Source organism: Acinetobacter sp. 809848, assembly GCF_000581275.1.
GTDB classification, from domain to species: domain Bacteria; phylum Pseudomonadota; class Gammaproteobacteria; order Pseudomonadales; family Moraxellaceae; genus Acinetobacter; species Acinetobacter pittii.
The window spans coordinates 1-115,343 of the sequence record NZ_JEXG01000009.1 but is presented as its reverse complement, the minus strand read 5'-3'; the positions used below and the strand labels follow the sequence as shown (position 1 = coordinate 115,343).

Below are 115,343 nucleotides of genomic sequence, written 5' to 3'. Positions count from 1 at the left end.
ACAACTTGAGCACAGTTTACGAAGTCACCAAATTGTGCTTCCCAAATAATCAAGCTCTTAGGAATTGTAGTTGCGTAACCATATTCGAATGCAAGAACTGCTTCTTCAGATAAAAGAGAGTCATAAATCGCAAAACGTGGTTGGTTCTCTTTCACATGACAAAGTGGAATGTAAGTTGAACCATCAGCTTGGTTATGCAATTTCGCATGACGGTGTGAGAAGGTACCACGACCCACGTCTTCACCAGTAATACGAACTAGATAATCTTCATCTAATAAAGTTGCATAAGCTAAAGTTTCTGCTGCACCCCAGTTTAATGGAGTTTCACCAGTTTGCATTTTTACGCGGTCTTCAATTACTTTTTGAACCTGACGCTGCATTACAAACCCTTCAGGAAGTTTGCTCATGCCCTCGCCTAATTCTTTTAAGCGATTTAAGTCAAATGAAGTATCCCAATCGTCTGTGTAGTCATGGCCCAAATATGGAGTCCAGTCAACAAACATTTTGGTATTTGGTTCAAGAATCAATGCATTTGCTACATGATTACCCGCTTCTAGATCAGAACGGTAATCTTCAACCATTTGGTCTGCTTCAGCACGATCAAGTACTTTCTCTTGAACAAGTTGATCAGCATAAAGTGTACGAGTAGTCGCTTTCTTCGCAATTACTTGATACATCAATGGCTGTGTACCAGATGGCTCATCTGCTTCGTTATGGCCACGACGACGATAACAGAACAAATCGATAACAACATCTTTACGGAATTCGTGACGGAAATCATGTGCTAATTGAGTAGCAAAGATAACAGCTTCAGGATCATCGCCATTTACATGGAAAATTGGCGCCTGAATCATTTTAGCAACGTCTGTACAGTATTCTGTAGAACGTGCGTCACGAGGATCAGAAGTTGTGAAACCTACTTGGTTGTTCACAATAATATGAACTGTACCGCCAACCGTATAGCCACGAGTTTGTGACATCTGGAAGGTTTCCATGTTCACGCCCTGACCTGCAAATGCCGCATCACCATGAACAATAACTGGTAAAACGTCATCACCGCCAATGTCTCTACGACGTACTTGACGTGCACGTACAGAACCTTCAACTACAGGACCAACAATTTCCAAGTGAGATGGGTTAAATGCTAATGCCAAGTGAACTTCGCCACCTGGAGTCATTACATTACTTGAGAAACCTTGGTGGTATTTAACGTCGCCAGAACCTTTTTTATGAATTGATTTACCTTCGAACTCACCAAATAAGTCCGCAGGGTTTTTACCCATAATATTCACAAGAAGGTTTAAACGGCCACGGTGTGGCATACCAATAACAACTTCTTTACAACCTACAGCACCAGCACGCTGAATAATCTCGTTTACCATAGGAATAAAAGATTCGCCGCCCTCAACACCAAAGCGTTTAGCACCGACGTATTTATTACCAAGATATTTTTCAAGACCTTCAGCAGCAGTTAAACGCTCTAAGAAGCCTTTCTTTTGATCATTTGTGTAATTGAATTTACCACGGGCACTTTCAAGACGTTGTTGAATCCAACGTTTTTCTTTTGTGTCCACGATATGCATGTATTCAACACCAATCGAACCACAATAGATTGATTCCATTGCTTCAATCATTTCAGCAAGCGTTGCTTCGCTTTTGCCGATTTCAAGATTGCCGGTATTGAATACAGTGTCTAAATCTGATTTGGTTAAACCGTGAGCTGAAAGATCTAAATCTGGAATCTCTTCACGCTTAGCAAGACCTAATGGATCTAATTTAGCTTTTTGATGTCCGCGATTACGATAAGCAGCAATAAGTTGTAAAACGCCAATTTGACGACGCTCATGCTCAGTACTTACAGTACTTTGTACAACAGGTTGAACACGATTAGCATTACGTCCTAGTAATAGGAATTGCTCACGCACAGCGCTGTGTGGTTGGTCACCCTTTGGATATTTATCGAAATATTGGCGCCAGTCCTCAGCTACAGAGGTTGGGGAAGTCAGGTACTGCTCGTAAAGTTCTTCAATATACGCTGCACTATCAGCGGAAAGTTCAGTGTCAAGACGCAATGCGTCAGCAACTTCTTGCATTTGTGGACCCATTTCCTATTGCAAAAAATATTACAGGCTGCCTTTTAAGCACACCCATGATGCATAATGCCAAATTGGTAAAAAAGGCATTACTTACCCAACAGGTCTCTAAGACCATGGGGCGTCATACTACCTAGAGAGAAAACTCCATAGGTAATTAATGAATCACAACGCCCTCAATGGCATCATCACTCACCTTATACTCGATTAAAACCGAGCAATTTTTTGCAAATCTTTTTAGAAAAATTAACTTTAAAATTAACTTTTCTAAAATGACTTTAACCATAAAAATTAAGCACAGATCTAAGATCGTGCTACTTAAATTAATTTCACTACTATACGCTTTTTTCACCTATAACTTTGTGGCAAATCGTATCATGTTCTTAAACAACGATTGATTTTTTTGACACATACCACCTATAAATTGGCGAAATACATAAGCGATTTTATCTTTTAATATATGGTGCAATATATAAAATCCTCGCTCTTTTCGACCAAAGTCTAAAGTTTACATTATAAAATTAAAAAAAAACGCACATCAAGGATGCGCGTTTTCTATTTGTGCAGAATTAACCCGCTTGATCTAATAGCATGTTACGGATGTGACCGATTGCTTTAGTAGGGTTTAGACCTTTAGGACATACTGACACACAGTTCATAATACCTTTACAACGGAACAAACTGAATGGATCGTCAAGACGAGCCAAACGGTCTGCAGTAGCAGTATCACGAGAGTCGATGATAAAACGGTATGCATTTAACAATGCTGAAGGACCCAAGAATTTATCAGGGTTCCACCAGAATGATGGGCATGAAGTTGAACAACACGCACAAAGAATACATTCATACAAACCATTTAAGTGTTCACGCTCTTCAGGAGACTGTAAACGCTCTTTAGGTGGAGCTGGTTGGTTATTGATCAAGAATGGCTGAATTTTGTCATATTGATCATAGAATTGGTTCATATCAACAACCAAATCTTTAACAACCGGCAAACCTGGTAATGGACGAATTACAATTTTCTCAGGCAGGTCATTTAAATTCCATAAACAAGCCAAACCATTTTTACCATTAATGTTTACACCATCCGAACCACAAATACCTTCACGGCATGAACGACGGAACGTTAATGATTCATCTTGAACCTTCAAAGCAAGTAATGCATCAAGCAACATACGGTGCTTATCAGTCAATTCAAGCTTGAAAGTTTGCATGTACGGCGCTTTATCCTTATCAGGATCATAGCGGTAGATTTCGAATGTACGAGTACCTCTACTCATCTTTATACTCCCGATTAGAATGTACGTGGTGCTGGTGGAATTGCATCAACAGTCAACGGTTTGAAGCGCACAGGCTTATATTCCAAACGATTGTCTGATGAATACCATAAAGTATGCTTCATCCACTCATCATCACGGCGACCGTATGAATAAGTTGGGTGATCAGCTGGCAATTCATAGTCAACTACAGTATGCGCACCACGACACTCTTTACGCGCAGCAGCTGAAATTAATGTAGCTTTTGCAACTTCATATAAGTTTTCAACTTCAAGCGCTTCAACACGTGCAGTGTTAAATACTTTAGATTTATCTTTCAAATGAATGTTGCGCACACGTGGCTCAAGAGCAAGAATCTCTTTAACACCTTTATCAAGCAAAGCTTGAGTACGGAATACACCAGCGTGGTCTTGAACGATATCACGAATCGCATCAGCAACTTCTTGTGCATTTTCGCCAGAAGTTGATTCATCCAATTTACGTACGCGATCTAAAGTTTGCTCTAATACGTTTGTTGGAAGTGGTGCATATTCATCACCATGATGCTTAGTTACGTAGTCGATAATGTGCTCACCAGCAGCTTTACCAAATACAACCAAGTCAAGAAGTGAGTTAGTACCTAAACGGTTTGCACCATGTACTGATACACAAGAACATTCACCAATTGCATAGAAACCTTTTACAGGTTTAGTGTAATTGTCTGTACCTGCTTCAGGTAAGCACACTTGACCATGCATATTTGTAGGAATACCACCCATTTGATAATGGATTGTTGGTACTACAGGAATTGGTTCTTTAGTAATGTCAACGTTCGCGAATTTTTTACCAATCTCAAATACAGATGGTAAACGCTTCATGATTGTGTCAGCGCCCAAGTGAGTCATATCTAGTAAGATATAATCACCTTTTGGACCACAACCACGACCCTCTTTAATTTCTTGGTCCATAGAACGTGATACGAAGTCACGTGGAGCCAAGTCTTTTAAAGTTGGTGCGTAACGTTCCATGAACGGTTCGCCGTCTTTGTTACGAAGGATTGCACCTTCACCACGACAACCTTCAGTTAACAATACGCCTGCGCCCGCAACACCCGTAGGGTGGAATTGCCAGAATTCCATATCTTGTAATGGAATACCAGCACGAGCAGCCATACCAAGACCGTCACCAGTATTGATATAAGCATTTGTTGATGCACGGTAAACACGACCAGCACCACCGGTCGCAAACAATGTCGCTTTTGCTTGGAATACTGCGATATTACCAGTTTCTTGGTCAATAGCTGTTACACCAAGAACATCACCTGCTTCGTTACGGATCAAATCAAGCGCGATCCATTCAACGAAGAACTGAGTACCCATTTTCACGTTGCTTTGATAAAGCGTGTGTAATAATGCGTGACCAGTACGGTCAGCAGCAGCACAAGCACGTGGAACTGGTTTATCACCATAGTTCGCAGAGTGGCCACCGAACGGACGCTGGTAAATTGTACCATCAGCGTTACGGTCAAACGGCATACCCATGTGTTCAAGTTCATACACAACTTTTGGTGCTTCACGACACATAAATTCAATTGCGTCTTGGTCACCTAACCAGTCAGAACCTTTTACCGTATCGTAAAAGTGGAAATGCCAGTTATCTTCTTGCATGTTACCTAACGACGCACCGATACCGCCCTGAGCAGCAACTGTATGTGAACGTGTTGGGAAAACTTTAGTAAGTACTGCAACTTTCAAACCTGCTTGAGCAAGTTGGTAAGAAGCACGCATACCAGAACCACCACCACCAACGATAACTGCATCGAAAGTGAGGTTTTGAATATTTGAATAATCTTCTTTAGGGGTTATCGCGCCCATGATATCTTCCTATCAATTCGCCCAGAAAATCTGGATACCCCAGATTGCGTACACAAACACTGCAATAATGACAGCCGTCGTCAGTACAAGGCGTAAACCTTTCGCTGAAGGACCCATTTGACGAGTAGTGACATAGTCAGTGAAAACTTGCCACATACCAATCCATGCGTGTGCGATAAGCGATAAAATTGCCAATAAAGAAAAAATCTTCATTGGTAATGTCATCATGAAGCCAGCCCACTGTTGATAGTCAAATCCACCTTTGCAGAGAATCCAACCAAAAAGAACAACAGTATAAGCTGCTAATACAACCGCACTTACACGCTGGATAAACCAATCACGAGAACCTGAACCAGTTAAACCTGTAGCACTTTTCATTAGAACATAATCCATACAAAGGCTGCGATAATGGCTACCACAGATAAGATCAATGAAATTGTCGCTGCAATACGACCACTTTGCAGTTCTTCAGCAAAACCTAAATCTGCAAGTAAGTGCTTAACTCCAGCAATAAAGTGGAATATCAAGCCGGCTGCAAATACCCAAACAACGAAACGTACAAGGATATTTCCAAAAACGACATTTTTAACGTAGTCAAATCCTTCTGGTGAAGATAATGATTTATCTAGAATCCATAAGAGAACTGGTACTAATAAGAAAACGATGACACCTGATAAACGGTGTAAAATTGATGCAATAGCCACGGGTGAGCGTAAATTTACCGCTAACACCTGACCCATGGACAAATTGACAGGTCTGTTGCTTTTCACAGCGGGCATCCTGTAGGTAGAAACTCCGACCGGAGTTTGTTGAATTAATTCCAAGGAAAGCTGGCATTGTTAGGCAAGCACAGCTCATGCCTAACCTATAAACGACACTGAATTATAAAACGCGAAGTATCAAAATACAAACAATCCACTTTGCCATTTCAGCAAAAAACCATTAAATAAGAATCATTCAAAACAATATTACATTATTAGGTCAATAAAAAAACTATACCTATACACACCATGTCCTTGTTTAAAATAACTTTTTATTTAATTTCATTTTTTCTGAAATTTCTTTTAAATAAGCCGATTTTAGACTAAAGATAAAGTTATAAATTCCTCATATCAATAGAAAAATGATCGCAATACCCTCCTATTTTCAATGTGAGCCATATTTTAAATAAGTGAACAGACTTATATTTCACATAGATATTAAGCGATCTACACTAATTTTTCGAAAGTGAATTTCATTAAAAAACAGTTCTTATGATTTTAAACTCGTCTGATAAGCTATTTTTTATACAATTAAACTTAAAAAAAGAACAATATTCTTTGTTACAACTAAATAAAAATACAATTTTTTTTAAGTATAAATTTGAAATTACACCATGAGTTTTATGATTTTTTTAAGCAGATTGGCATTTTCTACCGCCTTATTATTCTAAATTGCAATTTATAAATTTGCTTACAATTGTACTCATCCTTCATTTTTTTTCTGCACGTTCATGTTGAATTGACTTATTATACCATCCCGATGCAGTGATTTTACTGACTTTTTTGCTCGGGTCTTGATGACTAACTCTCTGTGGGAACGTCATTTTTTATCCATAAGTATAATTGACAAAATTTCAGTACTCACTAATCTTATAGCAAATTTTGACACCGTCTGATTCGCACATGAGAACATTAGGATTTCGAGTCAGATCAACATTCACCAGGACAGGAGATCTATTGAATGTCTGAAGCAAATGGCAAAAAAGCCGTATTACATCTTGATGGCAAAGAAATTGGTTTACCAATCTACAGTGGCACTTTAGGTCCAGATGTAATTGATGTCAGCAGCATACTGAAAGAAGGTCATTTTACTTTCGATCCTGGTTTTATGGCGACAGCCGCATGCGAATCTAAAATTACTTTCATTGATGGTGACAAAGGTATTTTATTACACCGCGGCTACCCAATTGATCAGTTAGCAACTCAAGCAGACTACCTTGAAACTTGTTATTTATTATTAAATGGCGAGCTCCCAACTGCTGAACAGAAAGTTGAGTTTGATACGAAAGTACGTGCTCACACTATGGTTCACGATCAAGTTAGCCGTTTCTTCAATGGTTTCCGTCGTGATGCTCACCCAATGGCAATCATGGTTGGTGTTGTAGGTGCATTATCTGCGTTTTATCACAACAACCTAGATATTGAAGACATCAACCACCGTGAAATCACTGCAATTCGCTTAATTGCAAAAATTCCAACGCTTGCTGCTTGGAGTTACAAATACACAGTAGGCCAACCATTCATCTATCCACGTAACGATTTAAGTTATGCGGAAAACTTCTTACACATGATGTTTGCTACTCCTGCTGACCGTGATTACAAAGTTAATCCTGTTCTTGCTCGCGCAATGGATCGTATTTTCACGCTTCATGCTGACCACGAACAAAATGCTTCTACATCTACAGTACGTCTTGCTGGCTCTACTGGTGCAAACCCGTATGCATGTATCTCTGCTGGTATCTCTGCACTTTGGGGACCTGCTCACGGTGGTGCAAACGAAGCAGTTCTTAAGATGCTTGATGAAATCGGTAGCGTTGAAAACGTTGCAGAGTTCATGGAAAAAGTTAAACGCAAAGAAGTTAAGCTTATGGGCTTCGGTCACCGCGTTTACAAAAACTTCGACCCACGCGCTAAAGTAATGAAGCAAACTTGTGACGAAGTTCTTGAAGCTTTAGGCATCAACGATCCTCAATTAGCACTTGCTATGGAACTTGAGCGTATCGCATTGAACGACCCGTACTTCGTTGAGCGTAAACTTTACCCTAACGTAGACTTCTACTCAGGTATCATCCTTAAAGCGATTGGTATCCCAACAGAAATGTTTACTGTAATCTTCGCTCTTGCTCGTACAGTTGGTTGGATCAGTCACTGGTTAGAAATGCACAGCGGCCCTTACAAAATCGGTCGTCCTCGTCAGCTTTATACTGGTGAAACTCAACGCGACATCAAACGTTAATATTCGAAAGAAAATTAATGAAAAAAAGCTGCCTTCTGGCAGCTTTTTTATTTACGTCTTTTTCTACTCTAAACTTATTCTTCTTCATATATAGTTAACAAGTGATGGCTAATTCCATCTGCTCGCAACCAAGCCAACTCATAGCTCGCTTTAGCCAAAGCTAAAACACGTCTTTCAAACTCAACCCATATTGTTTTGACTTGAGACTCCGAAATGCCCAAACCACTCTCGTGTGCTAAATGTTTATTTTTTTCACATATTTTTAAGGCGTGATAAAGCTTACGGCCTTGGCTCGCCCCTTCCATTAATCGAACACGCTTACTTAAAATAAATCCCTCAACATGCTGTAAGTCTGCATGAGGCAGCATCGGTACTAAGATTTGATTCAATTGATCATCTAAACGCTTCCATACAGCCAAACGCTGCTCTGCCGTATAAGTGTTCCATTGAATCACCTCGTGGTTAAAACGGCGACAACCACGACAAACCTGATCACCAAAAACTGTTGAACAACGCCCTGCACATGGGGTGAGAGAGAGCGTTCGATGATCATTACTCAAAACAAACTCCTTAAATAAACCATATACTTTTTATGGTTTTCTCGCTTATTACAAATTTTCGCGCTAAAATATGCGCCTTAAATTTCTATCTTAATACATTTGGAGTTTTCCATGAACGCTACTGTAGAACAGCTTGCACCTGTAGAACAGCAAGCGACCGCAAGTTGGGTTGTTGCAGCACTATATCAATTTAAAGAAGTTCAAGATCCTGCCGATCTTCAACAACGTTTATTAGACTTAGTGAAAACAATTAACCTCTGTGGAACTCTGATTGTAGCAGGTGAAGGAATTAATGGTACTGTTGCTGGTGATCGCATAGCAATTGATACACTACATCAATTTTTGCTCAATGAAGGCTTTGGCGCTATGGAATACAAAGAATCCCATAGTTCTGACAAACCTTTCCGCAAAATGAAAATTAAACTTAAAGAAGAAATTGTGACTTTAGGTGTTGAGGTTAAACCTCGTGACTTAGTCGGTCACTACCTTGATCCTAAAGAGTGGAATGATTTAATCGCACGTGATGATGTAATTTTAATCGACACACGTAATGATTACGAATATAAAGCGGGTACATTTAAGGGCGCAATTGACCCTAAAACTGAAACATTCCGTGAGTTTCCAGAATACGTCAAGAAAGAATTAGAGCAACATAAAGACAAAAAAATTGCGATGTTCTGTACTGGTGGTATTCGCTGTGAAAAATCAACTTCTTTACTTCTTCAAGAAGGATTTAAAGAGGTTTACCATCTTAAAGGCGGTATCCTTAAGTACCTAGAAGAAACCCCTGCTGATGAAAGCTTATGGGAAGGTGAATGTTTCGTATTTGACGGACGTACTGCTGTAACTCATGGTGTAGAGGAAGGCGTAAATATTAAATGTCATGCTTGCGGCTGGCCTTTAACTCCTGAAGAGTCTGCTCTACCAAGTTACGAACACGGTGTTTCTTGCGTTTATTGCATCGACAAAACCACTGAAAAGCAAAAAGCTGGTTTCCGTATGCGCCAGTCACAAATTGCTGCTGCAAAGCGTAAACGCCTATAAAACTATAATATAGTTTTTAAAGGGCATTTAGATTTCTAACTGCCCTTTTTTATTTATACCACTAATTTTTTTACAATAAAAAACGCCCTAGAAAGGACGTTATTTATTATTTCTTCTAATAAGTTAATTTGGCGTATGATACATCAAGTATAATTCATTCAAATTATCTGGGATTTCTTCTGCCAGTTCATCCATTAACTGTCCATTACGACGGAAAGATTCCATCTGTGGATCTTCTTCATCAATTCCACTAAATACCATCATTGGTAAAGTTAAATCAATTAATTGTTCCTCATATTCAGCTGCAAACCATGCATCTTCATTTAAGAACATCGCATCAACAAATCCAACACTCCAGTCGCCTAAGCTAGACTCAACATCAGCTTCTTCAATTTCAAACGGAAATTCAATTCCATTTTCATTTGCTAAGTCTTGTCGAATTGATTCTAACCACGCTTTGATCTGCTGAATAATTTCGGCAGGAACTTTTTTATGGTTATTATCAAATAATTCATCTAACCAACGATCAAACTGAGGGCCTACTGCAATTGCACACAGAAAACCATGAGTTGCAGCGAAATCTAGACCATACTCATTGTGGTCTCCATCTAGATATTCACTTAATTGGTCTAAATCTAACGCACTCATTGTGTTACCTGACTATAAAAAAGAAATCTACGATAGCATAGCATCTAAGCTGACGATGCCCTATTCAGATTTGATTAGTCTTCATCATCAAGATCATCATCGTCTAAATCGTAATCAAAATCTTTTAACTCACGCTCTAAACGGCGTTGAGCCAATAGATCATCAATTAATCTACGTTTTTCTAATGATTCTTTCGCAGTGATTTTGCCTGATGACTCATCAAAACCGACATCATCATCATCACCGTAGTTATCATCTAATTCAAAATCTGTAGAAGACACTAAAACTACCTCTAATGAAAAAATGTGAATGGGTCTAGCCGCTATTTATCTTGGTTATTAAATCGTGTCAAGTTTTATTTATATTTTTTTCATTAAACTGCATATTTGTACTTTTTTTCGCCCAAAAAATTGTGTATTTATAAAGCTGAACTATTTTTTTGATCAAAAAAAAATTCTATGATTTTTTCGATGATTTAAGCTTGAAAAAAATGATTTTATCCCAATATTCAAAAAACAGACGTGAATTCAAAGATATTTTTTATTTAACGGTTACTGATCAAAGCCAAAACATTTCAAGCAAATTGTGCTATCATGCACGGTTTTTCACTGCCACAGATTCAACAAAGAGTAAGCAAAGATGAGCGATATGCATTCCCCTACTTCTCAAGTAGCGGCTCTGATTAGCCGAGGCAAAGAACAAGGTTACTTAACTTACGCTGAGGTTAACGATCATCTGCCGGACTCGATTACTGAAAGCGAACAGATTGAAGACATTATTCAAATGCTTCAAGACGTTGGTATTCCTGTACACGAGCGTGCACCTGAATCTGACGATACCATGTTCGGTGAGTCGGCTGACGCAACTGATGAGGTTGCTGAAGAAGAAGCTGCTGCCGTACTTGCATCGGTTGAAAATGAGCCTGGGCGTACGACAGATCCTGTACGTATGTACATGCGTGAAATGGGTACAGTTGAACTGTTAACCCGTGAAGGTGAAATCAGCATTGCCAAACGTATTGAAGAAGGTATCCGTGATGTCCTTAATTCAATTGCTTACTGGCCAAATGCTGTTGAAGTTGTATTAAAAGAATATAATGATTTTTTAACTGGCGAACGCCGTCTTGCAGATATTTTATCAGGCTACCTCGATCCTGAAACTGATGAAGATATTCCAGAAGTTTTAGAAGAAGTTGAAGAACTTGAAGAAGAAGACGAATCATCTTCAAAATCAACGAAAGAAGTTAAGCTTGATGATGACGATGAAGAAGAAGAGTCTGAAGGTGATGATGACTCTGAAGGCGATTCAGGTCCAGACCCTGAGGTTGCAAAAGTTCGTTTTACTGAACTAGAAGCTGCTTGGGCTAAAACAAAAGCTGTTGTTGAAAAACATGGTCGTAACAGTCCAGAGGCTGAAGAAGCTTTAGAAGCTTTAGCTACTGTGTTCATGATGTTTAAATTTACACCACGTTTATTTGACATCATCTCTGAAATGATTCGTGGTACCCATGAGCAAATTCGTGCCAATGAACGTGAAATCATGCGTTATGCAGTACGTCGTGGCCGTATGGACCGTACTCAATTCCGTACATCTTTCCCTAAACAAGAATCTAATCCAGCTTGGTTAGATGAACAAATTGCTAAAGCACCTGCTGAAATCAAGGCGCATTTAGAAAAAGTTCGTCCAGATGTTTTAGCATTCCAACAAAAGATTGCAGATATTGAGAAAGAGCTTAGTTTAAGCGTTGCTGAAATTAAAGATATCTCTAAACGTATGGCGATTGGCGAAGCGAAAGCACGTCGCGCTAAGAAAGAAATGGTAGAAGCCAACCTCCGTTTGGTAATCTCGATTGCGAAGAAATATACCAACCGTGGTTTACAGTTCCTTGACTTGATTCAAGAAGGGAACATTGGTTTGATGAAAGCTGTAGACAAGTTTGAATACCGTCGTGGTTATAAATTCTCGACTTATGCAACTTGGTGGATTCGTCAGGCGATTACTCGTTCGATTGCCGATCAGGCTCGTACAATCCGTATTCCAGTACACATGATTGAAACGATTAACAAGATCAACCGTGTATCTCGTCAATTGTTACAAGAAATGGGCCGTGAACCAACACCTGAAGAATTAGGTGAACGTTTAGAAATGGATGAAGTTAAGGTTCGTAAAGTACTTAAAATTGCTAAAGAACCGATTTCGATGGAAACACCTATTGGTGATGATGAAGATTCACATCTTGGGGATTTCATTGAAGATCAAAACATCACTTCTCCAATTGATGCTGCGACTTCAGAAGGCTTAAAAGAAGCAACTCGTGAAGTATTGGAAAACTTAACTGAACGTGAAGCAAAAGTATTGAAGATGCGTTTTGGTATTGATATGCCAACCGATCACACACTTGAAGAAGTTGGTAAACAATTTGACGTAACACGTGAACGTATCCGTCAGATTGAAGCGAAAGCATTGCGTAAATTACGCCACCCTTCTCGTTCTGAACATTTACGTTCTTTCTTGGAAAATGACTAAGTTTTGAAAGCTTGAAATTTCAAAACCAAGCCCCATTTAATAGAAAGAGCTATAAACGCCTGCGATAATGCAGGCGTTTCAAATCATGAGGTAACTTATGTTAGACCGCACTCCATCTCGCGAACTACAAGAACATCTTTGGGTATTTCCGATGGATTATCCAATTAAACTTATTGGCGATGCGGGTGAAGAATTACGTGTTGCTGTAGTCGATATTTTGGTAAAACATTTTCCAGACTTCGACCACTCAACATTAAAAGTTCAAGAATCTCGCACCGGCAAGTATCATTCTTTAACAGCACAATTGCGCTTTGAAGAATTGGAACAAGTTCATGCACTTTATGCTGACTTGGCTGCTTGTCCGCAGATTAGAACTGCGCTTTAATTTTAAGTTCTTCAATCAATACCACAGTCAGGCATTCTTACTGTGGTATTTTTTTTGGAAATTTTAAAAACTTCCTACCACGAAAAACCTTACAAATATTTAGAATTCCTTTTATAAAATCCTTTAAAATTACAAGATTTTCGGCTTTTATCTAGTAGATATTAACTGGGCGCCGCATAAACTAATTATAGGAAGAGATTGTGATGAGCCTTGATAAACCCAACTTAATCATTCGGCAATGGAACGATTTACAAGATTATCAAAGCAAGTTTGAAACCATGAAACTCTTAACAAATGAGCGAGATCAAGATACGCCTGATGAGTTATGGTTACTTCAACATCATAATGTTTTAACTCAAGGTCAAGCTGGTAAACCTGAACACATCTTAATTTCATCAGATATTCCTGTAGTGCAAACTGACCGTGGTGGACAAGTGACTTGGCATGGACCTGGTCAACTTGTTGCTTACTTCATGTTTGATCTTAATCGTCTAAAATGGAACGTACGAACATTGGTCAGTTTTGCTGAACAATTCATGATAGATGTTTTAAAAAAATACGGAATTGAAGCGTATGCTAAGCCTGATGCTCCAGGAGTATATGTCGATGGCCGTAAGATTGGTTCCTTAGGTTTTAAAATTCGTCGTGGTCGTAGCTACCATGGGTTAGCGCTAAATCTGGACTGTGCCCTAGATGGGTTCCAGACGATCAATCCTTGTGGCTACGCTGGTTTAGAAATGGTGCGTATACAAGATTTGGTGACTCCTTATCCATCATTCACTCAACTTTGCCAAGACTTTATTGAGTATATTAAGAACACTGGATACTTTAATGACCCAGAAGTCAAAACTGAATAAATCGCTTTGCGATGAAATAAAAATGGATTAGAGTAATTACTCTAAATTTGCTTTTGCATAATTTTAACAAGGGATACGCGAGTGATTTCGACAAAAGCTGTAAAGCCTACTCTGCAACTTGCCTACGTTAAGCTCATGATGGATGTTGTTGGTCGTGGCTTAGTCATGGCAAGTCAAGTGGACACTGAAATACAAGAGGAAGTATCTAAATTTCCTGTTCACTTTGTACTTTCAATGAATGTTTTCCCAAATGGACCAGCATTTTTTGCTCGAGTCACAGAAGACAAACAGTTAGAGCTACTCAAAAGAGCTGAAAGAAAGCCAGACTTAACTATTACATTCAAACATGTAACTCATGCCTTTTTAGTATTTTCTTTTCAAGAAAGTACTGCCCAAGCATTTGCTAATGACCGAATGATTGCTGATGGCGATGTATCTGCTGCCATTCGCTTAGTACGCTGTCTAAATAAAATGGAATCTCTCATTTTACCTAAATTGGTTGCGTCTCTTGCAGTCAAAGAATACCCAACCGAACTCACCCTAAAAGAAAAATTCAACGAAGCTGCAAATATTTACTTAAAAGTAGCTAAGTCCTATTTCAAGCGGAGCGCATAACATGGCTAAACCATATTACGAATTCTTTTGTCCTGTAAAAGTCATTGCCGGTAATGCTGCGTTAGAACATATTCCGTTTGAACTTGCGACTTTAGGTGCAAAACGTCCGCTCATCATTACAGATAAAGGTGTGCGCGCAAATGGCCTACTCAACCCGATTGAAGCTGCGTTCAGTACGACTGATGCTGTCATTGGTCATGTGTTTGATGATGTTCCACCAGACTCAAGTTTAGAAGTCGTTCGTCTTGCCGCAGAAGCTTATCGCAAGAATAAATGCGATGCGATTATTGCTGTAGGCGGTGGTTCAGTTATCGATACTTCTAAAGCAACTAACATTTTAGTGTCTGAAGGTGGAGATGACTTACTTCAATATTCTGGTGCACACAACCTACCAAAACCATTAAAACCATTTTTCGTAATTCCGACTACATCAGGTACGGGATCTGAAGTGACTATGGTTGCCGTGGTTTCAGATACGCAAAAGAATGTTAAATTGGCATTTGCCTCTTATTACTTAATGCCACATGCAGCGATTTTAGATCCGCGCATGACACTTACATTGCCACCTCATTTAACTGCAATGACAGGTATGGATGCCTTAACACATTGTGTTGAAGCCTATACATGTATGGCTGCCAATCCACTTAGCGATGCTTATGCAAGTGCTGGAATTAAAAAGATTAGTGAAAACCTATTTAATGTCCTAGAAAACCCAAATGACTCACAAGGTCGTTTAGAACTAGCACAAGCCTCTACAATGGCAGGTATTGCATTCTCTAACTCAATGGTAGGCCTTGTACATTCTTTAGGTCATGCTTTAGGTGCTGTTGCTCACCTGCCCCACGGTTTATGTATGAATTTATTCTTACCATATGTGCTTGAATATAATAAGCAGGTAAATGGCCAGAAAATTGGTGAATTACTATTGCCATTAGCTGGTGCTGATATCTATGCACAAACTCCAGCAACTCAACGTGCAGACAGAGCGATTGCAACAATTTTAGCGATGCGTGATCGTTTATTTACCTTAACCAAGTTACCACGTACTTTACGTGAAACTGGCAAAGTAACGGAAGCACAGCTCGATGAAGTTGCAGAAAAAGCACTAAATGACGGCTCAATTATTTACAACCCTAAAGAAGCAAGCCTAAAAGATATCCGAGAGATCTTACAAAAGGCATGGTAATTCGATAGGTTAAACTCGAGACTTAAATCTAAAGACCTGATTTTTATATAAAATCAGGTCTTTTTTATCACTATGAATTTTTATTCATCTTTTTATTTGGAAATATGGCAAAAAATTTGCTAAAAAATCGATGAAAGTACTGACAATTTGCATCAATTTAGGATAGATTGGCGCACTTTATCTTTTTCTGTAGGGGGGATCGTTCGTCTCAAACGATCCTTAACACCAAGCTGATCCTTGATCAACGATTATGAGGATAACGCCGTTGACAAATTTATCTGGGACTAAACCAACAGCTAAACTTCAAAAGAATCTTGTGCTTTGGCACATTATTATTATTGGTTTAGCTTATATTCAGCCATTAACGTTATTCGATACTTTTGGTTTAGTATCAGAGCGAAGTGGCGGTCATGTACCAACTTCCTACATCTTTGCATTAGTCGCAATTTTATTAACATCGATCAGTTATGGACATATGATTAAGCGCTACCCTTCTTCTGGGTCAGCTTATACGTATGCTCAAAAATCAATTCACCCTAATGTTGGTTTTATGGTGGGTTGGTCTTCTTGGTTAGACTATTTACTGTCACCGCTTGTTAATATTATTTTGGCAGATATTTATCTAAGAGCTCTTTTTCCAGAGGTAAATAACTGGTTATGGGTGATTGGTTTAACCACCCTAATGACTGTTATTAACTTATTTGGTGCACGATTTGTCGCACGCTTTAACAGTACAATCGTTATTATTCAGCTTGGCGTAATTTTTTATTTCGTTTATCAGGTATACATTTTACTCACTCAAGGTGTATATGCAGATGGAACTTTAAATCCAGATAAAGCTGCCTTGTGGTCATTAACTCCTTTTTGGAACGACATGACATCCGTAAGTGCTTTAATTGCTGGTGCAACTGTACTCTGCTTCTCTTTCACAGGGTTTGATGCCTTATCTTCTCTTGCTGAAGAAACAAAAGATGCAGAGAAAACGCTTCCAAAAGCTATTTTTACGACAGCATTACTTGCAGGTATTATTTTCATTGTAAGTACTTACTTCATCCAATTATATTTCCCTAGTAACCCAAATACTTATTTTAATCCTCTCGATGAATCACAGCCTGTAATGGTTGCTGCGATTGGTAGTATTGCATTTAAAACTTTGGTTTTATATTTTGCTGTAGTTGCTGTTATGGCATCAGGTATTTCTGCTCATGCAGGTGTATCTCGTTTAATGTATGTAATGGGACGTGACGGCGTAATCAATAAGAAATTATTTGGTCACATTAGTCCAAAATTGCATACTCCAACTTACAACATTCTTATTGTGGGTGTAGTTGCTTTATCTGCTGGTTTCTTAGATCTTGAGCATATTGTCAACTTGATTAGTTTTGGTGCTTTAACCGCTTTTAGTTTTGTTAACTTCTCTGTTATTTCTCGCTATGCATTAAGAGATGGCAAGAATAAAACGTTTAAAGACATCATCAATTATATTGTTATACCAACACTTGGTTTTGCCAGTGTGTTCATGATGTGGCTTGAGATTGATAAGCTTGCCTTACAAATTGGCTTAGCTTGGGCCGTTATTGGTGTAGGTTATTTGGCCTACAAAACCAAAGGCTTTAAATATAATGCTCCGCAGCATAATGAACATGAATAATAAAAAAGGCGCTTAAAGCGCCTTTTTTATGGTCAAATTGTCAAATTAACCAAAAATTTTGTTCACAATCTTTTGTACACGTTGAGCATAAAGCTTCGCTGTTTCAAGGTCGCCAGTAGGAACTTCCTCTACACTCGCATCAGAAGGTGATTGAACCAAAAGCCCAACTGAACCGCCTAAGTTATTTATATCTTCGCGTGTTGCATCTTTTGTATTCGCTGGTAATAAACCAAGGCTCACCCAAATTCCACCATGCTGCGAAGCTAAAGTTTGTAATTGAATAAGAGTAACCTGCTTATCTCCATTTAAGCTCGCGCTGTTTGTAAAACCTGCAAATACTTTATCTTGCCAACCACGTGTAAACCAAACTTTCGAAGTTGCATCAGCAAACTTTTTAAACTGCCATGGTGCTGTGCCCATATAAGTCGGAGCACCAAAAACAATCCCCTTCGCATCATTTAATGTCTGCCAATCTTGATCAGTAATATTACCTTCTTGATCAATTTGGATGAGCTGAGCATTAATTTCGTTTGCAAACGTTTCAGCCACGACTTTAGTGTGGCCATAACCAGAGAAATATACAACCGCGATATTAGAGTTAGACATGGGAGCAAACCTTTGTTTTATTAAATTCTACTTTATGATATATTTTAGAAACTAGGTGTCAATTAGTTACTAACTGGTAACTATGGTAATTTTTTAAGAAATTAGCAGGTAAAAAGTATGAATGAATGTCTAAAATATAATGTTTTTCAACAACATTGCCCTGCTCGTTTATTTTTTGAAAAAATTGCAGATAAATGGGTTTTATTGATTTTAAATGTGCTTGAAGAGGAAACTCAGCACTTCAATTTGCTCAAAAAGAATATACAAGGCATCTCTCCTAAAGTCTTATCACAAAAACTAAAGATGCTAGAAAGAGATGGTTTTATTGAGCGTAAAATTCAGAATACGTCTCCTATTCGTGTTGATTACTCACTCACTTCTCTGGGGCAAAATGTCGCTTCAATGGCGTTCCAATTAAAAGAATGGGCTGAAACCAATATTGAACAGGTTTTAGCAGCCCAAATGACTTATGACGAAAAAGTGCTAGAGCAAGCTTAACTCATGCTTCCCTTAAAATTTTATTGAGCTTAATTGATTAGGCTTTTTTCTTAGCTGAAGGGCTGCTCAACTTAATTAATTTTAATCGGCTCAGGTGGTGCACTTATTTTAAATTGGATAGTTAAAGGTTCACATTGCTTTAACTCTTGATCATTCTTCAAATAAGTGCTTTCTAGACCATATTTCCAAGTACCATTCATGACGTCAAATGCTGGATAATTGACAATAAAAGTTTTGGTTTCATCTGGTAGATATTCGTAAGTTTGAATCTCTTTACACTCATTTTCTGGATAGGAGCGCTTCGTGTTTCCAAGTAAATAGAGCTCTAAAGGCACATAACACGCAGGTTGTTTTTCTTGTATTTTCTCTAATCCCTTATTAGTTTGAGTAATCTTCAAAGCAATTGTGCCATTTAGAGTTAACTGCTGTGCATATTTAAAAACAGTTTCTTTTTCTATGGGTTCACGCGTTACATTATTGAGAAACTGTAGTTTGCGATGTAAGCCATTACAGTCATCTTCAACAGGTGCAGGCAACCAAATTTCATTATCTTTTGAGTCGCCTTTCTCACCATCGGCTGGTGTTTCAAAATCACCCGGTTTACCAGGTTTAGTCGGATATCCTGATCCCCCTAAACTTGCACCACCTGCGAATAAATCCTCTCCACAAGCGGTTAAAAGACCACTTGTCAAAATAAAGCTTATGGATATTATTAATTTTTTATAAGTTGTTTTCGTCATATTGATAAGCTCCGAAACGGAAAGTTTTAGTTGCACCCTCTTTTCCTTCATCTAGTGCACAACGTTCAATAGCTAATTTAAGTACTTGTAGTGATAAATCTTCCCATAAGCGCAAACTTGCTTCTTTGAGTAAAGTAATCGATTCATCTGTTAGTTCATCAGCAAAAATTGCTTGTTCTAAATAGGGTTCTTTTTCTGGCTGAAATAAATTATGAACTCCAGCAGCTAAATGTGCTTCTAAATTACTCGTTAATAATTTTCGAACCTCAAATTGCTCTACATCAGGCATAAAACTACGCTGCTGCAACATCACAAGGCCATCTTTTTCTTTCACAATATTTAGGCGTTCGAGTTCATTCAAAATAGATCTTGGATGCTTTTCAGTTGAGACTTTCTTTACTAAATTTTCAAAACTAACCTGATCATTACTTACAAATGGAATTTTTTCTGCCAATCCCTCTGCAAGCCACAAACCAATCACCCGAGCAGGAACACTTACTGGCTCTGCTACTTTTGCCTCTGTTAAAGGCTGACCAGCCTGCATCGCCTTTTTAAATGCATTCACGTCTTTGCGATGTAACCCTGAAAGTAAACTGACTGCTGAATCAGTTGGCTTTTGCTCTATACGCTCTAGCTCACTTAAAGCTTGTTGGTAGAAAACAGGTTTTAAAGCAGTTACAAAGTCGTTATATCCCACTCCTGAACGAATTAACCATTGCGTCAGGTATTCCATTAACATTAATACCTGCTTTTGATTAAGTTCTGCATTGTTCGTTTGGAGTGTGGTCATAGAGTAACAATTTTCCTTCATATTTGAAAAACAGTATGGGCCGAGCAATTGTCACACTGAACGGTTTAAGATGCAATTTTCATTCTTAGACCTCTTTGGGAAACCGATCTACATAATGATTTGGTGCATTAAAATGGGTAAAAGAAATACTAATTGAGACATCCAAACTTTCTACGCTATGCCACCAACCAATCGGGATGAATAGAGCTTCCCCTGCATTCAAAATACATTCAACAGGAGTAATTGATTTTGCTAAAGGATATTTTTCAAAATCAATTTTATTTGCATCACTCAACTCACTAAATACCCAATGATCGTTATATAGATGAGGAACTTGCAATGCAGGAATTAAAGTTACTTTTTTGCTCCCATAAATTTGAACTAACATATTATTCGTTAAATCATGATGTAAAGGTGTAAATGTTCCTTTAGGTCCAAACCATAAAAAACTACGGTCATCCTTTAAAGCCAAATCACAGTAACCATCTGCAAAATCCTCTATATCTGAAAATAATTCTTGAAGCATCTGATGACTATTTGATGCATTATTTGCAGTCATATAAAAATCGTTACTAGCATCAACTGACATAACTTTTGATACAAACTCTGCCATCTTCATTTTTTGTTTTAATGATGGAGAATGTCTTTCAAACTGTTCATCTAAATTTCTATTCATCTGAACTTCAACTAAATGATGGCCAAATTTAGAAGCAAAATATTGCGGAGACCATTTGTGCAAAGCTGGCCAATGTTCTATTCCTTTTTTTAAAATCACAGGGCGATGTTGACTATAGTAATCCTTTATAAAACCAGAGAACCGTGGAGCAGTAATTGAAGGAATTTCTTTACTATAGTCAGAGTTTAGCTGTGCTAATTGATCTACAGTTTCTATTAACCATTCACGTTTTTTAAGTTGATGATGCTTTTTCTTCAAAATTTTATATAACTTATTATTTTCTAAATTATTTAAATATTCTTTTACTTTTAAACCATCATGCCCCTGCTCTATTAATATTTTTATAATTTCCGCAGTCGTTACCTCATTTAAAACTTGTTCAATTATCCACTCTTGATCGTGATCAGATAAAGTCTGAAATTTCAAATCATTCATTTCAAACTTTGGTTCAAATCCATTTGCTTTTAATACATCGACTAATTGTTCAACTCCACACCCTTTTTCTAAGTTTTCTTCAAGCCAGTTTTTCCACTCTAATGGCAACTGGTCAAACCATTTTTGGCTTTGTTCGAATATTTCAATTTGATTATAAGCTGCCATGTTGAACCTTTTTTCAAATTTGATCTTTACAACTGCATTATAATTGATCTATTTTAAAAATGTTAAATTTTCACATTTTTAATAAGAAAAGGGTTCATGTGATGAATAACATACTAAAAGGAAGCAGCATTGCTTTGATTTTTATAGCTTTAAGTGGTTGCGGATCTGATGATAACGATTCGGAACCGACACCGACACCGACACCGACACCGACACCGACACCAACACCAACACCAACACCAACACCAACACCAACACCAACACCAACACCAACACCAACACCAACACCAACAAGTGTAGTGGATCGCTTTGTTGGAAGTTGGTTAGCAGGCAAAGGAGGTTGTATTAACGGCTCTGCTCTAAAAATGAATGTCATTAAGGTTTCTGATAACAGCTTGCGATTTGCCAGTGAAACAGTACGTTATGAGAATGAATCGAACTGTACAGGTAACATTGTTGCAAGTTACCGCCAAGCTGAAGATTTTAGTCTGGTTTCAAATATTGGAGCACCTCAGACAGTACAAACCTCAAGCTATAACAAAGTAGATTGGCAGCTTGTAGTAGCAGGAAAGCTAACGCAGAAACAGCCAGCTATTCTAGGGTTTAAAAATGCAAACCAATTCTGTCTAGTTCCTACAGATGAACCAAATGCGATACATAATTATTTGCAGCAAGCAAACTTTGATCTCACAAATACCTGCTTCACAAAAACAACTCCACCAGCAAGCATGCAAAAGCCAAGTCAAGTATTGGCAACAGCAAGTTTTAGACTAGGAGATAATAAGGAATCTTGGGCAGACGTATTAAGTCAACTTAATGATCAAGGACGCCAAGGCTACGCTCTTCTCACCCCATCTGTAAGATTAGATAATCCGGATGGAAGCTTTGCGCTGTATAAAAATTTATATGTTAAAAACAATAAATCCACTGACACATACACCTATAAAACAGTTGATGTTAAAACTAATTCAGTAGCAAACCGTTATTTACTATGGGTGAATGAGTTAAATAAACAAGGTAGCTTAGGCTATATATATAAGCTTTCATTTGGCGAGGTTACATCTGATACAGATAAATATTTATTTGTGAAAAATGATAAGAAACCTGCAACCTATTCGTACTCTAATCGCTTCTTAACCAACACTTCTCGCACAAGTATTCTAAATGCCTTCAATGAACTTGGTGCACAAGGTTGTAAGCTAATTTACGCAAACTCAGAATTCACTAATAATGGCACAACGAATGGAACCTTCTATGTACCTACTTGCGTAAATAGCAGTACCCATAACGGAACCTATGCATATCGTTATTTTGAAGTTCCACAACATATTCCTTTCAACAAGGATGATGCAATTAAACTTGAAAAACTTCTTAAAGAACAAGCGGCTGAAGGTTACAGATTAGTCGACGCGAACAATAACCTAGGCTTCTTTAATATTGATGGTTATCTATTTGAGCGCGACAGTGAAAATACAGGACCTATTGAATATAAAGTATTTATTGAAGATGCTGCATCCGAAACAGATGAGCCTTATATCTTTGAAAATCGGATTCAAGACCAAGGTACTTTAGGCTGGTTCTTTGCAGTTCGACTTGGATCGGTCTATACTAACTCACCAACAAATTATGATTTAGCAAGTGGTGTTGTTTTCCCTAAATAAGACATCTAAAAAACAAATAAGGCCACAACTGTGGCCTTATTTTTATTTAAAAATTATTAACTTATCCTAAGTTTTTAAAACCCTGCTGACGCCATGCTTCATAAACAATCACAGCCGTTGCATTAGATAAATTTAAACTTCTTGAGTTTTCCGCCATCGGCAAACGAATCCACTGTTCTTGTGGGAACATCAAGCGAACATGCTCAGGCAAACCGCGTGTTTCTGGTCCCATCAGTAAAGCCACAGGTCGATTCAAATCAACTGTATGCGGAGTTGCAGAACCTTTAGTGGTGAGTGGAAAAATATGCTCAACCCCTTTAGCTTTCAGGTCAGCAAGGCAAAGTTCTATGTTGTCCCAAATTTGCATACGTGCCCATTCATGATAATCAAGGCCTGCTCGTTTGAGCTTTTTATCATCTAATTCAAAACCTAAAGGCTTGACCAAATGTAACTGTGCACCAGTATTAGCACATAAACGAATGATATTGCCTGTATTGGCAGGAATTTCAGGCTCGTATAGGACAACATGAATCACAAATTTTCTCGACTTTAATAACCAGCAATAAACTCAAATGAACTTATTGCCATTTTAACTGTTCACGTAAATTCACCACTTCACCAATAATGGTTAAAGTCGGTGCTACGATATGATGTTCAGACACTTTTGTTGCGATATCAGCTAATGTTCCAACTACAACTTTCTGGTCTGGTGTGGTTCCTTTAGAGATTAAAGCTACCGGCATATCAGCACGTTGACCATGAGCAATAAGTTGCTCACAAATGCGTTCTAAACCAACTAGCCCCATATATAAAACCAAAGTTTGATTTTCATAAACCAACTCATTCCAAGGAAGTTCAGGTGAACCTTCCTTTAAATGCCCAGTCAAGAAACGAACACTTTGTGCATAATCACGATGTGTTAATGGGATACCCGCATAAGCTGAACAGCCTGATGCTGCTGTTATACCAGGTACAACTTGGAAAGTGACATTCGCCTCAACGAGCTCTTGAATCTCTTCACCACCACGTCCAAAGATAAATGGATCACCACCCTTTAAACGACAAACACGCTTTCCTTTTTGAGCATACTCAACCAGTAAAGCATTGATGCCATCTTGGGGAACGGAGTGATTTGAACGCGCTTTACCTACATAAATTTTAGTCGCATCACGACGGCAAAGCTCTAAAATGGGTGCAGAAACAAGACGATCATAAATCACAACATCAGCTTGCTGCATAAGACGTAATGCTTTTAGTGTCAGTAACTCTGGATCACCCGGTCCAGCACCTACCAAATAAACTTCACCCTTAGGTGCAGTCCATTCTGTTAAGGCTTGCTGAATCAAACCATTTGCAACTTCCAAATTGTCATTAAAAACCTGTTCTTTTAATGGGCTAGCATAGAGATTTTCCCAAAAAATCCGACGCTCATCTGGATTGGGAATTTTTTCTTTTACCTGCTTACGCCACTGACCAGAAAACTCAGCCAACTTACCCATGCCATGCGGAACTATTGTTTCTATTTGAGTACGAAGTTGTCTCGATAAAACTGGTGATGCACCATTTGAAGCGACAGAAATAATTAACGGAGAACGATCAATAATAGCTGGAACCATAAAGCGACAATGTGGAATATCATCAACACTATTGACCAATAAATTACGCGCTTCACATTGTTCAAAAACAGCTTTATTCACTTGCGCATCATTAGTTGCAGCAATCACTAATCGATATGGTGTATTTAATATTTTTTCAGCAAAGGACTCGGCAAAATACTCTCCGCCTGTCGTTTTGACTAACTGTAAAAGCTGCTCTTCAATTGCAGGAGCAATAATATCGATTACTGCTCCCGCTTTGGCTAAAAGGTTTGCTTTGCGCAATGCAATATGCCCACCACCTACAATCAGACAATGTTGCTGTTGCAACTTTAAAGAGATTGGAAAAATATCCACCTTAAACCTCTACATTAATCATCTGACTTGGATTAAGCAAAAAGCGTGCACAATTTAGATGCAAAGCTTAGTCAATAAACGTTGCACCACCCATATATGGGCGTAATACTTCTGGAATCTCGATAGAACCGTCTTCACGTTGGTAATTTTCCATTACAGCAAGCAAAGTACGTCCAACTGCCAGACCTGAACCATTTAGTGTATGCACCAATTCGGTCTTCTTTTGATCCATTCTGTAGCGTGCTTTCATGCGGCGTGCCTGAAAATCACCCATATTAGAGCAGCTAGAGATTTCACGATAAGTATTTTGGCTTGGAACCCAAACTTCTAAGTCGTAAGTCTTAGTTGCACCGAAGCCCATATCCCCACCACAAAGCAAAATTTTGCGGTATGGTAAACCTAGTGCCTGCAAAATGCCCTCAGCATGTGCAGTAAGCTCTTCAAGTGCTTGCATAGATGTTTCAGGTTTAACGATTTGCACCATCTCAACTTTATCAAATTGGTGCTGACGAATTAAACCACGGGTATCACGTCCATAAGAACCAGCTTCACTACGGAAACATGGCGTATGCGCTGCATATTTTAAAGGCAAACGTTCGGTATCAATAATCTCATCACGAACGAAGTTAGTAACTGGAACTTCTGCTGTAGGGATGAGGTAATATTCTTTTTCACCTTGAAGTTTGAATAAATCTTCTTCAAATTTTGGCAACTGACCAGTACCACGAAGTGAATCAGCATTGACCAAATAAGGCACGTAAGCTTCTGTATAGCCATTCTTTAAAGTATGGGTATCAAGCATAAACTGCGTTAATGCACGTTGTAGGCGTGCTAAAGAACCTTTCAGTACGCTAAAACGTGAACCAGTCAATTTAGTAGCTGTTTCAAACTCTAAACCACCCATCCACTCACCTAGGTCAGTATGATCTTTGATTTCAAAATCAAACTGACGAGGCGTACCCCATTTTGAGATTTCAACGTTATCATCTTCATCTTTACCAGCAGGAACAGACTCATCTGGTAAGTTAGGAATACTCAACGCTTTTTGTTCAATCTCGTTTTGTAACTCTGACAAAGCAACTTCAGCAGCTTTGATTTCGTCACCAATGGCTTGCATACGCGCCATGATTTCAGAAGCATCACCACCGGATTTTTTAATCTGACCCACTTGTTTTGCACCGGCATTACGTTCTGCCTGCAATTTTTCAGTTTTTGATTGCAAATCTTTACGGCGAGTTTCTAAAGAAGCCCATTCTTGAACATCTAATTGAACACCGCGTTTTGCCAAAGCCGCATTAACGGCTTCAATATTATTTCTGAGTAACTTAGGGTCGATCATAATCAATCATAATATGGGTAAAAAACTGGCTATAGTGTAAGGCCTTAACACTAAAAAATATAGTGATCATCTTCATAACGAATAGCTTTCACACAATTCTTAGAATAGATCACTTATTTTAAAAGTTATAGTTTGGCACACTTGGCAAATACTCAGGTTTAATGAACTTACCCGCTTCAAAATATGGCAGCGTTAATTCAGACATTCCCTCTGCATATGAAGCTAGCTCATAAATTGGATAGACAAATACAATGCCATTAGCGCCATAGTAAAAATTATCGCTTAGCTGAAGTTTTTCACGGCTAATATTATGTGCTTGAAGCCAATTTGTATTTGCTTCAAAAAGAGCATCAACCAACTGTTTTTCAACATCTGGCTGAATAAGTTCAGCAACAGTAATGTGCTTTTTATTTAATAAATCAAAATTTACAAATTCTTGATGAGACATGCCATGTGCAGCACCAGCTGAGTATGAATAAGTCTGTAATGCAAAGGTAGCAAGATTATAGTTTTGCCCTAAATAGCGAACATAAATTGCACTTTGACTTGAACTTGGTTCACCTTCAGGTACTTCAACTGGTTGATCGGCTAAATTTGCAAAAGCATTCGGATCTGCTTTCTTTATACGATTGGTGAAGTAATCATTAATCCATTTTTGATTGGTCTGTACTGTTTGAAAATCATACTCAGTACAACCATCTTCTAAGCAAACTTTTGATTTTGGCAATTTTACTGGGATTACTTTTGCTTGAATTACAGGAACACCAGCCTCTTTCGTTTCTTTAACTTTTGCAGTCGAAGCAGCCTGCTCTTCTTTGGCTGCCGACTTTGGTTGGCAACCAGTCACCATTGCCATTGCAGCCATTAATGGAAGAATACAAATAATTTTCTTATCGTAAAGTCGCATAATAATCCCCATGAATTTACTTCTAACACTATACAAAGCGTAAGAATAAGACGGGGTTAAAAAATGTATCTGTTTCTCTTATATAAAAAAAGCTACCTTTTACGGTAGCTTTTTTGAAGAGGCTTTAATTATTGGTCAATAACATCCGTACCCTTTGGCGGTGTAAAGTTAAAGACTGATGCCGGAATTGAAGCATTTACTTTAACGTTCTTAAAGCGTACATAGGTGGTTTGACCTAATGAGTCTTGTAATACCATAAGTGTAGGCGCTTTATTTGCTCCAAAGCTAATCGTTAAGCTTTGGAATGCCCCATCTTCTTTCTTAGGGAATAATGTGAAATAAAGTTTAGATTTATCAGGTTGTGTTACACGATAAGACTTCATGATTTGGTTGGTATTACCAGAGAGTAATAATGCTGGTGTATCTGCAACCTGATCATCTAAGCTTTGGCGGACCGCTTGTTGTAAATCTGGATCATAGATCCAAACTGTTTTTCCGCTCGTTACAATAGTTTGTTTAGCAGGACTTACTGTTTCCCAATAAAATTTCCCCGGACGCTCAACTTTCATTGAGCCTTTAAATGTCTGGTTCATATGCTGTGCACTTAAACTCTTTTTCTGTGCCACAGTTTTTGTATTGGCTTTAGTTGTTTGTTCAAAGTCGGCAGTTAAACGCTGTAAACCTGATAACTGATTAACCAGGTTCCCAATTGCCTGTTGCTCCGGTGCTGCTACAGGCGCAGCAAACACTGTAGTACTCATTACAGGAGCAAGCACTGACGCGCTAAGTGTAATAGCACACATAGTTTTACGAAGCATATTCATGTCATCACCTTTTTAGTTGCTGTAAGACAACTTACTCTCTTTCATAGTTATGAAACTGAGTAAGCTCTTAATTCAAGACTCATATTAACCGACAAACTCTGTGCTAATCATTGAGAAAATAAGATATTTTGTTATGTTATTCATGTTGTTTGTAGAATTTCATTCATCATGATGAAGATGAATAAAAATAAATGCCATAAAAAAAGCCCACAAAATGTGGGCTTTTTTCGAGCTAAAACTTATACAGTTTCAACTTTTACGTAGCGACGGCCAAATTGACCTTTCACTTCGAATTTTACTACGCCGTCAGCAGTAGCAAATAAAGTATGGTCACGGCCCATACCAACATTTGCACCAGCATGGAACTCTGTACCACGTTGACGAACGATGATGTTACCAGCAGTTACAGCTTGACCGCCGTAAACTTTAACACCTAACATTTTTGGGTTTGAATCACGACCGTTCTTCGTCGATCCACCGGCTTTTTTAGTTGCCATGTCTCTTACTCCTCGTGATTAGCCTGAAATACCAGTAATTTTCAACTCAGTGAACCATTGACGGTGACCTTGTTGTTTACGGTAGTGTTTACGACGACGCATTTTGATGATGCGGATTTTGTCGTGACGACCATGACCAATCACTTCTGCAGTTACTTTAGCGCCAGCTACAACTGGAGCACCGATTTGAATGTTGTCACCGTTTACAACCATTAATACATCATCAAATGTAATAGTCGCACCAGATTCAGCTTTCAATAATTCAACTTTAAGGGTTTCGCCCTCAACTACACGGTGCTGTTTACCACCGCTTTGGATTACTGCGTACATAATGTACTCCAATCAGCCCGTGTCGTCGTGTCGATAAAGGGATATATCGATCTTAAAACGATCGCCACTGGGGTTATACAAGGCGACAGATTTTAAGTGAAATTTGATCAAACGACAAGTATTTTCTATCTATCAGTAAAGCATGATCCCCTATTCTTACAAAATCAAACAGCTTGGACTGGAATTTAGCAGTTTTCATTGATTCTGAATGAAAATTAAAATACAGTTCCAAACACAAATTGCGTCAAGAACAAGTTGTATTAATGCTGATGTCATTAAATTTATTGTTTTGCCGAAAACATCGTATTTTGCTTAAATAAAGAACAAAAAACGCTTAAAAACAATAGAAATGATTAATATCAGCCACTTGTTAACCTGTGCAACACATCTTTAATTGATACACTAACGCCACTTATCTACCAATACGGGGTTTTTCTTCATATGGTCATCGATTTCAAGCAAGACATTCTTGCGCCTGTTGCTTCAGACTTCGCTGCGATGGATCACTTGATTAATGAAGGAATTAGCTCAAAAGTCGGTTTAGTCATGTCTGTCAGCAAACACGTCGTTGAAGCTGGCGGAAAGCGTATGCGTCCAATCATGTGTTTGCTTGCAGCACGTGCTTGTGGTTTAGATAACATGGCAAATGCACAGCGTTTAGCTGCAATCATTGAAATGTTACATACCGCGACACTGGTCCATGATGATGTGGTAGATGAATCTGGCCTTCGTCGTGGTCGCCCTACAGCAAATGCTACATGGAACAATCAGACAGCTGTTTTAGTCGGTGACTTCCTGATCGCCCGTGCTTTCGATTTACTGGTCGATTTAAACAACATGACTTTATTGAAAGACTTTTCAACAGGTACATGTGAAATTGCTGAAGGTGAAGTATTACAACTTCAATCACAGCATCAACCAGATACAACTGAAGAAACTTATTTAAAAATTATTCATGGTAAAACGTCTCGTCTGTTTGAACTGGCTACAGAAGGTGCTGCTATTTTGGCGGGCCAAGAAGCGTACCGTGAACCATTAAGATTGTTTGCCGGTCATTTTGGTAATGCATTCCAAATTATTGATGATATTTTAGACTACACATCTGATGCTGAAACATTAGGTAAAAATATTGGTGATGATTTAATGGAAGGTAAGCCAACTTTACCGTTAATTTCTGCATTAGCACGCTCAACAGGTGAAGAGCATGCGATTATTCGTCGCAGTATCGCAACTGGTGGAGTAGACCAACTATCTCAGGTCATCGAAATTGTACAGAAGTCTGGTGCTTTAGATTATTGCAACCAACGTGCCCAAGAAGAAACAGAAGCAGCACTGCAAGCTTTATCAAACCTACCCGATACACCGTATCGTCAGGCTTTGATTAACTTAACTCAGCTTGCGTTACATCGAATACAATAGATATTATTTTGCCTATGCATATAAATTTTTCAGATCATTTTTTAAAAATAGAGAAGCAGCTTGAGGATCCTCAAGCTGTCATTGATGAAAATCTACTTATTGAACTCGTCAATGCCGTCCGACCATCGAACCCACAAGATACGGATGAAATTAAGGAAAAAATACAGGCTTTAATTGAAAGTCTTTTACGTACACCTACAGCGCCCTTCTTACTACAAACTTTTTTATTACGTTTAATTAATCACTATAAGCAAGTTAGTTTATATGCCGATAGCGGAATCTTGTCTTTAGATGGTTTCTGGAACCAGCTTGGACAAAGACTCGGAGCACATTTTTTACCGTTAATCGAAGACTCCAGCCAACTCAAAATATTAATTGGAAAAATTTTCTATTTAGAAAGTGACAAAATCTGGCTCAATAATATTGATGATGAAGATTGGGCAAATTTATTTAGTCTTATTGGGCAAAGCCAGAGTAATGTCGAAGAGAAGTTAGTCATTCAAAGTGAAATGATTAAAGCCATTACAGTCCTATCCTATCGAATTAGTGGAATTGGTCTTTATCCCGAATTTATTAACGCTCAGCCAGAATTAACAGAATATGAGTCGCCATTTTTAGTTCAGAACCGTGAAATTATTGAGTTTATTGAAAAGTATAAAAAACAAGAAATTTCTGAACATGAAATTGCCGTTATTTCCCCGCCCGATGCATCACAAGCATTTGTTATGTTGGAACAGTGCCGAGATGTCGTTTTAAAAATTCGCCGTGCGACCAAAAGAATTGGTGTCAGCTTAAGTTTGACTTACTTACTATCATTACTTGAGCAATGTCTTGATCGAATTGAGTTATTACTTTATCTAGTCGTAGATAACACTAAAGGAAAATATGTTTCTTTAGGACATCTTATTTCTGATTTAACCAAGGCACATTACAGCGAAAAAAGTGTTCGCTCATTACTCAGTACGACTAGTGAACTCATTGCCTTTCAGGTAACAGAAAATGCTAGCCGAACAGGTGAGCATTACGTAAGTACAGATACCAAAGGCTTTTGGGGAATGTATAAAGCTGCCGCTGGTGCAGGTGTCATTATTGCCTTTATGGCATCTTTAAAAATTCTTGCTGCAAGAATGACAATGGCCCCGCTCATGCAAGCCTTTACGTTCAGTATGAATTATTCTCTGGGTTTCATTCTGATTCATGTTCTGCACTTTACTGTTGCAACTAAACAACCCGCTATGACTGCTGCGGCCCTCGCTGCAACAGTGCAGCAACGTAAAGGCTCTAAAACAGCTCAGATTGCAGAGTTAGCGGCGCTTATTATTAATATTATCCGAACGCAATTTATTGCTATTTTGGGCAATATTTCAATTGCGATCCCTACTGCCGCACTTATTACTTTTGCTTGGCAGTTTTACCTTGATGAACCGTTATTAACCCATACTAAAGCAACTTATCTACTACACAGCCTAAACCCCTTTACGTCATTAGCCGTGCCACATGCCGCAATTGCGGGAGTATGTCTATTTTTGTCCGGCCTGATTGCTGGATATTTTGACAACATGGCTGTTTATCGAAAAGTTGGTCCACGCTTAAGAGCACATCGTCGTTTAGCTAACTGGTTTGGGCAAGATCGCCTTAACCGTTTTGCTGAATATATTCAACGTAATTTAGGTGCATTAGCCGGTAACTTCTTATTCGGTATTATGCTAGGAAGTATGGGGACCATAGGCTTTATCCTAGGTCTACCTTTAGATATTCGCCATATTGCCTTTGCATCCGCTAACTTTATTCAAGGTTTAATGACTATTAACGGCAGCCCAGATATCGGACTGATTATCGTGTCCTTTCTTGGTGTGCTATGCATTGGTCTCACTAACTTATTTGTGAGTTTCACCTTAACGATTATTGTGGCATTACGAGCGCGTCGAGTCCGCTTTGAACAATGGAAACCTTTAGCCAAATTGGTCATGACCCATTTTTTAACTCGTCCAAGCGATTTTTTCTGGCCACCGAAACAACCATTAGAACTTGAAGAAAACACCTCAACAAATAACGGGAAAAAAGCAGACCACTAAGAATTTTGCTTTGTACACAAAATGTGATTTTCGTCAATTTTGTTGTGATTGTTTTTCCAAATGTTAAAAAATTTTCAAAATGAATTTACGATGATCTATCAGGCTTGAAAAAAAGTGTACTGGCAAGTACACTTTTAACGGCTTTCAGTAGTAGACACTGCTTGAACAAGCAAAGGTATATACATGCCCTATTTATTGCTTTTTATTGGTTGTATTTTTTTAGGATTAGGTGTTCTTGGTCTTTTTGTACCAAGACTTCAATCTTTGGATCTTCTCACCGTTCAAATATTGAGTGAAAATCGATCAGATTATCTTAACTCTATTACGACCTTTCTAGCACGTGTAGGTGGTATGCCTTTTGTATGTTTTTTATCCTTATTGGTGTGTATATATCAAGCATGGTATAAAAAATATATTACTGTTATTTTCATTAGCGTGGGTGTTCTTGGCAGTATCATCACGGGTTGGCTGCTCAAGTGGTGTGTTGACCGTCCAAGACCTCCACAGGTATATCATATTGTCGAAAGTTATGGTGCATCGTTCCCAAGTGCACATAGTGTTTATGCATCAACACTGGCTTGTATGGCAATGATAATGTTATGCCATAAGCCCAACACTAACTCTCCTTATATCATTTTGATTTCCTGTCTTTGGTTTATCTGCATGGGGCTTTCAAGAATATATGCTGGAGTTCATTTTCCAACAGATGTACTCGCCGGTTGGGGCATAGGTTTTATTTGGATTGCACTGCTTTGGCTCTGGTTATTACAAACACAAAGTAGGTTAAGTAGAAAACAAATATATTTTTAGATTTTATCTAAACGAGGTGGAACAATGATGTCGGCTAAGCTTTGGGCTCCTGCCCTTACTGCTTGCGCATTAGCAACAAGTATCGCACTTGTTGGTTGTAGCAAAGGCTCCGATGAGAAACAGCAAGCTGCTGCTGCTCAGAAAATGCCGCCTGCAGAAGTAGGTGTTATTGTTGCTCAACCACAAAGTGTTGAACAAAGCGTTGAACTCTCCGGCCGTACTTCAGCATATCAAATTTCTGAAGTTCGCCCTCAAACAAGTGGTGTGATTTTAAAACGCTTGTTTGCTGAAGGAAGTTACGTTCGTGAAGGACAGGCTCTATATGAACTGGATTCTCGAACTAACCGTGCAACGCTTGAAAATGCAAAGGCTACCCTTTTACAACAACAGGCAAATCTAGCTTCACTACGTACTAAGTTAAACCGTTATAAGCAACTTGTTTCAAGTAACGCTGTATCTAAACAAGAATATGACGACTTACTTGGTCAGGTTAATGTTGCCGAAGCACAAGTTTCTGCTGCAAAAGCTCAAGTAACGAATGCAAATGTTGATCTTGGCTACTCTACAATTCGCTCACCAATTTCTGGTCAGTCTGGACGTTCTTCTGTAACAGCAGGTGCTTTAGTCACTGCTAACCAAACTGACCCTTTAGTGACGATTCAACAGTTAGATCCGATCTATGTTGACATTAACCAGTCTAGTGCCGAGTTATTACGTTTACGTCAACAACTTAGCAAAGGCAGTTTGAACAATAGTAACAACACGAAAGTGAAATTGAAGCTCGAAGATGGTTCAACTTACCCAATCGAAGGACAACTTGCTTTCTCTGATGCCTCTGTAAATCAGGATACAGGAACGATTACTTTACGTGCCGTATTCTCAAACCCGAATCATCTGTTACTTCCAGGCATGTATACCACTGCACAGATTGTTCAAGGTGTAGTTCCTAATGCTTACCTGATTCCTCAAGCTGCAATTACACGTTTACCTACAGGTCAAGCTGTAGCAATGCTTGTTAATGCCAAAGGTGCTGTTGAGAGTCGTCCTGTTGAAACCTCTGGTGTTCAAGGACAAAACTGGATTGTGACTAACGGTCTTAAAGCTGGTGATAAAGTGATTGTTGACGGTGTTGCCAAAGTTAAAGAAGGGCAAGAAGTTTCAGCAAAACCTTACCAAGCTCAACCAGCGAATCCACAAGGTGCAGCTCCAAATGCGACAAAACCGGCTCAATCAGGTAAACCTCAAGCAGAACAGAAAGCATCTAATGCATAAGGGGTAGATTGAATGGCACAATTTTTTATTCATCGCCCCATTTTTGCGTGGGTGATTGCATTAGTCATTATGTTGGCAGGTATTCTCACGCTAACAAAAATGCCTATTGCACAGTATCCGACGATTGCACCACCGACAGTTACAATTGCTGCAACTTATCCTGGTGCATCTGCTGAGACTGTTGAAAACACTGTAACCCAGATCATTGAACAACAAATGAATGGTCTAGATGGTTTACGCTACATTTCATCTAACAGTGCTGGTAACGGTCAGGCCTCTATTCAATTAAACTTTGAACAAGGTATTGATCCAGATATTGCACAGGTTCAGGTTCAAAACAAATTGCAATCTGCAACTGCGCTTTTACCTGAAGATGTACAGCGTCAAGGTGTAACAGTAACTAAATCTGGTGCAAGCTTCTTGCAAGTTATTGCATTCTACTCACCAGATAACAGCCTTTCTGACTCGGACATTAAAGACTACGTAAACTCATCAATTAAAGAACCACTTAGCCGTGTTGCTGGTGTGGGTGAGGTACAGGTCTTTGGTGGTTCATACGCAATGCGTATTTGGCTTGATCCAGCTAAGTTAACCAGTTATCAACTAACTCCTAGTGATATTGCGACAGCTTTACAAGCGCAAAACTCACAAGTAGCAGTAGGTCAATTAGGTGGTGCACCAGCTGTACAAGGTCAAGTGCTTAATGCAACAGTGAATGCACAAAGTTTGCTGCAAACACCTGAACAGTTTAAAAATATCTTCTTAAAGAACACAGCATCTGGTGCTGAGGTTCGTTTAAAAGATGTTGCGCGTGTAGAGTTAGGTTCTGATAACTATCAGTTTGACTCGAAGTTTAACGGTAAACCTGCTGGTGGTCTTGCAATTAAAATTGCAACTGGTGCCAACGCACTTGATACCGCAGAAGCTGTTGAACATCGTTTATCTGAATTACGTAAGAACTATCCAACAGGTCTTGCAGATAAACTAGCTTATGACACGACTCCATTTATTCGTCTTTCAATTGAAAGTGTTGTACACACATTAATTGAAGCGGTAGTTTTAGTATTCATTGTGATGTTCTTGTTCTTACAGAACTGGCGCGCAACGATTATTCCAACACTTGCTGTACCTGTTGTTGTGTTAGGTACATTCGCTGTTATTAATATCTTTGGCTTCTCAATTAACACCTTAACCATGTTCGCCATGGTATTGGCAATTGGTCTTCTGGTCGATGACGCCATCGTTGTCGTCGAAAACGTCGAACGTGTTATGAGTGAAGAGCATACCGATCCAGTCACGGCGACGTCACGATCAATGCAACAGATTTCTGGTGCGTTAATTGGTATCACAAGCGTATTAACAGCGGTATTCGTACCAATGGCATTCTTTGGTGGTACAACTGGTGTAATTTACCGTCAGTTCTCGATTACCCTTGTAACAGCAATGGTTCTATCGTTAATTGTAGCGTTAACATTTACACCGGCACTTTGTGCAACCATTTTAAAACAGCATGATCCAAACAAAGCACCAAGTAATAATATTTTTGCTCGTTTCTTTAGAGGCTTTAACAATGGTTTTGACCGCATGTCGCATAGCTACCAAAATGGTGTTAACCGCATGCTTAAGGGCAAAATCTTCTCTGGCGTGCTTTACGCTGTAGTTATTGCTTTATTAGTGTTCTTGTTCCAAAAACTCCCATCTTCATTCTTACCGGAAGAAGATCAGGGTGTGGTAATGACACTTGTTCAATTACCGCCAAATGCAACGCTTGACCGTACAGGTAAAGTGATTGACACCATGACAAACTTCTTTATGAATGAAAAAGATACAGTGGAATCGATTTTCACCGTTTCGGGCTTCTCATTCACAGGTGTTGGTCAAAATGCTGGTATCGGCTTCGTTAAATTGAAAGACTGGAGTGAACGTACTTCACCAGAAACTCAAATTGGCGCATTGATTCAGCGTGGTATGGCATTGAACATGATCGTTAAAGACGCATCTTACATCATGCCTTTACAGCTTCCAGCAATGCCTGAACTCGGTGTAACAGCCGGATTCAACTTGCAACTTAAAGATTCAAGTGGTCAAGGCCATGAGAAACTTATTGCCGCACGTAATACGATCTTAGGTTTGGCTGCACAAGATAAACGTCTTGTGGGTGTTCGCCCTAATGGTCAAGAAGATACACCTCAGTATCAAATTAATGTAGACCAAGCTCAAGCTGGTGCCATGGGTGTGAGTATTGCCGAAATTAACAATACGATGCGTATTGCATGGGGTGGCTCATACATTAACGACTTCGTTGACCGTGGCCGTGTGAAAAAAGTTTATGTTCAAGGTGATGCGGGTAGCCGTATGATGCCTGAAGACTTAAACAAGTGGTATGTACGTAATAACAAAGGCGAAATGGTACCGTTCTCTGCATTTGCTACTGGCGAATGGACATATGGTTCTCCACGTCTTGAACGTTATAACGGCGTATCATCGGTTAACATTCAAGGTACACCTGCACCTGGCGTGAGCTCTGGTGACTCGATGAAAGCGATGGAAGAAATTATTGATAAGTTACCATCTATGGGCTTACAAGGTTTCGACTATGAATGGACAGGTTTATCACTTGAAGAACGTGAGTCTGGTGCTCAAGCTCCATTCTTATATGCGCTTTCATTGTTAATCGTTTTCCTTTGCTTGGCTGCATTGTATGAAAGCTGGTCTATTCCGTTCTCGGTTTTACTTGTGGTACCACTCGGTATTATTGGTGCAATCGTATTAACTTACTTGGGTATGATTATTAAAGGAGATCCAAATCTCTCAAATAACATTTACTTCCAGGTGGCGATGATCGCGGTAATCGGTCTTTCTGCAAAAAATGCGATCTTAATTGTTGAGTTCGCAAAAGAGCTGCAGGAAAAAGGTGAAGACCTGATTGAAGCAACTTTACATGCTGCAAAAATGCGTTTACGTCCAATCATCATGACTACCCTTGCCTTCGGTTTCGGTGTACTTCCGCTTGCCCTTTCAACAGGTGCAGGTGCAGGAAGTCAGCACTCTGTTGGTTACGGTGTACTCGGTGGCGTACTCAGTGCAACGTTCTTAGGTATCTTCTTTATCCCTGTATTCTATGTGTGGATTCGTAGTATCTTTAAGTACAAACCAAAAACCATAAACACTCAGGAGCATAAATCGTGATGCAAAACGTATGGTCTATTTCAGGTCGTAGCATTGCGGTATCTGCACTTGCGCTTGCTTTGGCAGCTTGTCAAAGCATGCGCGGCCCAGAACCAGTCGTGAAAACCGATATTCCACAAAGCTATGCATATAGCGCTTCTGGTACGTCTATTGCTGAACAGGGTTACAAACAGTTCTTTAGCGATCCTCGTTTGCTCGGAGTGATTGATTTGGCACTTGCCAACAACCGCGACTTACGTACAGCAACGCTCAATATCGAACGTGCTCAACAGCAATATCGAATTACACAGAACAATCAGCTTCCAACAATCGGAGCAAGTGGTAGTGCAATTCGTCAGGTTTCTCAAAGCCGTGATCCGAATAACCCCTACTCTACTTATCAAGTAGGTCTGGGTGTAACTGCCTATGAGCTTGATTTTTGGGGCCGCGTACGTAGCTTAAAAGATGCTGCGTTAGATAGTTATCTTTCAACGCAAAGCGCACGTGATTCGACTCAAATCAGTCTAATCAGTCAAGTGGCTCAAGCATGGTTGAACTATTCTTTCGCAACTGCCAACTTAAGACTTGCAGAGCAAACACTTAAAGCACAGCAAGATTCTTACAATCTCAACAAAAAACGTTTTGATGTGGGCATCGACAGTGAAGTTCCACTACGTCAGGCACAGATTTCTGTAGAAACTGCGCGTAATGATGTAGCAAACTACAAAACACAAATCGCTCAAGCGCAAAACTTGTTGAACTTGTTAGTTGGCCAATCAGTTCCACAAAACTTGTTACCAACCCAACCTGTAAAACGCATTACTCAACAAAATGTATTTACAGCGGGTTTACCAAGCGACTTGCTTAACAACCGTCCAGATGTAAAAGCTGCTGAATATAACTTAAGCGCTGCCGGTGCGAATATCGGTGCTGCAAAAGCACGTTTATTCCCAACCATTAGCTTAACGGGTTCTGCAGGTTATGCATCAACTGACTTAAGTGATCTATTTAAGTCAGGTGGTTTTGTATGGTCAATTGGACCAAGCTTAGACTTACCAATCTTTGACTGGGGCACTCGTCGTGCTAATGTAAAAATTTCTGAAACTGATCAGAAAATTGCATTGTCTGATTATGAAAAATCAGTTCAGTCTGCGTTCCGCGAAGTTAATGACGCGCTTGCAACTCGTGCCAACATTGGTGAGCGTTTAACAGCTCAACAACGTCTAGTAGAAGCAACTAACCGTAACTACACACTTTCAAATGCCCGCTTCCGTGCTGGTATTGATAGTTACTTAACAGTTCTTGATGCACAGCGTTCATCTTATTCAGCAGAACAAGGTTTGTTATTGCTTCAACAAGCAAACTTAAACAACCAAATCGAGTTATACAAAACTCTAGGTGGTGGTTTAAAAGCAAATACCTCAGATACAGTGGTTAATCAACCATCTAGTGCTGAACTTAAAAAGCAATAAGTTTTAAATAACTTATTCACAAAAGCTCACTTCGGTGGGCTTTTTTATTGCAACTCATCTGAATATTTTTTATCTTGAAACCTTAAGAATTTAGATTGATAAAAAACAATGTTATTAAGTAATTTAGAAAGTGTTCCAGGCCACCAGATTGTAAAGCAGCTGGATGTTGTTTACGGAAGTACCGTTCGTAGTAAGCATGTTGGCCGTGACTTGATGGCAAGTTTAAAAAATATCGTGGGTGGCGAACTGACGGGTTATACCGAATTATTAGAAGAATCTCGCCAAGAAGCCATGCAGCGTATGATTGTAAAAGCCCAACAACTTGGTGCGAATGCAATTGTGGGTATTCGCTTTTCAACTTCCAATATTGCACAAGGTGCTTCTGAGTTATTTGTGTATGGCACAGCAGTGGTTGTGCAGCCTCAAGCACCTCATCTACCTGATCCATTTAATGCATAGGTAGAAAATGGACAATCTTATTTTTCAGCTTGTTATTTTTCTCATTCTTTTCAGCATTGGTTGGGCTTTTGGCCGCCATATTGAACGAAAACATTTGAATGAACTTCTAGAAAAAGAGCAACAATTTGCCCATATCAGAATTGATACCAATCGCTTTACAACAAGCGATCAGCTAGGCCACTTTATTAGCAGTAATGTTGTGATTTCTCATGATTACTTTAAATATGTATTGGCATCTATAAAAAATGTTTTGGGCGGAAGACTGACCAGTTATGAAAGTATTGTTGAGCGTGCTCGCCGAGAGGCAATTGTACGTTTAAAACAACAAGCTCAAAGTGTCGGTGCTACTCATATTATGGGAGTTCGGTTGAGTACAACCGAACTTGGTATGCAAGGCGGAATGGTCGAAGTTTTTGCTTATGGAACAGCAGTTAAAGATTAATACTGCCCAACCTCAGAAAAATGAATGCGCGGGTTGCCAATATTTTTAGTTAAGTGTTGGCAAATTCGGGTAATTTTCCATTGGTCTTGTTGTTTTGCCAAAGTAAAATAATAACGACCAAAAGAATGAAAATAATCATTTTCTGAAAAACGATAAATTTGATAATTACATTCTAGCCATGCTTGATCTTGTTCAATCCGAATTAAAGGATTGCTCAAATTGTGCTGTAGTCGTAAATGGGATAAAGCTTGTTGCCGAGAACCTTTATATTCATGACAAGACACGACACATAAAGGCTCTCCTCTAAATTGGAAATAGTCCACCTCAAGTTGATCTGCCAACAACTCATCAAAAGCATCCCAATTTTTCTGGTCAAAGACCAATTGAAAACGCGTGACGACTTCTAAAATACGGTGATAATCCTGATCCATGGTGAACCTTCTATGCGGGTTTTTCACCAATTTAGCACGGCGAAATCACTTTTTTATTTTACTTTTGTTTTCCGAATCATTTTATAAAGAAGTTTTGGTGACATCCGAGAAACCATCACCCCTAGTTTTTCTTTGGCCCCACCCACAACAATATATTCTTGCCCCTGTACTAAAGCTTTTACAGCTTGCTCTGCAAAAACATCTGCCTCTAAACCATTTTCAATTGCTTCATCTTGATGGCCTTGAGGTTGCCCTGCGCCATTGAGTGCATTAAAAGAAACATTAGTTTTTACGAAACCAGGGAAAATAACTGAAACTTCAACACCTTGATCTGAAACCTCAGCACGTAAACTATTTGCCCACATGTGAATTGCCGCTTTAGCAGCCGAGTAGCTTGCACGGTACTGTGTACCTAATAAACCCGCTACACTCGACACAAATACAACTCTGCCAGACTTCTGTTTTAGCATAGTTGGTAGGACGGTTTTGGTGAGTGCAACTTGTGAGAAATAATCGACTTCCATGATGGCGCGTTCGGTTGCCATGGTCGTGTCTTGAATTAAAGCACGTTGACTCAAACCTGCATTATTGATGAGCCAATCAATACGACCTTTCGCCTTTAAAATCTGCTTATAAGCCTCTTGAACCTGCTTTTCATCAGTAATATCTGCGACCACAGACAAATGATGGTCGGGATTTAATAAACCAACCCGAACCTCTTCTAATTCTTCAAAACGACGCGAGGTCAAAATCAGCTTTGCGCCTTGTAAAGCGAGCTCTCCTGCTAAGGCCTTACCCAAACCAGAAGATGCGCCCGTAATCCATACCACTTTATTTTGCAAAGTATCAAGTTTGGCCATGTGATGTTCCTATTATCTTTTTAAATTATGCTGCTTGATGCATGAAGGCCAAAAAGTGGTTGATATAATGAGTTGCTGTGGTCTGATCGACCTGTGTCCCTAACTTTTCCAAACGTTTATAGCCCAAATGCGTCGTCATGTTGATGACTCCGTTAAGAGTTTTATCGACAACCAAATTAAATTTTAAACGCTTTTTAGGTTCACGTACTAGGCTTGTTACGCCTAAATCCACAATTTGTATGAGCGTTTCAAATGCAGCCGTAATGCTTTGCATATTACCGTCACGAATTTGCTGGGTAAGGGTTTCGGCTTGTTGTACGAGTTGAAGTGTGACCGGATAGGTAATATAAACTTGCTGCCCTTGCTCTTTCATGAGAGATGTCATGTAGTCAACTAAAGGTAAAAGACGTTCATTTCCAAAGAATGAAACTGACCAAGGCATGTATTTTCGAAAAGTCTCTAAAACTTGCTGAATAACTTTTTCAGACTCAGCTTGTTGTTTTGGAGACATGCTTGCATTTCCTGACTGTAAAAGCACAGAAAAAACCTGCTCAATAATTTCACAAGAAAGGTCAGACAATACATCCCCCAAAACTTTTGCCTGACTTTGGCTTACTCCATCATGTAGTTTTTGCCGAATGGCCTCGAATTGGGTATAAGTCGAATCGGAAATTTTCAAAAAAACTTCATAACTCATCAGCAGCATCCTTTTTCAATTCTTTTGTAATTTTTGTGCCGTGTCACCAGACGATTAAATTGTGATCCATCTTTCATAAATCTACCGTTTTTTGAAAAAAATACAAAACCGTTTATCTGTTTTCAGCACATTAATTTCGAGGCATTTTTTTGCTACAATAGATGCAATTTTTTATGCATATTCGATCTAAGCTACTATGACTGACGCTCAAACCGCTCAAAATATTGCAACCACATACGATCCAACCGAGATCGAAAAGAAGTGGTACAAAACGTGGGAAGAACAAGGTTACTTCAAACCTTCTGGTCACGGTGAATCATTCTGTATCATGATTCCGCCACCAAACGTCACTGGTAGTTTGCACATGGGCCATGGTTTTAACAATGCCATTATGGATGCCCTCACCCGTTACAACCGCATGATGGGTAAAAACACGTTGTGGCAACCAGGCACAGACCATGCTGGTATTGCAACTCAAATGGTTGTTGAGCGTCAACTTGGCTTACAAGGCGTAACTCGTCACGACTTAGGCCGTGAAAAGTTCATCGAAAAAGTTTGGGAATGGAAAGAACAATCTGGCGGCACGATCACTAAACAAATCCGTCGCTTGGGTTCTTCTGTAGACTGGTCACGTGAACGCTTCACGATGGACGAAGGTTTATCAAACGCAGTTAAAGAAGTATTCGTTCGTTTGCACGAAGACGGTTTAATTTACCGTGGTAAGCGCCTAGTAAACTGGGACCCTAAACTTCAAACAGCTCTTTCTGACCTTGAAGTAGAAAGCAAAGAAGAAAAAGGCTCACTTTGGCATTTTAAATATTTCTTTGAAGACAAATCAGTTAAAACTCAAGACGGCAAAGACTATTTAGTGGTTGCAACAACTCGTCCTGAAACTTTACTCGGTGATACTGCGGTTGCTGTTCATCCTGAAGATGAGCGTTATGCACACCTCGTTGGTAAAAACATTGTATTGCCAATTACTGGTCGTTTAATTCCGATCGTTGCTGACGACTACGTTGAAAAAGACTTCGGTACTGGCTGTGTAAAAATTACCCCTGCTCACGACTTCAATGACTATGACCTAGGTAAACGCAATAGCTTGCCAATCATTAATATCTTCAACAAAAACGCCGAAGTTTTAGGCGAGTTTGAATATATTGCAAAAGCTGGCGAACAGATTTCTAAAACTATTACTGCACCTGCGGAATATGCTGGTTTAGAGCGTTTTGAAGCACGTAAAAAATTAGTTGCTGAAGCTGAAGCTGAAGGTTGGTTAGACCAAATCCAACCGTATGACTTAAAAGCTCCACGTGGCGACCGTTCAGGCGTAATCATTGAGCCGTTACTGACTGACCAATGGTACGTAAAAATTGCTCCGCTTGCTGAACCTGCAATTGAAGCAGTTCAAGATGGTCGCATTAAGTTTGTTCCAGAACAGTACAGCAACATGTACATGGCGTGGATGCGTGACATTCAAGATTGGTGTATTTCACGTCAGCTTTGGTGGGGTCACCGTATTCCAGCTTGGTACGATGCAAATGGCAATATCTATGTAGGTCGTAACGAAGAAGAAGTACGTGCGAAAAACAACATCGCGGCTGACGTTGAACTTAAACAAGACGAAGACGTTCTTGATACATGGTTCTCATCTGCACTTTGGACATTCTCAACTTTAGGTTGGACTGGCGACGCACAAAAAGACGCAGCAAATGATTTCTTAAAAACTTTCCACCCAACAGATGTGTTGGTGACTGGTTTTGACATCATTTTCTTCTGGGTTGCCCGCATGATCATGATGACCCTACACTTCATGAAAAATGAAGATGGTTCATCTCAAGTACCATTCAAGACTGTTTACGTTCACGGCTTGGTACGTGATGGTGAAGGTCAAAAAATGTCGAAGTCTAAAGGTAACGTACTTGACCCATTAGACTTGATTGACGGTATTGATTTAGAAAGCTTAGTTGCAAAACGTACGACTGGCTTAATGAACCCGAAAGATGCTGCGAAGATTGAAAAATCAACGCGTAAAGAGTTCCCAGAAGGCATTAATGCTTACGGTACTGACGCAGTTCGTTTCACGTTCTGTGCGCTTGCAAACACTGGTCGTGACATCAAGTTCGACTTAAAACGTGTTGAAGGCTACCGTAACTTCTGTAACAAAATCTGGAACGCGACTCGTTTCGTTCTCATGAATGTTGAAGGTCAAACTGTTGGTCAACAAGCTCGCCCTGATCTATGGGAACTTCCAGAACAATGGATTATCAGCCGTCTGCAAAAAGCTGAAGCTGCTGTACATCAAGCGTTCGCAACTTACCGTTTAGACCTTGCTGCTCAAGCAATTTACGACTTTATCTGGAATGAATACTGTGACTGGTATGTTGAGTTAACTAAACCGGTTCTGAACGATGCAGAAGTTTCTGAAGAGCGTAAAGCTGAAGTACGCCGTGTATTACTTGCAGTCATGGAAGCTTCTTTACGCTTGGCTCATCCGTTAATGCCGTATTTGACAGAAGAAATCTGGCAGACTCTTGCACCAATGCTTGGTCAAGGTGGCCCAACGATTATGACTGCTCAATACCCGATTCCTGAGCAAGCAAAAATCAATGAACAAGCTGAAGCAGATATGCAATGGCTTCAAGGCTTGATTGGCGCAGTACGTAACATTCGCGGTGAAATGGGCTTAGGTAATGCGCGTTTATTACCAGTATTACTTCAAAACATTTCTGATGCTGAACGTGAACAAATTACTCGTATTGAAGCATTGTTCAAAGCATTGGCTAAAGTCGAAAGTATTGAGTTCTTAGGTAAAGACCAAGAACCACCGCTTTCTTCTTCAAGTGTTGTAGGTCATGCATCGGTATTTGTACCAATGAAAGGTTTAATCGACCCTAAAGCTGAGCTTGCTCGATTGCAAAAAGACTTGGATAAAATCCAAAAGCAACACGACCAAATTGCGGGTAAACTTGCAAATGAAGGCTTTGTCTCTAAAGCACCAGCGGCAGTTGTTGAAGGTGAAAAAGCGAAGCTTGCTGAGTTTGCTGCTCAGTTAGAGAAAGTTAAAGCGAATATGGAGCAAATTGCTGCGCTTTAATTTAATATTTGCTCCCTTGATTTTCAAGGGAGCATTACTTGGAATTTTTTTAAATGGGTAATTTCGCTAATCTAGTAAGAAAAAATAAAATCAAAGGCCCTACGCAGAAAGATTTTAATTTACAGGTGTGGGAAGCTGAAAAAAAAACAGATAATTTGGATAAAAAAATTTACTCAGCAGGTATTTATTTTTTTAATCAACTTAATAAAATTAGAAATGATTTAGATCACATTTCTAGTCATAAAGTCTGTTTATCAAGGGATAATTTTTTAAAAGCCTTTATATCACTATCGAATTTAGAATTTAAAAAATTACACTTTTTAGAGAGTACAAATATATCAACATCATTAATTGACGTGCAAACAAAGAAAGTAACAAAAAACCCTTTTGGTGCAGATATAACTCTTGATGAATTAGCACATGCCTGTGTAGATAGTATATTATTAAACTGCATCCATCATTTTAATGATAAAAAAAATGAAATTGATGAAAGCATTTCAAAACATGAAATTATAGATTATATATCAAGTGAATTCAAATTATCACAATTATACGATATTTATAATTATTATTGGAATGGAATTTTGTTTGAACAACTAGATTTTTTCACAAAAGAAAATAATACTTTTATATCAGAAAATACAGAATTAAATATTATATATAAATGCTCTCACATTCGTGACTTACAAATTAACTTCAATGATTCTATTCACTCATATAATGAAATTGAAGCCCTGATCAATAATAAATTATTTATTTGTTATGATCTAGAAAAATTTAGTTATAAAAAATTTTATGATCTTCCTCAAAGACTAAAAACCTCTATTCTAACATCTTATTCCTCATACTTTTCATTAAAAAATGATTTTCTAGAGAAAAAATCTACAAGTTTAAATTTCAGCTTTTTAGATATCTTTAATGTATTTATTCAACTATCAAGTTTATCGTATTATATTCTAGAGCAGATTCGTTATCAAAATTATTTCGACTTCAATAAACTATGCCCTGAAATAGATCTTTTCAAATTAATTAATCAGCTTGATTTTATAAATAATACAGATTTTTCAAGTGAAATTATAAAATTTATTTCATTTAATCCAAAAAGAAAAATTAAAGCAGATTTATGGAGAATGCCTATAATAAAATTGGAAAATGGAAAAATTATTCTTTGTCTTGCATCATTATTACATCCAAATTATTCTAGATGTTTAGAAGGATGGATCCAAGAAGCTGATGAAAAATTAGATGAAAAAGGTCAAAAATTTGAAATATCTTTCAGAAATGAAATAAGAGAAATTTTGAAAGAGAATGAGTTGTTATATAATGATTATTATGTATATGAGCCAATTTCAAAATATATAACATTTAATGAAGAAAAATATGAAATAGATATCCTCTTTAGAATTGGAAATCATATTTTCATAGGAGAGGCTAAATGTTTAGTTAGTGCAGACAGCCCTGTATCTAATTGGAATATATATGAGAGTTTAAGAAAAGGTTCTTTTCAAGCAATAGAAAGAAAAAACTTTATAACAAAAAATATTAAAAATTTCTCTGAATTACTAAAATATAAAGGAGAAATAAGTAACTTAAAAATCATACCTTTTATAGTAAATAGTAATCGAATATTTACAGGCCTAACTATAAATAGTATACCTGTAATTGATCCAATTATTTTTAATCAATATTTCAAAAATAATAATTTAACTATTTTAGCTGTTAACAATATTGTCCTAGCTAGTTTAGAACTTTATAGAAACAAAGCCGAACTTATAAATAATTTTGAAAAATACATACATTACCCACCTACAATTCAAACTCTTAAAGGTAGAGTTAAATTTTTAGATCCCATGTTAATTCCAACACCAACCAGCAATTATGAAAATTATTGTTATTTTATTAGACTTTCATTTAATCCTGTAAACAAAGTTTCAGATCTAAGCAACATATCATATAAATTTTCAAAAAAAATTAATACCACATATAATACTATATTAAATCGCTCCTTGTTACCTTTTAATTTAAATTAGGTATGTTTTATCAATAACTTAATTTTAAATCTAATGAGATCAATATTTAAAATTCATAGAATGCTTATCACGAAATAGTTGGCGCATGAGGTTTTCTAAATTCATTATATTGCTTTGCAAGGTTTTAGAGGACTCTAATAATTGTAAGTCTAGTTTCATTTTTTCTCTTATTTTAAATCCCCTCTCCCTATCCAACTCCTTCTAGGAGATGAGCAACACTGCTGTACAAGGGGAAAAGCGCTTCTACAAATCAAAGCAACCCATATCCCAACAACATCTCAACTCCACTCACTTTTTTCATATGCTTTAAACGCCCTTTTTCCCACTTCAACTGTTGTTTTAACTCAGTGCAATCAGCATCGACAGCTTTATAAACATCACTAATATGCACATGCTCCGCTTTCACATTCTTGGCTAATTGAAAAGAATCCAAAATCTCAGTAATTTGGCTTTCGAGCTGCTGACTTTGTGCATCTAAAGCAAGTTTATAAAACCTCAATTGCTCGGCAGATAGTTCCTTAGCACCTAGCCCTTTATTCTGTTCAAGCTGTAACTGGAGTTTGAGTAAATAAAACAAATCCTGCTTTTCGTAGGCCTGACTTGCCTGTTGGAACAGCTCAGTTTTTTCTTCTTTCTTTGTTTCATCTTGCTCACGATCTGGGTGAATCATCGCGGCAATTTTTAAATAGACTGTTTTAAGTGACTGCGCTGCCATTTGCTCAGCTTGTTCACGTTTCTGTTGCTGTCTTTGCTGCTTGGCTTGTTCTCGTGCTTGTTGTTGCTCGGCAGCATAGTGTTCAAAGTCTTCTTCTAACTCTGCAATTTGCTCAGCACTTTCATCGTATTCAGATTTGATTGGATGAGCTTTTTTATTCTTTTTTACTAACTCTTGAGTATGTTGCTGATAAAAGGTATCGATCTGCTTCACCAGCTCTAACTGTTCAGCAGACAGCATTTTGGAGCGCTTCAACATTTGTGCTAGCTGAGCAATTTTTTCATCGAGTTGTTGCATCTCTGCTTTGGAAAACTCATGGCCATGCAATATATTCCAAAGTTGCTCTAGCTGCTGAAATAAGACCTCATGCAAATTTCCATACACAGGCATCAGTTTTTGCCGAATGTGCTGTTGAATCTCGGCTTGCGCATTTTGCCAAGTGCTCAGGCTAACTTTTTGCTGCTCTATTTTATCAATCAGGCGATTCAGTTTTTTCTGCTGTACAGACGGTTCAGACCTTTGCTGCAAGCTCACTTTGAGATCAAAGGACATACTCATCCACCTGAAAAAGAAAAAAGTGTAGCAATAATCAGATGAGGAAGGTAGCAAAGCATTCTTTAAATACGACTTATCTAAAATTTATATCTTAAGAAATCCACCAAATCACTAATGGCAAGGTTACTGCGGCACATAGAGTTTGAAAGCTAATCACGGCTGCCATGAGCTGACTATCGCCACCCAAAACTTTGGTTAAAATGTAGGAAGCGGAAGCAGTCGGTAGTGCAAAGAAAATAACTAAAATTTGTGTTTGCAAACTTGGCAAACCAAACCACATGCAGACCGCGTAAGCCAAAGCAGGCACTGCTAAAAGTCGTGCAAAAGTGTCTGCCGCCAACACGACAATATCTTTTTTAATTTGCATAAACTGTAAAGCTGCACCAACACATAACAAACCTAATGGCAAACTCGACACTGAAAAAAGCTTAATAAACTGACTAAAGCCTTCCCAAATCGGGATGTGAAGTGCATTGACTGCTGCCCCTACTACACACGATGCAATTAAAGGATTTTTAAGAAGTGCAATTAAAATAGGTTTAATTGCCATGTGTTCTTTAGAAGTTAATGCAAGTACCGAAATAATGTTCACAAGTGGAATGCAAAGCGCCAATAAAATTGCCAGTATTGCCATTCCTTCACTTTTAAAAAGCGAAGTGACTAAAGCCAAACCAATATAGGTATTAAAGCGAACCATACTTTGTACATGCACACCAAAACGTGCAGGCGGTATGTGCCAAAACATTCGGAGTATGTATAAAAAGATAGTCACAGCTAAAACCACAATCACCATCGCAATAATGGCTGTACTTAAGCTTTGTAAGTCAATTTTTGTGGTCGATAGCGTACTAAAAAGCAAAGCTGGAAATAAAATATAGTAATTTAGCTTCTCTGCCCCAGCCCAAAACTCATCGCTAAAAAAACGATATTTTTTAAATAAGTATCCCGATGCAATTAATGCAACTAAAGGAAAAAGAGATAAAACAATACTATTCATTTCTTTACTCGAGTTTTGTTGGAACTTGCTGGTTTGGCAACTAGCATGGCTTACTCATATATTAAAGATAATGAAAACTCATGATAAAATGAGTTTTTACTCATAACAAATACGACATGACATTTACCCAGCTTGAAATTTTTGCACTCATTGCTGAACTAAAAAGCTTTACTGCTACAGCAGAAAAGTTGGGCATTTCACAGTCGGCAGTTTCCCATGCACTTAAATCATTAGAACAACAATGGGGCATTAACCTAATTTCAAGAACCCAAAGTGATATTGAACTCACCACGACAGGTCAGCAGCTTCTTACTCATGTAAAAGAGTTATTGAGTATTTCCGATACATTAGAAAAAGAAGTGGCGGCCATCCACGGTTTAAATGAAGGAACATTACGTATAGGGTCTTTTGGAGCTTCATCATCCATTTATCTATTACCTGAAATTTTAGAAAGCTTTCGACAGCGTTACCCCAAAATCGAAATTTATATCGATGAAGGCGAAGATAAAGAAGTTGCCCAGTGGCTATTGGAACGGCGTATAGAAGTTGGTTTCTTGATTATGCCAGATGAGCGATTCGATACATTCCCTTTAATTGAAGATCGTTTTGTTGCCCTAATTCCGAATAGTTACTCGCTCGCCCAACAACTCTATATTGATCCAGTACAGCTAGAAAATTGCCCTTTTATTATGACAATGGCGGGTAGTCGACATCAGGTCGAATTAATTTTAAAAAACTTTGATGTGAAACCAGACATCAAGTTTTATGTTTCACAAATTCTAAGTATCGTCAGCATGGTCCATAACCAGTTAGGGATTTCGATTGTCTCTGATATGGTGCTCACCAAAGAGTTACTCTCACTCTATCCAAATGTAGTTAAACGCCCTTTTAAACCGAACCTTAAACGTTCTATTGGTCTCGCAGTCAAAAATAAAAAGCACATGAGTCCCGCTGCAAAAGCTTTTATTGAAGTCGCACAATCGGTTTGGTCAGATCATTAATTGAATATGAGCGAGTCTTTTTAAACTTTGAGAACGAACTCTTTCAGGTCAATTTATAAGCGTATTAGATGACTTGTAACGTAAAAAGCGCCAAAACCGCCCCTCTTTAACCAAATCAACGCACCATTTATCGCCAAAAACTACTTACTTAATCCAAATTGGTGCGCTTATTGCATATTCACTTTTATGCAATTGAGTTTGTTTCGACAAACTTAGGTTTTTAGATTCCTTAAATCTATTTTGGTGCAATTTACAGACCCAGATTTGTTCCAAAATGGAATTTAGCACTTTTTTCGAGCATGCTATGCAAAATGTAGATCTATTTTTCTTATTACTTGGTGCTGTTTTGGTTCTTGCCATGCACGCAGGTTTTGCATTCTTGGAACTTGGTACGGTTCGCCATAAAAATCAGGTGAACGCACTTAGTAAAATTCTGACTGACTTTGCCCTTTCTGCAATCGCATATTTCTTTGTTGGCTACTACATCTCTTATGGCCAGCACTTCTTCCATGATGGTACGGTTTTATCAAGTGATCATGGCTATAACCTTATGCGTTGCTTCTTTTTACTCACTTTTGCTGCGGCAATTCCTGCCATTATTTCTGGTGGTATTGCTGAACGCGCAAAAATGCGTTCACAAGCAATTGCCACACTCGCTTTAGTTGCGCTGGTATATCCATTTTTCGAAGGTATGGTCTGGAATGGTAACTACGGTCTGCAAAAGTGGTTAGAAACAACCTTTGGCGCAGCTTTTCACGACTTTGCGGGTTCAGTCGTGGTGCATGCCATGGGCGGTTGGATTGCACTTGCTGCTGTCATTTTATTGGGTGCACGTTCTGGTCGTTATAAGAAAGATGGTCGTGTAAGTGCTCACCCGCCATCGTCTATTCCATTTTTGGCACTTGGCTCATGGATTTTAATTGTCGGCTGGTTTGGCTTTAACGTCATGAGTGCTCAGCGTGTTGATGCAATTTCTGGCTTAGTTGCCATTAACTCACTTATGGCAATGGTTGGGGGTACAATTACAGCAAATGCGATTGGGAAAAATGACCCAGGCTTCTTACACAACGGTCCACTTGCAGGTTTAGTCGCAATCTGTGCCGGCTCTGACATTGTTCATCCAATCAGTGCACTTGTTATTGGTGGTGCAGCTGGGGCTATGTTTGTGTATCTATTCACCTATACTCAAAACAAACTTAAAGTTGACGATGTGTTAGGTGTATGGCCTTTACACGGCGTATGCGGCGCATTTGGTGGTATTGCAGTAGGCCTATTTGGTCAACAATGGCTGGGTGGTTTAGGCGGCGTATCATTCATCTCACAGCTCATCGGGACAGCGCTCGCGATAGCCATTGCTCTTGCGGGTGGCTTTATTGTTTACGGCTTGCTTAAAGCGACCATTGGCATTCGTTTATCTCAAGAAGACGAGTTTCGTGGTGCAGATTTGTCTATTCATAAAATTTCAGCAAACTCTGAAGAGGGTATGTTTTAATACTTTCTAAAGTGCTCAGGGCGACGATACTTCTCGTCGCTTTTTTATTTTTAAGGAAAATTGAACTTCTTTCTTCAGTATAGTTTAAGAGCAATTTAAGTTTTATTTTATGTAATGCCTTTACCCACAATCTAATTGATGTTGCATGGCATGAATCAACAAAAACAATTTTTCCAGATTAATATTATTCTTCTGTTTTTCAGTTTTTTTCTGCTTTTAATCGTTTTTCCAGTGGGTGGGAAAATTGATATGTACCTCATCCAACCTTGGATTGATTCAACAGGTCATTTTTTCAATCGAGACAATTGGTATCTGGAAAGACTTAATCATGAGATTGTAAAGCAGATCATTACTGGCATTTATGTCATTTTTTTCGGTCTATGGCTTGCGTCATTTAAAGTTGAGAAATTAAAGCTTTATCGCTGGCAATATGGTTATATGTTTTTCGTGAGCATGGTTGGCAGCGCACTGGTTGGTCTCTTAAAATCACAATCTGCTCATGCCTGCCCTTGGAATATGATTCATCCTAACAGCTTAGGTGGCTATATTTGGGACTTTACTGCGAAACATGGGCATTGCTTTCCGGGTGGACATGCAAGCGCTGGCTTTATTTTAATGACAGGTTATTTTGTTTATCGTCTTGAACAACCCAAACGTGCCTATTTTTATCTCATTTCAGGCATTTTATTAGGCTTTATGATGGGATGTGCACAAATGATGCGTGGAGCACATTTCCTAAGTCATAATTTATGGACAGGTTGGGTCATTTGGGCGGTAAATATCTTATTTTATGCCGTTTGTATTCACCGCTTTGAGTTTGAAAAACGAGTCAAACAAGAACTTGTCTAACTCAAGTTCTTGTTTCGTGAACATGTAAAATCTTTGGAAGTTTAACCAAAACCGAAAGTCCACCAAGCTCTAAACTTCTGTCTAGTGTCAAAGTCCCACCTAAACGTTGAGTTGCTCGGTCAACAATGGATAGACCTAAACCACTCCCCACTTCAAGATGATGATGTACACGATAAAAACGCTTTAGAACTTTATCATAATGTTCTGGGTCGATCCCCGCGCCGCTATCTTCAATTTGTATACACGCATCGCCATCTGTAGCAGTGAAAACAGAAATATTAATCATCCCCTCATGAGGGGTATATTTGATGGCATTATCAATTAAGTTAAAAATAATTGAATGAACAGTTGGCTCAACACTATGCATTTCAATTGGCTCGTTACGAACAAAGCCCAAGTCGATTTCTTTTTGCATAGCCAGATTAACAAGCTGTTCAACACAATTTAAAGCGACATCATTAAGCTGAAAAGCTCTCGTCGGTTCAATCACACTTAAAGATACATCCTGCTTAGCCAGCGCTAAAAGCTGTGTCACCAAGTGCTGAATACGCGCTAATCCTTTACTCAAATTTTGCAGCGATTCCTGCTCAGGAAATTGACTAATTAAAATTTTAGTTTGTAAATTTAAAGCAGTCACAGGGGTTCGAAGTTCATGGGCTGCATCTGCAATGAACTGTTTCTGCTCGTTTTGTGCCTTAGAAATGCGCTCGAAAAGTCGATTCATTTCATCAATTGTGGGTAACAATTCTTGAGGATAATCTACAACTTCAATAGGCGTCAGCTCTTCTGAGTCACGATGGGTCAGTTCATTTTTAAAGTCATCAATCGGCTTTAGCCCACGACGAATAATTGCAGCTAAAGCAAAAATCGCAAATGGTAAGATAATCAAATATGGAATGAACATGCTACCTGCAAGTTCCCAAGCAAAAGCCTCACGAACCTTTTCTTGCTGGCTAATCTGAATCTGGTAATCCTTTAACGGTAAAACATAGGTACGGATTAAGCCGTTACTGGTTTTATGTGAGTAAAAGCCAGCTTGTGCAACAGGTGGAACCAATAAATGGAGATGGTGTGATAAATGGGCTTGATCTTTATAAGCCCAAATATCTACAAATAGATCTTCTTCATGATAAGTTTTATGAAAATCAAACTCACTGCTTACCGTTTTCAATGGATATTCAGCTGTTCGTTCAGCTAAATAACGCATTTGCGTATCTAAAATTTCATCAACTTCTTGCAGTGCAACTTTATACGCACTAAAAATTAATATACAACCTAAGATGACACTGAAAATTGAGGTGCCCCAAATCAGTCGTTTTTTTAATGAATAATGCACTGTTATGAAGTTCCAAAATTAAGTTACGATTGCCCTAAACGGTAACCCAATCCTCGAATCGTTCGGATAAAGTCTTTCCCGAGTTTAGCTCTCAGGTGATGTACATATACTTCAATCGTATTACTGGTCACATCACTATCGAAATCATATAACTTATCTTCAAGATTTGCTTTAGAAAAGATTTTATTTGGGTGACTCATTAAAGGAATCAGAATTGCCCATTCACGATTAGACAAATCAATACGCTGTCCTTTAAACGTTGCAATATGTTGCTCAACATTTAAAACCAGATCACCACTTTGTAATAGTTGCTCATGATTCGCAAGCTGAGCCTCTACGCCACTACGGCGTAATAGCGCATGAATACGGGCAAGTAACTCATCAAACTCGTATGGTTTGATCAAGTAATCATCTGCACCATGATTTAAGCCATCAACACGGTTTTGTAACTGATCTCGCGCTGAAATAATTAAGACGGGAGTTGCTGCTCTTTGGCGAATTTGCTTTAAGACCTGCATGCCATCCATCATAGGTAGCCCTAAGTCCAAAAGAATTAAATCGAATTTATTTTTAGCCAACTGAGCCAGACCGTCTAAGCCATTATTGACCCACTCCACTTCAAATTGATGATATTGCAGCAACGTTATTGTTGACTCTGCAATCATAAAATCATCTTCAATCATCAAGATTTTTGTCATGTTCTAGGCTCGCTTTAATTCACATGGGCACAAGAGTGCAGCATATCCAGTTGAGGGTTGATGACCTGAGTTTTTACACCTAACAAACTCAGTAAGCTTGGGAATAAATTATCCTGACTTAACTTTTCTTTAGTTTGTTGGCCTAAACAACTCACTTGTGCAAGGTTGTGTTGTTTCCAGCTATCAGAAAACCACATTATCATTGGTACATGCGTTTGTTGGGTCGGTGCAATTGCATATGGTGAACCATGTAAATATAAACCATGTTCACCCGTTGATTCACCATGATCAGATAAATACCATAAACCTGTTTGATATTTCGATAATTCTTTTAGGTTATTAATGATCTGACTTAACACATGGTCTGTGTATACAATTGTGTCATCATAACTATTTAATAACTCTGTTTGAGAACAACCCTGTATCGCATTAGTATCACAAGTCGGTTTAAACGGTTGATATTGGGCAGGTGCACGCTTGTAGTAGGCTGGACCATGACTTCCGACTTGGTGTAAAACAATGAGTCGCGGACGAGTGTCTTCTTTAGGAATAGTCGCTAAATACTCATTTAAGCTATCAATTAAAATATCGTCATAGCATTCGCCATCTTTACACCATTTTTGCTTTAACTTTTCTGGTATTTTGTACTGTTCAACACGATCACAAGTGCCCTTACAGCCAGAGTTATTATCAATCCAAGTTACTTGGTAACCCGCACGTTTAGCAATGTCCAATAGACCTTCACGGTGACTTGCTAGTTGTTCATTGTAGTCAACACGAGGCATTCCAGAGAACATACATGGAACCGACACAGCAGTTGCTGTACCGCATGAGCTGACTTGGGAAAAATTCAAAATATCTTGTTTAGAAAGTTCTGGATTCGTATTTTTCGAATAACCATTTAATGCAAAACTTTCTGCACGGGCAGTCTCACCAACAACGAGAACCATTAATTTAGGCAAGTTGCTTTGTACTTGCTGAACTTGATGAGCATCTTCTCCATAATGTATAAGTGGCAAGTTCTTCTTAGGCGCCATTTTATGGTAATAAGACATTAAGGAAGAAATGCTATTTTGTGGTGAGATCATACCTTTCAAATCACGATGCTCACGAAAAATAGATGCAAAATCAACATAATAAACAAATAGTAAAATACCCACGATTGCACATGAGGCTACAATCGAACCAAGCTTTTTCATTAATAAGTAAGATACTTTTTCTTGTTTAAGCTTTACCTGAGTAATTAGAATAATAGGCAAAACAACAAAGAAAACTGTCCAAAGCCCGAAACGTAATGAAATTAAATCAGAAACTTCAGAGACATCAGTTTGTATCATATTTTGAATCTGATCAGGTGAGATAATTACACCTAAGGTATTGACGAAATAAGAGCTAAAACCACCAATCACGATGAGTAAAATTGCAAAAATTTTAGCGGTCCATTTCCAGTTTAAAATCTGTAAAAGCGCATAATAAGCAGCAACCACAATAACTACTGTAGCAGCTAAAAATAGAATAGCCTTTATTCCAAAATATGGAGTTAAAAGGTGCACTTGGTGATAAAAACCAATATTTAGAATTGCCCCTAACCAAATGGCTATAATCAAATTAAACATAAACAGCGAAATCTGCTTATGTTTTAAAGTAGAAAAAAAATTCAGCATCTTGGGTGACTACAATCTTTTTATGATGCTCTAATGTAGAAATTGAAACTTAAAAATGACTTAAATAAAAAATGATCTAATTCAGAAGCTTTAAAGCATGCTAATTCTTTTAATTTATATAAAAAAAGACGAGGTTAGATTTAACCTCGTCTTTTGAGCTTTTAACTAAATATTGTTTTTAGAAACTGTATTTAGCCATTAAACCAACACGGTTGTCTTTGTAATCATCACCAGCAAAGGTTTCGCGTTTACCATTAACATATTCAATACCTAAGTCAATTGGTTTAACTGGTGTATAAATGACGTTGAGCCATGCTTGCTGAACTTTTTCATTACCCGCAGTATATGCTTTAGCATAGTCTGTGCCATCATCAGCGAATTGAGCACCGTATGCTAAAGTAGCACGTAGGTTAGGTAAAATCTTATAAGTTCCACCCACTTGTACAGCTACAAATTCATTTTGCTCAATATTATCATTAACTAAAGTATAAGCAGAATTACTACCATATAAGTAGTTACTGTTACCTACAACATAAGAAGCATCAGCAAAGAGTTTTAAAGGATCTGCTACTTTAAAGTCAGTACCTGCAGCAACGCCCCACCCAGTCTGGTCATCGCCCTTTCCTGATTTGTAGTTTTCAACAAAAGCTCGAGCAGAAGCATTACCATTACCACCAGCATAACCTTGAGTAATTTTAGCTGTTAATACAGGTAATCTATATTTAACTGAGTCACCTGTTGCTGAACTATTACCTTCCTCAGCTGAAACAAATAATTGAGTCGCAGGAGCTAATTTATAGTTATAACGTACTTGTGGAATACGCGTTGTACCACCACCAATGTTCGTCGAAAAGTCGATCATTTCTGGTGCGTGGCTCGCCAAGAAGTTAGATGTAGTTTGACCAAACAACCAGTTGTTATAAGTTAAGTAAGCATGACGAATACGTACATTTTCAGATTTGTTATTGTCACCACTTGCAAAGTCCAACTCAATTTTACCACCAACTTTGGCATTGCTTACAGGAGCAGTAAAATCTAAACCTAGACGAGTCGTTTTAGCAGTAGCACGCAATTTATCTTTTGCTTCACCATTAGACTTACTTACATCAGCGAAGTCACCATCCGCACCTTCGATAATATAGTTAGCATCGCCACGAACAAAACCATATAGATTCACATCAGCACCAGTTTTAGATTTTAATGATGCTAATGGAGAAGCTGGTGCAGCAGCTTGAGGTTGTGCCTTAACTTCAGCTAACTGTACTTGCTGTTGTTGCTGTACTTGCTGTTGTTGTTGCTGAACTTGACGTTGTTCTTGAATTAAAGCTTTTAACGCTTCAACTTCTTTACGAAGCTGTTGAATTTCCGCTTTGTCGGAAGTCGCAGCATGTGCCCCACTCATCATTAAAGCTGTAACTGTAAGAGCTAAACTTTTAATAACGAAAGATTTACGATTAAGGAATAGATCCATCAAAAACTCCTAAAAATATATTTTATGTTGCCTATCCATGCCAAGTTGATTTACGCCATTAAACTAGGGGCTAAAAAATCAACTCTCCTCCACATTGGTTACATTAATTTTATTACCGCAACCAAAACCAATTTCAACGTTGTGCAAGACTAAAACCGATAAACAAAGACATAAAAAACATACTTTGATTTACAGATTTTTACCTTAACTTCATGTTGTAACGAATCCTACACAACTCTCTTATCTTATAGAATGATTAAATCGTTATTTCATTATTCTTTTTTAGACTTTAGGCTAATAACCAATCTAATTGAACATTTTTCTGCCCATTTTGATTGATTCACATGATTTTTCTTGTTATCCAAATCCATTTTTTCTCCATTTAGCTTCCATTTGCTACCCACACAAGATGGCACAATTAATTGAGCATTTAAATAGCTAAAAATATACATTTTTAAAAACATAGACAAAGGTAGTAGATAAAGCTTAGATCACTGCTTGAGCAATATTAAAGTTCTTTATTTCATTTAGTTAACATTATTTTTCCTGTAGTTTCTCATGTTTCCAGAGGAAAATAGGCAGTAAACTGATCACTGCAATAATGACAATAGCTATCAAATAATGGAAATAACCGAGTAAATCTCCAATCACACCGCTAAAACTATAAAGAAGACCGCTAACAGTCGCCATAACTGAAACCTGAAAGGTAAAATCTGTCCCCGCATATTCTTTTCGACTGTAATGCATGACTAGAGTCAACATAGCTACCAATAGCATTGCCGAGAATGCATCTTCTAAAGCATTGACTGTATATATAACCCAGACATTCAACTGAATTTTTTGTTCATAGGCATAGGCTAAATAAGCATAGGCTCCTACACTCATAATTTTAAAAATTGAAAAGCCAATTAATGCTGCTGGTCTTGAAAAGTATTTAAGCACGCCTCCTGCTATTGCCGCCCCAGCGAGTGCTGCTACTGCACCGAGCATCGTGATGTAAACACCAATTTGAGTAAAACTTAACCCCATATCAACCATTAAAGGTTTAAGTAATGGTCCAGCTAAGCCGTCTGCTACTTTAAAAGTGATCAGTACCACCAACCAAGAACGGAGTTCTTTATTTTGAGAGAAATATCTTAGGTAAGCTTTAATTTTTAGGACTAAATTTTGCTGATTAAGTTTGAGTTCGCGACTCGCATGAGAAGTATGTTGAGGCTCTTTAAATAACCAAATAGGTAAAGTATTTAAAAATACTATGGTTGCTAATAGCAAGAAAGTGGGTTGCCATGTTAACCAGTCTAAGCACCAAAGTACGGCACCTCCCCCAACAATAAAACCTAAGCGTGAACCAATGACCTGAAATGTATTGCCCCAATGCTGCTGATCATGTTTTAACAAGTTGACTGCTAAAGCATCGGTAGCAATGTCTTGTGTTGCTCCAGTTAAGTTCATAAAAAGAAGGGAAATAAAAAATGCGAATAAATAAATAGGTTGATCTAAAGCTTGAACGGGGAAAAAAGACAAAATACACAGTACACCCACAGTCAAAAACTGAGTAGGTAGAATCCAACTACGATAATGTCCTAAATGGGAAAGTGCGTGTCGGTCGACCCACGGCGCCCAAAAAATCTTGATTGACCACGGTAACATTAATAAGCCAAAGCCACCAATATGGGCGAGTGAAACTCCTTCTGCTCTTAAGATCACGGGTAAAGCGTGGGTCATAAACCCAACAGGCAGTCCTTGGGCCCAATATAAAGAAAATAGCAGAAGATAAAGATTTTGCTGCCGCAACATAGAAACCTACTTTTTATTTGTTTAATGAGGAATAACATCAAATGTCATGTTGTTCTTACATTTTGCCAATGAAGCATATATTTCAAAAGATTAAGATAAAACTAGGACAAGTTAAAATTTAAAAAATATGGATCAACATTTCCCTAATTTACCTGATTTAGTACCTCAACGCGGTACTGCTTTAAGCCGAGCGCTATTTAAAAAACTTTTTTTAGCGCAAGGTTGGACAATTGAAGGTGAAGTTCCTAATTTGCCAAAAGCAGTGGCGATTATTTCCCCCCATACTTCCAATATTGATGGATGGTATGGATTTCTTGCGATTTTCGGATTAGGTATTCAAATTACGGTGTTAGGTAAAGATGCTCTTTTTAAACCCCCATTTAAACGAGCTTTAGATTGGGCTGGAGTCATTCCAGTTAAACGTGACACAGCCAATGGACTTACGGAGCAAGTCGTTGCAACCATTCAAAAATATGACAAGATCTGGATTGGAATGGCGCCCGAAGGCACACGTAAAAAAGCAAAAAAAATGAAAAGTGGTTTTTACCATATTGCTGCAAAAGCCAATATTCCCATTGTCATGTTTTCTTTTGATTATGATCACAAGACGATTCACTGCTTAGGTCACCTAAACCCAAGTGGCAACTATGATGAAGATCTCACCAAGATTTTTGAGCGTTATGAAGGAAAAATATCACCTAAAAATCGCAATTGGCTTGCCGAACCTTTACAAAATCTAGTGAAAAAAACCTAGCAAAAATTGAGCAAATCTGGTCTCATGAGCCCTCTTAATTTATCTCGACGTAGATTATTTTTAAAGATGAAAATTGCTCAATTTGCCAGTATTGGATTTATCTCTCTAGCACTATTTGGCTGTGATAAATTTAGCAAAACACCAACACCGACAACCTCAATGAAAGCCCGTGAACCTGTGATTGCACTTGCTTTAGGTGGCGGTGGAGCAAAAGGATTTTCACATATTGGTGTAATTAAGGTTTTAGAGTCTCACGGAATTAAACCTAAAATTGTCACGGGTACCAGTGCCGGTAGCTTTGTTGGAAGTATCTACGCAAGTGGACAAACGCCTTATCAATTGCAAAGTCTAGCGCTGAAGTTACAAGAGTCAGATATCCGCGATTTAACACTTAATCGTCAGGGTATTATTCTTGGACAAAAGTTACAGGACTACGTTAACCGTAATGTAGGCAATAAACCGATTGAGAAGTTCCCAATCCGTTTTGCTGCCGTGGCAACACGCCTTGATAATGGTCAAAAAGCTGACTTCATTAAAGGTAATGCAGGCCAAGCCGTACGTGCATCTTGTAGTATTCCAAATGTGTTTGTACCAGCGACAATTGGCAAGCAGAAATATGTAGATGGTGGATTGGTTAGCCCAATTCCTGTTAAAACTGCTCGTGATATGGGTGCAGATATTGTCATTGCAGTCGATATTTCTGCGCGTCCAGCAGGAAATCGCCCAGCCAATATGTGGGGACTACTGGATCAAACCATTAATATCATGGGGCAACAAAGTATTAATGAAGAGCTCAAGCAGGCCAATGTTGTCATTCAACCTAAAGTTGGTCATCTAGGTACTCTTGACCTCAAATCAAGTAATCAAGCAATTTTGGAAGGTGAAAAAGCAGCTCAAGCACAAATACGCCAAGTTGAAACTGCAATTGCGAACTTCAAAAAATCTCCAGCTGCATTTAAGCCTGCACCACGCCCTAAATTCTAATTGAGGTGGTTTTTTTCTATCCACACTCCCTATCATCTGCTACAGTGGTAAAAGTGATATTGAGTCACTTTTACCCATCATAAAGATATATAAAAGAGCAGATCTATGGAGTTTGTTATACAACCTTGGCACTGGTTTGTATTGGGTATCTTACTTATTCTTTCTGAACTGATTCTACCCGCCTTTGCCGCGCTTTGGTTTGGTATTGCCGCCATTATGGTGTGCTTTCTCTACTGGTTATTTCCAGATATTAGCCTCACAACGCAAATTGTATTGTGGATAGTTCTGTCAGTGCTATGCACCATTCTTTGGTTCAAATTTATTAAACCATTATCAATTGATAAAACTAAAGCGGGATTACCCCGTGAAGCGACTATTGGTCAAATTGGTATGGTGATTCAAACCGGTCTCGACCATGATCAAATTATCGTTCGTTTTCCAATGCCCATTTTAGGGGCCGATGAGTGGAACTGCCGAAGCACCACACCAGTCAAAGTCGGTGATCGTGTTAGAGTTATTGATATTTCGGGTAATGACTTAATTGTCCAGTCCCATGGTACTTCATAAACATTAAAGATAAAGAGAGGGTATTTTCATGCCAGTCGGTACTATTATTGTTTTAGCCTTTTTGGCTTTTGTGGCTGTCACCATTTTTAAAGGGGTTCGTATTGTTCCTCAGGGTTATAAGTGGATTGTTCAACGTTTAGGGAAATATCATTCTACCCTTAATCCGGGGCTTAATTTTGTGATTCCCTATGTCGATGAAGTGGCTTATAAAGTTACCACTAAAGATATTGTGTTAGATATCCCATCTCAAGAAGTGATTACGCGTGACAATGCTGTATTACTCATGAACGCTGTGGCATATATTAATTTAACCACACCAGAAAAAGCGGTTTATGGTATTGAAAACTATACATGGGCAATTCAAAACCTTGTACAAACTTCATTACGTTCTATTGTCGGTGAAATGGATCTAGATGATGCTTTGTCTTCACGAGATCATATTAAAGCGAAGCTCAAAGCTGCGATTTCTGATGATATTTCAGATTGGGGGATCACTTTAAAAACTGTTGAAATTCAAGATATTCAACCCTCTTCTACCATGCAAGCTGCCATGGAAGCTCAAGCTGCGGCAGAACGTCAACGCCGTGCGACAGTAACAAGAGCTGATGGTGAAAAACAAGCTGCAATTTTAGAGGCTGACGGTCGCTTGGAAGCCTCTCGCCGTGATGCAGAAGCACAAGTTGTTTTGGCTGAAGCTTCACAAAAAGCGATTGAGATGGTGACAAGTGCAGTGGGTGATAAAGAAACGCCAGTTGCTTATCTGTTAGGTGAACAGTATGTAAAAGCGATGCAAGATATGGCGAAATCAAGCAATGCTAAAACTGTGGTTTTACCTGCCGATGTTTTAAATACAATTCGCGGAATTATGGGAAAACATAATTAATTTATTTACTTTAAATACGTAATTTAAGTCAAAACGGCGACCACTATGTCGCCGTTTTTTTATGTTTTATATTATTGGTTTTTTAATTTTTTCTGATCTTTCAAAGGAAGTTTTTTTATAACCAAATCATAAGAGTCGCGAATTAAATCTTGAAGTAAATCGCTTGTTAAGTTCTTATGCGGTGTAATCGAAATCCAGTGTTTTTTATTCATGTGATAGCCCGGAACAATAAATGAATAGAGCTCCTGATATTCCTGACTTTTATAAGGATCACATTTGATATTAATCATTTTGACGCCAGCTACTTCTGCGGTCAGCATGAATATTTTTTCTAAAATTTTAAAAACTTCATAGTCTGGACCAAAAGGATGGGACTGTTGACTAAAGGGAAGATTTCGTGCAATTTCAATTGCATTTCGATGAAGTTGGGCACCATTCATTCTTTTCTCCTTTATTCATTGAATATGAATAGAAGTTATGAATATTGATTTAATCTTATTAATTGGTACGTGCTAAAAGGAATTGTGAGATATCTACTAATTCTTTTGCATCATCACCAAAATGAGCTAAAGCTTCAAAAGCTTGATCATGCAACTCTTTAGCATACGACTTTGCTTGTTCGAGCCCCATTAAGGCTGGGTACGTCGATTTTTGTACTTGTTCATCCTTACCTGCGGTTTTACCCAAGGTTTCGGTACTCGAAGTAATATCGAGAATATCGTCTAATACCTGAAAAGCCAAACCAATCGTCTGCCCATATTGACGCAACTTTGGAATTGCTTGATCTGTTCCAGAGAAGATAGTCACTGCACCCATCATAATGGCCGCCTGAATGAGCGCACCGGTTTTATTGCGATGAATATTTTCAAGTTCGTCTTGAGTAATTTGCTTGCCTTCAGCTTGCAAATCTAAAACCTGTCCAGAGACCATTTTGGAGCTGGCAGTTGCTAAAATCTGCATTTGTTTTAATACAATCGCGGCATCGGTACCCTGGCCTTGTTCATCGAACAAACGGCTCCCTAAAACCTCAAAAGCCATTGATTGTAAAATGTCGCCTGCAAGCAAAGCAGTATCTTCACCAAACGCAACATGGCAAGTCGGCTGACCACGACGCAGTAAATCATTATCCATACAAGGCAAATCATCGTGTGCTAGTGAGTAACAATGAATAAGTTCAACTGCAACTGCAGCACGGCGAGCCGCAGCAAAATTCGGATTTGGCTGTAAAGAAGCCGTGGCATAACATAAAGCTGGACGCACACGTTTTCCACCAAGCATGACTGCATGGTGTACTGCACTTTTTAAAGGTTCTGGAATTGAAAAGGCGGCCAGTGTCGTCAATAAATCTTGTTGAATACGTTGTTGAGCTTGTTTTAAAACATCCGCATTAACTTGAGAGAGTGATGACACAGTCGCCTCGATAAAATCAGTAGAGAAATTTTATTGAATGTCTTGAAGCATTCATGCGCTACATCATACACGATTCACTGTGAAAAGTGCGTGATGAGTTTTCGAAGGCACATGTAAAAAAGCCTCTACAAAATGGAGAGGCTTTTTTCATTTTTAAGTGACTTTTAGAAACTGTCACCCGGAACGCGTACCCAACCTTCCATTAACACGCGCGCACTACGACTCATAATCGCCTTTTTAACAACCCACTGGCCATTTGTAAGTTCAGCTTGAGCACCAACACGTAATGTCCCAGATGGATGACCAAAGCGTACTGCTTCACGTTCACCACCGCCAGCTGCAAGGTTTACCAATGTACCCGGAATGGCAGCTGCCGTGCCAATCGCTACTGCTGCTGTTCCCATCATTGCATGGTGAAGTTTACCCATCGACAAAGCACGAACCAGTAAATCAATGTCATTCTCTGAAACGGACTTACCACTTGAAGCGGTATAATTTTTAGGTTTAGAAACAAAAGCAATTTTTGGTGTGTGCTGACGCGCTGCTGCTTCTGAAATATCTTTTATTAAACCCATCTGTACCGCGCCATAGGCACGAATTTTTTCAAAACGTGCTAGTGCTGTTGCATCACTATTAATATGATCTTGTAATTCTGTACCTTGGTAACCCAAATCTTCTGCATTTAAGAAAATAGTTGGAATACCAGCATTAATGAATGTCGCTTGGAAACGGCCAATATCAGGAACATCTAATTCATCAACGATATTTCCTGTCGGGAACATATCGCCGCCGTCTTCACCATCATCGGCTGGGTCTAAAAACTCAATTTGAACTTCAGCGGCAGGAAACGTCACTCCATCCAGTTCAAAGTCGCCAGTTTCTTGAACTTGTCCATTGCTAATAGGCACATGCGCAATAATCGTTTTTTGAATATTTTTTTGCCAGATTCGAACCGTGCATAGGCCATTTTCTGGAATACGATCTGCACCAACCAAACCATTTGAAATCGCAAAAGAACCAACAGCAGCAGTCAAATTACCGCAGTTACCACTCCAATCTACAAAAGCTTGATCAATTGAAACCTGACCAAATAAATAATCGACATCATGATCTGGCTGAGAACTTTTAGCGAGAATAACAGTTTTGCTGGTACTCGAAGTGGCTCCTCCCATCCCATCAATTTGTTTTCCATAAGGATCTGGACTACCAATGACTCGTAGTAACAGCTGATCTCTTGCTTGACCCGCAACTTGAGCTCTTTCCGGCAAATCATCAAGTTTAAAAAAGACACCTTTACTCGTTCCACCACGTATATAAGTTGCTGGAATTTTAATTTGCGGTACTGAGCTCATATCAACTGTTATCCTTACTATTATGTTCTTCTATATCAAAACAAGCATTCTTGTTTTACCCTTCTCTTCATCTTAAATTGTTTTAAGGTCAAGAGATAGCGATCTGATTTATACATCAATCGTATTGACGCGAGCATATTTTGTGAATTTAACAATGCTCTTGCAATGACTTAATCTAAGCAAAATCTAAGAAAAAAAGTCTATCTGAAATTATATTTTTTAGAGTACTTTTCACTCGAAATAGAAATATTAAAAGCAAGATTATGATTTTAAATAGTTTTTATAATTACTTTTCAGTCACTGCTTATTAATTTGTAGTCTAGGCTAAAATAACTCCATCTATTAGAATAATTTACTTATTCATAGTGAGTGAAGACCTTTGACCAACGAATCTTCTACACTTCAACGAGGACTAAAAAATCGACATATCCAATTAATTGCTATGGGTGGAGCAATTGGTACCGGATTATTTTTAGGCTCGGCGCAAGTGATTCAATCTGCGGGACCATCCATTATTTTAGGATATGCCATTGGTGGCTTAATTGCTTTTTTAATTATGCGCCACCTGGGAGAAATGATTGTTGAAGAACCTGTTGCAGGATCGTTCAGCCATTTTGCGTATAAATACTGGGGGAAATTTCCCGGATTTTTAACCGGATGGAATTATTGGATACTCTACGTTCTGGTTGCGATGAGCGAACTCACCGCAGTGGCCAAATATATTAATTATTGGTGGCCTCATATTCCAGCGTGGACGTCTGTCTTATTTTTCTTTGTCGTGATTACGGCAATTAACCTAACAAACGTCAAATTTTATGGTGAGTCCGAATTCTGGCTCGCTATTATTAAAGTTGCTGCGGTCATCTCTATGATTGTTTTTGGACTCTATTTGCTATTTACAGCAGATGTAGGCTCAAATATTTCATTTAGTAACCTTTGGTCTCATGGTGGATTTTTTCCAAATGGCTTTAGCGGCCTCTTCTATATGTTGGCTTTCTTGATGTTCGCCTTTGGTGGTATTGAACTGATTGGTATGGCCGCAGCAGAAGCAAAAGATCCGAAAAAAACGATTCCAAAAGCAATTAACCAAGTCGTTTTCCGTATTTTGATTTTCTATATCGGTTCACTAGCGATCTTACTTTCATTAGTGCCATGGAACCAATTAGATCTTGGCGGTCTCGACAAAAGTCCATTTGTTATGATTTTTAGCCAAATGGGAATTGGTTGGGCTGCACACTTACTTAACTTTATTATTTTAACTGCTGCTCTATCTGTTTATAACAGTGGGATGTTTGCAAATAGTCGTATGCTATACAGCCTCGCTCAACAAGGGAATGCACCAAAAGTTTTTGCAAAAACCAATAAACAAGGGGTTCCTATTCCCGCTGTTTTACTTTCTGCTTTATTAATCTTTGGTTGTGTTCTTTTAAATTACTTTGTACCTGAAGATGCTCTTGGACATCTTATGTATGTTGTAGTTGGTGCACTTGTTCTAAACTGGGCAATGATATCAATTACACATTTGAAGTATAGACGCTTTGTTAAGCACGCGAATATTAAGACATCTTTTCCAGCGTTATGGTCGCCTTTTAGTAATTACTTAGTTTTAGCGTTTATTGCTGTGGTTCTCTATATTATGTGGACTCAAGGCTTCAAAGAGTCAGTAATGATGATCCCTATTTGGATTACTGCAATGCTCGTACTTTTTGACTATTTAAATCCTAAAAAACTAGATTCCATTGAGAATCCTGAAGAATAAATAAATCTAAAAAGCCATTGTCTAGACAATGGCTTTTTTATTTAAAACTATAAGATTAAAGCCATATCTGAATCTCAGTTTAAAGCCACTGCTTCGTATCATCAGCGACAGGTGTGCCATGAATAACGTGCATAATCATTGCATGAGCAATACTGCCCTTAAATGGAATTTCAGGTAATTGATTAAATTTGAAAAACTGAGCATCGCTAAGTTCTTTCTCCTGAATTTCAATTTCGTCCGCTTCATATTCAGCTTTAAAAGCCAACATTAAGTTACTCGGAAATGGCCATGGTTGACTCGCCAAATACTGAATATTCTTAATGTGTAATCCAACTTCTTCTAATGTTTCACGTCGAACAGCATCTTCTAGTGTTTCCCCTACCTCGACAAAGCCAGCAATTAAACTGTACATCTGGCTCGTATTTCTAGCATTTTTAGCCAGCAAAATCTCGTCTTCACCACGCGTAATAATGGTAATTACACAAGGATTGACCCTAGGATATTGATTAAAATTACATGCTAGACAAGTCATTGAATATTCAGTCTTATGCTGCTGGGTTTTATGTCCGCAACGACTACAAAACTGATGATTACGGCGCCACTCTAGCAACTGAAAAGCGCGACTTGCCTGCTCAAACTGAGATTTAGTCCAATACTGTAAGAGTTGGCGAATGGGTATGAACTGATATCCATTTGGTATAAGTTCGCTTTCTTGGAAATCTCTTGCTATTACTAGAGGGTCTGCTTGTATAGGTAAATCATATTCCTGCTGTTCAAGGCAAGGTAGATTAAAATTCGCATCAACCAAAAGTTGTTGCTGCAGAAAAATATAAGCAATAGGATGGTTGTTGGTATCCATTTATATACTCGAGTGAAGAACCTTTCGACAGCCTCTACAGCTCCTTCAAAAGGATCAAGCTTAAAACATATTTTTCAAAAATCTTACGCATATTGGCAAACACCTTCAATTTATTTAATTTGTATCTTTTTGATTAAAATCACATTTTATTCACGCATGCTATGCTTTTAAGTTATGTCTATCTCTTTATAACTAAGTGACTCGTGATGAACTTAGAAGCTCTGCTTCACATAAAATTGATCTCTGAAAATATAGACTAGCTTTAGTTCCATCTCATGAAGCAAAAATATGCGATTTGGTTTAATTCTGGGTGATCAATTAAATCACCAACTCGCAACGCTCAAGTATTTAAACCGGAATGAAGACGTTATCTTGATGGCTGAAGTACTTGAGGAAACATCTTATGTTGCTCATCATCCACAAAAAATAGCGCTGATTTTTAGTGCAATGCGTCACTTTGCAAAAGAATTAAAAGCACAAGACTGGAAAATCCGTTATCACACATTTAAGCGCGAAAGTCATATAAAAAAGTTAGTCGACTTTATTGCTTTGCAGCAGCAACACTTCTCGGCGAATACTCTCGTCATTACCCAATGTGGTGAGTATCGCTTACAACATGAAATCGAAACTTCATGGGCTAACAAGCTAAAACTACCTGTTATGTGTCTAGAAGATGATCGCTTCTTTTGTACTGTAGAACAATTCAAGCGATGGGCAAACAAATATAAAACGCTAAGAATGGAATACTTTTATCGAGAAATGCGCAAGCAAACCCACTATTTAATGCATGACCAACAACCCGTTGGCGGGCAATGGAACTTTGATCAAGCCAATCGAAAAGCATGGTCAGGCAATCCATCTTTGCCATCAAAATTAGCCTTTGAGCATGATCAAATTGATATAGATGTTATTCAACTGGTCAAGAAAGAATTTTCACAACATATCGGCAATATAAACTCCTTTCAATGGGCAACTACCCGTCAAAATGCCCTACTTGCTCTAGATCATTTTATCTCTAACATCTTACCTCACTTTGGCGATTATCAAGATGCCATGGTTTATGGTTCAGATTTTATGTTTCATAGTCTGCTCTCACCTTATTTAAATTGTGGATTGTTGTTGCCAAAAGAAGTGTGTGACGCTGCTCAAACAGCCTATTACAGCGGACAGGCTCCCTTAAATGCAGTAGAAGGATTTATTCGGCAGATATTAGGGTGGCGGGAATATGTGCGTGGAATATATTGGTTATCTATGCCTGACTATAGTGATCAAAATACCCTTCATGCCACCACGCCGCTGCCACAATATTATTGGACGGGTAATACAAAAATGGCATGTATGGCCGAGTGTTTCAGAAATACCTTTGCACATGGCTACGCTCACCATATTCAGCGTTTAATGATTACAGGCAACTTTGCACTTTTAGCAGGTGTAAATCCATCAGAAATTTGCGAATGGTATTTAGCTGTCTATGTAGATGCTTATGAATGGGTCGAATTACCGAATACATTAGGCATGGCCATGTATGCTGATGGCGGCATCATGGCAAGTAAACCCTATGCTGCATCAGGTAATTACATACATAAAATGTCAAATTATTGTCAGCACTGTACATATAACGTCAAAACAAAAACTGAACCAGACAGTTGTCCATTTAACAGCTTGTATTGGTATTTTATGAGCCAGCATGAGGCCATATTTCGTCAAAATCCCAGAATGGCTATGGTCTACAAAAACCTTGATCGTATGAAAGATAAAGCTTCTGTCATGCAGCATGCAAAGTTACTTATTCATCAACTTGATGAGCTTTAAGATCATGAAAAAACAGCATCTACCCCAGAAAATATGTGTCTATTGTCAACGCCCTTTTGACTGGCGAAAGAAATGGGAGCGTTGCTGGGAAGAAGTAAAATATTGCTCTGAAAGATGTAAACGACAGGCTCGCTCAAATAAGTAAATATTCCACGCGATTGTTTTAACTGATTCAACACTACTCTTCATTGTTGAATCAGATGTATTTCAATTGGTTATATATGATGATGTTAAGCATATTTATACTGACGAGAGCAGTAAGCTCGTTCAACGGCTGGTGAACGTAATTGTTGATGTTTAGTTTTACGCCCTGCCATACGTTTACGCCAAAGTTTAAAACTATTGGTTTTCAGGTTATATCTCATTAAACGAATCACTTCGCTTTCACTTAAGCCATATTCTCGCTCAATTGCTTCAAATGGGGTTCGATCTTCCCATGCCATTTCAATAATTCTAGATAAGTCCTGTTCATCAATTTTTTTCATGCTATGCCCTTTTGAATTATAGGTAGCTAAATCTGATTTTTAACAAACAACCTTTCGGGAACAGTTTCATTTACTCAATTGCTTGTCTTAAATCTTTTCGTGTTTTGCTTCAGATCATAGAAAGATCAACATGAAGTTTTTGTGATTTTTTAGCTTTATAAACTGTTTTTCTACAGATATAAGTGTTTGAAACCGTTGAATGGTTCAACTTTATCTTTATTGGCCACTCTGGCAAAATTTTTAATAACTAAAACGTAAAAAAGCCATTGCCTTCGCAATAGCTTTTTTGTTTATAATCATAAAATTATGCGCCCTTAGCTTAACTGGATAGAGCAGTTGCCTCCTAAGCGACCGACGTGGGTTCGAGTCCCGCAGGGCGTACATATTTCATCACTTAATCCTTCACTTCAGCCAACAATGTTTCAGCTGCAAGTTTCCCTAAATTATTAGAAGCAAGCGGACTATCACCAGTTAGCAATTTACGGTCTCTATGACATTGACCTGTAATGCCCTTATTTAAAATTTCTACACCGAGTTTTTCAAGATTTTCACCCACTAACCAAGGTAAAGCTCCAGGCATATAACCAATATCAATATTTGCTCCTTTATCTAATGAATCAGGGAATACACAAATTTGATAGCCTTTAAAAATATAGTTTTCTGGCTGTTCATTAACTGCCGCAGCCAGTAATGAGGCTGGACCATGGCATAACGTAATAATAAATTTATCTTGTTCAACCGCCCATTTAAGAACTTTCTTTACCTCAAGACTATGTGGAATTTTAGCTAATACGCCATGCCCACCCGGAATAAATACAGCCGCATAGGGTGAGTTTTCACCAACTGCATTTTCTAAAATGTCAGCTAGTTTTAGCGGATTTTTTAATTTATCTGCATATTTCTGAAAGGTATCTAACACCACTTGTTCTTGCTTTGGCATTGCCCACATTTCAAGTTTGGCTGGATTTCCTGAAAGTGTCGCAATATCAATTTCGAAGCCTGCATTATCTAAATGAAACATCGGTAAAAGCATTTCTACAGGATGGTTACCTGTTGAAAAGAACTTACCGTTTTGCATCTGGATGTAACGTTCATCAGTTGCAATCATTAAGACCTTTTTATTGCCTGTATACGGCGTTGAATAAGTCGTACCATCGTAATCGGTTTTAGGAGCAGTATATTGACTCAGTGAATAAGGTGATGGGAAAAAGGCATTATCTTCAGCCAAATCTGGAGTAGGATTTTTATCATCAATATTTGCAGTATTCATTGTTACTATCCTTTTTCATCAGTATGGAAAGAAATAAGGTAAAAACCAATTGTTATTTCTTACTCAATTTATAGGTGAAGTTATAGAAGTGGTGCAATCTGCCAATAGAATTTGGCAATTTTTATAGAGAAATAGGCAGAATCTAGAATTATAAAATTCAGTTTAGGCGAACCTGTCGTTCGCCCAAACTTCAATGATTACAGCGTTACGCATTCATTTCTAAAACGATCTTTCCAATATGATCACCTTGTTCCATACATGCGTGAGCACTTTGTACATCTGAAAAAGCATACGATTTATAGATTTGCGGTAAACATTTACCTTGAGCCAATAATGGCCACACATGCTCATTCAAAGATTGGGCAATTTGTGCTTTTTCTTGGCTATTACGTGCTCGCATCGTTGAACCCGTAATTGTGGCACGTTTTAAAATCAGTTTTTGTAAATCAAATTCTTTTGCGATTCGTCCCCCCATAAAACCAATAATGACCAATCGGCCATCACGTTTTAATAGATTTAGGTTTTTCATGAAATAAGAACCACCTACAATATCTAAAATGACATCAACACCTTGATCTTGAGTGTGCTTCAAAACTTCCTGCTCAAAATCTTGGGTTTTATAGTTAATTGCTGTGGTGAAACTAGAGAGTGCTTTAATTTTATCTTCACTACCAACCGTAGCAAAAGTTTTAATCCCTAAAGCTTGGCAAATCGCTAAAGCTGTGGTTCCAATACCACTTGCCCCACCGTGAATCAATGCAGTTTCATGTTTCTTTAAACGGCCAATATCAAATAGGTTTGCCCAAACCGTAAAAAATGTTTCCGGAATCGCAGCAGCTTGTGTAAAAGATAAATTTTCAGGAATTGGTAATACTTGAGTTGCTGTTACCGCACAGTACTCAGCATAACCACCGCCATTTGTTAGGGCGCAAACTTTATCTCCAACCTTGAATTGATCGACTTGTTCACCTACAGCAACCACGACACCAGCGACTTCAAGTCCGGGTATTTGAGTAACACCTTTAGGCATTGGATATAAACCCATACGCTGCAATACATCAGGGCGGTTAATTCCAGCAGCCTTTACCTCAATTAAGACTTCATCTGCTTGAGGTGCTGGAATATTTGCATCTTGAACTTTTAGAACCTCAGGTCCACCAGGAGCCGTAATTTCAATAATTTTCATGGTTGTTGGAAGGGTCATATAATGCTCCATGTTTGATTTATATTTCAAAATACTAATCTACGTTAAATAATTGAAGACTTGGGTGGAACTCCAAACAGTCGCTTAAATTCTCGGCTAAATTGAGAAGCACTAACATATCCAACTTCATAGGCGGCTTCTGCGACTCCCATTTTATTGTTCGTGATTAACTCGCGTGCCTTATGTAACCGAGTAATTTTGATGTACTGTAAGGGCGAATAATTCGTCACCTTTTTAAAAGTTTGATGAAAAAGCGATATGCTCATGCCCGCTTGTTTCGCCAACTCTTGAACCGTTAAGTTATGATAATAATCACGTTGAATAATTTCACAAATGGTGTAAATCACGCCATTTCGACTTGCCATAGCCGATAAGCTCTCGACTAGATTGCCGCCTGAAGCCTGCACCACACGATAAACCAATTCTCTTTTAACTTGCTCACCCAATATAAAAGTATCTTGTTTAGAACGAAGTAAATTGAGCAATCTGAGAGCAACATCTGAAATGGTGGCATTCATGTCAATCACTCTAAGCCCACAGCTTAATTTTAAATCTTTTGAATGAGCATCTTCAGTAACCACTTGTTGCTGTTTATCCATTTTAGTAATGAGATCAGCTATCATTTGTGGTTCAAACTTTATTGCGATTGCCAACATGGGTTCATTATTTTCAACTACAGTATCGCAATCAAACGGTATTGCAATTGAGATAAATAAGCACTGTCCTTGTTGAAACTGAAAGATTTCTTTACCAATATATCCGCGCTTTAACCCCTGTATCACTAAAACAATTGAGGGTTCTTGCAGCACGGCAATAGGTGGTGTGGAATGATCTACACGCATTAAAGTGATATTAGAAATAAAAGTAGGATAGAGGCCTTCTGCTGGAGCCAAGTGCAAAAATGCATCGACCAAATGTTCTGTAAGATGATTTTGCGGCATAGTTTTATTGTGAGAGATAATCTAATAGTCAATATAACAATGAACCCAAAATGAAAACATCTGTCTTACGTTTACTTTGTATAAATAGGCAATCCAAATCAATTTTTAGGCATAAAAAAACCTAGAGCATTCTAGGTTTTTTCACTTTATCAGGCTATTTAAGCCGATAAATTAAAGAACATTGCTGCAATCAAAATAATTACACCGAGGACAATTCGGTACCAAGCAAATACACGTAAAGTGTGACGTTCTACAAACAGTACCAATGCTTTTACAACAAACAGCGCGGCAATAAAAGCAGCAACGAATCCCACCCCAATATTAACCATATTGTCTGAGGTCAATACGTCAGCATTTTTAATCAAGTCAAAAGTCGCAGCCCCCAGCATGGTCGGCATAGCAAGGAAGAAAGAAAACTCTGTAGCAGCTTTGCGTGATAAACCTGCAAACATTCCGCCTACAATTGTTGCGCCTGAACGCGAAGTTCCCGGAATCATCGCCACACACTGAGCAAGACCTACTAAAAGTGCTTGTTTAAAAGTAATTTTAGTTGCATCAAGTGTCTTATGTTCAAACTGTCTAGATTCAACCCAGAAAATGATCAGGGCGCCGACAATTAAGGCAATCGCAACCACAATTGGGCTAAATAGAACACTTTTAATAAAGTCGACAGCTAGAACACCAATAATGACTGCTGGAAAGAATGCAATAAGCACACTAATCGCAAAATGACGTGACTCCACATCACCGCTAAAGAATCCCTTAATCAAGTTAATAATTTTTTGTCGGTATAACCAGCACACTGCCAAAATAGCACCTAACTGGATTACGACCTCAAATACACGACCGCCGTCTGAGTGGAAATCGATAATATGACCAAATAAAATTAAATGGCCTGTACTCGAGATAGGTAAAAATTCAGTTAAGCCTTCGACAAAGCCTAAAAACAGTGCTTTTATAACTTCAAAATTTTCCATAACTTGCTCAAAGAAAGTTAATCATTAGAACGACCTAAAATTTGTTTTATCGAAATTGGTAAGTCCCAAATTAGACTTAACACATGTTCAATATCAGATCATTTCTAACGTTTGTGGTTATTGCCCCTAGTTAAAGGCAGTTTATTTAAAGTGCGATAATGTATCACATCATGATGACAAACTTGGGTTAACTATCGTAAAAAGATAAAACTTGGTTAAGAACTGCCAAAGTTTTTCTTGTTATAGACAAAGCTTTTTACCTTTACTTACTCTACAAAATGATCTTAAAAAGTCCTTAAAAAAACATGATATTATTCTGATCAAATGCAACTCATATCAAAAATTCAATCTGAATGAAAAATATCAAAATTAATGCACGCCATCTCATTATCGATTTATTTCTTTCCTCTGCTTACCCTCAGCTCACGATTAGACAAATATTAATTGCCGCTAAACTTTTTAATATGAGTGACAACGGTATTCGTGTGGCTACGACTCGGCTATTAAATGAAGGCATGATAGAAAGTGTAGAACGCGGTATTTATCAACTTTCGCCATCAACCAAAGAATGGGCAAAAGTCATTTTGAATCGTAAAAATGGCATTAAGCAGACTAAAGAATGGCAACAACACTATCTGGCAGTATTTACGGGGACATTAGGTCGTATTGATCGAACCGCTTTAAAAAAGAGAGAACACGCTTTACGTCAATTTGGTTTTAGAGAACTCGAAACTGGAATTTATATACGTCCAGATAATTTAGCGTATAGCTTTGAAAAAACATGTGAAGAGCTCATTTTAGCGGGTCTTGAAAATGAAGCTAAAATTTCTATTATTCAAAAATTTGACGCAAAAACAGTTGCGTTAATTCCTTCCTTGTGGGATACCAAGCAGCTTGAAAAAAACTATGAAATGTATAGTCAAGATATCCAAGAATGGCTTTTGAATTATAAAAATTTATCCTTAAATGAGGCTGCTACCCAAGCTTTATTATTAGGACGTGAAACCATTACCTTACTCATGAATGATCCTCTACTGCCTTCTCCATTTGTTGATGAACATGCCCGCAATCAGTTTGCTCAAAATGTACAACAGCTCGATTCGATTGGACAAAAGCTATGGCAGAAACTTTATGAAAATGAATTAGCCCACTAAAGGGCGATTTATTTTTTTACAAACAAATATTTCACATTTTAAAATTTTATGATTATATTTGTAATATAAGATATGGATACCAAAATCTGATTTGGGAGAATAAAAATGAATGCACAAGTGAGTGTGACCGATCTATTTAGCAGAGAAGAAATACAAGAACTCACACAACCCTCAGATATATACGGTGCTTGGGCTGTTGCAAGCACATGGGCCGTTATTGGCGGAACATTTGCAAGCTTAATCATGATGTGGGATTACTTACCTAGCTGGGGCAAATTACTTGCTTGTATGCTAGCTTTAGCTATATTGGCAGGTCGCCAGTTATGCCTAGCAATTTTGATGCATGATGCATCTCATAAAAGCTTATTCAAAAATAAAAAAATAAATGACTTTGTAGGTGAATGGCTATGCGCCCGTCCAATCTGGAATGATCTACAAAAATATCGCGTACATCATGTTCGTCATCATGCAAAAACCTCTACTCCAGATGACCCTGACCTTTCGTTAGTTTCTGGTTTTCCTGTAAGCAAAAAATCTCTTACTCGTAAATTTTTACGCGACTTAACAGGTATGACAGGATTAAAGTTTAGCTTTGGTCGAGTGTTAATGGATCTCGATTTAATGAAATGGACTGTTGCAAATGATCAAGTCTGGCTAGATCGAAGCAATAAAGATTTCGTTGACTATGCCAAAAGCCTAATAAAAAACAGTAGCGGAGCTATTGCAATCAATGTAGCTCTTTATGGTGTTTTAAAAGCTTTTGGTCAGCAACGGTTTTATTGGTTATGGCCTTTAGCGTATTTGACACCGTTTCCTTTATTTTTAAGAATTCGCTCAATTGCCGAACATGCAGGTATGCAAACGAGTAATACAGCTTTAACCAATACCCGTACTACACGTGCAGGTTGGATTGCTAGAAGTTTTGTAGCGCCTATTCATGTCAATTACCATATGGAACACCATTTAATGGCTTCGGTGCCCTACTTCAAACTGCCGCGTATGCATCGTCTATTGAGAGACCGCGGCCATGTTCCAGTACCACCTAGCTATTTTGAAGTGATTGAATCACTCTCATCTAAGCCAGAACAATCTACTTAATTGACTTAAATCATAAATGAAAAGCCACGAATTTAAATTTGTGGCCCTTTAATTTGAATCCGCCATTTTATGCTGGGTTTGGAAATATTTAGGCGTTACTCCCATCCAGCGCTTAAATGCACGGGTGAAGTGAGAAGTCTCGGCATAACCTAGCATTAAAGCGACTTTTTCGATCGACATGTTATTTTGAGCTAAAAGTTTCTGGGCATGCTCCTTTTTGAGAGAGTCTACCAAGAGGGTAAAACTAGTATCATCAAGAGCTAAATAGCGTTGCAAAGTTCGCTCTGACATATTCATGATATGAGCCACTTGCCCAACTTTTAATGTCTCAATCTCCCCATTCAAAAGCAATTTTTCGGCAACTTGTTTGACTTGTCCTTTCCAACCACTTTTTAAGTTTAATTTCTCTATATCCCGCTTACATTGCGCATTTAATAACGGCGCTAGCATTGGGTCTGCCGTTAATACAGATTGTGCTAAATACTCTTTTGGAAATATCCAACGATTACCCTTTTGGTTAAATAAACAAGTCACAGCCAGTTGATGACTGATTTGGTCAAAACCTATCGGCTCTGGCATTTGTAATTCAACTTTTCCCAAATGAGAAAGCCCTGTTAATTTTTTCGCAATTTGAACAAAACCGAGTAACAAAAAAATGTTGGCATTTGGGCTCAGTTGAAATGCACTGACAGGCTGATGAATTGACCAACATGCATCATTATTTTCTTGTTTTAATTCCGGTTTAAAAACCTTACAACGTGAAGCAATGAATTGTTCAAGTATTTTCAATGCTTCTCCTAAATTTGGAGAAACTATGGCAGCCATTCCGACTGAACCATAACATGAAGCCGTCATACTTAAAGCTAAATAACCTGCTAGTGCTGGCTCTTTGCATAACTCGATTGCCCGTTCAATAAACTGATTTAAGATATTGAATTCAACATACCAGTAAGGCTTTTCTAATTGGTCTAAAGTTATTCCACTACCATTTAAAAGCTGCTCACCAGAGACACCCCACCGCTTAACAGTCTCAACGATTAAATTAATATAAGTTCCGGGTAATTCTGGATTCATAAACAACCCATATGAGCAAAATAAAATGGCGTAAAATGGTAAAAACTGTCAGTTCATGAACTATGCCATGCTTTTAAATTGATGCATAGTTATTCAAAACAAAATCCGCTGAATTGCACCAGACAGCAAAATTTCTGAAAAAGAATACAGGTCCTCCCCTATGAACATTCTAATTGTCCATGCTCATCCAGAACCACAGTCTTTTACCACTGCTCTAAAAAGTACAGCTAAGCAAACATTAGAAAAATTTGGGCACAGCGTAGAAGTTTCAGATTTATATGCGATGCAATTTAACCCTATTGCATCCAAAGCGGATTTCTTAGAGCTTAATCAGCCTGAGTATTTTAACTATGCACTTGAACAAAGAAATGCCAGCAAAAATCAGCTTCTAGCTCCAGATATTCAAGCTGAAATTGAAAAGGTAAAAAAAGCTGATCTCGTCATTTTAAATTTCCCATTTTATTGGACATCTGTTCCAGCAATTTTAAAGGGCTGGATTGATCGTGTGTTTGTCTCTGGACTTTTTTATGGGGGCAAGCGTTTTTACAACCATGGCGGCATGGCAGGTAAAAAAGCGATGTTGTGTTTAACACTCGGTGGTAGAACACACATGTTTGGAGAAAACTCAATTCACGGACCAATCGAAAATTATTTATCGCCGATTCAACGTGGTACTTTGGCATATGCTGGTTTTGAAGTCCTACCTCCATTCATTGCTTACCATGTACCGTATATTAGCCAAGAAGCACGACAAACCCTTCTTGAAGACTATGTAATCTACCTTACTCATCTGGACCAGCTCGAGTCATTAAAATTTCCCAAACTTGAGCAATTTGATGAAAAGTTATACCCACTCTAATGCTGTGTTTTAGCTCTAAAAATAGAATAGCCGAATTTAGATCATTATTTTCGGTTTTTTATTACACATAACTTTCAAATATAGAATCCAAATTCGCTCAAAAAATAGATCAAATGGTAAAAAAATTAAGGTAAACTTTTTCATAAAATGAATAATATAAAATTTAATCAATAATATACAGATGTAGAGAAACTGGACTTATCAACTAAAAATGACAACTAATACTCATTTCATAATCACTTAATTCATATTTTTACAAAAAAATCTTTGACCATTTTTCTTGAATTTGTGACAAAAATGTCATAAAAACAAAGGTCACCACTAATAGATAAAAATATAAATATCAATTAATTAAATTAATTTAACAATACAAATATTCCTTCATATTTCATCCATTATTGACTCTATTTGTATAAAAAGTGAGTACTCCTCAGTTCATATAACAGATTTACTCTTATTGTAATTATGCTATTTTTGTTACATGGAGTTATCAAAGCTTCTATTACTTGTAATTTGGAGCTTTGAAGGCAACACAGTTTAAACGGTTTAACTCTGTTACTTTTAAAAAAATGTCTTGAAGTTCAAGGAAAGATTAAAATGAAATTAAAACATCTGAGCACTGCAATGATTTTAGCAACGCTGCCTGCAACTGGGGTTTTTGCAGCAGCATTGGATCGCTCTGGACAATCAATGTCTGCATTTTTGCAGCCTGGTAACTACTTTGAAGCTGGTATTTCTGTTTTAGACCCAGATGTATCGGGTAAAGAAGCAGGATCAAGCGCAACACGCCGTGATATTAGCGATATGGGTGAGGATTATTTTTTCCCAAATGCAGCTTTAAAACTACAACTTAACGATAAATTCTCATTTGGTTTACTGTACGATCAGCCATTTGGTGCAGATGCAGAATATTCTGGGAAAAATGTATTTGTATCAGATTCTTCTAACACAATTTTAGCGCAAGACAGACTAGATGTAATTCGTGCCAATACTATTGATACAACATTTAACGGATTAACTAGCGATCAGCGTGTCGGTGCTGTTCTGCAAGCCCAGGGAGTTGATTTAAGCTCTGATGCTGGGAAAGCACAATTTGCTGCTACTTTAAGTGCGTATAATAATAATGCAGCTACTAAAGCTGCTATCGATACAGCTGTAAAACAAAGCGTCACAGAAAGAGTAGATGCTGGAATAAATAACATTAATGGTTTACTCGGCAAAGGTGGCACTAAAGTTGAAGTTGATACTCAAAACCTTGCTATGGTTTTTGGTTTCCAACCAAATAAAAATTGGAACCTCTATGCAGGTGGTGTGTATCAAACAATTAAAGGAAATATTAGCCTTCGTGGACAAGCTTATAGTATCTACAATGGCTATGATGCAGATATCAAAGAAACTGGCGGTGTGGGTTGGCTAGCAGGTTTTGCTTATCAAATTCCTGAAATTGCACTTAAAGCTTCTTTAACTTATCGTTCAGAAGTTGACCATGACGTCAATATTCGTGAAAATTTGCCTACACTTCCCGCTCTTTCATTATTAGGGCAAGCTGCAGCGGCCGATGCAATTAAAAATAGCTCAGCAGATACCACAATTACTACACCTCAATCTGTTAACTTTGATTTCCAAACAGGTATCATGGCTGACACAGTTGCGTTTGCAAACATTCGTTGGGTGAACTGGAAAGATTTCTCTGTTCAACCATACAAATTTGGACAGCTATCAAAAGTTGTAGGGCCTATTGTCAACCGCCCAAATGGTTTCGATTTAGTGAGCTATACAGATGACCAATGGACAGTAACCACAGGTGTTGGTCGCAAACTTACCGACAAGTGGGCGGGTAACGTTTCTGTAGGTTGGGACTCTGGTGCGGGTGACCCAATCACAACTTTAGGTCCAACTGAAGGTTACTGGAACGTAGGTTTAGGTCTTCAATATAGCCCTACTCCACAAACGTTTATTGCTGGTGGTGTAAAATACTTTTGGTTAGGTGATGCTAAAGCTCAAACTGGTGCGCAAGCGGGCGGTGATGAATATGTTGCAGAGTTCTCTGACAATAATGCAATCGCTTATGGTTTAAAACTTGGTTATAAATTCTAAGTTTAAAAACCATAAATAATAAAAAAGGCGCTTAAAGCGCCTTTTTTATTATTTATATTAAGCTGGGATATTACGCTGTGAAACTGAACGGATTGCTTCTTTTAATGCATCATAGCCGTGAATAGCTGGGAACTGTGGAAACTCAGCAATCACATTTGCAGGTGCATCAAACAAGAAACCATGGTCCGCTTCACCCAGCATGGTTGTATCATTATACGAGTCACCCGCTGCGATTACTCGGAAATTTAAACCATGTAGAGCTTTAACAGACTCACGTTTTTGATCGGGTTGACGTAGTTTATAAGCGGTAATCATACCTTCTTCATCTGTCTCTAACTTATGACAGAAAATTGTTGGCCACCCTAATTGCTTCATTAAAGGATGCGCAAATTCATAGAAGGTATCTGACAAAATCACAAGTTGAAAATGGGTACTCACCCATTCAACAAACTCTTTTGCACCTGGTAATGGCCCCATCTCAGCAATGACTTCTTGAATATCGTTTAAGCCTAAACCGTGTTGTTTTAAAATATTAAGACGCTGAGTCATTAAAACATCATAATCCGGAATATCACGAGTTGTTGCTTCGAGTTCTTTAATCCCTGTTTTTTTAGCGAAATTGATCCAAATTTCAGGAACTAAAACCCCTTCAAGATCTAGGCATACGATTTCCATGAATGCTTCCAACGTTGGTTAAAAATTGCTGTATCATACCATTAAGATTTTCAGTTTTGCGTTGTTATTGATCAAATCAATTTTATTCATAAGGATCGAAATTAAAGTGCTAAGCACTTTATCAACTATCCTTTAGAATATTTTTCATAACTCAATGCGCCCAAGCCTTTTGCCAGGAACACACATGACCGTTATTCCGACTATTGATATCGTAGATGCTCTTGCTGCTGAATATGCAACCAAAAGCCCTCGAGAAATTTTAGAACTTGCCTTAAGCCAACAAGGTGAAATTGCAATTTCATTTTCGGGTGCAGAAGATGTTGTGTTAATTGATATTGCTTCACGCTTAGGCAAACCTTTCCGTGTATTTAGTCTCGACACGGGTCGCCTGCATGCCGAAACTTATCAATTTATTGAAACTGTCCGTAAACACTACAATATCAATATCGAAGTTTGTTTCCCTGAATCTGAAGCTGTTCAAAACATGGTAAACGAAAAAGGTTTATTCAGCTTTTTTACAGATGGGCATCAAGAATGTTGCGGTATTCGAAAAGTTCAGCCTTTGCGTAAAAAACTTGCGACTTTAGATGGCTGGATTACGGGTCAACGTAAAGATCAAAGTCCTGGTACGCGTACAGAGATTCCTGTAGTACAAGCTGATGCAGGTTTCTCTGGCCCAGGTAAGCAACTCATTAAATATAACCCTCTAGCGAACTGGACAAGTGCTGAGGTATGGAGCTACATCCGTATGATGGAAATTCCATATAATCCTCTTCATGAGCGCGGTTTTGTTTCTATTGGCTGTGAACCATGTACACGACCTGTATTACCAAATCAACATGAGCGTGAAGGACGCTGGTGGTGGGAAGAAGCCACCCAAAAAGAGTGTGGCTTACACGCAGGTAATATGAAAAAGTAATTGGATATCAAAAAACCACTGGTAAATCAGTGGTTTTTTTTATGTCATGTTCCGTACACAAAGTCATATTTTCTCTACTCTAAACGCTATATACTTAATTTTACGGTTCTATAATTCTAATAAGAGCTCATATAAGGGCTTCTTAGAAAAATGCATGAGGCACAATGATTTATGCGTCCATTACACCCAATTGATTTCATTTTTCTGTCACTTGAAAAAAGACAGCAACCCATGCATGTCGGTGGATTATTTTTATTTGAAATTCCTGAAAATGCACCAGAAACCTTTGTACATGATTTAGTAGAAGATATTAAACGCTCAAAGAGCATTCCTATTCCTCCGTTCAATAACCGCTTAAGTGGTTTATTTTGGGATGAAGATGAAGAATTCGATATCGATCATCACTTTCGCCACATTGCTTTGCCTCATCCTGGCCGTATTCGTGAACTTCTGGTGTATATTTCACAGCAGCATAGTTCACTAATTGATCGTGCAAAGCCACTTTGGACTTGTGACATTATTGAAGGAATCGAAGGCAATCGTTTTGCCATGTATTTTAAAATCCATCATGCAATGGTAGATGGTGTTGCTGGTATGCGTTTGATCGAGAAATCTCTATCAAAAACACCAGAAGAGAAACATGTTGTTCCTTTATGGTGTGTTGAGAGCAAAAGAGCTAAGCGTCTAAAAGTACCAACTCCAAGTACTAGTAAAATTAAAAGTATTTTAGGCGGTATTAAGTCTCAACTCGACATAGCTCCAAAAGTCATGCACGAGCTATCTCAAACAATATTCAAGGAAATGGGTAAAAATCCTGATTATGTTTCTACTTTTCAGGCACCAGTTTCTATTTTGAACCAAAGAGTCAGTGCTTCACGTCGTTTTGCGGCCCAATCATTTGAATTAAGCCGCCTTAGAAAAATTTCAAAAGCATTAGGCGTGACGATTAATGATGTTGTCCTAGCTGTATGTTCAGGCGCTTTACGTGAATATTTGATTAGCCAAAACAGCTTACCTAAAAAGCCACTTATTGCCATGGTTCCAGCTTCATTACGTACAGATGATTCTGACATGAGCAACCGAATTACCATGATTTTGGCAAATTTAGGAACTCATAAAGATCAACCATTAGAACGCCTAGAAATCATTCGTCGCAGCATGCAGAATTCAAAGCAACGCTTTAGCCGCATGACTGCGAATGAAATTTTAAACTATAGTGCGGTTGTTTATGGTCCGGCAGGATTAAACATCATGTCAGGAATGCTTCCTAAGCGTCAGGCGTTCAATTTAGTGATTTCCAATGTACCAGGACCACGTGAGCCGCTTTATTGGAATGGCGCGAAATTAGATGCGCTCTACCCTGCTTCGATTGTCATGGATGGACAAGCTCTAAACATTACCATGACCAGTTATTTAGATAAGCTTGAAGTTGGATTAACAGCTTGTCGAAATGCTTTGCCAAAAATGCAAAACCTTTTGACTCATTTAGAAGATGAGATTCAACGTTTTGAAGAAATTATTGCAGAGAAACAACTGAAACATCATTCAGCAAGTTAGAAAATTAAGGGGCTTTGAATTGGCCCCTTATTTTTTGATTGTGCGGCACTGGTTAAGCAACTGATGACATACTGAACGAATCATTGCAGTTGTGATTGGTACTTCTTTACCTTGGTCATTCAACATATAGCAGCTATTTACTGGCGTGCTTTCTAAAACATGTTTAAGACCGTTGCTAATTAAGTTTTCACTTACATTCATGGGTTATACCTCTTATTGTTTGCTAAGACGTTTAATAGGGAGAACGTCTAGGGCTACTGTATGTAAGTAGTATTTAAAATTCATGAATGAAAGTAAAATTTCAGTTGTAACAAGGATTAAGCGATATCTTGTTACAACTTTAACTTAAAATGATATCGTATTGCTCTTGCGTATATAAATTTTCGACCTGAAATTTAATAACACGGTTAATAAAATGCTCTAAATCGGCTACTGCTGGTGCTTCTGCTGTTAATAATCGGTCAATCACAGAAGGATGCGCAACAACAGTAAAGCCACTCGTTGACTCAAATGCGCGGGTATAACGTAATATCTCACGAAATATTTCGTAACACACTGTCTCCGCTGTTTTGACAAAACCACGCCCTTGGCATGTTGGACATGATTCACATAACAAGTGTTCTAATGATTCACGAGTTCGTTTACGCGTCATTTCGACCAGACCAAGTTCTGACACTTGAGTAATTTTGGTCTTCGCGTGATCTCGCTCAAGCATTTTCTCGAACTGACGCATCACCTCTTCACGGTGAGTTGCTTCTTGCATGTCAATAAAATCAATAATGAGAATCCCCCCCAAATTACGCAGTCTAAGTTGACGCGCGATAACTTGAGTCGCCTCCATATTAGTTTTAAAAACCGTGTCTTCAAGACTACGACCACCTACATATGAACCTGTATTAACGTCAATCGTTGTCATGGCTTCAGTCTGGTCGATCATCAGATAACCGCCCGACTTCAAAGCTACGCGAGTTTGTAAGGCTTTTTGAATATCTTCTTCAACATTATAAAGATCAAATAGTGGTCGCTCACCCGGATAATGAATGAGGCGACTCTTCATATTCGGGACAAACTCATCTACAAACTCAAGCAGTTTTGCGTGAATCTCTCGCGAATCTACATAAATCTTTGCAGTTTCTTCGCTTGCTAAGTCACGAATAATACGTTGAGGTAATGGAAGTTCTTCAAAAATTAAAGAAGGAACAGCAACGTCAGTCTGCTTACGCTGAATGTACTCCCACAATTTGCTCAGATAGCACATGTCCTGAGCAATTTCTGCCTCATCCACACCTTCTGCAGCTGTACGGACAATCACGCTACCGGGTAAATTATGCTCAGATTGAATACCTTCAATAATATTACGCAGTCGATCTCGCTCTTCTTCAGACTCAATACGCTGCGAAACACCAATATGGTTGCCATACGGCATTAAAACCAAATAGCGAGAAGGGATTGAAAGATCTGTACTTAGACGTGCACCTTTTGTGCCCAACATATCTTTCATTACTTGGACAGTAAGGGTTTGCCCAGGATGTAATAACTCAAAGACATTTGGGGTAGGCTGCGAACGAGGCCAAACCATATCATTGATATGTAAAAAGGCTGTTCGAGACAAACCAATATCAACAAAGGCAGCTTGCATGCCCGGAAGCACTCGCACAACTTTACCCTTGTAGATATTGCCGACTAGACCGCGTTTAACTGTACGCTCGACATACAGTTCATTAACAGTTCCATTTTCGATTAATGCCACCCGACACTCCATAGGTGTGACATTAATAAGTAGTTCTTCTGACATACATAAACTCAAAGTATTATAAAATTTTTATTAAAGAGTCAGAGAAGCTGTTAACTTTAACGTTGTCTAGTGTTCATCGACAATGCTATTCAATGAAGAATGATAACAACCCCTTATGTCTTTACTCTTTTGAATAACTGTGCAAATTCGTATAAAGGAAGTCCTACCACATTACTATAACTTCCTTGAATTTGGGGAATATATTGCGAGGCAATTCCTTGAATTGCATATCCACCCGCTTTTCCAACAGGCTCACCCGTGGTCCAATAATCTTCCATATCCTGTGTAGTCAGGTGCTGAAACTCAACTTGTGTTTGCACTACCTGACTTAACATCTGTTGTTGAGTCGCAACGCACAGTCCAGAAAACACATCATGCCAACGTCCAGATAATTTTTTCCAGATTTCAAAAGCATGATTTTTCGATTCAGGCTTACCAATAATTTGACCATCAAGTCCCAGACTTGTATCGGCAGCAATAACAATTGCTTCTGGAAAAAGCTTCAATACAGTCTGAGCTTTTTCTCTAGCCAACCGTTCAACATAATGATGAACTAGCTCATTTTCATGAACAGACTCATCAATGTCAGGACTATAGATTTCAAAATCTAAGCCTAGCTGTTGCAACAGCTCCTTCCGACGAGGAGAGCTAGATGCTAAAACTATATGCGCCATTTTGCCAAACAATAATAGACGACTGGCCACGTGATGATACTTGTCATCAAAGGTTGCCAATGTCTAGCAATCGAAAAATGAATTCCACCCATCGTCTGTGTTACCCACATAAATGCTAAATGGGCAATAATGACCAGCGTTGCTATCGTCCATAAATTAACAAAAGTTAAAATACGGCGTTCCCGAATTAAAAAACGGGTAAGAAAAGTCACAATTACAAAACTTAAGGCATTGAGTCCTAAAGGCGCATCAAGCAGTAAGTCTGTAAAGATCCCCATCCCAAATGCAAACCAGACCCCACACCATGTTGGCTGACATACTACCCAAAATAGCATGATCATCAACATGAATAGCGGCCGCCATCCTGAAATATCATAAGATAGCGGATAAACCATAAGTACAGAACCCACAATAACGGAGAGAATAATTCCCCATAATGGATCTTTACGCTTTTCTCGTTTCAGTTTAGCGATCGGCATATGGCTGCTCCTTCGCTAATGATTCAGAGAACAGTACAACTACATGATGGCCTGTTGCCAATTGTGCTGATGGTGTTACATCAATTTCAGCAAATTCACCTGAATTATGGCGTTTTATTTTGGCAACTGTACCCACTGCGTAACCTGCTGGGAAATGTTCACCCAAGCCTGAGCTAAACACTTTATCACCCACCTGAATATTCGCACTGGTCGGGACATATTCCATTTTTAAACGGCCCAAATCACCTGTACCAGAAACAATCGCCCGCATTCCAGTACGCTCAAGACGTACCGACAGTGAATGTTCTTTATCTGATAACAACATCACACGTGAGCTATGAGGGTATACATTAATAATCTGCCCCATAATCCCCTTATCATCCAGAACCGTTTGACCTACCTTTAGATGGTCCGTAGAGCCTCGGTTAATAATGATGATATGGCGTAATGGGTCTGCATCTGTCCCAATCACTTCGGCAATTTCCATACGACCATCAATAATTAACGGTGTATCAAGAAGGCCTCGTAAACGGGTATTTTCAGCTGACAGTTCAGAAAGCTTCTGTAAGCGGACTTGAGCTTGTAAAAGCTCAGCCTGCATCGCGGTATTTTCACGACGCAGTTGTGCTTCAGATTTTGTTTGTTGATTCAGCCATTCTCTCGACAGTACCGGATAACTAGCCAATGCATAAATTGGGTTATATGCAGCGTACAAGACATCCCTTGCTGGCTGAATTACATAAGGCATGCGCCAATCAAAGAAGAGCACAACCAAACATGTAACGACCGCAATAATGAACGAGCGGAAAGATGGCGGCTGTCTTGAAAAAATATTCGGTTGCACCGCCTAATCCTTAAACTTAACCGACGAAAAGCATGTCATGGTTCGGGTTGTCGAAGAATTCTAATACTTTACCACCACCACGGGTTACGCAAGTAAGAGGATCTTCAGCAACAACAACTGGTAAACCAGTTTCTTGAGCCAATAACTTGTCAAGGTTACGAAGTAGCGCACCACCACCTGTCAACACAATACCGCGCTCAGCAATATCAGAAGAAAGTTCAGGAGGAGTTTGCTCAAGAGCAGATTTCACAGCGCTTACAATGCTTTGTAACGGATCAGAAATGGCTTGAGTAATTTCGTCAGAAGTTACGGTAATTGCACGAGGCACACCTTCTGCAAGGTTACGGCCACGTACTTCGATTTCTAATGTTGTACCATCAGAAACAGCCATACCTACTTCTTTTTTAATAATTTCAGCAGTGGTTTCACCAATCACACAACCGTGAGCTTTACGAACATAATTGATGATTTGCTCATCAAAAACATCGCCGCCGATGCGTAAAGAGTCAGCATAGACACAACCTTGCAATGAAATAATTGCAATTTCTGTTGTACCGCCACCAACATCCACAACCATAGAACCACATGCTTGTTCAACTGGCATACCTGCGCCAATTGCTGCTGCCATAGGCTCTTCAATCAAACGAACATCACGGGCACCAGCATTAAATACTGCTTCGCGAATCGCACGACGCTCGACCAAAGTTGATTTACATGGTACACATACAACTACACGAGGTGCAGGTGGGAACAAACGTTTTTCGTGAACTTTACCAATAAACTGATTCAACATGGTTTCAGTCACTTCAAAATCCGCAATTACACCGTCTTTCATTGGACGAATTGCAGAAATATTCGCAGGCGTACGGCCCAGCATTTGCTTAGCATCTAGACCTACAGCAGCAACAATTTTTTGTGAACCACTGTGACGAATTGCCACAACTGTTGGTTCATTTAATATAATGCCGCGGCCTGGTGCATAAATAAGTGTATTTGCTGTACCTAAATCAATGGCTAGATCCGGCGAAAACAAGCCAATTAGTCGTTTTAGAATCACGGTTCGTTCTCAGTTAAACTTTCATGTGGATGCAAGGTGGCAACTTTAAACTAAATGTGATGATTTGAACAAGTCAATCGCTTATTATAACGCACGATATTTTGAAAATTTTTAATACTGATTAGGTGATGTTATGTCTACATCGGATGCACAGCATTCAGCAGATTTAAATGCACAAACAGTTTCAGCAATCGCCAATCTTGCTCGATTGTCGCTCAATGATACGCAATCTGCTGAATATGCTCAAAGTCTAAATAAAATTTTAGGCATGATGGAAACCTTAAAAGGCATTGATACGGAAGGCGTAGAACCTTTGAAAAGTCCTTTTGACAATCCTCAACCTTTACGTGCTGATGTGGTAACTGAAAGCAATCATCGAGATGAATACCAAGCAGTTGCGCCTGCAACTCAAGATGGTTTGTATCTTGTTCCTCGCGTGATTGAATAACTTTTACTCAATTAACCCATCTTCCCTATTTTGAATGTAAAGAAATTTTACTCATGACTGATTTACATCGCTTATCAATTCGTGAACTTGCTGAGGGCTTAAGCCAAGCGAAGTTTTCATCTCGCGAACTGACTGAACACTATTTAAAACGTATTGCTAAAATTGACCCACTGGTAAAAAGCTACGTGACGGTTACGCCTGAACAAGCGCTTGCTGAAGCCGACGCTGCCGATGCTGCATTAAAAGCAGGTAATGCAACCGCTTTAACGGGTATCCCTCTTGCTCATAAAGATATCTTTTGTACCAAAGGCATTAAAACGACTGCTGGTTCAAAAATACTAGACAACTTCATCTCTCCTTACGATGCAACTGTTGTTGAAAAAACTAAAGCAGCTGGTCTGGTCACTTTAGGTAAAGTGAACATGGACGAGTTTGCGATGGGCTCAACTTCAGAAAGCTCATATGTTGGGGCAACAAGCAACCCATGGGCACTTGATCACGTGCCTGGTGGATCATCAGGTGGTTCTGCTGCGGCTGTAGCGGCTGATTTAGCACCTTTTGCAACAGGTACTGACACAGGTGGTTCAATCCGTCAACCTGCGTCATTCTGTGGCTTAACAGGCTTAAAACCAACCTATGGTCGTGTATCTCGCTTCGGTATCATTGCTTATGCATCATCTTTAGACCAAGCGGGTCCAATGGCTCGTTCTGCCGAAGACTGTGCTTACCTCATGAATGTAATTGCAGGTCACGATGCGAAAGACTCAACTTCGGTTAAAAAAGAGGTTGATGACTACGTTGCAAACTTGAATAACACATCTGTAAAAGGTTTACGTATTGGTATTCCTAAACAATACTTTAACGTTGCAGGTTTAGATGCTCACGTAAAAGCACGTGTTGAAGAGTCTTTGAAAAAGCTTGAAGAAATGGGTGCTACACTTGTTGAGATCGATCTCAACATGACTGAAGCTTATGTACCGACGTATTACCTGATTGCGCCAGCAGAAGCATCATCTAACTTGTCACGTTATGACGGTGTTCGCTACGGTTACCGCTGTGAAAACCCAGCTGACTTGATGGATCTTTACAAACGTTCGCGTTCAGAAGGTTTCGGTCCAGAAGTTCAACGTCGTATTCTCATTGGTACTTACGCGCTTTCTGCGGGTTATTACGATGCTTATTATGTGAAAGCTCAAAAAGTACGTCGTTTAATTCAACAAGACTTCTTAAAAGCATTTGAAAATGTGGATGTGATTGCGGCTCCTGCTGCGCCAACAACTGCATATAAAATTGGTGCGAACTTAAGTCCAACTGAAATGTATTTAGGCGATATCTATACACTTGCAGTGAACTTGGCAGGCTTACCAGCGATTAATGCTCCTGTTGGTTTTGATAAAGACAGCTTACCTGTCGGCTTACAATTAATTGGTAACTACTGGTCAGAATCACAATTGTTGTCGATTGTTCATCAATACCAACAAAACACCGATTTCCATACTCAACGTGCGGCAATTGCTGAGGAGAATGCATAATGGCTGAAGCTCAAAAGTTGAAATTGATTGACGGTTGGGAAGTCGTTATTGGTATCGAGATTCACACTCAGCTTGCAACCAATTCTAAAATTTTCTCTGGTTCATCGACTGAATTTGGTCAAGACCCAAACACGCAAGCGAGCCTTGTGGACTTGGCAATGCCGGGTGTACTTCCAGTTTTGAATGAAAAAGTGGTTGATCTTGCAATTCGCTTCGGTCTTGGAATTGATGCTTACATCGACCAAGCATCAGTATTTGCACGTAAAAACTACTTCTACCCTGACTCGCCAAAAGGCTACCAAATTAGCCAAATGGATAACCCAATTGTGGGCTTGGGGCACATCGACATCCAACTTGAAGATGGTACGACTAAACGTATTGGCGTAACTCGTGCTCACCTTGAAGAAGATGCCGGTAAATCTGTACATGATCAATTTGAAGGTATGTCTGGCATTGATTTAAACCGTGCTGGTACACCTTTGCTTGAAATCGTTTCTGAACCTGACATGCGTTCGGTTGAAGAAGCGGTTGCTTATATCAAAGCGATTCACACATTAGTACGTTGGTTAGGTATTTCTGACGGTAACATGGCAGAAGGTTCATTCCGTGCGGACTGTAACGTATCTTTACGTCGTCCGGGCCAACCTTTTGGTACGCGCTGTGAACTTAAAAACCTCAATTCATTCCGTTTCATTGAGCAAGCGATCAATGTTGAAATTGAACGCCAAATGGAAATTTTGGAATACGGCGGAAGTATCGACCAAGAAACTCGTTTGTTCGATCCGAACAAAATGGAAACACGCTCAATGCGTTCTAAAGAAGAAGCAAACGATTACCGCTACTTCCCAGATCCAGACTTGTTACCGGTGATTATTGCAGATGAGCAAATCGAAGCTGCTCGCGCTGCACTTCCAGAGCTCCCTGCTGCTCGCCGTGCACGCTTTATCGCAGACTTTGGTGTAACTGAGTACGATGCTCACGTACTTACGCTCTCACGCGAAATGGCAGACTTCTATGAAGCTGTTGTGGCTGCTGCTGGCGGTGCGAAGCAAGGTAAAGTGTCTGCAAACTGGGTAATGGGCGAATTCTCAGGTGCTTTAAACAAAGCAGGCCTAGATCTGGCTGACTCACCTGTTTCTGCTGAACAGCTTGGCGGCATGATTGCTCGTATTGTTGACAACACCATTAGCGGTAAGATTGCTAAACAAGTTTTTGGCTTTATGTGGGAATCGGAAGGTAAATCTGCCGATGACATTATTGCGGAAAAAGGCTTAAAGCAAGAAACTGACACAGGTGCAATTGAAGCGATCATTAAAGAAGTACTTGCAGCCAATGAAAAAATGGTTGAAGAGTACAAGTCTGGTAAAGAAAAAGCCTTTAACGGTCTTGTTGGTCAAGTCATGAAAGCATCTAAGGGTAAAGCCAACCCTGCTCAAGTCAATGAATTAATGAAAAAATTGATTGGTTAATTTGACTAGCCAACTCAAGAAAAAGCCTCGATTTATCGGGGCTTTTTTATATCCGTCTAAAGCATTCTTCGACTAAAGAATGCACTTTTTTCCTAAAAAATTACTCAGTGACTGTGCTAATTTAAATTAATAATTTAGATAACTTATATTTTAAAAAGAGAGATAAATTATGTCTAAAAAGATTTTAATGTTGGTCGGTGACTATGCCGAAGACTATGAAACTATGGTTCCATTTCAGTTCTTAACTGGTTTAGGTTATACCGTGCATGCTGTTTGCCCGAATAAAAAGAACGGCGACCATATTGCAACGGCTATTCATGATTTTGAAGGTGAGCAAACTTATAGCGAAAAACGTGGCCACAACTTTGCGATTAACTATGATTTTGATGCCGTTAATACCGAAGACTATGTAGGTCTAGTGATTCCGGGTGGTCGTGCACCAGAGTATTTACGCATGAATGAACGTATTATCGAAATTGTGCGTGAGTTTGATCGAGTGAAAAAACCAATAGCAGCCGTATGCCATGGCGCTCAGTTACTAGCAGCGGCAGATGTATTACAAGGCCGCCTCTGTTCTGCTTATCCAGCATGTGCTGTCGAAGTAAAATTGGCAGGTGGACAATACGCAGATATTGCTGTGACTGAAGCAGTTACAGATGGTCATTTGGTGACTGCTCCAGCTTGGCCTGCACATCCAGCTTGGTTAGCTCAATTTGTGAAAGTTTTAGGGGCTACAATTACGATCTAAAAAGATCTCTTTATCCCAAATACAATAAAGCCTACTCTTAGATAGCAGGCTTTATTACTAAAATAGAAAACTAGACTTTTATCTTGTAATCCCTAATTTATTCCAAATTTCTGGTGTTAAAAACGTCGTCACCAATTTATTTAAGTCAATATAGCGTAATGTGCCCTGCAACTGCTGTTTAACGGCTGGGTCTTTAACAATATCTTCACCCGCACTTTGACCTAACTGTTGAAAGGCCTCTCCAACTGCCTTCACACCTTCAGCCTGAATTACAGCTTTAGTTTGGGTAGAACATTGCTCCACAATCACACGTTGTAAAACCTGCGCCAGTTTTTGATCTAACTGATCCTTTTGCTCAGGTGTTACATTACTAAATGCTTTTAAATCTGGATGAGCAGCTAAAGCCGTAAATGTCCATTGAAGTACAGTAGTTTTGTCTGAAGCCGTTGTAGCCTTAACTAAACAGTCACTTAACTGATCAACTGTTGGGCCAGCCATCGCAATTTGGGTAGTTCCCAACACAGCAGCAGCCACACATATTGAACGGCTCAGGTGTGAAAACTTACGGCGAACAATAGCGTAAAGATGATGTGACATAGCTCTGGCTCCAATAAACAATCTGTTCTTTTTATCACAGAGTCACCAAAGTTACCTGTTATGACTCTGTAACCGCAAAATACTTATTTCACCACAGACTCTATTCGATCCAGTTCCCACACTCCACCTGCTGCCAAGCCTTTACACATACCCGTCCACATATCCTTAGTATGTACAAAACTCTTGCCATCCCACACCCATTCTTCACTTGCCCAGCAGTCTCCAATGCCTCTTCCCTTTTGAGCACTGCTGATCATACCGCTATCAAAATCTGAAGCAGATTCAGTCACAAACACGGCCTTACCATTTAATGACTCATCTAGCACCCAAGCGCCATATCCTTCGTTATAAGCCCCTCTCCAGCACAACGTAGTCGCCAAAACTTTCTTATTGGTTAGTTTATATATCTCAATTTTTTGTGGTTCAGCTCCATCACTATTACCACCATAAATTCCTTCACAAAAGTCTTCTTTAGGATTCGGATTAGCTACCATCAAGCTACGGTGTATTGCTTGATACTGCTTGCTTTTCAGTTGTAGCGTTAAATAAGGTTTGACTGTAGTTTTAATGCGTTTAACAAGTAGTTTTGGCTCAGGCATAAGTACTTTAGTTTCATTGGCACTGCCCTTTTTAACCAAAGCACCAACAGTCCCGATACGCTTCTGAAAATCATCCATTTTTAATAACACAGCGGTCATTCCAGCATCGGAAATTTTCCATTCATGCTGTGCATTTTTAAATACAATTTCAGTCTTCTGTTTGGATTGCTGTAGTACAGCAATGACTTGCGAGCTGTTCAGTTTACCCATAAGTGGTAACTCAGTACCATCTACAGTCACAGCGCCTAAATCTTTGCCATTTATATAAAAATGAATATTTTTAAGCTGGTTGGCTGGCAAACTTTGCTCATAGTCTGATAAAGCAAATTCAGCTTGCACAGGTTGTTTTGGCCCTGCTTTACGCACCAATAAAAGTGATGCTGGATTATCACCATTTTCTTCACTTTGATAGCCTGCGGCTTTACATGTACCTGTATTGCTACACGAGATTTCCCACTCTTGGTGTGAAAATGAAATACCTTTGAGGTCTTGAGCAAAGCTATAAGAACTCATTACCGCTAAACAGCAGATTGAAAGCATATTTTTCATTATTTCATGTCTCGATAGGTCTGTTTTTCTTATTAAGCTAAAAACAGTTTAAAATTTTGAATTACCGTCTAGTTTAAAAGAATATGCTAGATTTATATAAAATTTAAATTGATTACTTTCTAAAAATGAAAAAACTGAATTTTTTATTATTTACTGCATTTACCAGTCTAACTTCAACTGTTTATGCAGAAGTAAAAAGCTTTACTCCCCATTTTCCAAAGTTTTATAGCTCTGCTGCAACCCGCAAAGCAGATAATCAATTCTACGCTCTAGGAGAGGCAAAGTTTTTAAACGGCGTTACAGTCCCGTTTTATGGTGTTACAGCACAAAGCCCAACAGAGAATGGTTTACTTAAAGACTTTGAAACCTGTACACCTAAAAGCTGCCATTTTAATTTTAAACTCGATGCTCAACATGCAAAACAACTCAAGCTTCTTGCATTACCTGAAACAGGTTTGGTGCTCGTTCCAAGAAATTGGCAAGATGTGCAAGCAAATGCAGGCGCTAATGGGACTGGTTTTGCTCTAATAATGAGTACAGATCAAAAACAAGCAATAGAACTCTATGATTCTTCATTTTGTGTTGGCTGCGGACTACCAAATGCAACGCTCTATTTCCCAGAGTTATTAAAAGAAAGTCTTGAAAATGAATTCGGTGGCTATAAAGACCCTAAAAAACTCATCCATATTGTTCACCCATCTAAAAAAGTGGCTTTTTTTAGTTATCAAATTCCACAAGTGAACAATAAAACCCATGGCATTGCCAAATATGATGATGAAGACACTTTTAACTATAAAGAAATTCAAGTCACCTTAGATAAATCTCAACAGTCTTTAGTAGGACCTATCCTTAATTTTTATAATACAACCCATTAATCCAATACTTATAAAAAACCCGCTTTCGCGGGTTTTCTTAATCACCAAATAGTTACCCGCTTCTCTGGTGGTAAATACATCTGATCATCTTCGTTTATTTTAAAAGCCTCATAAAATGGTTTTTGATTCATTAAAGCTCCATTGCCACGTACTTTATCAGGAGAGTGAGGATCTGTTTTTAAATAGATAACCGCTTGAGCTTCGCGGGTTTTCGCACGCCAAACTTGAGCCCATCCCATATAAAAACGTTGCTCCCCAGTCTGTCCATCAATTACAGGAGCTGGCTTACCGCCTAGTGCAATTTGGTAAGCCTTATAGGCAATTGCTAACCCAGAGTTATCTGCAATGTTTTCACCTAATGTTAATTCACCATTAACATGATAACCAGCAATCGGTTCGTAACGGTTATATTGTTCAATCAATGCTTGTGTTTTAGCTTTAAAACGCTGGTGATCTTCAGCATTCCACCAGTTTCTCATATTGCCCAATTCATCAAACTGACTCCCCTGATCATCAAAGCCATGACTAATTTCATGGCCAATCACAGCACCTATACCACCATAGTTCACTGCATCATCTGCGTTTATATTAAAAAAAGGTGGTTGTAATATCGCTGCTGGAAATACAATTTCATTCAATGATGGATTGTAATAAGCATTCACCGTTTGTGGTTTCATATACCATTCATCACGATCAACCGGCTTACCCAATTTATTAAGTTCATATTGGTATCTAAACTCACTTGCGCGAATTATATTTCCAACTAAATCATTTTTAGCGATGTGCAGACCAGAATAATCACGCCACTTTTTTGGATACCCGATCTTTATTGACATGTGAGAAAGCTTTTTACGAGCTTGTATTTTCGTCGCAGGACTCATCCAGTCCAATTCTGTAATGCTTTGGTCATAAGCACGAATCAGATTTTGCACCAATAATTCTATCTGTTGTTTTTTCTCAGCAGGAAAGTATTTTTCAACATAAAGTTTGCCAATACCATCTCCCAGAACCTTATCAACAAGCTGTACACCACGCTTCCAACGCGCTTCTTGTTCAGTAATATCTCGAAGTGTCTTGTTATAAAAATCAAATTTATTATTTACAAAAGCGCTATTTAGTAATGGAGAAAAATTATTTATCAAATGCAATTTAAAATAAGCTTTCCATATATCTAAGGGTGTATCTTGGATAATTGTATTTAAGCCCTGAAAGTAGTCTGGCTGATTTACCTGAATAGTATCAATTTTTCCTTTTAATTCAGTTGCTGTTAGATAACCTTGCCAATCAAATACAGGTGTTAGTTTATATAAATCTTTGATTTTGTATTTATTGTAGCGTTTTGCAAGATTACGATTTTGTACATTACTCCATTGTATTTTTGCCAACTGAGTTTCAAGTTTTAAAATTTCCTGAGCATGTTGTGCTGCTTGCGAGTCTCCAGCAAGTGTTAAAGTTTTTTCAATATACTTTAAATACTGTGCACGAGTTTCAATAAATTTTTTATCATCTTTCAAATAATAATCACGGTCAGGTAGACCCAAACCACTTTGCTCCAAACCAGCCACCATTTCAGTAGATTGTTTCATATCCTGTTCAATGCTTAGACGGATTGGGCTATTGACATCAATACGAGCAAAATGTGCCATTAAAATTGCAATTTGATTCTTATTTTTCAATTTATCAATTTGATTTATCTTATTTTTTAGAGGACTAATACCTTGCTTCTCAATACTTTTTTCATCCATAAAGCTAGCATATAGAGTAGCTACTTTTTGCTCTAAACTACCATCCACCCACTTTTGACCAGAGAGCTCTTCTACAATTCCATGTACTTGGCTGATTGATAACTCACGGAGCTGATTAAAAGCTCCCCAACTTGCTTTATCAGCTGGGATTTCAGTATTTTTTAACCAAATACCATTTACATGTGAATAAAAATCGTTCTTTTCATTAATAGAGGAATCAATATATTGTTGATCTATACCTGATATTTTTTTGATTTGAGAATTTGTTACTAATTCCGCACGTACCAAATTAGCAGAAGTCATAAGTGCAATCGTAAGAGCACTTTTAAGTAAAATAGATTTCAAAGACTTAACCTCATATTTAAATATTTAATGATCTAAAACAATAGCTTAAAGTGATTATTTTTTATTAATTAAGCGAATGGCAAAATTAAAACCAATATAGAAGCAAGTTTTATACCGCGAAAATATAATATTTTCAAAAATATATTTTTATATAAATCAAAATTATAAACGAAGAAACTTACCAAATCTTTTATTCTACTAAATACTTAATATTCTAAAGATGCCATGGCTTGAACCAAGGCATCTTTCAGAGATATGATTACTTTTTAATCTAAAATTTTCTCAAATATTCTTAAACGCTTATAAATTGAAAGCAGTTCAATAATCGTTTTCCATGAACTAATTAAATATTGGAATGATTCACGGACTTTATCAAAAACATTACCTATTTGCGTAATTAAACCCAATGTCATTTTACCTGCGGCAATAGAAGGGAATAAAACAACTAGACTATATAAAATATCTAATTGGATATACCAAATACTAACTAAATTAAAATAAGAGTAATGCAGATATAAACGGAAATAATTCAGCCTAACACTTGAGAACAATTCTCTTAATGTTTTTGGCTGTGCACGCTCCTCATGATCCTCACCATAGACAAGTTCTTTACGATAGGCAGCTTCTACTTTTTGATTATTAAACTGTAAACCAGGTAATTTAATACCAACCACCATTAATAGAACAGTACCAAAAACAGCCCATACAATTGCAGCCCAGACCAATGAATGATCAATTTCACCTACAATAGGCAGTACTCTAACTTGTTTAGAAAGTTCAAAAAGAATAGGTAAAAAGGCAATTAAAACCATTATAGCCTTAACAAAATTTACTCCGAGGTCTTCTAAAACAGAGGCGAAACGCATGGTATCTTCTTGAACACGCTGTGAAGCCCCCTCGATATGACGAAGCTTTTCCCAATGCTCTGTGTAATATTCATTCATTGCTGTACGCCAGCGGAATACATAATGACTAGCAAAAAAAGCATTAATAACAGCTAAAGTCACACCGACCATCGCAATTAAAAGAAATGTAACTGTTCCCATATAAAGTTTATTAATATCACCACCACCGTGATCTAACATACTTTGAATGAGATTATAAAAAGGCCCATACCATGCATTAACAGCTACACTAACCTGAACGCTAAACCAGATATTAAATAAAATAAACGCCGAGCCCCACACAGACCAACTTTGCCAAGGATTATTCGATATAGTCCTCCAGAAACCAGCAAAAAGCGCAGTAGAGACTAAAAACCAGACATAAAACCATAAGAAAGTTGGAGACCAAAAACGGCTCACACCCACTGGTAGTTGAGCATCATGATAGCCTTGAGGAAACCCTATAAAAGTTCCCCACGTGTTTCCACCTGAATACCAAAGCACCATATTGAGCGCGATCCAAATGACCGCAGATATAAAGAAATACCTTGGTGATGGAAAAAATGATTTGAACATTGAGCGTGGATATCCCTATATTTCTTCAAATTTACAATGAAAGGAATACTAAAACCTAAACCTTAAAATTGTGAAGGCTAAAGTTTAGAGAATTGTCAATTTTTCCTATTCCATTGAAGGATTTGATCGTTTTTTTGTAAATTAATCCCTTTTTTGGCAATTTAATCCATTTAAATTACCTTGTATATGACTCTCGATAGAGCCATATACAGCTTTTATAACACAGTGATATCAGAGATTAAATCTCTTCTTTACGAACAATATAGCCTTCTAATTGCATTGCTTGAATAAGCAAATCTAGGTCCGAGGCACTTTTTAATTCGACATCAACGCTCACAGCGCTTTCTTTGGCACGGCTTGTTGCCGCAAAGCGTTCATGACGCAGCTCATAAATATTACCACCCTGCTCAGCAATAATGGCCGTCAAACGAGCTAAAGCACCTGGATTGTCCGGTAATTCAACACGAATACGAACCATACGGCCTGTACGGGTTAAATGGCGTTGTAATACAGAGACCATAACACGTGTATCAATATTGCCACCAGATAACACCACACCAACTTTATGACCTAAAAATAGATCTGGTCGAGACATAATTGCAGCAATTCCAGTCGCGCCAGCCCCCTCACATACTGTTTTTTCAATATTGAGTAATAGTGCAATAGCCTCTTCAATCATGTCTTCAGTGACAACAACAATGTCATCAACATATTCTTTAGCAACTTGGGTCGTAAGCTCACCTGGAGTTTTTACCGCAATACCCTCAGCAACAGTAGAGCCCATTGAAACCGCATGTTGATAATTACAAAGTAGTTTTGCCATACTTGGGTATACAACTGATTGCACCCCAATAATTTTGATTTTTGGATTGATCGCTTTAGCAGCAATTGCAATACCAGAAATTAAACCACCACCACCAATTGGCACAACCAAAATATCCAGATCAGGCACAGCTGCAAGCATTTCAAGTGCAATGGTTCCCTGACCTGCAATAATTTCAGCATCATCAAATGGGTGGATAATCGTTAAAGATTCTTCTTGTGCAACACGGTGCATTTCAGCAGCAGCTTCTGAAAAGTCCTGCCCATGCAAAATAACGCGTGCACCGTACTCACGTACTCGTTGTACCTTAACGTTTGGTGTCGATTTCGGCATCACAATGGTCGCGGTCACACCTGTACGCTGAGCGTGGTAAGCTACACCTTGGGCGTGGTTGCCTGCCGAAGCTGCAATAACACCATGTTGCTTTTCTTGCTCAGATAAACACAACAGTTTATTCAGAGCGCCCCGCTCTTTAAATGAAGCTGTAAATTGTAAGTTTTCAAATTTCAACCACATCTCAGCCCCTAAGGTTTTAGAAATGGTTTCTGAGAAAACAAAGGGAGTTTTTACAACTAAACCTTCCAAACGCTCTGCGGCAGCATGAACATCGTCTAATGTTGGAAAGCCATTTTTAACCTGTTGCTGTATCATTTATCCAGTCAGCCTCAATACACTACAAATCAATTATTTTTAAAAAACGGCAACAATATTTCATATTAACCATTAGAGTTTTCAGCATATCCAACATGTCTCTAATATACAAAAAATTTTATTCCAAAAATTGAAGATTTAAACTTCCATAAAAAAAGCCCTTTGTGGGCTTTTTATTTAATTTTCAGAATATTAACGTTTATTTATTGGCTTTGAGCACTCAAGCCTTCCGTAGACATATTTTGTTCAGCTATTTTTTCATCAATAGCAAACTGAATATCAGAAAGCTTGGCATTAGCTGCATCCATACCAGATTTCATAGTAGCTTCACGGCCTTTGACATCAAAAATATGTGCTTTTTCTCTTAAATCTGGCTGAATAACAACATCTGCATATTGCAATTCTTCTGCTGCCAAACGCCCTTGCATAATATTAATATTCTGATTAAACAGTCCCCAAACATTCGAAGTTTCTGTATAAATAGGCTGAGCTAAAATATCAACTGCAATAATGACATCAGCCCCTAAATCACGAGCTACTTCAACTGGCACAGGACTCACCAACCCACCATCAACATATTCAGATTTACCAATTTTAGTCGGCACAAACATACTCGGAATCGAAGCAGAGGCTCTTACGGCTTGACCAGTATTGCCGTAGTTAAATACGGTCTTTGTACCATGCTTTAGTTCAGTTGCCACCACATACATTGGGATCTTCATTTTTTCGAGTGGCATGTTATTTACTTGCTGGTTAACGTAATTCTCTACTTTTTTACCATCAAAAAAACCTTTTAGACCGATACTAATGTCACGGACGTCACCAGCTTTCATTTTTAAAGCAGTATCACGCAGTTCAGCAGGTGTTTTACCACTCGCATAAATTGCCCCAACAATACTACCCGCACTCGTACCTACAATAAAATCCGGGCGAATACCATGTTGTTCTAAAACTTCAATCACCCCAATATGAGCATAACCTCGTGCTCCACCGCTACCCAATACAAGCGCAACAACAGGACGTTTTTGCATTTTTTTAATTCTTGCAAAAGGTTGATCGACAGAACGAGCATACGCTTCTGTCGTTTGCGGTTTTAGAGCAGCAGACAAGTGTGTGGTGGTCTGGCATCCCGCCAACACCATAGAGAGTCCGAGAACCCACAATTTAAGCTGTTTCATGGCCCATCTTCGCACTATGAGGTTTAAGTTCGGATTGCAATTTTAGTTGCTACTTTCGTGAAAAGCTGTAGTGAATTTATTTAATTTGTCATGTTTAAAATTTAGACTCAAGTATTTTATTTGTCTCCTATATAAAAAAGGCCCCTTATGTATAAGAGGCCTTTTGAAACTTACCAGATATCTGAATCAACTTTTTTCTTCAATTCTGGATACTTGTCAATTTTAAACTCAGGCTCTTTAATGCCTCGTTTCAATTGCTCGCGGTAATCTTTTAACAAAGTACGTGCCATTGGCGTTAATAGTAAAATTGCAATCAAGTTAATGGTTGCCATGATACCCATAAACAAGTCAGCCATTGACCAAACGAGTGGAACACTACCGATTGCACCGAAGTACACCATCACCAATACGAAAATTCGGAAGATGAACATGACTTTCGGGTTGTTATTAATAAACTGTACATTACCTTCTGCATAAGCATAGTTACCTAATACAGCTGAATAACAGAATAAGAATAATAGAACAGCTAGGAAATCAGATCCCCAATGCCCAACTTGAGTTTCTAAGGCACGTTGTGTTAATTCAACACCAACAAAGCCTGCGTCTTGGTATACGCCAGAAACTAAGATGATGATTGCGGTACTTGTACATACAATGAACGTATCTACGAATACACCAAGCATTTGTACTAAGCCTTGGTTTACAGGATGTTTTACATCAGATGCAGCAGCCGCGTTTGGCGCAGAACCCATACCTGCTTCGTTTGAGAACAAACCACGTTTAATACCTTGCATCATTGCCATTGACACTGCCGCACCGAAGAAACCACCTGCCGCAGCATTGAAGTGGAAAGCTTCAGTCACAATCAGCTTTAAAATATCAGGCAAAATTGCATAGTTACTAATTGCAATATAGAGAGCAACGGCTAGATAAAGACCCGCTTTTAAAGGTACAAACATCTCTGCAAATTTAGCGATACGTTTAATACCACCAAAAATTGCCAATGCAACCATCACGACAAGTGCAAGGCCAACCCATGAAATTTCTAGATCAACACCACCTAAATGAGCAATAAGATTAGCTTTGTCCCAACCCCAAGCATGTGAAGAAGCATTAGCAATCGCATTAATTTGGACTGAGTTGAATACGAAGCCGTAGGTAAAGATGAGTGCTAGTGCGAAAACCACACCAAAGGTTTTACTACGTAAACCTTGGGTAATATAGTAAGCTGGTCCACCGCGGAATTGTTTAGACTTGCTATCTCTAACTTTAAAAAGCTGAGCAAGTGTTGACTCAATAAAAGCAGAGCTCATACCAAGTACAGCAGTTACCCACATCCAGAACACAGCGCCAGGGCCACCAATTGCAATCGCAATTGCCACACCTGCAATGTTACCCACCCCAACACGGCTCGCAAGACCCGTTACAAAAGCTTGGAAAGGTGTAAGTCCATGCTCATCTTCGCCTTCTGTACGACTGCTTTTCATGACACGGATACTTTGCAAGAACATGCGGATCTGCACTGCCCCTGTTAAGACCGTATAAAAAATACCGACAGCCAGCAAGAAAATAACCAGAAAATCCCATAAAGGATCATTAAAAAATTGTACCCACGACATCAGTGTGGCATTGAGTTGTTCATTCATACTCGGTCCGCTTACGTTCTTGCTAATGTGCTAATAGCACAAGCCAAAATACTGCAATAAACAAAAAAGCCCCTCAAAATAGGGACTTCTTCAGTACATTTAAGGAAAAACTTTTAATGTCACTTGAATAGCAATTAACGTCACAAGTTTAAGCAACATAATGCCCAGCACTAAGCCTTTGAAGGTCGCATGAGAGAAAGCACCCTTCAGATAAAATGAATTCATCGCACCACTGAACATATTCCCATTTGGGTGAACAGAATGCATCGACTCGGCTACAAACTTGGAAACTAACAAATGACCACCGCTAAATCAGCTCGTTTAATGATTCCCATCAATTAATCGAGTTATAAAAATCTGGATTTAAGCCAATAAGCATATTTACATATACTTGAGAGCGAATGTCTAAAATGGATATGAATTTCAAAGACTGTAACGAGCCATCGCCATAACGCGGCTATCTGCGCCCTTTTCCCTCTGATTGGAGAAGAGTGCATTTAGATCTGTACCAAGCTGTTGTATTTCTTGTGGCTCAGTAGTTGCGTGAGTTACGTTCATTTTCATGGTTGCAATGGTAATCGCCAATCCTTGTTTCATGAACTGCTTGTTGATGAGCGGTAAACTCATGTAAAGCTCCTTATTCCTCGTGTATTTCTCCATTTCTACATCCAAATCCTTTTTGTAAAGGGATTTTGTATGCAGCCATTTCTTTCCTAACATGAGTATGGAGAAATCATACCTGCGTAAAAAAGTCGGTATTATGCAGAAATTTAAAATTTTGTGTATGTTTTTCATTAAAAATTTATGTTATTTCCGATTATTTTTTATCCAAAATCATCTGTTTTGTACTGTTTTTAAACATATTATACCTTTTTTTCAATTGAGTGATTTTTAATCCAACTGATGCTATAAATTTATTTTTATAGTCAAAAACATCATACTTTTTTGTCTATTTAGATCTAAAGTGGCATATTCACATTAGAGTTAATTAGACATTATATCCAAACTAAACACATCATCATATCTTTAAGGATATCCCTTTTCTAATATTTTTTGCTTATAAATGAAGTACTTTCAAAACATGAAATTAAACTTCAAAAAAGTATGAAGTATTTAAGAAAAGATATAGGAGTACGCATGAATCTGGAACAAGTTCGTCTCGTTGATGAAGCTATCACTTCTCGACATTCTGTCCGCGCTTTTTTAAATACTCCAATTGAGCCAGAAGTCATTAAAGATATATTACGAGTCGCAAGTCGAGCACCTTCTGGAACAAACACTCAACCATGGAAAGTCTATGTGGTCACAGGCAAAAAGCGTGATGAAATGGTTGAACGTGTCTGTGCTGCACAAATTGAAGTTTCAAAAAATCCTGAACTAGCAGAACAATATAAAGAAACTTTTGCCTATTACCCTGAAAAATGGATATCCCCTTTTATTGACCGCCGCCGCGAGAATGGTTGGGGACTCTATGGTTTACTCGAAATCAAAAAGGGCGAAAAAGAAAAAATGGCTGAACAGCAGCTACGTAATTTTAAATTGTTTGATGCACCAGTCGGCCTTTTCTTTACCGTAAATAAAACGATGGGAATCGGTTCTAAAATGGATATCGCAATGATGATCCAAAACGTGATGGTCGCTGCCAAGGCACGTGGTTTAGATACATGCCCACAAGCAGCTTGGAATCATTTTCACCCTATTGTTTTAGATATAGTAGGTGCATCAGATGACGAAGAACTGGTATGTGCAATTGCATTAGGTCATGCTGATCCTAACCACATTGTAAATACCTTTATTACACCTAGAGAACCTGTTGAAAATTTCACAGTTTTTCTAGACGAATAAGCTATAAGTGGCCATTCTCGTCAAGTTATGAGAATGGCTTGGTTTTGACCTGTTGTGTCGCTTTCAAGACGACAATAAAACCACTTAGTGTAAATAACACCATCATCACGCCCATATTGAGCGACGCAGACCAAATCAGGAAGTTAAGAAGAACGCCACCTAAAAGGCCACAAGCGAATTGCATACTTCCCATAATTGCACTTGCTGTCCCAGCGCGAGCACCTTGTTTGGACATTGCTAACGCCATAGCATTTGGGCCTGTTAAACCAATACCCGAAATAGCTAAAAATAACCCTACCATAATCAGCCATAAAGGCGCTGCAGGGATTAAACCCGCAATAAATACAATGATGGCTCCAGTCACTTGCACAAGGGAACCCGATTTTAAGCGTTTGGTAATTTCAACACGTGTTGTTAAATGCTTGTTTAAAGAAGACATCAACATAATGCCAAAAGCATTTAGTCCAAACACGTAAGCAAACTCTTGCTGATTAAGTCCGTACTGGTCCATAAACACGGCAGGTGCTGAGCTGATATAGCAAAATAGTGCTGCCCCCGTTAAACAGCCTGCAAACATAGGTAAGCGGAAACTTGCATCTTTGAAAATAGCTCCATATAAAGTCACCACTTGATAGAGTGATAGCTTAAGCCTTTTATCATTTGCCAAAGTTTCTTTAAAAAAGAAATGTACGCACAGCCAACACAGCGCACCCACAATTGAAAGCGCAATAAAAATAGCCTGCCACGGAAACCAAATTAAAATCCATGCTCCGATCATAGGAGCCAAAATTGGTGCAAGCCCCATGACAATCATCATACTTGAGAAAGCTTGTGCAGAGCCTTGAACGTCCAATTTATCGCGTATTGCCGCACGAGCCATGACTACGCCAACACAACCACCTAAAGCTTGTAAAATACGGGCCGCAATCAGGCTCCATTCATTAGTAGCCATTACACAAAATAAGCTTGCGACTGCATAAAGCGCGAGGCCAAAGTAAAGTGGTTTCTTTCTACCGATACGATCGCTTAAAGGACCATAAACCAACTGCCCAATGGCTAAACCAAAAAAATATGCTGGTAGTGTATTTGCCACCATTTGCGTACTTACCCCAAAATCATGGGCCATTTGTGGTAACGCAGGTAAGTACATATCAATGGATAACGGCCCTAAAGCCGTAAGTAAAGCGAGCAACATAATCCAGCCAATAGAGTATTGACGCTGGGCTGTTTGTTCAGACATAACGATATTTCATTTTTCACTCATTTGCATACAGACAAGCTTACACTGTCTATCGTATGATTTGTGCAACATTGGTGTAGAAATACACAAATCCTTTATCACTCAGGTTGATCAGCAAGGACTTCATTTGAAATCTTGGTTTAAACGCCTAAAAAGAGCGACTTATAACACAACATTTATGTATAACGTGCGAATGCTGATAGCCTTTTCAGGAACTGCTTTCGTGCCTTATTTTTTAGGCTATCAATTAGCAACTATTCCACTCACTTTAGGTGTAGTCGCAGCAGGTTTGAGTGATATTGATGATCGCTTTTCCGTGCGAATCATGAACCTAATCTATACTTATATTGGGTTCTTCGTTACCGCAGCTTCTGTACAACTACTTTTCCCCTACCCAATGGCTTTTGCTTTAGGGTTGATTGCTTCATGTATTGGCTGGATTTTACTAGGTTCGTTAGGACGTCGTTACGCCACCATTTCTTATGGCTGTTTGGTTGTTTCGGTCTATACCATGTTGGGTGTTCACCTTTTCGATCACTGGTATATTCAACCTGCTCTTTTAGTTGCAGGTGCTGCTTGGTATGGCCTCATTGCAACGATTAGCTTTTTACTATTTCCGGTTCGCCAACTTCAAGATAAACTCGCAGCGTCTTATGCATCTCTAGGTGATTTTCTATTTGCAAAATCAAATTTATTTGATGTAGATATGACTCCTGCCAGCTATCAGCAAAGTATGATTGAGCTGTCATTAGAAAATGGTAAGTTAATTACGATTTTTAATGACTTAAAAACAGCTTTATTGACTCGTTTAAAAGGTGACCGTGGGCAAAAAGATACACGCCGAAGCTTACATTATTATTTTGTCGCTCAAGACATTCATGAGCGTGCTGACTCAGCCCATATCGACTATCAAAAGTTAGCCAAAATTTTTCAGCACAGTGATATTTTATTTAGATTTCAACGAATTTTGGCGGTTCAAGGCAAAGCTTGCCAAGAGTTAAACGAATGTATTTTACAACGCAAACCTTATAACCATAACAAACGCTTCAAGCAGAGTTTTGAGAACTTAAGACTATCTTTAGAGAAACTAAGACGTGATCAGCATTATGATCTGTTATGGGTAAATGCTCTCTTCGCTTTATACCAAAATTTAAAATCTATCGACTCTCAGTTACTCAACTTAGAAACGGAACAACACATTCAGTCTGATAAAGTTAAACAAGCAGAGAACCAGCTTAAAGATGATGATTTACAAGGATGGAACGATATTGTCATCCGAATAAAGCAAAATCTAACTCCTGAATCTGTACTTTTCCGCCATGCAATTCGCGTCTCAATTGTTCTTTTTATTGGGTATGTGCTGATTCAAATGACCAATATCGAGTACGGGTATTGGATTATGCTTACAGCCCTATTTGTAAGCCAACCTAACTTCAACGCAACCAAACGTCGCTTACGCTTACGAATTGTCGGAACATTAGTCGGAATTATTGTTGGTCTTACCATTGTATTTCTCGTACCTTCTGTCGAAGGACAACTATTAATGTTAATCCTAAGCGGGGTATTGTTTTTTGAGTTACGCAGTAAGCAATATGCTCAAGCAACCGCTTTTATTACGATTTTGGCATTAATTAACTTTAATTTAGATGGCTCGGCAATGGCTGCTGCTATTCCGCGATTTGTAGATACTTTAATTGGATGTGCCCTAGCTTGGTTTGGAGTGACATTTATTTGGCCTGACTGGAAATTCCGACGCTTACCTCGCAACATCAGACGTTCATTACAAGCTCAATGCAATTATTTAGCTGAAGTTGTTAAACAATATCATGAAGGTCGCAATCACGCGCTGAATTACCGTATTGTAAGACGTGCTGCTCATAATACAGATGCCGAGGTTGCTTCACTTATTTCAACTTTAGCAACAGAGCCAGACTTTGACCCTACCCGTAAGTCGGATATCTTTGAATTTTTATGTTTAAACCATACATTTTTAAGTTATATCGCAGCACTTGGAGCACATCGGGAAAGCATTCAAGATCAAGCTGTTCTTAAACTCTTAGACCAAGCGCTGGATGATATTCAAGGTGCCCTATTAAGAGATGAGATGCCTGATCTTACAGCACAAAATATGCTTCAGACGATACGTCAACGTTTGAGTCAAAATAATGAAGAGGATCAAAAATCACTCATCATTTTACAGCAGCTATCACTCATGCTTGGTGTATTGAACCGTTTTAGTATGCTAAAACAACGCCTAAGTCATGATCTTGATAATGATGCCAGCGAGCTTGCATCGTTATAAATTTGAGTCGGAAATTAGTATGAAATTGGCATAATATCCTTTCCTGACTTATGCCAATTAATGCTAAACTTAAAACAGTTTACAATTTGTTATTTGCACTATGACCGCGAAAACTTTATACGCTTATACGCTTCAGCCTGTTCCCTATGACGTGTCAGAAGCTGAACAACGTAATGCACAGCTTCTTATCTGGCGCAGCACTAATAAAATCAGCACAAAAATTTGGGCAATTATGGGTGTCGTTTTAGCCCTAGCTATATTAGGTCTTATTTTTATTAAGAACTACTCTACTGTTTTTTGCTGGGTTGCTATTGTTGCTGTAGTACTTTACTACCTAGGTCGTAAATACGGATTAGAGTGGTACGTTAAACGCAAAATGAATGAATTTCCGGTACAGGAAATCAAAGGTATTCGTTTAGGTGTGCAGCCTCATGGTATTGTGATGCGTCAACAAATGGGCTTACAAGAAGGCGTAGGTACTATTGGATGGAAAAATATCTACGAATGGTACAATACACCTGATTTTATTTTGGTCAATTTCAAAGTAAAAGATCCAAAAGGCCAAGAACAACAAGGTGCTTATATCCTACCTAAGCGCATGGATTCTAAAAACTTCTCGTTCAACACAATTCGCACACACTTAAAAGAATCTGTAGGCGAACCAAAAACCTTGTAATTCTAGATTTTATAAAAAGCCTCCTCAGGGAGGTTTTTTATTAAGCTAAAAATAAATGATAATGAAAATTAATATTATCTCCAAAATCCATATTATCTCCCCAATCTTCGGCTATACTTCGTTACAAGATCTCCATCATATTTACATTTTCGACCATGTTTAAAAAAATTTTATTTCAAATTCATTGGTTTCTGGGTATTACTGCTGGCCTAATCTTATCCATTATGGGTGTTACAGGTGCAATTTATTCTTATGACCAACAAATTTTAAAATGGGTGAATTCTGATAGTTATGTTGTACAAGCTGAAAACACTCCAAAATTAACTCCTGCTCAGCTATATCAACATTTCAATACAACACAACCTGAAATCAAAATTAATAGCATTACGATCGCCAAGGACCCAACCTCTTCTTCTATTGTAAATATTGAAAAAGAAGGTGAACGCCGTGGCTATAATATGATGGTGAATCCTTATAACGCTGAGATTCTTCCAGATGTTAAAGGCCGAAAGTTGTTGTTACTCATACAACAAATTCATCGTAATTTAACAGCAGGTGAAGTTGGTAAACAAATTACTGGTGCCTGCGCACTCATGCTAATTTACTTCGTACTCAGTGGGTTATATTTACGTTGGCCTAAAAAGCACTCTGCTCGTCAATGGCTTGCTGTTAAACCGAAACTCAAAGGCCGGAATTTTATTTGGGATCTACATGCTGTTGTCGGCACATGGGTCATTGTTTTTTATCTTCTTTTCGCATGTACAGGACTATATTGGTCTTATGATTGGTGGCGTAGTGGCATGTTCAAAGTGATGGGAGTTGAACAGCCTAAACGACAAGATCATGGCGCTACTCCTCAAAATCAAAATCGTGGAATACAGCAAGGTAAACAATCTGACCGTAATAATGATAAAAAATCAGAGCCTCAATTAGATAATACTCAACTCATTACAGCACTTAATCAAACATGGAGTGGCTTCAATAGTCAGGTTGGACGTGATTATTCGACTCTAACATTAAGCTTACCGAAAAAAGATGATGGAAAAATTGAGTTAAGCTTTGTCGATGCTACCCCACAACACGAACGGGCACGTAACCAAGCCATCTATAATTATCAAACTGGCAACATCGAAAAGATGGAGCTTTACGAAGACAAAAAGCTTAATCAAAAGATTATGAGCAGCATGTTACCCGTACACCGCGGTAGCTTCTTTGGACCAATTTATCAATTCGTTGCAATGCTTGCTTCTCTAGCAATGCCTTTGTTCTTGGTTACTGGGTGGATGCTTTACCTTAAACGCCGTAAACAGAAAAAATTAACACAGGCAGCTCGTCAGTCTTTAGCAGGACAATACATTGATCCAAATGCAAAGCCTTGGCTTATTACTTATGCAACTCAAACCGGCGTAGCTGAACAACTCGCTTGGAGTACGGCAACAAGTTTACAAGAGGCTCATCAACCCGTTCAGGTAAAACCTGTACAGCAGCTAACACAAACTGATTTAGAGCAACATCAGCAGGTTTTATTTGTGATCAGTACTTATGGTACTGGTGATGCTCCTGATCTTGCTACAAGCTTTGCTAAAAAACTTTTAAAATTGAATGTGGATCTTAAGCACATCAACTATGCTATTCTAGCGCTGGGCTCTAAAGAATATCCAGACACTTATTGTAGTTTCGGCCATGCAGTAGATGCTTGGCTTAAAGCAAATGGTGCCCATGCTCTCTTCAATACAATTGAAGTTGATAATGCAAACCCATCGGATATTCAAAATTGGAATCAATCTCTCACTAAAGCAACCAAATTAGATTTACATGCTGTAAATCTGGAAAAAGTATTTGATAGTTGGACATTACAGCAACGTGATTTACTCAATCCAAATAGCTTAGGTCAGCCTGCTTATAATATCGAACTTAAAGCAAATCATGAGGCGATATGGCAAGCGGGTGATATTGCTGAAATCCAGCCTGGTAATAGTCCTGAACGTATTCATGCTTTTTTGCAAAAGCATCATATTCTTAAAAATTCAAAAGTTGATTCACTACAGATTTCAATCGAAAAAGCGCTTTGGAATAAAGATTTAACTGGTGAAATTGAACCATTTGCCAATCTGGATCATTTATTAGAACAGCTTCCTACCTTACCAACACGAGAGTATTCGATTGCGAGCATTCCTTCTCAGCAAGTCCTTCGTTTGGTTGTTCGTCAACAATATGATGCGTCTGGTAATTTAGGTTTAGGGTCAGGTTGGCTGACTCAACATACACAAGTTAATAATGAAATTGCTTTGCGTATTCGTACCAATGAATCATTCCATCTTATTGATGATAACCGCCCTATTATTTGTATTGGTAACGGAACAGGTATTGCTGGCTTAATGAGCCTATTACACACCCGTACACGTCATGATTACACTGAAAACTGGTTAATCTTTGGTGAACGTCAAAGAGCATGTGATTTCTTCTATGAATCGACCATTGAAGCATGGAAAACCACAGGAATGTTAAAGCGTCTCAATTTAGCATTTTCGAGAGATCAAGAACAACGCATGTATGTTCAAGATGTAATCCGTCAGAACGCAGCAGAATTAGTAAGCTGGGTAGAACGCGGTGCTGTTCTGTATGTATGCGGTAGTATTGATGGTATGGCAAGTGGAGTCGATCAAGCACTTATCGAAATTCTAGGTGAAGAACAGGTAGATGATTTAAGACAACAAGGTCGTTACCGCCGTGATGTTTATTAAAGATCAATAAAAACAAAAACCGAGTAATAGCTTAAATGCTTTACTCGGTTTTTTATTGCATTCAGAATGATTTTGCATACACTGTCTGCAATTTAAATTGCAACTCTAAGCACAATGCAAGTCAATAAGTGGATCCGTATTTTCCTAGCAATCATTGGTTCGATTTTATTTCTAGATGGATTAGTTCTAATTTGTCTCAATAAAATTAATGTAGGCACCGTTATTCCTTTAATTTTAGGTGCTTTCTTCTGCCTATATTCCTTATTTTATTATCATTTAGAACGCTTTTTCTTCTATCACTATCGCTTACACACACTTTGGCGTTTTGGATGGTTATGCTTCTGGATATGGTTAATTGGCTTAGGCTATTTTTTTAGCTTTATTAAAGAAAATAAAGATACTTCAAATAATATTCCTCCAGTAAAAGCAATTATTGTCTTAGGAAGCGGTGTTGAGAATGGTCAGCCCTCCACAATTCTTGCAAAGCGCTTAGATACGGCCGCCCCTTTAGCCCTAAAACAGCAGCAGGCACACATTGTTCTAACAGGTGGTCTTGATTTTTCAGAAAAAGAAAGCGAAGCATTGGTTATGTCTCGTTATCTTGAACAAAAGTATCATATCGCAAGAGATCAAATGATTCTTGAAGATAAAAGTACCAGCACAGAGCTTAACTTAAAAAATAGTAAACCCTTATTAGAACAGCATCACATTACCTTAGAGCAGCCAATCGCTATTGTGACAAGTGATTTTCATATTCCTCGAGCAATAGCAATTGCAAAAAAACAGGGCTATACCCAAGTTTATGGGGTAGCGGCAGAAACACCATTAGCTAATCGCTACAATGCATGGTTACGTGAATATTTCGCATATGCAAGTGGATGGATTTTAAACGAATATTAAAAAATAATTTAATCGGAAAACTGCTATTTAAAAAAATAGCAGTTTTTTTTGTGAAAATATTAGTGATCGGTACAAATACAAAGTTGATATTAGCTAGAACTAGTAATTACAGGCTAGATACTTATCTTTAACCACTAGTAACACAATTTAATGAGGTTGAGGAATCCCATCAAAAGCATGAAGAAACACCAATGCTAAAAAATTAAAAAACTAGCGATCAATAAAAAGAATAACTTAAAGATATAAGGACTTTAATTTTAGAATAGAAAAGTTGTATCTACACTGAGTCACATAGTAAATAAATTTACATGTAAGTATAAGATATTTATAGATGAGTATAAATTTAGGGAATTTTAAATTTCTGATAGAAATTATGGTGGGCGCTGACGGGATCGAACCGCCGACATTCTGCTTGTAAGGCAGACGCTCTACCAACTGAGCTAAGCGCCCTTAATGAGAAAAGATAACGAATGTATCTTCATACTCTACATTCTCTAGACAAGGGAATCAAGAGAATGGCGCAGCGGACGGGGCTCGAACCCGCGACCCCCGGCGTGACAGGCCGGTATTCTAACCAACTGAACTACCGCTGCACTTGAGAGCTTAACGTAAAGGCTTGGTGGGCGCTGACGGGATCGAACCGCCGACATTCTGCTTGTAAGGCAGACGCTCTACCAACTGAGCTAAGCGCCCTTAACGTCTTCATCGTTTGTGAGGTGCATTATAGAGAATCTTTAACAGGTGTCAAACGCTTTTCGACAACTTTTCAAAAAAATGCGAATGAATGATTAAAAATAAGTCATTATTAAGTAAAAAACAATTTTTTGTATTTTATTTAAGCACTTATTTTAATATTTTGATCATTCAGCTAATTAAATAAAAATTTTTAAAATCTTATTTTAGGTTAAAGATTGCTCAGACAAATAAACCAATGCATCTTCAGCGACTAAATCAAACAGTTCAATGATTTCTTCATTACGCATTCGAATACAGCCATGTGACATGGGAACGCCCATCGGTTCTTTATCAGGAGTGCCATGAATATAGATATAACGCTGCATGGTGTCATGACCTTCGCCTTTATTAAAGCCTTCTTCTAAGCCATCTAACCAAAGAATACGTGACAATATCCAATCTCTTTCAGGGAATTGTGCTGCTAGTTCACTACTATAGACCTCCCCTGTGGGCTTACGTGCAATAAAAACCGCATTTTGAGGAGATTGTGCACCAATTTTTTTTGCAACCCTATGCCATCCACGTGGAGTCCTACCAGTATTCTCTTGCTCACCGATTCCGTTCTTTCCGGTAGAAATGACATAAAATTTATTATGTTTAGGCAAAGTTAATGTTTGATTTGCTAAATCGATGAGGACATCTACATCTTCGAGCTTAAATTGAGACATTGAACTTATTCTCTTATATCAACTCAAATACTTTGAGTTTAAGTAAAAATTTATATGAAGAACTTGTCTTGCGCCAAAATTAAAAGATTATCAATCTTCTCTTATCTACGCGC

The 115,343-nt window shown here is 38.5% G+C and carries 106 protein-coding genes and 4 tRNA genes (1 of these 110 running past the window's edge); 48 read left to right on the top strand and 62 right to left on the bottom strand.

The features are described from left to right. From J536_RS11610 to sdhC, 6 genes are all read right to left on the bottom strand, one after another. Nucleotides 1-2,093: the 5' portion of a 2-oxoglutarate dehydrogenase E1 component gene (locus J536_RS11610; RefSeq protein ID WP_025466613.1), read on the bottom strand. It extends 748 nt beyond the left edge of the window; 2,093 of the gene's 2,841 nt are visible here — the first part of the coding sequence; its start codon is at nucleotides 2,091-2,093; its stop codon lies off the left edge, out of view. 157 nt (nucleotides 2,094-2,250) lie between these two features. Next, entirely contained in the window at nucleotides 2,251-2,379 is a 129-nt protein-coding gene (locus tag J536_RS0104380) for a hypothetical protein (RefSeq protein ID WP_002116082.1), read from the bottom strand. 283 nt (nucleotides 2,380-2,662) lie between these two features. Then, nucleotides 2,663-3,373: a succinate dehydrogenase iron-sulfur subunit gene (locus J536_RS11605; protein ID WP_002116292.1), complete on the bottom strand. Its 711-nt coding sequence runs from the start codon at nucleotides 3,371-3,373 to the stop codon at nucleotides 2,663-2,665. Between the two features lie 14 nt (nucleotides 3,374-3,387). Next, a complete protein-coding gene (gene sdhA / locus J536_RS11600; protein ID WP_002116225.1) occupies nucleotides 3,388-5,223 on the bottom strand; it encodes a succinate dehydrogenase flavoprotein subunit in 1,836 nt (611 codons plus the stop codon). A gap of 12 nt (nucleotides 5,224-5,235) precedes the next feature. Beyond that, nucleotides 5,236-5,601, bottom strand: coding sequence for a succinate dehydrogenase, hydrophobic membrane anchor protein (gene sdhD / locus J536_RS11595; RefSeq protein WP_000833672.1), 366 nt, complete (start codon nucleotides 5,599-5,601; stop codon nucleotides 5,236-5,238). Next, nucleotides 5,601-6,002 (bottom strand): succinate dehydrogenase, cytochrome b556 subunit, encoded by a 402-nt coding sequence (gene sdhC, locus J536_RS11590; RefSeq protein ID WP_075384165.1) that lies wholly within the window; start codon nucleotides 6,000-6,002, stop codon nucleotides 5,601-5,603. The genes sdhD and sdhC overlap by 1 nt, the downstream gene beginning before the upstream one ends. Nucleotides 6,003-6,476: 474 nt before the next feature. Here sdhC and J536_RS25110 point away from each other — a divergent pair, with 474 nt between their 5' ends. Both J536_RS25110 and gltA read left to right on the top strand, forming a co-directional pair. Then, nucleotides 6,477-6,602: a hypothetical protein gene (locus J536_RS25110; RefSeq protein WP_081404120.1), complete on the top strand. Its 126-nt coding sequence runs from the start codon at nucleotides 6,477-6,479 to the stop codon at nucleotides 6,600-6,602. Nucleotides 6,603-6,945: 343 nt separating this feature from the next. After that, nucleotides 6,946-8,220 (top strand): citrate synthase, encoded by a 1,275-nt coding sequence (gene gltA / locus J536_RS11585; protein WP_002116327.1) that lies wholly within the window; start codon nucleotides 6,946-6,948, stop codon nucleotides 8,218-8,220. 74 nt (nucleotides 8,221-8,294) lie between these two features. Here the strand turns inward: gltA and J536_RS11580 are convergent, their stop codons facing one another. Beyond that, nucleotides 8,295-8,780, bottom strand: coding sequence for a DUF1289 domain-containing protein (locus J536_RS11580; protein WP_032062956.1), 486 nt, complete (start codon nucleotides 8,778-8,780; stop codon nucleotides 8,295-8,297). A gap of 111 nt (nucleotides 8,781-8,891) precedes the next feature. Between J536_RS11580 and J536_RS11575 the strand changes: the two genes are divergently transcribed. Beyond that, entirely contained in the window at nucleotides 8,892-9,824 is a 933-nt protein-coding gene (locus tag J536_RS11575) for a rhodanese-related sulfurtransferase (protein WP_032062955.1), read from the top strand. 123 nt (nucleotides 9,825-9,947) lie between these two features. Here the strand turns inward: J536_RS11575 and J536_RS11570 are convergent, their stop codons facing one another. Continuing rightward, entirely contained in the window at nucleotides 9,948-10,472 is a 525-nt protein-coding gene (locus J536_RS11570; RefSeq protein ID WP_005064552.1) for a YecA family protein, read from the bottom strand. Between the two features lie 74 nt (nucleotides 10,473-10,546). Further along, nucleotides 10,547-10,753: a PA3496 family putative envelope integrity protein gene (locus J536_RS11565; protein WP_002116495.1), complete on the bottom strand. Its 207-nt coding sequence runs from the start codon at nucleotides 10,751-10,753 to the stop codon at nucleotides 10,547-10,549. 358 nt (nucleotides 10,754-11,111) lie between these two features. On the opposite strand from J536_RS11565, the gene rpoD reads away from it, so the two are divergent. The 6 genes from rpoD to J536_RS11535 all read left to right on the top strand — a co-directional run bounded on the left by rpoD (nucleotide 11,112) and on the right by J536_RS11535 (nucleotide 17,692). Further along, nucleotides 11,112-12,998, top strand: a complete 1,887-nt coding sequence (rpoD, locus tag J536_RS11560) for an RNA polymerase sigma factor RpoD (protein WP_002116414.1) — start codon at nucleotides 11,112-11,114, stop codon at nucleotides 12,996-12,998. Between the two features lie 97 nt (nucleotides 12,999-13,095). Further along, the gene (locus J536_RS11555; protein ID WP_002116017.1) at nucleotides 13,096-13,383 is read left to right on the top strand and encodes a YbeD family protein; all 288 of its coding nucleotides are present in this window, start codon (nucleotides 13,096-13,098) and stop codon (nucleotides 13,381-13,383) included. Between the two features lie 203 nt (nucleotides 13,384-13,586). After that, entirely contained in the window at nucleotides 13,587-14,240 is a 654-nt protein-coding gene (lipB, locus tag J536_RS11550) for a lipoyl(octanoyl) transferase LipB (protein WP_005064548.1), read from the top strand. Nucleotides 14,241-14,321: 81 nt separating this feature from the next. Then, complete coding sequence (locus tag J536_RS11545; RefSeq protein WP_005072911.1) at nucleotides 14,322-14,855, top strand: hypothetical protein; 534 nt, start codon at nucleotides 14,322-14,324, stop codon at nucleotides 14,853-14,855. A gap of 1 nt (nucleotide 14,856) precedes the next feature. Next, nucleotides 14,857-16,041 (top strand): iron-containing alcohol dehydrogenase, encoded by a 1,185-nt coding sequence (locus J536_RS11540; RefSeq protein WP_017386748.1) that lies wholly within the window; start codon nucleotides 14,857-14,859, stop codon nucleotides 16,039-16,041. Between the two features lie 265 nt (nucleotides 16,042-16,306). Beyond that, complete coding sequence (locus J536_RS11535; RefSeq protein ID WP_014207482.1) at nucleotides 16,307-17,692, top strand: APC family permease; 1,386 nt, start codon at nucleotides 16,307-16,309, stop codon at nucleotides 17,690-17,692. Nucleotides 17,693-17,737: 45 nt separating this feature from the next. Here the strand turns inward: J536_RS11535 and J536_RS11530 are convergent, their stop codons facing one another. Beyond that, nucleotides 17,738-18,298 carry a flavodoxin family protein gene (locus J536_RS11530; protein ID WP_032056629.1) on the bottom strand — a complete coding sequence of 187 codons (561 nt, stop codon included), beginning with the start codon at nucleotides 18,296-18,298 and terminating at the stop codon, nucleotides 17,738-17,740. Between the two features lie 117 nt (nucleotides 18,299-18,415). On the opposite strand from J536_RS11530, the gene J536_RS11525 reads away from it, so the two are divergent. Continuing rightward, nucleotides 18,416-18,796 (top strand): winged helix-turn-helix transcriptional regulator, encoded by a 381-nt coding sequence (locus J536_RS11525; RefSeq protein ID WP_002116344.1) that lies wholly within the window; start codon nucleotides 18,416-18,418, stop codon nucleotides 18,794-18,796. Nucleotides 18,797-18,867: 71 nt separating this feature from the next. Here the strand turns inward: J536_RS11525 and J536_RS11520 are convergent, their stop codons facing one another. From J536_RS11520 to J536_RS11510, 3 genes are all read right to left on the bottom strand, one after another. Further along, on the bottom strand, nucleotides 18,868-19,500 hold the full coding sequence (locus J536_RS11520) for a hypothetical protein (RefSeq protein ID WP_081404123.1): 633 nt from the start codon (nucleotides 19,498-19,500) through the stop codon (nucleotides 18,868-18,870). A gap of 16 nt (nucleotides 19,501-19,516) precedes the next feature. After that, nucleotides 19,517-20,326 (bottom strand): DUF6502 family protein, encoded by an 810-nt coding sequence (locus J536_RS11515; RefSeq protein WP_025469752.1) that lies wholly within the window; start codon nucleotides 20,324-20,326, stop codon nucleotides 19,517-19,519. A gap of 85 nt (nucleotides 20,327-20,411) precedes the next feature. Next, nucleotides 20,412-21,602, bottom strand: a complete 1,191-nt coding sequence (locus tag J536_RS11510) for a cupin-like domain-containing protein (RefSeq protein WP_032062953.1) — start codon at nucleotides 21,600-21,602, stop codon at nucleotides 20,412-20,414. Nucleotides 21,603-21,703: 101 nt separating this feature from the next. On the opposite strand from J536_RS11510, the gene J536_RS11505 reads away from it, so the two are divergent. Then, the gene (locus J536_RS11505) at nucleotides 21,704-23,263 is read left to right on the top strand and encodes a PT dipeptide repeat lipoprotein (protein ID WP_032062952.1); all 1,560 of its coding nucleotides are present in this window, start codon (nucleotides 21,704-21,706) and stop codon (nucleotides 23,261-23,263) included. 61 nt (nucleotides 23,264-23,324) lie between these two features. On the opposite strand, the gene J536_RS11500 is transcribed toward J536_RS11505, so the two are convergent. The 7 genes from J536_RS11500 to rplU form a co-directional block, all read right to left on the bottom strand. Continuing rightward, on the bottom strand, nucleotides 23,325-23,798 hold the full coding sequence (locus tag J536_RS11500) for a tRNA (cytidine(34)-2'-O)-methyltransferase (RefSeq protein ID WP_032062951.1): 474 nt from the start codon (nucleotides 23,796-23,798) through the stop codon (nucleotides 23,325-23,327). Nucleotides 23,799-23,841: 43 nt separating this feature from the next. Beyond that, nucleotides 23,842-25,215 carry a siroheme synthase CysG gene (cysG, locus tag J536_RS11495; protein ID WP_005072889.1) on the bottom strand — a complete coding sequence of 458 codons (1,374 nt, stop codon included), beginning with the start codon at nucleotides 25,213-25,215 and terminating at the stop codon, nucleotides 23,842-23,844. Nucleotides 25,216-25,282: 67 nt separating this feature from the next. Next, nucleotides 25,283-26,554 (bottom strand): serine--tRNA ligase, encoded by a 1,272-nt coding sequence (gene serS / locus J536_RS11490; RefSeq protein ID WP_005072887.1) that lies wholly within the window; start codon nucleotides 26,552-26,554, stop codon nucleotides 25,283-25,285. Nucleotides 26,555-26,672: 118 nt separating this feature from the next. Continuing rightward, the gene (locus J536_RS11485) at nucleotides 26,673-27,473 is read right to left on the bottom strand and encodes an RsiV family protein (protein ID WP_032056634.1); all 801 of its coding nucleotides are present in this window, start codon (nucleotides 27,471-27,473) and stop codon (nucleotides 26,673-26,675) included. A gap of 116 nt (nucleotides 27,474-27,589) precedes the next feature. Then, entirely contained in the window at nucleotides 27,590-28,285 is a 696-nt protein-coding gene (gene lolA, locus J536_RS11480) for an outer membrane lipoprotein chaperone LolA (RefSeq protein WP_004789378.1), read from the bottom strand. Between the two features lie 239 nt (nucleotides 28,286-28,524). After that, entirely contained in the window at nucleotides 28,525-28,782 is a 258-nt protein-coding gene (gene rpmA, locus J536_RS11475; RefSeq protein ID WP_002116037.1) for a 50S ribosomal protein L27, read from the bottom strand. Between the two features lie 18 nt (nucleotides 28,783-28,800). Then, the gene (gene rplU / locus J536_RS11470; protein WP_000271409.1) at nucleotides 28,801-29,112 is read right to left on the bottom strand and encodes a 50S ribosomal protein L21; all 312 of its coding nucleotides are present in this window, start codon (nucleotides 29,110-29,112) and stop codon (nucleotides 28,801-28,803) included. 441 nt (nucleotides 29,113-29,553) lie between these two features. Between rplU and sdsA the strand changes: the two genes are divergently transcribed. From sdsA to J536_RS11430, 8 genes are all read left to right on the top strand, one after another. Continuing rightward, nucleotides 29,554-30,531 (top strand): All-trans-nonaprenyl-diphosphate synthase, encoded by a 978-nt coding sequence (gene sdsA / locus J536_RS11465; RefSeq protein ID WP_002116233.1) that lies wholly within the window; start codon nucleotides 29,554-29,556, stop codon nucleotides 30,529-30,531. A gap of 14 nt (nucleotides 30,532-30,545) precedes the next feature. Further along, the gene (locus tag J536_RS11460; RefSeq protein ID WP_032062950.1) at nucleotides 30,546-32,606 is read left to right on the top strand and encodes a site-specific recombinase; all 2,061 of its coding nucleotides are present in this window, start codon (nucleotides 30,546-30,548) and stop codon (nucleotides 32,604-32,606) included. Nucleotides 32,607-32,789: 183 nt separating this feature from the next. Beyond that, nucleotides 32,790-33,416, top strand: a complete 627-nt coding sequence (locus tag J536_RS11455) for a phosphatase PAP2 family protein (protein ID WP_005064516.1) — start codon at nucleotides 32,790-32,792, stop codon at nucleotides 33,414-33,416. A 24-nt stretch (nucleotides 33,417-33,440) separates the two neighbouring features. Next, on the top strand, nucleotides 33,441-34,688 hold the full coding sequence (gene adeI / locus J536_RS11450) for a multidrug efflux RND transporter periplasmic adaptor subunit AdeI (RefSeq protein WP_002116482.1): 1,248 nt from the start codon (nucleotides 33,441-33,443) through the stop codon (nucleotides 34,686-34,688). Nucleotides 34,689-34,700: 12 nt separating this feature from the next. Continuing rightward, entirely contained in the window at nucleotides 34,701-37,877 is a 3,177-nt protein-coding gene (adeJ, locus tag J536_RS11445) for a multidrug efflux RND transporter permease subunit AdeJ (RefSeq protein ID WP_032037323.1), read from the top strand. Further along, on the top strand, nucleotides 37,877-39,328 hold the full coding sequence (gene adeK, locus J536_RS11440) for a multidrug efflux RND transporter outer membrane channel subunit AdeK (RefSeq protein ID WP_032056635.1): 1,452 nt from the start codon (nucleotides 37,877-37,879) through the stop codon (nucleotides 39,326-39,328). The genes adeJ and adeK overlap by 1 nt, the downstream gene beginning before the upstream one ends. A 108-nt stretch (nucleotides 39,329-39,436) precedes the next feature. Beyond that, complete coding sequence (locus J536_RS11435; RefSeq protein ID WP_002116377.1) at nucleotides 39,437-39,787, top strand: YbjQ family protein; 351 nt, start codon at nucleotides 39,437-39,439, stop codon at nucleotides 39,785-39,787. A gap of 7 nt (nucleotides 39,788-39,794) precedes the next feature. Continuing rightward, nucleotides 39,795-40,229 (top strand): YbjQ family protein, encoded by a 435-nt coding sequence (locus tag J536_RS11430; RefSeq protein ID WP_032056636.1) that lies wholly within the window; start codon nucleotides 39,795-39,797, stop codon nucleotides 40,227-40,229. Here J536_RS11430 and J536_RS11425 read toward each other — a convergent pair. Genes J536_RS11425 through J536_RS11415 form a run of 3 tightly spaced genes read right to left on the bottom strand, consistent with a single transcriptional unit; the run spans nucleotide 40,226 to nucleotide 42,217 of the window. Then, on the bottom strand, nucleotides 40,226-40,660 hold the full coding sequence (locus J536_RS11425) for a nuclear transport factor 2 family protein (RefSeq protein WP_002116099.1): 435 nt from the start codon (nucleotides 40,658-40,660) through the stop codon (nucleotides 40,226-40,228). The genes J536_RS11430 and J536_RS11425 overlap by 4 nt on opposite strands. Before the next feature lie 53 nt (nucleotides 40,661-40,713). Further along, nucleotides 40,714-41,520: an SDR family NAD(P)-dependent oxidoreductase gene (locus J536_RS11420; RefSeq protein WP_032056637.1), complete on the bottom strand. Its 807-nt coding sequence runs from the start codon at nucleotides 41,518-41,520 to the stop codon at nucleotides 40,714-40,716. 25 nt (nucleotides 41,521-41,545) lie between these two features. Beyond that, nucleotides 41,546-42,217, bottom strand: a complete 672-nt coding sequence (locus J536_RS11415; protein ID WP_002116504.1) for a hypothetical protein — start codon at nucleotides 42,215-42,217, stop codon at nucleotides 41,546-41,548. Between the two features lie 196 nt (nucleotides 42,218-42,413). Between J536_RS11415 and J536_RS11410 the strand changes: the two genes are divergently transcribed. Continuing rightward, the gene (locus J536_RS11410) at nucleotides 42,414-45,311 is read left to right on the top strand and encodes a valine--tRNA ligase (RefSeq protein ID WP_032062949.1); all 2,898 of its coding nucleotides are present in this window, start codon (nucleotides 42,414-42,416) and stop codon (nucleotides 45,309-45,311) included. 53 nt (nucleotides 45,312-45,364) lie between these two features. Next, the gene (locus J536_RS11405; RefSeq protein WP_032062948.1) at nucleotides 45,365-47,341 is read left to right on the top strand and encodes a hypothetical protein; all 1,977 of its coding nucleotides are present in this window, start codon (nucleotides 45,365-45,367) and stop codon (nucleotides 47,339-47,341) included. Nucleotides 47,342-47,591: 250 nt separating this feature from the next. Here the strand turns inward: J536_RS11405 and J536_RS11400 are convergent, their stop codons facing one another. Next, the gene (locus tag J536_RS11400) at nucleotides 47,592-48,608 is read right to left on the bottom strand and encodes a molecular chaperone DnaJ (RefSeq protein WP_032062947.1); all 1,017 of its coding nucleotides are present in this window, start codon (nucleotides 48,606-48,608) and stop codon (nucleotides 47,592-47,594) included. A gap of 94 nt (nucleotides 48,609-48,702) precedes the next feature. Beyond that, a complete protein-coding gene (locus J536_RS11395; protein ID WP_032056641.1) occupies nucleotides 48,703-49,608 on the bottom strand; it encodes an AEC family transporter in 906 nt (301 codons plus the stop codon). A 116-nt stretch (nucleotides 49,609-49,724) separates the two neighbouring features. Between J536_RS11395 and J536_RS11390 the strand changes: the two genes are divergently transcribed. From J536_RS11390 to J536_RS11380, 3 genes are all read left to right on the top strand, one after another. After that, a complete protein-coding gene (locus J536_RS11390; RefSeq protein ID WP_005064480.1) occupies nucleotides 49,725-50,609 on the top strand; it encodes a LysR family transcriptional regulator in 885 nt (294 codons plus the stop codon). 304 nt (nucleotides 50,610-50,913) lie between these two features. After that, on the top strand, nucleotides 50,914-52,101 hold the full coding sequence (locus J536_RS11385; protein ID WP_016143347.1) for an ammonium transporter: 1,188 nt from the start codon (nucleotides 50,914-50,916) through the stop codon (nucleotides 52,099-52,101). Nucleotides 52,102-52,239: 138 nt separating this feature from the next. Then, complete coding sequence (locus J536_RS11380; RefSeq protein WP_081404119.1) at nucleotides 52,240-52,950, top strand: phosphatase PAP2 family protein; 711 nt, start codon at nucleotides 52,240-52,242, stop codon at nucleotides 52,948-52,950. 1 nt (nucleotide 52,951) lies between these two features. Here the strand turns inward: J536_RS11380 and J536_RS11375 are convergent, their stop codons facing one another. From J536_RS11375 to J536_RS11350, 6 genes are all read right to left on the bottom strand, one after another. Next, complete coding sequence (locus J536_RS11375; RefSeq protein WP_002116013.1) at nucleotides 52,952-54,286, bottom strand: two-component system sensor histidine kinase PmrB; 1,335 nt, start codon at nucleotides 54,284-54,286, stop codon at nucleotides 52,952-52,954. 23 nt (nucleotides 54,287-54,309) lie between these two features. Continuing rightward, on the bottom strand, nucleotides 54,310-54,984 hold the full coding sequence (locus tag J536_RS11370) for a DNA-binding response regulator PmrA (protein WP_002116411.1): 675 nt from the start codon (nucleotides 54,982-54,984) through the stop codon (nucleotides 54,310-54,312). Between the two features lie 14 nt (nucleotides 54,985-54,998). Then, the gene (locus tag J536_RS11365; protein WP_032062944.1) at nucleotides 54,999-56,648 is read right to left on the bottom strand and encodes a phosphoethanolamine transferase; all 1,650 of its coding nucleotides are present in this window, start codon (nucleotides 56,646-56,648) and stop codon (nucleotides 54,999-55,001) included. Nucleotides 56,649-56,826: 178 nt separating this feature from the next. Beyond that, the gene (locus J536_RS11360) at nucleotides 56,827-58,119 is read right to left on the bottom strand and encodes a DcaP family trimeric outer membrane transporter (RefSeq protein WP_002116353.1); all 1,293 of its coding nucleotides are present in this window, start codon (nucleotides 58,117-58,119) and stop codon (nucleotides 56,827-56,829) included. 272 nt (nucleotides 58,120-58,391) lie between these two features. Next, on the bottom strand, nucleotides 58,392-58,583 hold the full coding sequence (locus J536_RS11355) for a hypothetical protein (protein ID WP_014207513.1): 192 nt from the start codon (nucleotides 58,581-58,583) through the stop codon (nucleotides 58,392-58,394). Between the two features lie 73 nt (nucleotides 58,584-58,656). Then, nucleotides 58,657-59,916 carry an MFS transporter gene (locus J536_RS11350; protein ID WP_032062943.1) on the bottom strand — a complete coding sequence of 420 codons (1,260 nt, stop codon included), beginning with the start codon at nucleotides 59,914-59,916 and terminating at the stop codon, nucleotides 58,657-58,659. A 127-nt stretch (nucleotides 59,917-60,043) separates the two neighbouring features. Between J536_RS11350 and J536_RS11345 the strand changes: the two genes are divergently transcribed. The 4 genes from J536_RS11345 to J536_RS11330 all read left to right on the top strand — a co-directional run bounded on the left by J536_RS11345 (nucleotide 60,044) and on the right by J536_RS11330 (nucleotide 63,104). After that, nucleotides 60,044-60,670, top strand: a complete 627-nt coding sequence (locus J536_RS11345) for a lysophospholipid acyltransferase family protein (protein ID WP_002116508.1) — start codon at nucleotides 60,044-60,046, stop codon at nucleotides 60,668-60,670. A 66-nt stretch (nucleotides 60,671-60,736) separates the two neighbouring features. Then, a complete protein-coding gene (locus J536_RS11340; protein WP_014207516.1) occupies nucleotides 60,737-61,654 on the top strand; it encodes a patatin-like phospholipase family protein in 918 nt (305 codons plus the stop codon). Between the two features lie 105 nt (nucleotides 61,655-61,759). Beyond that, entirely contained in the window at nucleotides 61,760-62,221 is a 462-nt protein-coding gene (locus J536_RS11335; protein WP_016143172.1) for an NfeD family protein, read from the top strand. A 28-nt stretch (nucleotides 62,222-62,249) separates the two neighbouring features. Then, nucleotides 62,250-63,104 (top strand): SPFH domain-containing protein, encoded by an 855-nt coding sequence (locus J536_RS11330; protein WP_002116544.1) that lies wholly within the window; start codon nucleotides 62,250-62,252, stop codon nucleotides 63,102-63,104. A 71-nt stretch (nucleotides 63,105-63,175) separates the two neighbouring features. Here J536_RS11330 and J536_RS11325 read toward each other — a convergent pair whose 3' ends face one another. The 3 genes from J536_RS11325 to prpF all read right to left on the bottom strand — a co-directional run bounded on the left by J536_RS11325 (nucleotide 63,176) and on the right by prpF (nucleotide 65,866). Then, nucleotides 63,176-63,544, bottom strand: coding sequence for an MmcQ/YjbR family DNA-binding protein (locus tag J536_RS11325; RefSeq protein ID WP_032062942.1), 369 nt, complete (start codon nucleotides 63,542-63,544; stop codon nucleotides 63,176-63,178). A gap of 58 nt (nucleotides 63,545-63,602) precedes the next feature. After that, nucleotides 63,603-64,514: a polyprenyl synthetase family protein gene (locus tag J536_RS11320; RefSeq protein ID WP_014207519.1), complete on the bottom strand. Its 912-nt coding sequence runs from the start codon at nucleotides 64,512-64,514 to the stop codon at nucleotides 63,603-63,605. A 164-nt stretch (nucleotides 64,515-64,678) separates the two neighbouring features. Beyond that, nucleotides 64,679-65,866 carry a 2-methylaconitate cis-trans isomerase PrpF gene (gene prpF / locus J536_RS11315; protein WP_032062940.1) on the bottom strand — a complete coding sequence of 396 codons (1,188 nt, stop codon included), beginning with the start codon at nucleotides 65,864-65,866 and terminating at the stop codon, nucleotides 64,679-64,681. Nucleotides 65,867-66,245: 379 nt separating this feature from the next. Here prpF and J536_RS11310 point away from each other — a divergent pair, with 379 nt between their 5' ends. After that, a complete protein-coding gene (locus J536_RS11310) occupies nucleotides 66,246-67,625 on the top strand; it encodes an amino acid permease (protein ID WP_031946772.1) in 1,380 nt (459 codons plus the stop codon). 79 nt (nucleotides 67,626-67,704) lie between these two features. Here the strand turns inward: J536_RS11310 and nudC are convergent, their stop codons facing one another. Further along, on the bottom strand, nucleotides 67,705-68,484 hold the full coding sequence (gene nudC / locus J536_RS0104360) for an NAD(+) diphosphatase (RefSeq protein ID WP_032062939.1): 780 nt from the start codon (nucleotides 68,482-68,484) through the stop codon (nucleotides 67,705-67,707). Between the two features lie 288 nt (nucleotides 68,485-68,772). Between nudC and J536_RS11305 the strand changes: the two genes are divergently transcribed. Together J536_RS11305 and J536_RS25100 are read left to right on the top strand one after the other, a co-directional pair. Beyond that, nucleotides 68,773-70,296: a cryptochrome/photolyase family protein gene (locus J536_RS11305; protein WP_032062937.1), complete on the top strand. Its 1,524-nt coding sequence runs from the start codon at nucleotides 68,773-68,775 to the stop codon at nucleotides 70,294-70,296. A gap of 4 nt (nucleotides 70,297-70,300) precedes the next feature. Continuing rightward, the gene (locus J536_RS25100; protein WP_077162469.1) at nucleotides 70,301-70,441 is read left to right on the top strand and encodes a DUF2256 domain-containing protein; all 141 of its coding nucleotides are present in this window, start codon (nucleotides 70,301-70,303) and stop codon (nucleotides 70,439-70,441) included. Nucleotides 70,442-70,526: 85 nt separating this feature from the next. Here the strand turns inward: J536_RS25100 and J536_RS11300 are convergent, their stop codons facing one another. Beyond that, the gene (locus J536_RS11300; RefSeq protein ID WP_017386291.1) at nucleotides 70,527-70,781 is read right to left on the bottom strand and encodes a TIGR03643 family protein; all 255 of its coding nucleotides are present in this window, start codon (nucleotides 70,779-70,781) and stop codon (nucleotides 70,527-70,529) included. 308 nt (nucleotides 70,782-71,089) lie between these two features. Between J536_RS11300 and J536_RS11295 the strand changes: the two genes are divergently transcribed. Beyond that, nucleotides 71,090-71,162 (top strand) — tRNA-Arg (locus J536_RS11295). A 13-nt stretch (nucleotides 71,163-71,175) separates the two neighbouring features. On the opposite strand, the gene hchA is transcribed toward J536_RS11295, so the two are convergent. The 4 genes from hchA to J536_RS11275 form a co-directional block, all read right to left on the bottom strand. Further along, a complete protein-coding gene (gene hchA / locus J536_RS11290; protein WP_005064435.1) occupies nucleotides 71,176-72,051 on the bottom strand; it encodes a glyoxalase III HchA in 876 nt (291 codons plus the stop codon). 205 nt (nucleotides 72,052-72,256) lie between these two features. Further along, nucleotides 72,257-73,267, bottom strand: coding sequence for an NAD(P)H-quinone oxidoreductase (locus J536_RS11285; RefSeq protein ID WP_081404118.1), 1,011 nt, complete (start codon nucleotides 73,265-73,267; stop codon nucleotides 72,257-72,259). A gap of 32 nt (nucleotides 73,268-73,299) precedes the next feature. Continuing rightward, entirely contained in the window at nucleotides 73,300-74,196 is an 897-nt protein-coding gene (locus tag J536_RS11280) for an AraC family transcriptional regulator (RefSeq protein ID WP_032056654.1), read from the bottom strand. A 158-nt stretch (nucleotides 74,197-74,354) separates the two neighbouring features. Then, nucleotides 74,355-75,173: an undecaprenyl-diphosphate phosphatase gene (locus J536_RS11275; protein WP_002116515.1), complete on the bottom strand. Its 819-nt coding sequence runs from the start codon at nucleotides 75,171-75,173 to the stop codon at nucleotides 74,355-74,357. 353 nt (nucleotides 75,174-75,526) lie between these two features. Between J536_RS11275 and J536_RS11270 the strand changes: the two genes are divergently transcribed. Both J536_RS11270 and J536_RS11265 read left to right on the top strand, forming a co-directional pair. Then, nucleotides 75,527-76,327, top strand: coding sequence for a PaaX family transcriptional regulator C-terminal domain-containing protein (locus tag J536_RS11270; RefSeq protein WP_032056655.1), 801 nt, complete (start codon nucleotides 75,527-75,529; stop codon nucleotides 76,325-76,327). Nucleotides 76,328-76,432: 105 nt separating this feature from the next. Then, the gene (locus J536_RS11265) at nucleotides 76,433-77,425 is read left to right on the top strand and encodes a fatty acid desaturase family protein (RefSeq protein ID WP_032062935.1); all 993 of its coding nucleotides are present in this window, start codon (nucleotides 76,433-76,435) and stop codon (nucleotides 77,423-77,425) included. A 48-nt stretch (nucleotides 77,426-77,473) separates the two neighbouring features. Here J536_RS11265 and J536_RS11260 read toward each other — a convergent pair whose 3' ends face one another. Then, a complete protein-coding gene (locus J536_RS11260) occupies nucleotides 77,474-78,499 on the bottom strand; it encodes an AraC family transcriptional regulator (RefSeq protein ID WP_032056656.1) in 1,026 nt (341 codons plus the stop codon). Between the two features lie 160 nt (nucleotides 78,500-78,659). On the opposite strand from J536_RS11260, the gene J536_RS11255 reads away from it, so the two are divergent. Next, the gene (locus J536_RS11255; RefSeq protein ID WP_032062933.1) at nucleotides 78,660-79,358 is read left to right on the top strand and encodes an NAD(P)H-dependent oxidoreductase; all 699 of its coding nucleotides are present in this window, start codon (nucleotides 78,660-78,662) and stop codon (nucleotides 79,356-79,358) included. Nucleotides 79,359-79,955: 597 nt separating this feature from the next. Further along, a complete protein-coding gene (locus J536_RS11250; protein ID WP_017400223.1) occupies nucleotides 79,956-81,455 on the top strand; it encodes an outer membrane protein transport protein in 1,500 nt (499 codons plus the stop codon). A 57-nt stretch (nucleotides 81,456-81,512) separates the two neighbouring features. Here J536_RS11250 and thrH read toward each other — a convergent pair whose 3' ends face one another. Then, complete coding sequence (gene thrH, locus J536_RS11245; protein ID WP_017400224.1) at nucleotides 81,513-82,130, bottom strand: bifunctional phosphoserine phosphatase/homoserine phosphotransferase ThrH; 618 nt, start codon at nucleotides 82,128-82,130, stop codon at nucleotides 81,513-81,515. Between the two features lie 184 nt (nucleotides 82,131-82,314). Between thrH and J536_RS11240 the strand changes: the two genes are divergently transcribed. Further along, nucleotides 82,315-83,049 (top strand): phosphoadenylyl-sulfate reductase, encoded by a 735-nt coding sequence (locus J536_RS11240; RefSeq protein WP_017400225.1) that lies wholly within the window; start codon nucleotides 82,315-82,317, stop codon nucleotides 83,047-83,049. A gap of 171 nt (nucleotides 83,050-83,220) precedes the next feature. Next, the gene (locus J536_RS11235) at nucleotides 83,221-84,606 is read left to right on the top strand and encodes a WS/DGAT/MGAT family O-acyltransferase (RefSeq protein WP_005064414.1); all 1,386 of its coding nucleotides are present in this window, start codon (nucleotides 83,221-83,223) and stop codon (nucleotides 84,604-84,606) included. A gap of 27 nt (nucleotides 84,607-84,633) precedes the next feature. Here J536_RS11235 and J536_RS25095 read toward each other — a convergent pair whose 3' ends face one another. The 6 genes from J536_RS25095 to J536_RS11205 form a co-directional block, all read right to left on the bottom strand. Beyond that, nucleotides 84,634-84,807, bottom strand: a complete 174-nt coding sequence (locus tag J536_RS25095; RefSeq protein WP_002116397.1) for a PA1571 family protein — start codon at nucleotides 84,805-84,807, stop codon at nucleotides 84,634-84,636. A gap of 139 nt (nucleotides 84,808-84,946) precedes the next feature. Next, entirely contained in the window at nucleotides 84,947-86,401 is a 1,455-nt protein-coding gene (gene rng / locus J536_RS11225) for a ribonuclease G (protein WP_005064412.1), read from the bottom strand. Nucleotides 86,402-86,514: 113 nt separating this feature from the next. Then, the gene (locus J536_RS11220) at nucleotides 86,515-87,075 is read right to left on the bottom strand and encodes a Maf-like protein (RefSeq protein ID WP_002116203.1); all 561 of its coding nucleotides are present in this window, start codon (nucleotides 87,073-87,075) and stop codon (nucleotides 86,515-86,517) included. Next, nucleotides 87,063-87,554, bottom strand: coding sequence for a rod shape-determining protein MreD (gene mreD / locus J536_RS11215; RefSeq protein ID WP_002116279.1), 492 nt, complete (start codon nucleotides 87,552-87,554; stop codon nucleotides 87,063-87,065). The genes J536_RS11220 and mreD overlap by 13 nt, the downstream gene beginning before the upstream one ends. Beyond that, the gene (mreC, locus tag J536_RS11210) at nucleotides 87,541-88,398 is read right to left on the bottom strand and encodes a rod shape-determining protein MreC (RefSeq protein ID WP_032056659.1); all 858 of its coding nucleotides are present in this window, start codon (nucleotides 88,396-88,398) and stop codon (nucleotides 87,541-87,543) included. Before mreC ends, mreD begins: the two co-directional genes overlap by 14 nt. A 16-nt stretch (nucleotides 88,399-88,414) precedes the next feature. Beyond that, nucleotides 88,415-89,455 (bottom strand): rod shape-determining protein, encoded by a 1,041-nt coding sequence (locus tag J536_RS11205; protein WP_000601379.1) that lies wholly within the window; start codon nucleotides 89,453-89,455, stop codon nucleotides 88,415-88,417. A gap of 133 nt (nucleotides 89,456-89,588) precedes the next feature. Here J536_RS11205 and gatC point away from each other — a divergent pair, with 133 nt between their 5' ends. The 4 genes from gatC (at nucleotide 89,589) to J536_RS11185 (ending at nucleotide 93,652) form a co-directional block, all read left to right on the top strand. Continuing rightward, nucleotides 89,589-89,903, top strand: coding sequence for an Asp-tRNA(Asn)/Glu-tRNA(Gln) amidotransferase subunit GatC (gatC, locus tag J536_RS11200; protein WP_000107699.1), 315 nt, complete (start codon nucleotides 89,589-89,591; stop codon nucleotides 89,901-89,903). A 53-nt stretch (nucleotides 89,904-89,956) separates the two neighbouring features. Next, complete coding sequence (gatA, locus tag J536_RS11195; protein WP_032056660.1) at nucleotides 89,957-91,435, top strand: Asp-tRNA(Asn)/Glu-tRNA(Gln) amidotransferase subunit GatA; 1,479 nt, start codon at nucleotides 89,957-89,959, stop codon at nucleotides 91,433-91,435. After that, complete coding sequence (gene gatB, locus J536_RS11190; RefSeq protein ID WP_000796643.1) at nucleotides 91,435-92,904, top strand: Asp-tRNA(Asn)/Glu-tRNA(Gln) amidotransferase subunit GatB; 1,470 nt, start codon at nucleotides 91,435-91,437, stop codon at nucleotides 92,902-92,904. Before gatA ends, gatB begins: the two co-directional genes overlap by 1 nt. 169 nt (nucleotides 92,905-93,073) lie before the next feature. After that, nucleotides 93,074-93,652 carry a DJ-1/PfpI family protein gene (locus tag J536_RS11185; RefSeq protein WP_005064406.1) on the top strand — a complete coding sequence of 193 codons (579 nt, stop codon included), beginning with the start codon at nucleotides 93,074-93,076 and terminating at the stop codon, nucleotides 93,650-93,652. Nucleotides 93,653-93,730: 78 nt separating this feature from the next. Here the strand turns inward: J536_RS11185 and J536_RS11180 are convergent, their stop codons facing one another. Together J536_RS11180 and J536_RS11175 are read right to left on the bottom strand one after the other, a co-directional pair. After that, the gene (locus J536_RS11180) at nucleotides 93,731-94,249 is read right to left on the bottom strand and encodes a hypothetical protein (RefSeq protein WP_005064404.1); all 519 of its coding nucleotides are present in this window, start codon (nucleotides 94,247-94,249) and stop codon (nucleotides 93,731-93,733) included. Nucleotides 94,250-94,332: 83 nt separating this feature from the next. Then, nucleotides 94,333-95,397 (bottom strand): DUF1176 domain-containing protein, encoded by a 1,065-nt coding sequence (locus tag J536_RS11175; protein ID WP_032062932.1) that lies wholly within the window; start codon nucleotides 95,395-95,397, stop codon nucleotides 94,333-94,335. A 125-nt stretch (nucleotides 95,398-95,522) separates the two neighbouring features. Here J536_RS11175 and J536_RS11170 point away from each other — a divergent pair, with 125 nt between their 5' ends. Next, nucleotides 95,523-96,272 (top strand): DUF4850 domain-containing protein, encoded by a 750-nt coding sequence (locus J536_RS11170; protein ID WP_032062930.1) that lies wholly within the window; start codon nucleotides 95,523-95,525, stop codon nucleotides 96,270-96,272. Nucleotides 96,273-96,313: 41 nt separating this feature from the next. Here the strand turns inward: J536_RS11170 and J536_RS11165 are convergent, their stop codons facing one another. The 7 genes from J536_RS11165 to J536_RS11140 all read right to left on the bottom strand — a co-directional run bounded on the left by J536_RS11165 (nucleotide 96,314) and on the right by J536_RS11140 (nucleotide 104,747). Next, a complete protein-coding gene (locus J536_RS11165; protein ID WP_032062928.1) occupies nucleotides 96,314-98,362 on the bottom strand; it encodes a M13 family metallopeptidase in 2,049 nt (682 codons plus the stop codon). A gap of 266 nt (nucleotides 98,363-98,628) precedes the next feature. Further along, complete coding sequence (gene sbmA, locus J536_RS11160; protein WP_032062927.1) at nucleotides 98,629-99,822, bottom strand: peptide antibiotic transporter SbmA; 1,194 nt, start codon at nucleotides 99,820-99,822, stop codon at nucleotides 98,629-98,631. A gap of 238 nt (nucleotides 99,823-100,060) precedes the next feature. Beyond that, nucleotides 100,061-101,296, bottom strand: coding sequence for a threonine ammonia-lyase (locus J536_RS11155; RefSeq protein WP_032062926.1), 1,236 nt, complete (start codon nucleotides 101,294-101,296; stop codon nucleotides 100,061-100,063). Between the two features lie 203 nt (nucleotides 101,297-101,499). After that, the gene (locus tag J536_RS11150; RefSeq protein ID WP_032062925.1) at nucleotides 101,500-102,474 is read right to left on the bottom strand and encodes a patatin-like phospholipase family protein; all 975 of its coding nucleotides are present in this window, start codon (nucleotides 102,472-102,474) and stop codon (nucleotides 101,500-101,502) included. Nucleotides 102,475-102,644: 170 nt separating this feature from the next. Beyond that, nucleotides 102,645-104,120 (bottom strand): alanine/glycine:cation symporter family protein, encoded by a 1,476-nt coding sequence (locus J536_RS11145; protein ID WP_032062924.1) that lies wholly within the window; start codon nucleotides 104,118-104,120, stop codon nucleotides 102,645-102,647. Nucleotides 104,121-104,219: 99 nt separating this feature from the next. Beyond that, nucleotides 104,220-104,360 carry a hypothetical protein gene (locus J536_RS25090; protein WP_014207545.1) on the bottom strand — a complete coding sequence of 47 codons (141 nt, stop codon included), beginning with the start codon at nucleotides 104,358-104,360 and terminating at the stop codon, nucleotides 104,220-104,222. Between the two features lie 183 nt (nucleotides 104,361-104,543). Then, nucleotides 104,544-104,747, bottom strand: coding sequence for a hypothetical protein (locus J536_RS11140; protein WP_005064392.1), 204 nt, complete (start codon nucleotides 104,745-104,747; stop codon nucleotides 104,544-104,546). Nucleotides 104,748-105,257: 510 nt separating this feature from the next. Between J536_RS11140 and J536_RS11135 the strand changes: the two genes are divergently transcribed. Continuing rightward, a complete protein-coding gene (locus J536_RS11135) occupies nucleotides 105,258-105,965 on the top strand; it encodes a nitroreductase (RefSeq protein ID WP_002116417.1) in 708 nt (235 codons plus the stop codon). A gap of 25 nt (nucleotides 105,966-105,990) precedes the next feature. On the opposite strand, the gene J536_RS11130 is transcribed toward J536_RS11135, so the two are convergent. Beyond that, on the bottom strand, nucleotides 105,991-107,205 hold the full coding sequence (locus J536_RS11130; protein ID WP_032062922.1) for a multidrug effflux MFS transporter: 1,215 nt from the start codon (nucleotides 107,203-107,205) through the stop codon (nucleotides 105,991-105,993). Nucleotides 107,206-107,332: 127 nt separating this feature from the next. Between J536_RS11130 and yccS the strand changes: the two genes are divergently transcribed. The 4 genes from yccS to J536_RS11110 all read left to right on the top strand — a co-directional run bounded on the left by yccS (nucleotide 107,333) and on the right by J536_RS11110 (nucleotide 113,827). Continuing rightward, a complete protein-coding gene (gene yccS, locus J536_RS11125; protein WP_017400237.1) occupies nucleotides 107,333-109,507 on the top strand; it encodes a YccS family putative transporter in 2,175 nt (724 codons plus the stop codon). Nucleotides 109,508-109,607: 100 nt separating this feature from the next. Continuing rightward, nucleotides 109,608-110,183: an SdpI family protein gene (locus J536_RS11120; protein WP_002116136.1), complete on the top strand. Its 576-nt coding sequence runs from the start codon at nucleotides 109,608-109,610 to the stop codon at nucleotides 110,181-110,183. Between the two features lie 155 nt (nucleotides 110,184-110,338). Beyond that, nucleotides 110,339-112,927, top strand: coding sequence for a PepSY domain-containing protein (locus J536_RS11115; protein ID WP_032062920.1), 2,589 nt, complete (start codon nucleotides 110,339-110,341; stop codon nucleotides 112,925-112,927). A 114-nt stretch (nucleotides 112,928-113,041) separates the two neighbouring features. Next, the gene (locus tag J536_RS11110) at nucleotides 113,042-113,827 is read left to right on the top strand and encodes a YdcF family protein (protein ID WP_032062919.1); all 786 of its coding nucleotides are present in this window, start codon (nucleotides 113,042-113,044) and stop codon (nucleotides 113,825-113,827) included. Nucleotides 113,828-114,201: 374 nt separating this feature from the next. On the opposite strand, the gene J536_RS11105 is transcribed toward J536_RS11110, so the two are convergent. The 4 genes from J536_RS11105 to elsL form a co-directional block, all read right to left on the bottom strand. Continuing rightward, nucleotides 114,202-114,277, bottom strand: a tRNA-Val gene (locus J536_RS11105). Nucleotides 114,278-114,343: 66 nt separating this feature from the next. Continuing rightward, nucleotides 114,344-114,420: transfer RNA gene (locus tag J536_RS11100), tRNA-Asp, on the bottom strand. Nucleotides 114,421-114,444: 24 nt separating this feature from the next. Further along, nucleotides 114,445-114,520 (bottom strand) — tRNA-Val (locus J536_RS11095). A gap of 206 nt (nucleotides 114,521-114,726) precedes the next feature. Next, complete coding sequence (gene elsL, locus J536_RS11090; RefSeq protein WP_032062551.1) at nucleotides 114,727-115,230, bottom strand: cell wall-recycling L,D-carboxypeptidase ElsL; 504 nt, start codon at nucleotides 115,228-115,230, stop codon at nucleotides 114,727-114,729. Nucleotides 115,231-115,343: the final 113 nt, after the last annotated feature.

What these genes read in the sequence shown, in the direction of transcription:
- J536_RS11335 (WP_016143172.1), top strand. Translation starts at nt 61,760, where the DNA reads ATGGAGTTTGTTATACAACCTTGGCACTGGTTTGTATTGGGTATCTTA.
- J536_RS25090 (WP_014207545.1), bottom strand. Translation starts at nt 104,360, where the DNA reads ATGTTCAGTGGTGCGATGAATTCATTTTATCTGAAGGGTGCTTTCTCT.
- J536_RS11250 (WP_017400223.1), top strand. Translation starts at nt 79,956, where the DNA reads ATGAAATTAAAACATCTGAGCACTGCAATGATTTTAGCAACGCTGCCT.
- hchA (WP_005064435.1), bottom strand. Translation starts at nt 72,051, where the DNA reads ATGAATACTGCAAATATTGATGATAAAAATCCTACTCCAGATTTGGCT.
- J536_RS11145 (WP_032062924.1), bottom strand. Translation starts at nt 104,120, where the DNA reads ATGAATGAACAACTCAATGCCACACTGATGTCGTGGGTACAATTTTTT.
- rng (WP_005064412.1), bottom strand. Translation starts at nt 86,401, where the DNA reads ATGTCAGAAGAACTACTTATTAATGTCACACCTATGGAGTGTCGGGTG.
- J536_RS25095 (WP_002116397.1), bottom strand. Translation starts at nt 84,807, where the DNA reads ATGAATGTAAGTGAAAACTTAATTAGCAACGGTCTTAAACATGTTTTA.
- rpmA (WP_002116037.1), bottom strand. Translation starts at nt 28,782, where the DNA reads ATGGCAACTAAAAAAGCCGGTGGATCGACGAAGAACGGTCGTGATTCA.
- J536_RS11555 (WP_002116017.1), top strand. Translation starts at nt 13,096, where the DNA reads ATGTTAGACCGCACTCCATCTCGCGAACTACAAGAACATCTTTGGGTA.
- J536_RS11180 (WP_005064404.1), bottom strand. Translation starts at nt 94,249, where the DNA reads ATGTCACATCATCTTTACGCTATTGTTCGCCGTAAGTTTTCACACCTG.
- J536_RS11300 (WP_017386291.1), bottom strand. Translation starts at nt 70,781, where the DNA reads ATGAAAAAAATTGATGAACAGGACTTATCTAGAATTATTGAAATGGCA.
- adeK (WP_032056635.1), top strand. Translation starts at nt 37,877, where the DNA reads ATGCAAAACGTATGGTCTATTTCAGGTCGTAGCATTGCGGTATCTGCA.
- J536_RS11410 (WP_032062949.1), top strand. Translation starts at nt 42,414, where the DNA reads ATGACTGACGCTCAAACCGCTCAAAATATTGCAACCACATACGATCCA.
- J536_RS11260 (WP_032056656.1), bottom strand. Translation starts at nt 78,499, where the DNA reads ATGAATCCAGAATTACCCGGAACTTATATTAATTTAATCGTTGAGACT.
- J536_RS11340 (WP_014207516.1), top strand. Translation starts at nt 60,737, where the DNA reads ATGAAAATTGCTCAATTTGCCAGTATTGGATTTATCTCTCTAGCACTA.
- J536_RS11155 (WP_032062926.1), bottom strand. Translation starts at nt 101,296, where the DNA reads ATGATACAGCAACAGGTTAAAAATGGCTTTCCAACATTAGACGATGTT.
- J536_RS11130 (WP_032062922.1), bottom strand. Translation starts at nt 107,205, where the DNA reads ATGTCTGAACAAACAGCCCAGCGTCAATACTCTATTGGCTGGATTATG.
- J536_RS11365 (WP_032062944.1), bottom strand. Translation starts at nt 56,648, where the DNA reads ATGCTGAATTTTTTTTCTACTTTAAAACATAAGCAGATTTCGCTGTTT.
- J536_RS11380 (WP_081404119.1), top strand. Translation starts at nt 52,240, where the DNA reads ATGTTGCATGGCATGAATCAACAAAAACAATTTTTCCAGATTAATATT.
- J536_RS11400 (WP_032062947.1), bottom strand. Translation starts at nt 48,608, where the DNA reads ATGTCCTTTGATCTCAAAGTGAGCTTGCAGCAAAGGTCTGAACCGTCT.
- rplU (WP_000271409.1), bottom strand. Translation starts at nt 29,112, where the DNA reads ATGTACGCAGTAATCCAAAGCGGTGGTAAACAGCACCGTGTAGTTGAG.
- J536_RS11120 (WP_002116136.1), top strand. Translation starts at nt 109,608, where the DNA reads ATGACCGCGAAAACTTTATACGCTTATACGCTTCAGCCTGTTCCCTAT.
- serS (WP_005072887.1), bottom strand. Translation starts at nt 26,554, where the DNA reads ATGATCGACCCTAAGTTACTCAGAAATAATATTGAAGCCGTTAATGCG.
- J536_RS11170 (WP_032062930.1), top strand. Translation starts at nt 95,523, where the DNA reads ATGAAAAAACTGAATTTTTTATTATTTACTGCATTTACCAGTCTAACT.
- J536_RS11425 (WP_002116099.1), bottom strand. Translation starts at nt 40,660, where the DNA reads ATGGATCAGGATTATCACCGTATTTTAGAAGTCGTCACGCGTTTTCAA.
- J536_RS11515 (WP_025469752.1), bottom strand. Translation starts at nt 20,326, where the DNA reads ATGACCACACTCCAAACGAACAATGCAGAACTTAATCAAAAGCAGGTA.
- J536_RS11345 (WP_002116508.1), top strand. Translation starts at nt 60,044, where the DNA reads ATGGATCAACATTTCCCTAATTTACCTGATTTAGTACCTCAACGCGGT.
- mreD (WP_002116279.1), bottom strand. Translation starts at nt 87,554, where the DNA reads ATGCCGATCGCTAAACTGAAACGAGAAAAGCGTAAAGATCCATTATGG.
- J536_RS11110 (WP_032062919.1), top strand. Translation starts at nt 113,042, where the DNA reads ATGCAAGTCAATAAGTGGATCCGTATTTTCCTAGCAATCATTGGTTCG.
- sbmA (WP_032062927.1), bottom strand. Translation starts at nt 99,822, where the DNA reads ATGTTCAAATCATTTTTTCCATCACCAAGGTATTTCTTTATATCTGCG.
- sdhC (WP_075384165.1), bottom strand. Translation starts at nt 6,002, where the DNA reads ATGCCCGCTGTGAAAAGCAACAGACCTGTCAATTTGTCCATGGGTCAG.
- J536_RS11505 (WP_032062952.1), top strand. Translation starts at nt 21,704, where the DNA reads ATGAATAACATACTAAAAGGAAGCAGCATTGCTTTGATTTTTATAGCT.
- J536_RS11140 (WP_005064392.1), bottom strand. Translation starts at nt 104,747, where the DNA reads ATGAGTTTACCGCTCATCAACAAGCAGTTCATGAAACAAGGATTGGCG.
- J536_RS11420 (WP_032056637.1), bottom strand. Translation starts at nt 41,520, where the DNA reads ATGGCCAAACTTGATACTTTGCAAAATAAAGTGGTATGGATTACGGGC.
- J536_RS11405 (WP_032062948.1), top strand. Translation starts at nt 45,365, where the DNA reads ATGGGTAATTTCGCTAATCTAGTAAGAAAAAATAAAATCAAAGGCCCT.
- J536_RS11185 (WP_005064406.1), top strand. Translation starts at nt 93,074, where the DNA reads ATGTCTAAAAAGATTTTAATGTTGGTCGGTGACTATGCCGAAGACTAT.
- J536_RS11435 (WP_002116377.1), top strand. Translation starts at nt 39,437, where the DNA reads ATGTTATTAAGTAATTTAGAAAGTGTTCCAGGCCACCAGATTGTAAAG.
- J536_RS11570 (WP_005064552.1), bottom strand. Translation starts at nt 10,472, where the DNA reads ATGAGTGCGTTAGATTTAGACCAATTAAGTGAATATCTAGATGGAGAC.
- J536_RS11525 (WP_002116344.1), top strand. Translation starts at nt 18,416, where the DNA reads ATGAATGAATGTCTAAAATATAATGTTTTTCAACAACATTGCCCTGCT.
- J536_RS11390 (WP_005064480.1), top strand. Translation starts at nt 49,725, where the DNA reads ATGACATTTACCCAGCTTGAAATTTTTGCACTCATTGCTGAACTAAAA.
- J536_RS25110 (WP_081404120.1), top strand. Translation starts at nt 6,477, where the DNA reads ATGATTTTAAACTCGTCTGATAAGCTATTTTTTATACAATTAAACTTA.
- J536_RS11415 (WP_002116504.1), bottom strand. Translation starts at nt 42,217, where the DNA reads ATGAGTTATGAAGTTTTTTTGAAAATTTCCGATTCGACTTATACCCAA.
- J536_RS11115 (WP_032062920.1), top strand. Translation starts at nt 110,339, where the DNA reads ATGTTTAAAAAAATTTTATTTCAAATTCATTGGTTTCTGGGTATTACT.
- J536_RS11605 (WP_002116292.1), bottom strand. Translation starts at nt 3,373, where the DNA reads ATGAGTAGAGGTACTCGTACATTCGAAATCTACCGCTATGATCCTGAT.
- J536_RS11270 (WP_032056655.1), top strand. Translation starts at nt 75,527, where the DNA reads ATGAAAAATATCAAAATTAATGCACGCCATCTCATTATCGATTTATTT.
- elsL (WP_032062551.1), bottom strand. Translation starts at nt 115,230, where the DNA reads ATGTCTCAATTTAAGCTCGAAGATGTAGATGTCCTCATCGATTTAGCA.
- J536_RS11305 (WP_032062937.1), top strand. Translation starts at nt 68,773, where the DNA reads ATGCGATTTGGTTTAATTCTGGGTGATCAATTAAATCACCAACTCGCA.
- adeI (WP_002116482.1), top strand. Translation starts at nt 33,441, where the DNA reads ATGATGTCGGCTAAGCTTTGGGCTCCTGCCCTTACTGCTTGCGCATTA.
- J536_RS11265 (WP_032062935.1), top strand. Translation starts at nt 76,433, where the DNA reads ATGAATGCACAAGTGAGTGTGACCGATCTATTTAGCAGAGAAGAAATA.
- J536_RS11460 (WP_032062950.1), top strand. Translation starts at nt 30,546, where the DNA reads ATGCATATAAATTTTTCAGATCATTTTTTAAAAATAGAGAAGCAGCTT.
- J536_RS11135 (WP_002116417.1), top strand. Translation starts at nt 105,258, where the DNA reads ATGAATCTGGAACAAGTTCGTCTCGTTGATGAAGCTATCACTTCTCGA.
- J536_RS11285 (WP_081404118.1), bottom strand. Translation starts at nt 73,267, where the DNA reads ATGGAGCATTATATGACCCTTCCAACAACCATGAAAATTATTGAAATT.
- rpoD (WP_002116414.1), top strand. Translation starts at nt 11,112, where the DNA reads ATGAGCGATATGCATTCCCCTACTTCTCAAGTAGCGGCTCTGATTAGC.
- J536_RS11385 (WP_016143347.1), top strand. Translation starts at nt 50,914, where the DNA reads ATGCAAAATGTAGATCTATTTTTCTTATTACTTGGTGCTGTTTTGGTT.
- J536_RS11485 (WP_032056634.1), bottom strand. Translation starts at nt 27,473, where the DNA reads ATGGGGATTATTATGCGACTTTACGATAAGAAAATTATTTGTATTCTT.
- J536_RS11325 (WP_032062942.1), bottom strand. Translation starts at nt 63,544, where the DNA reads ATGAATGGTGCCCAACTTCATCGAAATGCAATTGAAATTGCACGAAAT.
- lolA (WP_004789378.1), bottom strand. Translation starts at nt 28,285, where the DNA reads ATGAATATGCTTCGTAAAACTATGTGTGCTATTACACTTAGCGCGTCA.
- J536_RS11575 (WP_032062955.1), top strand. Translation starts at nt 8,892, where the DNA reads ATGAACGCTACTGTAGAACAGCTTGCACCTGTAGAACAGCAAGCGACC.
- J536_RS25100 (WP_077162469.1), top strand. Translation starts at nt 70,301, where the DNA reads ATGAAAAAACAGCATCTACCCCAGAAAATATGTGTCTATTGTCAACGC.
- J536_RS11430 (WP_032056636.1), top strand. Translation starts at nt 39,795, where the DNA reads ATGGACAATCTTATTTTTCAGCTTGTTATTTTTCTCATTCTTTTCAGC.
- J536_RS11370 (WP_002116411.1), bottom strand. Translation starts at nt 54,984, where the DNA reads ATGACAAAAATCTTGATGATTGAAGATGATTTTATGATTGCAGAGTCA.
- J536_RS11255 (WP_032062933.1), top strand. Translation starts at nt 78,660, where the DNA reads ATGAACATTCTAATTGTCCATGCTCATCCAGAACCACAGTCTTTTACC.
- J536_RS11235 (WP_005064414.1), top strand. Translation starts at nt 83,221, where the DNA reads ATGCGTCCATTACACCCAATTGATTTCATTTTTCTGTCACTTGAAAAA.
- J536_RS11530 (WP_032056629.1), bottom strand. Translation starts at nt 18,298, where the DNA reads ATGTCTAACTCTAATATCGCGGTTGTATATTTCTCTGGTTATGGCCAC.
- J536_RS11220 (WP_002116203.1), bottom strand. Translation starts at nt 87,075, where the DNA reads ATGGCGCATATAGTTTTAGCATCTAGCTCTCCTCGTCGGAAGGAGCTG.
- thrH (WP_017400224.1), bottom strand. Translation starts at nt 82,130, where the DNA reads ATGGAAATCGTATGCCTAGATCTTGAAGGGGTTTTAGTTCCTGAAATT.
- J536_RS0104380 (WP_002116082.1), bottom strand. Translation starts at nt 2,379, where the DNA reads ATGGTTAAAGTCATTTTAGAAAAGTTAATTTTAAAGTTAATTTTTCTA.
- adeJ (WP_032037323.1), top strand. Translation starts at nt 34,701, where the DNA reads ATGGCACAATTTTTTATTCATCGCCCCATTTTTGCGTGGGTGATTGCA.
- J536_RS11330 (WP_002116544.1), top strand. Translation starts at nt 62,250, where the DNA reads ATGCCAGTCGGTACTATTATTGTTTTAGCCTTTTTGGCTTTTGTGGCT.
- gatB (WP_000796643.1), top strand. Translation starts at nt 91,435, where the DNA reads ATGGCTGAAGCTCAAAAGTTGAAATTGATTGACGGTTGGGAAGTCGTT.
- lipB (WP_005064548.1), top strand. Translation starts at nt 13,587, where the DNA reads ATGAGCCTTGATAAACCCAACTTAATCATTCGGCAATGGAACGATTTA.
- J536_RS11395 (WP_032056641.1), bottom strand. Translation starts at nt 49,608, where the DNA reads ATGAATAGTATTGTTTTATCTCTTTTTCCTTTAGTTGCATTAATTGCA.
- J536_RS11355 (WP_014207513.1), bottom strand. Translation starts at nt 58,583, where the DNA reads ATGTTTTTAAAAATGTATATTTTTAGCTATTTAAATGCTCAATTAATT.
- prpF (WP_032062940.1), bottom strand. Translation starts at nt 65,866, where the DNA reads ATGAGCTCAGTACCGCAAATTAAAATTCCAGCAACTTATATACGTGGT.
- J536_RS11540 (WP_017386748.1), top strand. Translation starts at nt 14,857, where the DNA reads ATGGCTAAACCATATTACGAATTCTTTTGTCCTGTAAAAGTCATTGCC.
- J536_RS11510 (WP_032062953.1), bottom strand. Translation starts at nt 21,602, where the DNA reads ATGGCAGCTTATAATCAAATTGAAATATTCGAACAAAGCCAAAAATGG.
- sdhA (WP_002116225.1), bottom strand. Translation starts at nt 5,223, where the DNA reads ATGGGCGCGATAACCCCTAAAGAAGATTATTCAAATATTCAAAACCTC.
- J536_RS11455 (WP_005064516.1), top strand. Translation starts at nt 32,790, where the DNA reads ATGCCCTATTTATTGCTTTTTATTGGTTGTATTTTTTTAGGATTAGGT.
- nudC (WP_032062939.1), bottom strand. Translation starts at nt 68,484, where the DNA reads ATGGATACCAACAACCATCCTATTGCTTATATTTTTCTGCAGCAACAA.
- J536_RS11240 (WP_017400225.1), top strand. Translation starts at nt 82,315, where the DNA reads ATGACCGTTATTCCGACTATTGATATCGTAGATGCTCTTGCTGCTGAA.
- J536_RS11275 (WP_002116515.1), bottom strand. Translation starts at nt 75,173, where the DNA reads ATGGAAAATTTTGAAGTTATAAAAGCACTGTTTTTAGGCTTTGTCGAA.
- gltA (WP_002116327.1), top strand. Translation starts at nt 6,946, where the DNA reads ATGTCTGAAGCAAATGGCAAAAAAGCCGTATTACATCTTGATGGCAAA.
- sdsA (WP_002116233.1), top strand. Translation starts at nt 29,554, where the DNA reads ATGGTCATCGATTTCAAGCAAGACATTCTTGCGCCTGTTGCTTCAGAC.
- J536_RS11175 (WP_032062932.1), bottom strand. Translation starts at nt 95,397, where the DNA reads ATGAAAAATATGCTTTCAATCTGCTGTTTAGCGGTAATGAGTTCTTAT.
- gatC (WP_000107699.1), top strand. Translation starts at nt 89,589, where the DNA reads ATGTCTACATCGGATGCACAGCATTCAGCAGATTTAAATGCACAAACA.
- sdhD (WP_000833672.1), bottom strand. Translation starts at nt 5,601, where the DNA reads ATGAAAAGTGCTACAGGTTTAACTGGTTCAGGTTCTCGTGATTGGTTT.
- J536_RS11350 (WP_032062943.1), bottom strand. Translation starts at nt 59,916, where the DNA reads ATGTTGCGGCAGCAAAATCTTTATCTTCTGCTATTTTCTTTATATTGG.
- J536_RS11280 (WP_032056654.1), bottom strand. Translation starts at nt 74,196, where the DNA reads ATGCCGCAAAATCATCTTACAGAACATTTGGTCGATGCATTTTTGCAC.
- J536_RS11360 (WP_002116353.1), bottom strand. Translation starts at nt 58,119, where the DNA reads ATGGATCTATTCCTTAATCGTAAATCTTTCGTTATTAAAAGTTTAGCT.
- J536_RS11150 (WP_032062925.1), bottom strand. Translation starts at nt 102,474, where the DNA reads ATGAAACAGCTTAAATTGTGGGTTCTCGGACTCTCTATGGTGTTGGCG.
- gatA (WP_032056660.1), top strand. Translation starts at nt 89,957, where the DNA reads ATGACTGATTTACATCGCTTATCAATTCGTGAACTTGCTGAGGGCTTA.